This is a genomic window from Methanococcus vannielii SB, from assembly GCF_000017165.1.
GTDB lineage: Archaea > AGJL01 > Methanococci > Methanococcales > Methanococcaceae > Methanococcus > Methanococcus vannielii.
In genome coordinates, this window is record NC_009634.1 from 1,613,414 (window position 1) to 1,720,048 (window position 106,635).

A 106,635-nucleotide genomic window follows, 5' to 3' on the forward strand; every position below is an offset into this window, starting at 1 on the left:
TAGATGGTAACTTAATTGAACATTCTTAAAAATTTTCACTACCTTTTCATTCATGGCATTGTAATTTTACTAAGTAACTTTTCAAAATACGGTTTTAAAATCAAATGAAAAAAATGCCTGAAAAATGAAATATATTATGGAAATTATAATTTTTGAAGGTGATGAAAATGATTGAAAAAGTTTCAAAATTTGGTAACTCAAATGAAAAATTAGTTGAAATGCCTGTAAATACGGACGATATTCAGATAAGGCATGTAATTTTACCAAAAGGGGATTTCATGCCAAAACACATTTCAAATTCAAATGTAAACTTGGTTATAGTAAGTGGGGAAATGTCAATCACGCTTGAAGAGCAAGAACAGATAAATTATGGGGAAGGAACAATATTAAGTATTCCAATAAACACCAAAATGCTGATACAAAACTTAAATTCTGATTTGTTGGAATTTTTTGTATTAAAAGCACCCCACCCAAAGAAATTAGGGGCTCCTGAAGAAGCAATAAAATGTTAAAATTATAAAAATTATAGAAATTATAAAAGTTTTACTTTTTTTTACATAAAATTATTTTACACAATTTAAATTTTTTTAAAATTTTCCCGAAATAGTAAACTTTTTATTTAAAAAATAAGATAAATTACTAATAATGGTGTTTAATTTCCGATTAAAATTTTTTACTGTATGTATCTAACTTTTAAAGTAAAAAAATAGTTAATTATCAAGGTGGGCATTTTGGAAAAATACGATCATGAATACAGCTTTGAACTGTACTTGATTGAAAATTCGAATAGTTTTCGAGATTGTATCGAAAAAAATCCTTCAATAGTTCAAAAAATTCCTGAAATACTTACTATAATCCATCAAGAAGTTTATGTTTTGGAAAAAATTCTTTACATGTATCAAAAATTAAATTTTGAATTTAAAATATTTAAGAATCAAAAGTACGCCAATAATTATCTTGAATACATTATAAAGGGGGAATTAAATGAATTACTTATAAAAAACTATTTAATGGTATCAAAAGAGGAATTTCAAGATTACTACCTTTTTCGAACCAACCTAGATATGAATATCCCAAAAGAATTTCAAGACATTGTACTATCTAATATTGAGTCTGAAATTAACAGGCATGTAAAAATACTTTTAAATTTAAATAAAATTCATGAAGAGTTTTAATTAACAGTTGGAACCAAATACATTTAAAGCTCAATACCTGCCTTTTTCTTCAATTTTGCAATTTTATCCCTTATTTGGATTGCCCTTTCAAATTCCAGTGCTTCTGCTGCAAGGTACATTTCAGATTCAAGTTCTACAATTACATTTGGAATTTCAGATTTTGGAATGTGTTTTATATCCACTATATCGACTACTTTATCTCTAATTGGCTTTACAATTGTTTTAGGAGTAATATCATGCTTTATATTATACTCTTCCTGAATTTTTCGCCTTCTTTTAGTTTCAAAAACTGCTTTTTGAATTGAATCAGTAATTTTATCTGCATAAAGAACGACTTTTGAATTTGCATTTCTTGCAGCACGGCCAATTGTCTGAATCAAACTTTTATCGTTTCTTAAAAATCCCTCCTTATCTGCATCAAGTATTCCTACAAAACCGACTTCTGGAATGTCAAGTCCTTCTCTTAATAGATTTATCCCAACAAGGCAATCAAATTTTCCAAGTCTTAAATTTCTTATAATTTCCGTTCTTTCAATTGTATCAATGTCAGAATGTAAGTACCTTGCTTTTACATTTTTTTGAGCCAAATATTCTGTTAATTCCTCAGATAACCGTTTTGTAAGTGTTGTAATTAGGACTCTTTCTCCTCTTTTTACCATCTTTTCAGTTTCATTTATAATGTCTTCAACTTGTCCTTTAATAGGCCTAATTTCTACTTTTGGGTCAAGTAATCCTGTGGGCCTAATAATCTGTTCAACGATTTGATTTGACTTTTCAAGTTCATATTCACCCGGAGTTGCAGACACAAAAATTACATTGTTCATATATTTTTTAAATTCTTCAAATTTTAAAGGGCGGTTATCGTATGCACTTGGGAGTCTAAACCCATAATCTATTAAAGATTTTTTTCGTGAACGGTCTCCTTTATACATCCCTCTAATTTGAGGTATTGTCTGATGGCTTTCATCAATTACGATTAAAAAGTCATCTGGAAAATAATCTAAAAGGCAATAAGCAGGTTCATTTTCACCCCTATTTTCAAAATGTCGGGAATAGTTTTCAATGCCCTTACAGCTTCCCGTTTCTTCAATCATTTCAATATCATATAATGTTTTCTGTTTTAAACGGTTTGCTTTTAGCATTTCAAGGTGGGGTAGCCATTCATCAAGTTCTTTTAAAATAGATTTTATCGCATTTTTCTTACTTTCTTCCGTTGTAACAAAATGCTTTGCAGGATACATATAAAAAGAAGCTAATTCATGTTTTTTAGTCATATTTTTTGAGTCGAGCTCGTAAATTCTATCAATTTCATCGCCAAAAAGTTCAAGTCTTATAGTTTCATCTTGGTATCCCGGAATAATATCTATTGTATCCCCTTTTACCCTAAATCTTCCAGAAACAAGTTCTGTATCGTTTCTCTCATATTGGATATCTACTAATTTTTCAATAATTTCTGCTCGTTTGATTTTACTGCCTTTTTTTAACTCAAAACCCATTTCTTTAAAGAGTTTTGGACTACCTAGGCCATAAATACAGGAAACAGATGCTACTATAATTACATCTCGCCTTGATAAAATAGCAGAACTTGCACGAAGCCTCATTTGTTCAATTTTTGGGTTTATTTGTGCATCCTTTTCGATATACTGATCTTTTTGTGGAATATATGATTCAGGTTGATAGTAGTCATAGTAAGATACAAAGTATTCTACACGGTTTTCAGGAAAGAATTCCTTAAACTCATTGTAGAGCTGTGCTGCAAGTGTTTTATTATGTGCAATTACAAGAGTTGGTTTTTTAACTTTTTCAATAACATTTGCAATTGTAAATGTTTTTCCAGAACCTGTCACTCCAAGAAGAGTTTGCTTACTATTTTCTGGATTTTTAGTTAAATCAAAAACAAGTTTATCAATTGCACTTGGTTGAGACCCCTTTGGCTCAAAATCTGATTTTAATCTAAATTCTGGAAAGCTCATTTTATCAAATCCTTTTTCCTTAAAAGTTTGTTATATGTTATTGCAAACCGGTGTGCCTCATCACGGATCTCCTGAATGAATAATGACGCTTTTTCATTTTTGGTTATTGGAAGGGCGTTTTCAGTTCCTGGAGCGTAAATTTCTTCTTCCCTCTTTGCAATGGATACTACGGGTATTTTTAAGTTTAACTTTTTTAATTCATAAAATGCAGAGGATAATTGGCCCTTTCCCCCATCAATGATTATTAAATCAGGCATTTTTGAATTTTCTTTTAATAATTTACTGTAGCGCCTAAAAACAACTTCAGAAATTGATTTAAAGTCATCAATTCCAGTAACTGTTTTAATTTTATATCTCCGGTAATTTTTTTTGTCCGCTTTTCCATCCCTAAACTGCACCATCGATGCAACAGTAAAATTTCCGGAAAGATGGGATATATCAAAACATTCAATAACTTTTGGAGGATTTTCTAGCATTAATTTGTTTTTTAAGGCTTCAACTTTTAAATCATTTCCTAAAACCAAGATTTCAAGATTTTTCATTGCAAGATTTAACAATTCTTTTTTTTCTCCCTTTTTAGGTACTTTAAATGAAACTTTTGATTCCCTTTTTTTTGATAAAAATTCTAAAAGTGCATTTGGATTGTATTCCTTTGAAAAGTCTTCAAAATCTTTTGGAAAACCTGAAATTATTATTTCAGAAGGCGGGCGGTTTTCGGAATAATATTGTATTAAAAATTCTTCAAAGAAATTTTCTACGTATTCAAATTTAAAATATTTTTTATCATATAATGTTCCTTTTAACACGTTAAATACAATAATATGGATATTCCCATCTTTTTCAATATATGCAATAATATCTTCATCATAATTTTTCTGCCTGTTAATGTTCTGCTTAGTTTTCAGATTTTCAATAGCAGATATTTCTTCCCGTATTAATATTGCTTCCTCAAACTGGAGATTTTTTGATTTAATAATCATTTCATCTTTTAATTTTGAAATTAAAGATTCTATATTTCCTTTTAATATATATTCTGCCTTTTTTATCTGATCCAAGTATTTTTTAGACGCAATATTTCCCGTACACGGTGCAGTACAATTTTTTATATGGTGCCTTAGACATGGTCGTTTCTGCATATTTTTGCATGACCTTATTTTAAAAGTTTTTTTTAAAATATCAAGAACATAATCTCTTTCCTTTGCAGAAATAAATGGCCCATAAAACTTTCCTTTTTCTGATTTATTTCTTGATATCCCAATTCTTGGAAAATTCTCTTCGCTTATGTAAATATAAGCATAATTTTTTGAGTCCTTTAAATCTATATTATATTTGGGAGAGTGTTTTTTAATCAAAATGCTTTCTAAAAGCAATGCTTCAATTTCGTTATTTGTAACAATAAATTCTATGTCAAAAATAGATTTTACCAAGTTTTGAGTTTTTGTGTCGTGATTTTTTTTGCTAAAATAACTACTGATTCGCTTTTTTAGATTTTTTGCTTTTCCAACATATATTATATTTTTTTCAATATCCCTATATATGTAGCATCCTGGTTCTTTTGGAATAACTGATAGATTAATCATCTTAACACTTTAAGCTTTTTTTAGTGAAATTAAAGTTTAAAATAACTTTAAAATAACTTCAAATAATTTTTAAATTAAAAATCAAGTATTTTAAATTTAAATAATTAACAATAAGAATAATAATTAATAATTTTATTTTGAATTTTCAAATATTCGTTTTAAGAATTTTCCAGTATGGCTTTTTTTACAGTTAGATACTTCTTCAGGAGTTCCTTCTGCAATTATCTGCCCCCCAAAATCCCCGCCTTCGGGCCCAAGGTCAATTATATGATCCGCACACTTTATAACATCCAAATTATGTTCAATTATAACTACAGTATTTCCTTTTTCAACTAAGCTGTTAATTACATCAATTAATTTCTTGACGTCGTGAAAATGAAGCCCGGTAGTTGGTTCGTCAAGCAAATAAATAGTTTTTCCAGTAGCTCTTTTTGAAAGCTCACGTGTTAATTTTATTCTCTGTGCTTCCCCGCCAGAAAGTGTTGTTGAACTCTGACCCAATTTTATATAGCCAAGTCCTACATCATAAAGAGTTTTTAATTTATTTGAGATTTGTGGAATATTTTGAAAATGCAAAATGGCTTCTTCAACGCTCATATTAAGCACATCTGAAATTGATATGCCTTTGAATTTTATTTCCAATGTTTCTTTATTGTATCTTGCACCTTTACATTCCTCACACTCGACAAAAACATCGGGTAAAAAATTCATTTCTATTTTTATGACTCCATCCCCCTGACAGTTTTCACATCTTCCGCCTTTTACATTAAAAGAAAATCTGCCGGGTCCGTATCCTTTTATCTTTGCTTCTTTGGTTTCCGCAAAAACTTCCCTTATTTTATCAAATATTTTCGTGTAAGTTGCAGGGTTTGACCTAGGGGTTCTTCCAATCGGACTTTGGTCGATTACAACTACTTTATCGAGTTCTGCATTAATTTCAAGGTTACATTTTTCCTTATCATGAAATGTTTCATAAAGCTGGTCTTCAATGTCAAAGTCTCCTGAAACTGGTTCTTCAGACTTTATTTTTTCTTTTAAGGCAGGATATAGATTATCATATATAAGGGTAGATTTTCCACTTCCGGAAACTCCCGTAATTACCGATAAAACGCCGGTTGGAATTTTAACCGACACATTTTTTAAGTTGTTTTGATTACAGTTTGAAAGCTTAATATTTCCCTTGCTATTTCTTCTTTTCTTTGGAATTTCAATTTTTAATTCGCCAGAAAGGTATTTTCCAGTTAAAGAATCTTTATTTTTTGATATTTCAAGAGGCGTACCGACTGCAACGACTTCTCCACCGTGAACCCCTGCACCGGGGCCCATATCAACTACATAATCAGCATTAAGTATTGTATCTTCGTCATGTTCAACAACAACGAGCGTATTATCTAATGATTTTAGTTTTTTAAGTGTTTCAATTAATTTTTGATTGTCTCGCTGGTGAAGGCCTATTGAAGGCTCATCTAACACATATAGTACTCCAGTTAAATTTGACCCAATTTGTGTTGCAAGCCGAATTCTCTGTGCTTCCCCGCCAGAAAGTGTTCCAGAACGTCTAGAAAGTGTTAAATATCCTAAACCTACATCATTTAAGAATTTTAACCGGGATTTAATTTCTTTAATTACTTGTTTTGCAATTTCGTGTTCTTTATCGGTTAAACCTAAATTTTCAAAGAATTTTTGTAAATTGGAAATTGAAAGGTCAGTTAAATCAATTATGGAATTATTTTCAATTTTTACTGAAAGTGATTTATCTTTTAAACGTTTTCCACTGCATTTAGGGCACAATGTTACCCTCATGAACTTTTCAAGTTCTTTTCTACGGTATTCCGACTTAGTTTCATTATATAAGCGGATAGACTGGGGTATTAGCCCTTCCCATGGCTTATTTTGTGTCCATTCTGATTCACCACTACTTCCAGTTACCTTAAAGTGAATCTTTTCAGGACTTCCATACATTAAAATATCGTACTGTTCTTTTGTAATGTCATGTATGGGCGTTAATACGCTAAATCCAAAATGGTTCGCAACTGATGCAAGTTGTTGTGACCTATAACCATCTAAAAAGTTTCGATAAAGTGAAATTGCATTATCCGCAATACATTTTGTTTTATCAGGTATTATCAATTCTGAATCAAATTCCATCTTAATTCCAAGGCCACTACAGTATTCACAAGCTCCAAAAGGGCTGTTAAATGAAAACATTCTTGGCTGGAGCTCTTCAAAAGAAATTCCGCATATTGGACAGGCTAAATTAGTTGAATAAATTCTTTCTAACGGCTTTTGGTCTTTTGAATATCCAGATATAATTATTAGGCCCCCTGAACGCCCAACTGCTCTTTCGCATGCTTCAACTAGTCTTGAACGGTCATCTTTTGGATTTAAACGGTCAATTACAACTTCAATGTCATGTTTTTTATATCTTTCAAGACTAATTTCTTCATCAGTTCGATAAATATCTCCATTAACTCTTACACGAGTAAATCCTTCTGAATTTAGGTCTTTAATTAGTTTTTGATACGTTCCCTTCTTCTGCCGTACAATTGGGGAAAGTATTGTAGTGTTTTCAAAAAACTCTTCTTCTATTTTTTCAGCGATTTTTTCAGGACTTTGTGATTCTATTTTTATATTATGTATTGGGCAATGAGGGATGCCTATTCTTGCATAAAGCAACCTTAAATAGTCGTAAATTTCAGTAACTGTTCCAACAGTACTTCTTGGATTTTTACTGGTTGTTTTCTGCTGTATTGCAATTGCAGGAGATAATCCTTCAATGCTATCTACATCAGGTTTATTCATGAGCCCTAAAAACTGCCTAGCGTATGCAGAAAGCGATTCAACATATCTTCTTTGACCTTCCGCATATATCGTATCAAAAGCTATTGTAGATTTTCCAGAGCCTGAAACACCCGTTACTACGATTAAATTATTCCTTGGGAGATTTAAAGAAATATTTTTTAAATTATGCTCTCTAGCGCCTTTAATTACGATGCTTTTCATACTATCCATCATTTCAATCTTTTTATTAAATCATGTTAATTATATTAAATCATGTTAATAAATAGGAAATAGTCTTTAATTATAACTTAATCCTTTAAACCTTAATAAAATATATGTGCTAGGGTATAAAATAATGCGTTTAAAAATCATATTAAAATTAAGTGTAAATTAAAAAAGTGATTATAAAAAATCTTTTAGAAATTTAGTTTAACAATCGTTTTACGGCTCTTTTAATCTTTTTAATGCATAATGTAGTTAAACTTGATAAAAAAATAATTACTGACAAATAATATAGTTATATTTATATTTAATATAATGTAGTTAGCTGTCAAATTATTCGTCTAAAAAATCTACTTCAAAAGATTTTGAAAGTATTTTTATTTTTCCATCAGCTTCATTCAACATTTTATATAGTTTGTTGCATAAAATTATTCCTTTTTCATAGTTTTTCATTGCTTCTTCAAGAGATAATTCTTCATTTTCCATTAAATTTACAATATTTTCGAGGTTTTCGATCAAATCTTCGTATTTTTCCATTATCTCACCCTATCTTTTAAAGTAATATTTACATCTACAATTCCATCTTTAAATATTATTTTTAATTCTTTTTTTGACTTTAATAATTCTTTAGAGCTTATTATTCTTCCATCAGGATTTTGAATTATCGTGTACCCTTTATTAAGTACATTTAATGGATTATACGCATTTAAAAGAGAATGGGCCTTTTCAAAACGCTTTAACTCGTATGCAAATTTATTTTTAATTTCGTGAGTTATTAATGCATTGTAACGTTCAAGAATTGCTTTTTGTTTTTCAATTTTTGAGTTAGGGCTGTTTTTTTCAAACTTTGAATACAAAAAATCTACTTCATAAGCTTTCTTTGAAATGTCAGTTAAAATTTTCGTACTTAGGTTTTTTTCAAGATTTTTCAATTTTGAAATTAATTCAAATTCATTAAATACTGAAATTTCAGCAGCATTTGAAGGAGTTGCTGCCCTTAAATCGCTTACAAAATCTGCTATTGTAAAGTCTATTTCATGCCCTATTCCTGTAACTATTGGTTTTTCTGATTTAAAAATGGCTCTTGCAAGTGATTCATCGTTAAAACACCATAAATCTTCAATTGCACCCCCTCCTCGTGCTAGAATTATTAAATCGATATCTTTATGATTATTAAGCTTGGAAATTCCGTTTATTATCTCAGAAGGCGCATTTTCACCCTGAACTGATGCAGGATATATCAATAAATTAACTGACCGATTTCTAAGTCTTGTAACCTTTATAATATCCGTTAATGCAGCTCCGGTTGGTGATGTTATTATTCCAATATTTTTTGCATATCTTGGAATTTTTTTCTTTTTTAATTCATCAAAAAGTCCTTCTTTTTCAAGTTTTTCCTTTAATTTTTCAAATTTTATGTATAACTCGCCGATTCCCTCCTTTTCCATAGAATTACAGTAAACTTGGTACTTTCCAGTTTTAGCATATATTGAAACCTTTCCTGTAACTATTACTTTTATTCCATCTTTTGGAATAAAATTAAGGAGCCGTGCATCCCCTTTAAACATTACGCAGTCAATTGCGCCTTCTTCATCTTTTAGTGTAAAATAAATATGTCCTGACCGATGTAGTATGCAATTGGAAATTTCTCCTTTGATTGAAGCACGTTTTAATATTAAATCATTTTCTAAAGTGTTTTTCACGTATAAATTTAATTCTGAAACAGACAATGTGTTTGAAAAAGCACTTTCTAATGTTAGTTGGAGCATAATTATTACCGTGACATTTACCTTGGTTTTAATTTTTTCTTTTTTAACTATTTAAATAATAAACACAAGGAGTATTACTATTAAAAATGTATTAATTTATAAATTAAGTATTATTAATTTAACTTTATTATTGTACTAAGGGTTCATTTTTAAATATCTTTTTTTGCCCAGATATTTTTTTTAACACTTCTAAAGAAAAAAAATAACCCAAATAAAAGACATAAGTATTCTGAAAATACCGTTGAAAGCCATATTCCGCTAACTCCAAGATACTTTGGAAAAATAAGCAGAGCTGGTATAATAAATAAAATGCTTCGCCCTAATGAGAGAAAACCTGCAATTTTTGAGTTTTCTGTTGCTTGAAAGTACAGTATTATAATCATTGAAATTCCAAGGATTAAAAGTGAAAAATTATGAATAATAAGACCATGCACTGTTTGGGTAACTAATAATGCATCATATGGGTTAAATACATGTATAATTTTTTTTGGATACCTTAAAATTAAAATAAACGATATTATCCCCATTAAAAAATTTATAAATATCGCCTTTTTTAAAACTTCAAAAACTCTTTTAAATTTCTTTGCACCATAATTATAACTAATTAGCGGTTGGATGCCATCAGATATTCCTAAATATCCCATATATAAAAAAGAGGTAACATATATCACGATACCATATGCAGAAACGTCAATGGAACTTCCGTAACGTAAAAATTGAATATTATGAATAAGCATTAAAAATCCAAAAGCCAATTCCATTATAAACGGCGAAAAACCTGTTTTTAAGATTTTTACTATTGTTATATATTCTAAATGTATTTTATTTTTTTGAAAAACAAGGTTTGACGTTCCAAATATAAAGTGGTGTAGATATATCAAAGAACCTAATGTTTGTGCAATAATTGTTGCAAATGCGGCACCAAGTACTCCGAAATTAAGTATTGCAATTAAAATATAATCTAAAACAATGTTAGATATTGACACTATTATTAAAATATACATGGATTTTTTCGGAAAGCCATCATTTCTTAAAATTGCATCAAGGGAATATGCAGTAATTGTTGCAAGGCTTCCAAAAATAATTACTCTAGAATAATTTAAAACGTAAGATTCAAGGTTTTTTGGAATATTCATAATTTCTATTAAATTATTCAATAGTAATGAACCAAAAAATGTAATAAATGTTCCAAATATTAAAATATAGATTAAAGAAACACTTAATATTGCATTTGCTCCGTTAAAATCTCTTTTCCCAAGCTTAACGGATATATTTGCACAAGCTCCGTAACCAATCATTAGTCCAATAGATCCTACTGCAACAGAAATGGGAAATGCAAGTGTTACTCCTGCAAGGCCGTCAGTACCAACGTATCTACCGATAAAAATGCCGTCAATAATGCTGTAAATTCCAATTATTGTAGTTCCAAGAACTGATGGAACTAAATACCTAGCCAATAATTTATTAATGTTTTCAAGTCCTAAATCGTAAACTTGTTTCATAAAAAACCTTATAATTTGGCTTTACTTTTGGCACATACTAAGATTAATATCTATTTTTGTTAGATAATAAATATATACTTCTTTTAATAAATTTTATTTAGGTGTCGGACATGGAACAATTATATGGGGGATACCATGATAAAATATTTGGGCACAATTTCTGAAAATGAAGTAATTCTTAGAAATATTGAGTATTTAACTAATAAAAATCATAAATATACTTCTGAACTGTTGCCTGATGCTATTAAAAAAATATTATTTGGAATAGAAGCTGTAACAATGGCTGAAAAACTCCTGCCTGAAATTGAAAATGATAGAATTAAAAAAGACCTTGAAAAAATACTATTTTCCGAGAAAGAAAGTTTGATTGACCATGTTACAGTTTTACTAAACTACGAATATACTCGAAGCGGACATAATTTATCAAACTGTAAATTAATTTATTTAGAATAATTGCCGTAAAATATAAACTTATCTTTAAAAAGCTGTTTTAAAATTAATAATCTATTTAATTACTTTAAGTAGCAAAAACTTAAACATGCAACTATGAAATTTAAAATTGAAATTAAATCTTTTTTTCAGAAATCCATTCTTCCCATTTTATAAGCTTATATCCTTCAACCATGACGGCATTTCTTATTATTCCAAGTATTTCAGCAGAATTTTTATCATGAACGATTTTTTCCCAAATATCCCCGTCCTTTTCAAAATAAAATTTAGTATAGTTAATAGGCATAACTTTCACCTTGAAAACAATTAATAAAACATATAAACTAAGTACATTAAAAATATTATAGATTAATAAATGTTTATATAATATTGTTTATATTATGAAAATGAGTTTAAAAGGAGGAATAATATGGCAATCAAAATTAGCGACTTATTAAACAAAAAAATATACACAACTGAGGCTATTTATGTTGGAAAGGTATACGATGCAATGGTTGATACCGATAAGGCTGCAATAAGTGGTATTGTTATTACTGATGTTTCAAGCGGATGCTTAAATGAAACTATTGATGATCCTACAAAGAAAATAGTACTGCCATTTAATCTAATCTCCGCAATTGGGAACATTATTTTAATAAAACCTCCTATTACAGGTAAATTTTAATTTATCAAACGCCCTTGGGGTTAAAAATGTTAAAAGTCGGGATTGTAGGCTGTGGTGCAGTAGCATCACTTATAACAAAAGCACTGCTTTCGGAAAGAATACCTAAAGCAAGGGTTTTGGCGTTTTATGATGTAAATTATGAAAAAGCAAAAAAACTTTCAGAAGAAACTGGGGCAGAATCCTGTGTTTCAATTGACGAACTTGTATCAAAAGATCTCGATTTAATTTTGGAATGTGCATCAGTAAGTGCAGTCGAAGAAACTGTATTAAAATCTATCTTAAGTGGAAAAGATGTTATAATAATGAGTGTAGGGGCTTTTGCTAATAAAAAATTGTTTTTGAATCTTTATAAGCTTGCTGAAGAAAAAAACCAAAAAATATATGTTCCATCAGGTGCAGTTGCAGGAATTGATGCAATTAAGGCAGGATCATTAGGTCAAATATCTGATGTTACCTTAACAACAACAAAACCAGTTATGGGATTAAAAGATGCAATACTAGATTTGGGGCTGAAACCTGAGGAAATAACGGAACCAAAAGTGGTTTTCGAAGGAAATGTTTTCGAAGCTATTTCAAAATTTCCCCAAAACATAAATGTTTCAGTAGTACTTTCACTAGCTTCTAAATATCCCGCAAAGGTTAAAATTATTGCAGACCCCAATTTAATTGTAAACCGGCACGAAATATTAGTTAAGGGCTCAATTGGAACAATTAAAACATGTGTTGAAAATAACCCTTGTAAGGATAATCCAAAAACGTCTGCACTTGCTGCATTTTCAGTTATGCGGTTGATAAAAGATTTATCTGAACCTATTCGAATAGGGACGTAAAATTAGGAATAGGGGGCTAAAAATATAAGGTATGTACGTAAAAAACAATTAAAACATATTATTTTTATATCTTAAACATAATTTAATATTTAATCTTATTAATTTTAATAAATATTTAAAAACGTTTTCAAGGGCATTATATCTTAGAAACACCCAAAACTCTTACTTTTGCACTTCCATCCAATAGCACAAATATATCGCCTGATTCATAACATACGGGTTTTAAAAGGCTTAATTTTAATCTGTTACCATTCTTTGAATCGACTTTACAGCTTACCGTCTGTAATCCAACGACTATCTGGTATCCTTCTCCAGAAATAATTTCTTTAGTCATGTACGGATTCCAAGTCATTTCTAGTTCAACTTTATCTGAGACGCTTAAATTTCCGTTTGAAAGAACAAGGCCTCTTTCTAAATCGTCAACATCAATTCCTTTTAATGCAAGACCGACTCTTGAATTTGTTTTAGCTTCTTTAACATCCCTATCATGGACTTGAATACTCTTTACCATGGCTTTAGCGGTTTTAGGATAAATTCTTAAATTATCATGAACAGAAACATTTCCTTTTTCTACCTTTCCCAATATTACTGTTCCAACGCTTCTTACCGAAAAAAAATGGTCAATCGGGATTTTTACGTATTCGCTACTTTTTTCAACTTCTGGAAGCTTCACCATTTTTTCCCTTATTTTTATGTAGTCCTTTTCTAAAATTTCAAAGTTTTTCATAGATGTGTTTGAAATAATAGATTTTAGCTGGTTTATATCAACGTATTCCCCTACAACAAAAAAACCCCTTTCAACACCAAATAAATTAAGTGTTAAAAGTGTTTCCCCAATTTCGGGCTTTATTTCATCAATAAATACTAGAGCGTAGTCCATCATATTAATAGCATATATTAATGGATGAATTCTCTCAGGATACCTCGTAGGTTCAATAAATACTGCTGAATCATCGCCATTTTTGTAATTATAAAGCGTAATATCCGTAGAAGTTCCTTTTTTTGCAATATTTTTACCTGCATCTTCAAAGTCACCAAAAATTCCAATTGCGACATCCGTCATAATTTCACCATGTTTCGATTAAACGTGTAGTTTTAAATTACCGTTTTTAAATATAAATATATACACCACGAATTTTAAAATCCTTTAAAATCAATATTAAATTAACGTATTTTAAACTTCAAAAAATAACTAGTGGCTAAAGGGATTTACGATGAAAAAAATCGTTATATGCTGTATTATACTTTTTACAGGGCTATGTGGATGTATTTTGGACTTGAATGATTTTTTTGACTACCAAAATAATGTTTCAAGTGAAATTTTAGTTCCAATAGATTTAAATTCCTTTGAAAGAAGCGAAGAATTAGGCAATGAAGTTAAAAATCAAGAAATTAACGAAATTGATGAGTATTATATTCGTACATACGTATGGAATTATAATGGGGATGAGTGGTCATGGGACTTAAAAATCCCAAAATCGGCTTTTGAATATTATTCTAATAAACCTCATAATCGTGAAGACAACTATGCACAATATGCACTTTCTGACTACGATAAAACGTATTTAAACTACATGGTTCAAAGTTTTAAGGAAGTTTCAAAACAAAAAAATTATTCTGACTACGATACTGTCTTATTCATAATTTCATTTGTGCAATCCCTTGAATACGCCTCAGATGACGTTACAACAGGTTATGATGAGTACCCTAGATATCCGATAGAAACACTCGTAAATATAGGTGGAGACTGTGAAGATACATCAATACTGGCTGCTGCACTTTTAAATGAACTCGGATATGATGTAGTACTACTTGAACTTCCAAGACACATGGCTATCGGGATTAGGGGGGGTAAGGGTATTTATGGTACTTATTACCAGTATAATGGTAATAACTACTACTATCTTGAAACAACCGGTAAAAATTGGGATATCGGGGAAATTCCTGAAGAATACTTTGGAAAAAATGCTATAGTACGACCTTTAATTCAAATTCCTAGGATGCATATGGAATTTTACGCCCAAAAAATAGGTCAAGATAGATTTTATGAATACTACAATGTACGGTGCAATATTGAACACATCGGTTCAGGAATTGCAAAAGACTTGAAATTAGATATTTATGCAACAAAACTTGAAAATGTAGAAAATTATATGTGGACATCATACCAGACATTAAATCTTGGAGATTATTCTGAAGGGAGTACTTTAGAAGTAGAAACAGTTTTAAAAATTCCTAAAAATACTCGTACTAAAATTTACTGCACGTTATATGGTGAAAACATTAAAGAAATAGAAATTTCAACTAAAGAATTTTATACCTAGATACTATTTTTATTTAAAAATATTTTTTAATCGTATTATTAATGAAATTTAAATTGATTTAAACATTGTTCGGCGTATCTCGAACAAAATCCTTATTTTTATATTGTTTTAAGTAGGAATTTAACTTGAACACAAGATAATTTTGAGGTATATCATGAAAAAAAATAATATGTTAATTGGCGTACTTTTAGCATTTTGCTGCTGCTTGATTGTAGCAAGCTTTGCATTTTTTCCAAAAGATGCTAATTTAGATAATAACGTACTTGAAAATGGTGAAAAAAACCACGAAAAAATTGTTGGAGTTATAGAATTCATAGAATCTTTTGAAAAGTACGAAAGATTACATATAATTGGCGGTAATGGTAATAAATATGTAGTAAACGTACAAAATGATACCAAAATTGAATTTTTGGAGTTTTCAAAATCAGAAATTTCAGTTGGCGGGTTAATTGAGGTTAAATATAATGGGGTAATGACAAAGTCTCTTCCACCAATATTAAATGCGGATTCATTAATATACTATCCAAAAGAGATCGTAACTACTGGAAAAGTACTTGAAATTGGGGAAATGAATGGATATAAACGATTTTTAATTGAAGGGGAAAACAGTCTTTGTTATGTGACTGTTACTAACGATACAATTATTTCTGGAAATCTAAGTGACGTAAAAATAGACGATATTGTTACATACACTTCAATAATCCAGCTTTTAAGTTACCCTGGACAGTGTGCTGCAATACACTTTATAGTATGGTAAGGTAGGCTGACTAAAAATATTATCAAAAACGAGTAACTTATGTTTGAAATATATTCTTTATTTTTAAATTAATTTTTATTTTTACGATATTTACAATAATATTGTTTTATTTTTACAATAATATCGCTATTATATTACCGTTCAAAAAATGCTAATTTAATTCCCAATATTCCAAAAACGCTTGCTTTTAATGGGCAGACATATTTTTGGAATTTTTTATTTTCAAATACTTTTAAACTAACAGCATTTGAAAGAATTGAAACGGCTGAAAAAATTAAAATTGCTTGAATCGTAAAAATAATTCCCAATATTATCATTTGAATGGGTATATTGCCATAATCAGAATTTACAAACTGCGGGAGGAATGCTAAAAAGAAAAGTGAAACTTTTGGGTTTAATAAATTCATGAAAATTCCTTTTCTATATAAATTTACTGGCTCTTTAACTACTGTTTTTTCAAAATTAGAACCATTTTTTTCAAAAAGTGCATTAATTGAAAGGTAAATTAAGTATGCTGCTCCAACGTACTTAACTAAACTAAATCCAAGTGCAGAATTATATATTATTGCTGAAATTCCAACTGATGCAGCAATAGTATGCATAATTAATCCCGTACATAGTCCAAATGCAGTTAAAATACCTGCTTTTTTTCCATTTGAAATGCTTTGAACGGTTACAAACAAAATGTCAGGGCCGGGTAAAAGGGTCAACACAATTGATGTACTTATAAAATAAAATAAGTTTGAATATTCTATCAAAATTTCACCCAAACGTCATATTCTTTAATTTTAAATTTAATTAGCTTTAAACGTAAATTAAACAAAAAATTTAACGCTAAAAGATTTTACCGTATGAACAATACTTAAATAGTCCAAATTTTGGGCTGTTTTTACATAATATCCCTTTTAATAATATTTAAAAGTAATGAAAAACTAAAAAATAATTTATACTGATAAATTTATAAATTAATTTAAGAATCTTAAAATCGATTTGGTGTTACAATATATAACTTGGAGTTATAACTATGAAAAAGGTTAATAAATCTGAAAAAGAATGGGAAGAGATTTTAACGCCTGAACAATTTTTAGTTACTCGAAAAAAAGGAACTGAACCTCCATTTTCTGGAAAATACTATAATAATAAAGAAAAAGGAACATATTTATGTTCAAACTGTAAATCTGAATTATTTAGCCCTAACACAAAATATGATAGTAGTTCAGGTTGGCCAAGCTTTTATGCACCAATATTAAAAGAAAGTATAATATGCATTCAAGATAATTCATGCAATATTAAAAGAACTGAAGTAGTATGTGCAGTATGCAACGCACATTTAGGACATGTTTTTGACGATGGGCCAAAACCCACTGGAAAAAGATACTGTATTAATTCCATTTCACTTGAATTTTTAAAACTATAGTAAAAAAATGGTATTTAAATAAGTTATGGGGTTAATTTTAATTTAAATTTTAAATTCTATGGATGATAAGATGACTATCAAAAAACTAACAGGTTTTTTTGTTATACTTTTAGTATTTACTGGATTTACCGTTTATTATTCTGAAAAAATTTCTGGGCACGTTCAAAAATCAAATCCTGCAACTTTTGAAGTTCGAGGAAGTGAGGCTATAATGGTTGGAGTTATAAATGAAGATATAGTGGAAAAAGTAAGTACTCTAATACATGACTATCCAAAAGTAAATAAAATCGTTCTTTTAAATGTTCCGGGATCTAAAAATAGCTGGAAAACAATTGAAGCCGGAAAAATTGTCCGTAAAAATGGATTAAATACTCATGTTCCCAAAAATGGCTACATTGCATCTGGAGGAACGGTATTTTTCTGTGCAGGGATAAATCGGACGGTTGAATCCGGTGCAATAGTTGGGGTTCATTCTTGGAGCAATAATATAATTGACGATGCATCAATACTCCCAAAAAACCACCCTTATCACAAGGTATATTTAGACTACTTTGAAGAAATGGGCATATCTGATGAATTTTACTGGTTTATGATAGAATCTGCCCCGTCATTTAGAATGCATTATATGACAGAATATGAACTAAAAAAATATGGGTTAATTACTAATTAAAGAATTTTACCATTAACAATTTAATTAATCCCTACTTCTTAATTTAGATAGGAGCCTTAATATTTCCAAGTAAAGCCATATTAAAGTTACCATAAGGCCAAATGCCCCGTACCATTCCATGTATTTTGGTGCGCCGTATCTTTCGCCCCGCTCTATAAAATCGAAGTCTAAAACAAGATTTAAAGCAGCGATTATTACAACAAAAAGGCTGAATAGTATTCCAACTGGCCCGCTACCAAAGATTAACGGTATGGAAATTCCAAAAAATCCTAAAATCATGGATATTATATAAGTTAGTGCAATTCCGCCTGTTGCAGCAACAATACCGAGCTTAAAATTTTCAGTTGCACGAACTATTCTTAATTTATATGCAAAGAGTAGGCTAAACAATACTCCAAAAGTCGCTAAAACTGCTTGAAATACAATTCCTGGGTAAGATAACTCAAAAAATCCAGATATTAGCCCTAAAAAAATCCCCTGAAAAATAGAATAAATAGGAACTGTTATACCTGACCATTCTTTTTTAAATATGGTTATAATTGCAATAACAAATCCCATTATTGGGGCCAGTATCATGATAAGTCCAGAATATGCACTTAAAAATATCATATCCCATGCAAAAAATGCAGAAATTGAAACTATTGCTAGCGAAATCAATGTTTTATTAACGGTCCCATTAATAGTCATTGATTCATTCCCATAGTTATTAAATTCTCTAAAAACACTTTCAGATAGTGCTGGATTACTTGTTCTCACGTAAATCACCTTGATAATGCGTTAAAATATTTAAGATTATACTTATAAAGAATAATCTATACGTATAAAAATATGTCCACTATAAACTTAGAAAATAGTAAGAAATAAAAAATTATAAAAAACTACTTATTGTTAAAAAGTTTTAAAATTCGTCTACCTTCGTCTGAAATGTTAAATAGCACGGTTTTATCATTTACTGTAACTTCAATTATATTAAAATTGATAAGTTTTGCAATATCCTCAGAACTTATTTTGGTATTTTCTTTTGTTGAAATGACTTCGGAAAACCCCTTACTACCAATATACTCTAAAGCTTCAATTATTCCTTTTTTAGCTAAAAGTTCATCCAAAAAAATCACCGGATTTGATAATTACTAATAAACTAATGGATTAACTAATATTTCACGTTTTTATTTTTAAACTTTTTTATCGTTAACAAATCAATAATGTATTAAAAGGTGAATTACATGATTTTAAATTATGTTTAAAGTCAAGACCTAAAATTAATGAAACAATTTTTAAAATTTTACTAGTAGTTAAATTACCCGAAAACAAGTTATTTTAAAAAGAAATTTTGGAAAGTATAATAGTATTTATATTTTCATCAACTGCAAAAACTAAAACATAATTTTTTATCCATATGTACTTTTTTTAAATTATTAAGGGGCTTTTTTAAATTTTTGTAGTGATTTTGGATTTTAGATAGTTTCGATAAAACATTGTCTAAATTTTTTGTAATTTTTGATAACTACATTAATTATTCCATTACTTTAAAAATTACCCCCTATTATTGAATATGATTCAATGTAAAAATTTATCGAATCCCCCTTTTTAAACGGATTTTTGATAATTTTCGTATTCGAAACTTCTGAAATAATGTCTACACCGTTAAATTCAATTGTTATTTTGGAATTGAATGGTTCTTCAAAAATATTTTTTATTTTTCCATTATGTGTATTAAATGGTACTAAAACATTTTTTGGTAGGATTTTAACGTCTTTTGAAAATATTCCTATTAAAGAATTTTCAGATAAATTTTCAATTTCATTTTTTATGGTTTTTAATGTATTTGAAGTGTTATTCTCTTTTAATTTACCAATTGGCAAAATATTTTTAACTCCTAAAAATTGGGCAACAAATATATTTTTTGGATTTTTAATAATATTTTTTAATGTCCCAGACTGCTCAATTATCCCGTTTTTAACAATTGCCATATTTTTTGAGAGGACAACTGCTTCTAAAAAGTCATGGGTAACATGAATGAAGGTAACACTTGAAGACGTATGTATTTCCTTTAAATCATAAAGTAATTTTTCGTGAATTAACCTATCAAGTGAAGAAAGCGGTTCATCAAGCAGTATTATCTTTGGTTCCATTATAAGTGCCATTCCAAGTGCAACCCGTTGCTGTTCGCCACTACTTATTTTTTTAGGGTTTTTATCGAGTAAATGTGAAATGTTTAACAGATTAGAAATTTTATTTACTTTAACGTCTCTTTCAGATTTTTTTAAATTTTTTATGCCGTATTCAATGTTTTTTCTGACCGATAGATGGGGGAAAAGATATTTTCCATTACAAAGAACAATTTTTCGTTCGTGAAGTGGTTTATTCGTAATATCTTCACCATCAAGCAGTATTTTACCGGAATCTGGTTTTTTATATCCTGCAATCATTTCTAAAATTGTTGTTTTACCGCTACCACTTAAACCAAGTATTACAAAGTAATCATTATCTTTGATATCTAAGTTTTCAAGGTTAATTTCAAAATTACTAAGTTTCTTTTTTAAATTCCTAATCGAAAGCATAATTTTTCCTTTTTTTTATTATAATTTAGTAAAATAAAGTTTAAAACCCCTAATAATTCTTTAAAGATTTATTTACCAAGTGCACAAAATCTTTCTAAACCCAGTATTTCTGCAGCACATGCAATAGTGGTTCCATAAAAAATTATTTTTTTACCGTATTTTTTTGAAAAATTTAAAATTTCAAAAAGCGTCTCGTTAGCTACGGTACTTCCAGTAGACAGTATAATGTCAGAATTTTCTACCAGATATTCGTTCATTTCGCCATGCATTATAAAAATACCCTGTTTAATTCTACCAATGTTTTCAAGATCCATATCTGTTGCAATTACATTCTCTTTTCCAAAAGTTAAAACCATCTGTTTTATTATTGCAGGGTGATACCCAATAATGCCAATTTTAACGTCTTTACCAACTGAGTTTAAAAGATAAGTTTCAAGTTCCTTTGCACAGAGCTCTGGTTCATCTTTGTTACAATGTTCAGTTTTTTCTATAATTTTTAAATGCCTCATCACCGCATTTAGCGTTGCTATTATCATAGGATTGTTTTTTGATGAGATTACATCTGAAATTTTACCTTTAAATTCGGCCAAATTATCTGTAAATGCATCTCCGACCGAATTTTTAAAGAAAGCACGTAATAAAAATTCTTTCCCATTCATTAGTGGATAATCATTAATTGTTTTTGATTTTAAATCTATATTAATAGGTTTTATTTCGACAGTTTCGTTTAAAAAGTTATTTTCTTTTGCAATTTTTTCCAATTCTAATTTAAAATCTATCATTTTTTTCACCATTATTAAAAATCATCTTTAGAATACTTAATATTGTTATTGCAACAACTAAAAATATAAATGAAACAGCAAGTGCCTTTTCAAAGTTTCCAAGAGAAATGTTTAGAAAAACCGCTATTGGAAGAGTTTCTGTTTTCATTTTTGTAGCCCCTGCAAGCATTACTGTTGCACCAAATTCTCCGATACTCCTTGCCCAAGCCAAAATTAGGCCCGTAAATATTCCATTTTTTGCCATTGGAAGTATTACATTTATAAAACTTTCATGACGTTTTGACCCAAGGCTTTGTGCAATTAGTTCATATTTTTCATCAATGCTTTCAAAAACCGACTTTGAAGTCCTAACTATAAATGGCGTTGCAACAAAAAATTGTGCAACAACGATTCCCTTTGGTGTAAATAAAACATCAATGATATTTTCAGAAATAAATCTTCCAAATTCAGTACTTCCAAAAAATACCAAAAGTGCAAAACCGGTAATTAACGGTGGAAGAATTATTGGAAGTTCTACAAGGCTATCTATTAGGAATTTCCCCTTAAATTCATATCTTGCAAGTGCATATGCTGTAGGGATGCCCAAAATACCGCCAAAAATTGTTGCAATACTTGCAGTTAATACACTTAATTTTATTGCAAAGTGTATTTCTTTGGATAATATTGCTGAAAAAAGTGTTTCAGCAGTTATATTTGAAATAATTGCCATTATAATTGAAATTATCAATAAACTGAAAATAAGAAGTGAGGAAAATGAAAAAAACTTTAAAAAATCATTGTTTTTCATAATACGCCCCAACTATTCAATTACCATAAATCCATGTTTTTTGAATATAGCTTTTCCTTCATTATTTACGTAATCGTAGAATAATTTTGAACTATCATAGTCTTTTGTTGTACCCAATATTGAAATGGGTACGGTTTTTATTATATTATATTCACTTTCGATTGGCACTATATCTACTGATTCGGGTAAGGTAAGTGCATCGGCTCTCCAAATTATTGCACAGTCAACTGTCTTTTCTGAAACATAGAATAAAACCTGTTTTACAGTTATGCCTTTTACAACAACGTTACTTTTTACATTTTTAGATATATTCCCATTTTTATCTGCTTTTTCAAGTATTTTTGGAAACACTGCACCAATAGCAATACTTTCTTCGCCAACTGCAATTTTTAAACCTTCTTTTTCTAAATCTCTTATTCCCTGAATATTTTTTGGATTCCCTTTTTGGACAATAATAACTGGAATATGCTTTGTAACGTTTGAATATTCTTTAATCATTTCTTTTTCTTGAAGCCGGTAAATTGTAGAATAGTCTCCAGGCATGAATATGTCGCCTTTATTTGACATGATAATTTTTGATAAAAGTGCTCCACTTCCTGAATAATCGTATTCTACTTTGATTCCGTATTTTTTTTCAAATTCTACGCCTATTTCATCCATTGGCCCTTGCATTCCTGCTCCAACATATGCATGAATTACTTTATCATTACTTAAATTACCAATACAGCCTGAAAATATGGCGCACAGGAATATTAACGACAATATTCCAAATAGTTGTTTTTTCATGATTTTCACCTGATATATCGGAATGTTATTTCCTTTTAAAATAAAATATACGGAAGTATCATTCTGTTTTAGTGTTCAATGTATTTATACTTTATCTAAAAAGCTATATTAAAATATATTTTTATAAATATGTAATTATTATTAATTAATTTTATGACAAAATAGTAATTAATAATATTTACATATATAAAAAGATATTTGTAAAGAAATTAAAACTAAACATAAAAAACTTTAAAAATGGAGTAAAATATCGTTAAAAAAGGGGGGAGTTAAAGGTTACCAGGGGTGGTTTTGATATTAAAAACAATATCCCTTTAACAATATATCCCCCATATTACTATTTTATTCAAACGATTTAATGTTTCCTATAACATTTTATTGTTAATATGAAATTATTGTTAATATGAAATTGTGATATCAATAAAGTAATTTATCTTCAAGATTATTTTTAAGTTAGGTATTCGAAAAATAAAACCAAAATTTATTTTAATAAGTATCGATGAAGTAACTACGGAACATGGGGTAAAAAAATGGTAACTCGTGAAATGATTTTAGAAAAATCAAGGGAGATTTTTTTTAAAAAGGGGTATTTTGAAACGTCTCTTTTAGAAATTGCAAATGAATGCAAAATTTCAAAGGGCGGGCTTTACCATCATTTTGAACGAAAAGAGGATTTGTTTATAGAAACAATGATTTTAGTCCTGCGTGAAAATGAAAGAATTGTAATGTCTTGCATTGAAAAAGATGGGCCGTTTAAAGAGGCAATAAAAGAATTTGCAGAAAAAATGTTATTTCTTCGAAATAGATATTTTGAAGAAGGTGTTGAAAAACATTCTAATTCATTATATTTGGGCCCCCTTTCAAATGCCATAAAAAGTTTCCCACAAATTGGGGAAGAAAACAGAAAATTGTATGGGAATATCTTTGAAAAAGTAGTAATCCGGATTAAAAAAGCACAAAAATTAGGGGAAATTCGAAAAGAAATAAATCCCGAAATTCTAGCAATTCAATTTTGTGCAATATTTGAGGGCCTTCCAATAGCTTCATATTATGCAGGTAAAGATTTTGATGAAGTATCTAAGTCACTTTTTAAGTCGTTATGGGATCTTATAAAAATTTAATTTTAAATAAAAATCCGGCTGGCCGGTATATAATAATTATACGGTGAAAAAAATGGAGCAGTTATTCGAATTTAATTTTTCAGTCCTTACGGATAATTCAAATAATTCTATACTAAGATGTCTTTCAAAATATGAAAAGGTGGAGAAAATTGGTTTTCAAAACATATCTCCAAGAGATGTAATGGAACTTTTTTATGAAACAATGTTTATCATGCAGATTTTTAAAAAAGAACTTTCTGAATTAAAATTCGAAGGTTTTGAAAAATGGGCTCTTGATATTATTGAAAAATTTAAAGATAGAGATTATGTTTCTCCAATTGATAAAAATTATCAAATATTTACAATATGGAAAAATAGGGAAGGTTTTTTAAAATACACTCTTGAAGATGTTAATTTACAGCTTGAAACTATCGAAGGTTTTGAAAAATCAGATAGCTATTTATTTCCATCTACTAAAATTTTCCCACATATTAAAAATGTACTTTTAAAAGTTATTGAAATTAATGGACTGTTTAATTAATATTTATTTAAGTTTTACGAATAACGTTAAAATTCATTTATTCCTCACTTTATTAATTTTCAAACTTTAAATATTTATTTCTTCATTTTTTGAAGTTTTAACTGTAAAATTATCCCGATTAATAAAAATAAAATTCCGAGATTTCGTAAAATCATGTATGTACTATAAAAACTGTTTTTAGGTTCATTTAATAATAATTCAAATAACATTGCAGATAAAAAGAATAAAAACGATATTAAAAACGATTTAAATGGATTAATTTTCAAAATATCACCTTCAAAGATAATTTTTAAATTTAGTAGTATACGTTTATTAAATTAAATGTATTATACAGGGCTACTAGAATATACTTTAGTGTAAAATACACAACTTATATAATTATCAGTATCAAAAAAGGAGCATATATAAAAATGGCAAAAATTTATGCAGTAAGGAACGGTAGAAAAACTGGAATTTTTGATACATTTGAAGAATGTGAAAAACAGGTGAAAGGTTTTTCAGGTGCAGAATTTAAGAGTTTTAATTTAAAATCTGATGCAGAGAAGTATTTGGATATAAATAATCTTTCAAGTTCAACTAAACTAGAAAATCTTAATCAAAACAGGATTTTGTATACAAATGAGGATTTAGACACCATGCACGCCTTTGTTGACGGGAGTTTTAATTTAAAGACTGGATTTTATGGCGCAGGCGTTTATATAATACATAATGATTTAAAAACTGAAATTAAACAAAAAGGGAATAATCCTGCTTTTTCAAAAATGAGAAATGTAGCAGGCGAAATTTTGGCAGCCGAGTTAGCAATTAAACATGCTTCATCTAAAAATGTGAAAAATTTGATAATATATTATGACTATTTTGGGATTGAAAAATGGTGCACTGGAGAATGGAAGACAAAAATGTTAGGTACTGCCAAATACCGTGAAATTTACTTAGAACATAGTGTAAAAATAAACATTAAATTTATAAAAATAAAAGCACATTCTAAAGAAAAGAATAATGAAATAGCCGATAGACTTGCAAAAGAATCGCTAATTTAAAATGTTAACTTTTACTTCTATCCCATTTTTGGTTTATAAAAGCTTTTTAAATGCTTAAAATTTGAAAACTGCCGAAAACTTACAGGGATTAAAATATTTTAAAAATTAAATCATTTCTAAAAAGGCCTCAAGCCTAGTTCGTAACTGTTCAATGTCATTCTCAGAATAATCGGTTTCTATCCTAATAATTGGAATGCCTTCTTTTTTTAGTTCTTTTTCAATTAAAACGCCTTCGATATTAAATGTATGGCAGTATTGTAGTGTATAGTATATAACGCCGTCAGCATTTTGTTCATTTACAAGTTCTTTAATTCTTTCCATCCTGATTTTATTGTTAAATCCTGAAGCACAAGATATTTTAAAATACCTTTTTGCAAGGTCTTCAATACTGTACCCATTAACCAAATTTTCAAATTTTCTTGTTCCAGTACATGTTTCTTCGCCAACAACAATTCCGCCAACTTCTTCAATTAAATCAACGATTTTAGTATTTCCAAAAACCATCGGGCACCCTGAAATCATAATTCTTTTCCCGTAATATCCGTAATTATTCTCAACTCTTTTTTCGAGTTCCAATATTAGTTCTTTTAATAGTTTAATTCGATCTTGTATTTTAAGTAGGGATAACTTTTGGAATAATTTTAATGAATCCATTCCATTTATTGGTGTAGGTATATTTTTCCTTAATTCATAAACTCGGTAATATAATTTTCTTTCTTCGTTTTCCCTGTCAATTACTTCTTTTAATTTTTCATCTGTAATCTTATTTCCAGTTATTTTTTCAACATATTCTTTAAAATCATGTACTTCTTTTAACCATAGTTCGTATGATCGTTCATCTTTAAAATGGGGAAGGTGTATAATATACAAATTTGAAAGTTCCATTAAGTGCTCAAACATTTTTTTCTTCCCATCACACGTGGTTTCGCCGACAATAACGTCTGCTAATTCAAAGTAAGGGCAATTTTTTTCTTTTATAAACCCGTAAGAAGACTTGATTAGTGGACAGATGTTTCTTGGTAAGTCTTCTTCTGCAGTAGCTATCGTAGACTCTTTTCCACCACAAAGTCCAACTGAAATTCCTCCCGACGCTTCAATAATTTCGGTTGGAACAAAAACACAAAATTTACCAAAAATTTTTTTTCCGCCTTTCTTTTCAAAAATTAGCTCTTTTTTTCTTGTAAAATAAAAGTCATCAATTTTTTTAATGCTTTTTAATTCATCCATTTTGCCCACCTCCTTTTTTTAACTATTTAAAAATTTACAAAGCATTAATGTATTTAAAATCATTTTTTAAAATTTTTTGTTAAAAGTATTCTGTATAAAACATGTTTTGTATAACTTATTTTATATAACATGTATTCTAAATATAATAATAATTTTTTAATTAATAGTAATGTTAAATTCTAATAACGTTATAAAAAGGTGATTTTACGTGTTAACTACAACTCAGGATAAATTTGAAGATTTTGAAATCGAAAAAACAATTGGCCTTGTGCGTGGAAATACCATTAGGACAAAAAATATTGGCTACGATTTAGTTGCATCGTTAAGAACAATTGTTGGTGGAGAAATTCCCGAATATACAAAAATGATGAATGAATCAAGAGAAGAAGCATTTAAAAGAATGATTCAAGAAGCACAAATGTTAGGTGCTGATGCAGTTGTCGGACTTAGGTTTGGAACTTCTTCAGTACTTCCCGGGTCAGCAGAATTTTTATGTTATGGTACTGCTGTAACACTTAAAAAATAATTCTTTTTTATATAATTTTATATAGTTTTACTTGCTGTTCATCTATTCTTTACCTATTCCAAAAAATATTTTATCTATTATTTTTATTCACATGTTTTTTTATATTATTGTCCATTTGAAGATTTTTTTAAGGTTTTTTTTAAAAATTTCCATTAAATAGTTTTTAATTAACAAAATTCCTTATATACTTCTTTGAAAATACTTTTAATGGGGGGAGATATATGGCAGACCAAAATAGAATATATTTTGAATCTAAACGAAAAGTTCACGAAAGCGTTCCAAAAATAATTGTAAATTTGGTAGTGGCGTTTGTTGTATGGCTTTTAGCAATTTTGGTATTTCAGCCACTAGGTGATTTCTTAGGAAATCCATTTATTTTTGGATTGGTTGGAATGAAGGCCTTAATTTCAGGAGTAGTGCTAATTGCACTTGTAATAATTCTTTTGAAAATTCTAAAAAATATATTGATGCTAACTGACGGTATTTCAGATATGATTGCAGTAAAATTCATGAAAGATAAGATTGATGAAGAAAAACTAAAGCATTATAGGTCTGGATTTAGGGGTTTAGGGTATGTACTTCTTGCAATAATTGCGTACATGTTTTTCCTACCGCTACTTGCAGGAATATTTACTGCACTTGCAGGAATTGTTTTAGTACTGCTTGTAATATGGGCAATATTCGTAGTGGTGCGTGTTGGAAATATTTTTTCAGAAGATATTGAGCAAAAGGCCGCAGAACTTACAAAAAAATTTGAAAAAACCGAACATACGGTTGATGAAGAGTAGTTATTATGCGAAAAGAACTATTATTACTACTTTCAATATTTTTTTGGGTATCTCTTGCGTATTTGATTGGGTTAAACCCCAATTTACTGTTATTTTTAACCAAGTATGCCCAAATAAGCACATGTGATGCATCATTACTTTTTGTGATATTGATGGTGGTTTTTTCAATAATTTCGGCCTGGAAACTAATATATGTAATTAAAAATTCATTAAAAGACTATTCAAAAGACTTTTAAATTACTTATTTATTTTAAATATTTATATAATATCTTATTTTTGTTATTTAATTATTATTAAATATTATTTTATATGATAAAATTAATATTTAGCATGGTTACGTAAACCTTATATACTCGAATTTTAAGAATATTTATTACCTCGGAACTAATAATTCCGGGGGTGTTGGGGGATATTAACGGTTAGAAACACGAAAAACTGTTCAAACGACTGTAAATTCAAACTAGCTTTTTATATGGGCGCTGATTTTCACCCCCATATAAAAACATGATTTAAAAATGCCCGAAATTATTTTTTATTTTTTTAAACAATTTTTTTAATATATAATAGAGTTATTTTTAACATTGCTTTTTTTATCCCTTTCTTTGCCCCTTTTCCTATTCATTTCCCATAAAAGTGAAGTTAATTTTTTATTTAAATTTTTTTTAATAACGGGTCTATCTCATCCCATATTTTTGAACATGGAACGTAAAAGCTTTTATCTGTTACAATAACTCTTAAAACTGAATTTCCATCCCATTCAGCCTTTAATTTTATTCCGTGCTGATTTGGGTCAATTACCCAAGGATTATTTCCACTAACTGCAATATTATGTTCCTTTAACGTTTTCATCATTACTTCAATTTTTGGTTCAGTAATGCCTGAATATTCATGGATTCCACACTTCCCATCTTCCATAATATCCCCTTTAAAATTTTTATATTCTATTAATTATAACTGGTTTTTTCAATTATATATATGTTGTCAATTAAATTACACAGATTTTTATTATTCTTAAATATTTAAACATTAATTTTCTTTTTTGAGTATTCTATTATTTTTAAAAGTACCTTTTCTGCCTTTTTTAGTTCATTATTTGATAGGTAAATTTCAAGTTCTAAAAAAAGCGTTTCAATATATTCACTGTATTTTTCCTTTTGTATTAATAACTCTTTATATTCATAAATCATTTTTCTAAACCGTTCCTGTTTTATTTTTTCCATTTCATCTTTTACATTATCCCAGATAGTTGATTTTTTTAAATCGTGTTCTTCTGCAATTTTTCGAATGCTTTTTCCATTTACAATTTCTTCAATAATTTTATTTTTAAGGTCTTTTTCAACCTTTTTTGGACGGCCAACAGCATCTGTAATGGATATATCAACACCAAAAATTAATAATCTGTTTAACGCCCCTTTATTTTTTCGTCCCATGTATTCATAAACGGATTTTGGCATTGTTATTTCGTCATAACCTTGTTTTATTATTAAATCTACTTCTTTTTTTGAAAGGTATTTTACAGTATGTATGGTTTTATAATTTTTTTCCATATTGCCCCCTATTAAGCTATAACTGATATTTACGTAAATTTAACCTCTAATATTTTATTTTTAATAGTGTTATTAGGCTATAAATCGTACCAATCCCCAATTTTATTAAGTTCTTTTTTAATATCTTCAACGGTAATTTTTAGATAGTGCATTGTAGTGTTTATTGATTTATGACGTAAGTATTTACTCACTTTTTCAAGCGGTACGCCGTCATTTAATAAGTGTAACGCCCTACTTCTCCTAAATGTATGGGTAGAAAATTCTTTATTTATTTTTGCAACTTTAGTGTATTTTTTAACTAACTCCCATGCATAAGTCCTGTTTTTAAATTTAAAAAGGGGGTCTTCATCATTTAAATTATTGTCTAAAATATGTCCGAAAATATCTGAATAAAGCCATTCAGGAATTACCGTTATTTCAAATCTTTCTGTTTTAGTATCTAATAGCTTACAAACACCTTCCTTTAGATTGATGTTTTTGACAGTTATAGTTAACAATTCTGAAACCCTTAATGCCATCCCGTATAGCATTTTAAAAAATAACTTATGTTCTTTAGAATCTATATTGTCTATGAATTTTTTTAATTCATCCTTAGTAAGCCAGTCCTTACAATAGTGTCTTACCATTTTTACCAACCAAACGCACCTAACGTATCTTAAAAAAAACTTAAAATTTAAAGACCAATAAAATAATCTACTCAAAATTTTATTCTTAACATATTATCATTTTTAAACTTTTTTTATCTATCTAATTCATTGTTTATATACGTTGATAGATCCAATTCCTAGTTTAAAGGCTTTTTTATATTTAATTAAATAAGTATATATTTAAATACGTAAATACCTATACATTTAAATATTTTTGTTAATTTATATACATTATATATAAAATAAATTATTTAAATATTTAAGAATTTAGTTATATAAATATTTAAGAATTTAATTATTTAAATTATTTGATTAATTAATTACCTTATTTTGTCCGGAAATTTTAAACCAACAAAATATTTAAATTGTTAGTTATATTAAAAAGTAAATTAGGACGAATTAAAACAAGGTATTTAGAATCGTTTTTAAATTTAAGAATTAAACCAAGTTAAAAAGAAGATTTTTTAATTTCAAGAAATCTAATGTTTTAATTTACTAATATTTTTAATTATATTTTGAATGGCCATAATATTGTAGTTATTCAAATATTCAAAAACTATATATTGTACTAAATAGAAAAATATAAGTGTAATTTACTTTTAACAAACGCCAGATAGCAATATGTCATTTTATCACACTGTTAATAATATGCATTTTAGCTGTTTAAGATAGTATTTAGGGAAGGGAAACACGGTGTTATCTAAATGAATATATATTAAAAATTTGAGATTAATAATTCGGGGGTCTTGTTAATCTTACTTTTAAAATTTTGCCTTTAAAATCACACTTTTTTACTTTTAAAATTTTTTACTTTTAATAACCGTTTAATATATTTTTAAGGTACTTTTAAGATATTTTTTAACAACGTAATTTTTGCAGTAGATAAGTAGATATATTAGTTTGTAATAGTGATATTGTTGGCGATGGATTGAATGTAAAATCCTTTTGGTCGGATATTAGTCAAAGCCCAAATTTTCTCCATGTCGTTATGAGTTCGGGGGTTTGACGTTTGCCCTTAAGAATCATAATTTGGAGTATGTTACTCTTTTTAAACAATTATGATTTTTTTGAAAAGGCCAGGCGAAACAGGTGTTTCGTGGGTTTTGCAAAATGTATCATACAAAAATCACGGGTTTGGTGATGGTTTTTACTTAACCTTGAATTTGTAAGGTTTTGCAAAATTATTAGAGTTTATATTCAAGCTCATTTTCTCAATGCAAATTTAAACAATAATTCTAAGAGGAATAAATTATGGACAGTTTTAGAAATTTAGGCTTATCTGAGGATATAATCAACGCTTTGGAGAAAAAAGGTTTTACTGAACCTACTCCTATTCAAGAAAAAGCAATTCCAATATTAATAAAAGGTGAAATGGATATTGTAGGTCAGGCACAAACCGGTACTGGAAAAACCGCCGCTTTTGGACTTCCAATTATCGAAACAATTGATACTAACTCTAGAAATACCCAAGCACTTATTTTGACACCTACAAGGGAATTAGCAATACAGGTTGCAGAAGAAATCGATTCTTTAAAGGGTTCAAGAAGATTAAATATATTCCCAGTTTATGGCGGTCAATCAATTGACAGGCAAATAAAAGAGTTAAAAAGGGGAGTTCAGATAGTTGTAGGAACCCCTGGAAGAATACTCGACCACATTTCAAGAAGAACAATAAAGCTTGAAAATGTTTCATACGTTGTTTTAGACGAAGCTGATGAAATGCTAAACATGGGTTTTATTGACGACGTTGAAGAAATTCTAAAATCCGTAAATACTGAAAAAAGAATGCTCTTATTTTCTGCAACACTTCCAGACAGCATTATGAAGCTTGCTGAAAACTACATGAGGGACTACGAAACAATTAAAGTTAAAAAGCAACAACTTACAACAAATTTAACTGATCAATCATTCTACGAAATTTCTCCAAGAGATAAATTTGAATTACTTTCAAGAATAATGGATACTGAAAAAGAGTTTTACGGTTTAATATTCTGTAAAACAAAAGCAGATGTAGATGACCTTTCAGCAAGATTAGTTGAAAGGGGCTACCCTGCAGAAGGTCTTCACGGTGACATGACCCAAGCACAAAGGGAAAAAACACTTGATAAATTTAAAAGAAGAAGAACAACAGTACTTGTAGCAACAGACGTTGCAGCAAGAGGAATTGATATTAACGAATTAACACACGTTGTAAATTATGATCTCCCGCAAAACCCTGAATCTTACGTTCACAGAATTGGGAGAACTGGAAGAGCTGGAAAACAAGGATATGCAATTACATTTGTAGAACCTTCAGAATTTAGAAAATTCAAATACATCTTAAAAATTGCAAAAACGGAAATTAGAAGAGAAGAAGTCCCAGATATAAAAGATGTTATCGGAGCTAAAAGGAGAAAAATAAAAACCGATATCAAAACCCTAATGGAATCTGGGAAATTCGGCGAATATGAAAAAATGGCTGAAGAATTATTGGAAGAGGGCGAAGCAAAGGATATAATTGCAGCGATTTTAAAACATGCATTTAAAGATGAATTTTTGGCTGAAAACTACAAAAAAATTGGAAAAAGTTCAAGTCAATCAAGTCAAAGGTCTGATTCCCAAAGTAACCGGAAAAGACAATCATTTGACGGGGAAAACATAAGACTCTTTGTTGCATTAGGAAAACTCGATAAAATGAATCCTAAAAAACTTGTAGAGTACATTTCTAAAAAGTCAGAAGTTAAAGGAAGAGATATTGACGAAGTAAAAGTCTTTGAAAAATTCTCATTTGTAACCGTTTCTTCTGAAAATGCAGAAACAATTATAGATTCGTTCAAAAACGAAAAAAGAGGAAGAAGAGCAATTATTGAAGTTGCATCAGCTAACTAATTAAACTCTTTTTTTACTTTAAATTATTTTAAAATTCTTTTTTTTCAAAATTTTACGTTATATAATATTCTTTTCAAATTTTAAAAAAAATTTACTATAAAATTCTTTTCGGAAATTTTATATTTTTGTTGAGCCTATTTTGAGGTAATTATATTTTATCGAGGGGATTTTATGGATTTAGGTACTAAACCTGCAGCAATCTTGGGATTTTTATCTATTGGCTGTTTTTTAGTTGTAATTTTTCTAAGTATCTGGTTATATCCTGAATTAAAGTTTTACGAACTTTTTCTAAACGGTTTAACAGGTTATGGCACGTTTGTCGCAGCAATCATGGCTGCTGTTGTACTTTATGAGATGGTTGATCAAAATGCAATGAATGAACAACTTACTGAAATGAAAAAACAGTATGCATTTAGTATCTCTCCAGATATTGTACCTCAAACCGATAATTTTTATTTTTTACATGCCCCTAATGGCGATTTTAAATGGTTCACTAAAGCGACTGCCTCAGAAATTGCGTATTTTTTTAGCATTAAAAATGCAAATATTAACTCTAATGAACGAAATCATATATCATTACAGGATTATGAAAAGAGAATTTCAATATTGCATAAAGAGGTCACCGATACAACTGCAAAATATTGGCCAACACCTTATTTGAGTTTTATCAATGTAGGACGTGGCCCCGCGTTTAATTTTATTGTAAAATATGATTTAGAACACTTAAAAAATCAGATAGAAAGCAAATTTAAAAACGAAGAAGTAACAATTACGGATTCAAAAATAAAAATTAACAATACGGAATATAACGTAGCCAATGAATCCCCTAAAATACTAACGCCATATTATTCAGAAGAAAATATCTTGAAACATGAATTTCCAAACTTTATAAATGAAATTTTTAAAATACTAATAAAAAACACATCAAATCAATATGACATTTCCCTAAAACTAAACATTGAATACTACGATATATATAACAAAACCCCCATTAAATCACCAAAATCATCTTTTGAATTGAAAATTTCTCCAGTTTTAAAAAATGACAATACAAGTATATATTCCGTAAATTTCAACACTATTTAACCACTTTACCTAAATTTTAAACCTAAAACTTTTTTTAAAATTTTAAAGGGTATTTTTAAAATAATTTTTTAATCGTAATATTTCGAAAATGAGATATACCTTTTTAAACATAGTTTTATCTATTTTAGGAGGGGATATTTTGAACACATATGATTTTGATTTAAACCTTCAAAAGGTATTTTACGACTACTTTAAAAATATCAAGGGCCAGAATTGGAAAAAATGGCTCGATATTTCTTCAAGTGAGGAATACGAAGAAGCAATTTTTAAAAATTCAGGGCTTTCAAGAGATATTTTAGATGAAATTTATACAAAAAAAACTGATCCAAAAGAATTTTCATTAAATCCTCAGATTTTTTTAAAGGAAAAACTTGAAAGTGACAATATTTCAAATTTATTTTCAAAAAATACTTCAATAGTATGCCATACATCAGGAACTTCAGGGGGAGATATTACTAAATTAAAGTGGTTTTTAATTTCAGACGAATTTTTAAATAGGGTATGGGTTCCCGGAATGCAAGCTATATTTGAATCAAGCGGACTATGTAACAATAAATCTGCGGTAATTTTTGTTCCAAGTAGAATTAAAGTTGACGGTTTAACTAAAATCGATGAATTAAATCTTATTCGTCTTTATACTTCTGAATTTTCTCAAAGAGTTGTTTTATCCCATATAAAACCACGTTCTTACTTAATTGATGAGTATAAAAATGCGACAGATATTGCAACAATTGCAAAAATACTTGCTCTTGACAATATTTCAGTGATATCCGCACCTGCTGCAACAATTATTAAATGGGCAGATATTGATAAATTAAAAGCAGGCCTTGAAAAGTCAATGAACAATAAAAATTGGAATAATATTGAAAATGAATTTTTTGAAACAATTGAATTTAAAAAACTTTATGAACGAATAGGAATTGATAATTTTGCAATAGAAATTCAAAAAAGGCTTTCAGAAGCATTAAAAGATTCAACTTTAATATTTAGCATAACTTCGCTTTCAAAGGATGAATGGGGAAAAATAAGAAATTTTATGGGCTGGAACGTCGGTGAAGAAAAGTTTACAAATCTCTATGTGGGGAGTGAAATCGGCCCTTTTTCAGGAGGAATAAATAAAGAGGATATGTATAGGATGTATGTATTCCCTTTAGTGTATCCAATAATTGAGCGAAAAGGAATAAAAGAGTTTATTTCAAAAACTAATGATAAATACGGTGTTTTACTTGTATCACGGCCTGACGTAACACCTTTGATAAATATTGATACGGGTGACGTTCTAACAATATTGGATAAGGAAGGTTTGCCAAAAATATCTGGTGAAATTTTACGTTCAGGATTTAAATTAAAATTAGAAATGAAATTAGAAGGCTTTCCAAATACTACGGAATTTTTTGCAGGAGATTATTTTGATATAAATGGAATAGAGGTATTCAATCCCCGAAAAATGGTTTCGTGCATGGGTCAAAGATTCGGAATTGAGAAAGATAACCCTGTTCTTTTAGTTGCAGGCGATTCCTACAAAATGATACTGCCACTTGAAAATAATAAAAATGCATTAATCGACAAAATAAAAGAAGAAATGCCATCATGTAATGTTGGATTGGATATTGAAGAAGCTATAAGAAATAAAAAATTATTAGTGGAATCTGGAAAAACGAATGTTACGTCATCAATTAGCCATTTAGAACTTTTAGAAAAGGTTAGACAGGGTAATTTGCCAAAAGGAGTTCTTAAAAAATGGCCTTTTTATGTTTTAAATATTCCGCAAGAATAAATATTATTAAAAATAATATTGAACCAATTTTATTTATTAAAAAATATAGAAAAGTATATATATAATAATTACCTTTATTATGTTGTTCGTGCGGAGATGGCCCAGTCTGGTACGGCGCGGGACTGCTAATCCCGTTACGCTCTGCGTAACCCGAGTTCAAATCTCGGTCTCCGCGTTTTTTTAACTTTGCGAAATTTTAGTGAAATAAAGCTTTTTTGTGGTTTTTTAAGATAAGTTACATTACAGGATTTAGTCCCGAACTGTTATTACGAACTGTTACGGGGCAACTTTCAGGACTTATGAACTTTGCTATCGGGGGTAACTATGGCAGATATAAAAACACATTTGAGGGAACTTAGTGTTATTGCAGGCATATTGTATACAATATCTGAAAAGAATATTAATGAGCTGTATCAAATGCACCCCAAAGACTTTTTTAAATATTTATCCTCAAAAATTTCAAATGACATTTCAAATGCATCAAATATTACCTATCTACCAGATTTTAACAATTACAAGTCTATAATGTGTAACGGTATAAATTTGGGGAAAAAAATAGTTGATTTGGGCATCGTTGATGATTATACTAAGATATATTGGTTGGGATCCGACTCACAAAAAAATGACCCTGTTGACCTTAAAGTTGGAAACACTGGTTTTTCATTAAAAGAGGAGAGTTATATTCTTGAAAACATGGGGTTATATAAATATTTGAATACGATGACAAATTCCAAGTTTGAGCGAGGTTTACATATTTTTGAAAATTTTGCAGAAGCAGAATATGCAAAATGGTTTGAATATACGTGGAATAGTATGTTAGGATGGTTAAAAACAAATAACAATATTTGGTCGTTAACAAAGAATGATAAAACTTCAGAAATTAAAATAGTGAATTCGGAAGTACAATTTATTATCAACGGTACCGTAATTTCAAAGTTACCTAATAGAAATATATCTGTTAAAGAATATATTGAACACACTGATTCCAAAAGCCGGGAAAAAGTGTTTTCAAAGTGGATTAATTCAAAATTTAAAAAAGACAAAAAATATATTGATTTAAAGAATATCTGTTCTCAAAAAGCAGGTTCTGAACTTTGCAACTATATATCTCGTAATTATAATCCCGTAGGCCTTGCTAGATTTCTACAAATTTATGAAAATGGATATTATTATGCAAAAACTACTGAAAAAGATATTGAAATATATTATGTGCCCAGCATATCGGAATTTGAAAAAGATATTGAAATTGATAAAATAGAATATAGTATTCCTAAATCACAGTTAAATATCATAACAACAGTTAAAAATAAAATTACTGGAAATTCTTTAGAATTTAGAAATGAATGTAGATTTAGCCACGGTCAATTCAATGGAACACCCGAAGCAAAAATGTATTATGGAAGGAATACGGATTTATCAGATATTTATGAAAAAAAATATTAAATTAGCTTTTTTTATTTTTCGTCAAAGTATGGTACAATGCCCTTGCAATATGCCACCCTAGTATCGGTGGAACAGCATTACCAATTTGTTTATATGCTTCAGATGCAGAAAATGGAAAATTAAAATCATCCGGAAACGACTGCAATCTTGCACATTCTCTAACACTTAATCTTCTCCAATACCCCATATCTTCAGGATCTTCATTATTATATGACCTATAGTGGGCTTCGATGTTTCCATGATGTTCAGCCCGTATTGTGATTGAGGGGCGATCTGCCAATATTTTATAATTACCTTGCATTTTTTTACCGGGGTAAAATTTAGCTTTAGAATAATCTTTTGAAGAATGATTAAATACCTCTTTTGAGTCTATTTTATCCCATAAATCGTCAATGGCTTCTTTTGACGTCATCCATTCAAAAAGTCCTTCATTACCCCTAACGGGTTTAGGATACATTATGTCCCCAACATAATCATTCCTGATGCCCATTATTATTACCCTTATTCTAGTTTGGGGTACTCCATAATCTGCAGTATTAAGTACTTTATAGGCTACTTGGTAGCCCGAGTCCATAAAATCTTTTAGGATAATGTCTAAGGCAGTAGTATCTTTTCCTTTAGAATTCGTTCTAATTCCGTCTACATTTTCAGCTACAAAAGCAATAGGTTTAATATAATCAATTACTCTTTTCATTTCTAAGTAAAGTCTACCTCTTTCAGCAGAAAGTCCTTTTCTTTTTCCAGCATGACTAAAATCTTGGCAAGGGAATCCCCCTATTACAATGTCTGCATTAGGGATATCTTCATTTTTTATATCCTTTATGTCTGCACAAACTGAAGAATGGCAAAAATTACTTTCATAAGTTCTGCATGCTTTATCCGATATATCATTAGAAAATATTATTTCATAGGGGTTATGTTCATAATGTTGTTTAAATATTTCAAAACCGCCTTTAAAACCCAAATCCATTCCACCACAACCACTAAATAACGAAATAACTTTAAATTTTTTGGCATAGTTAATGGGTTTCATAGTGTCAACTAATTTAATATTTTCTGTACTTATTAATTTGCCTTGATTTTTATGTATTTCATGGGATTTTTTCATCAAATTATTCACCAAAAATTATTCTAAATATGCTCATTACTGTATAGTACATTTTAATTATAATATTTTTTGAATATTTTTAATCATTTTTTCCTTTCTTTCCTTTGAATGAGAATAGAAAAGAGTTGTATCAAGTGATTTATGACCTAAATATTCTTTTACAATATCTATTGGTTGCCCCTTTTCAAGTAAATCAACAGCTCTGCCGTGTCTCAATGAATGAACAACGACTTTTTTGTTTGCTGGAATCCTTCCTTCTTTTTTCAATCTATCGACAGCTTTTCTAAAAATTTCCCCAATCCATCCCCTTCCGATAGGTTCTCCATCAGAATTTTGAAATAGCTTATCTTTAGATCCTTTTTTGACATTGTACTGGACGTAGTAGTTTATTACATCCAATGTATCTCTTGAACATACAACTGTTCTTTCAGCATTCCCTTTAGTATTTCTTAAAACGAATGTTCCTTCTTCAAGGTCTGAATCCCCGTATGTTAAATTTAGAGCTTCAGAAATTCTACATCCTGAATCCCAAAGAAATCGGATAATTGTTGCATCCCGGATTTTGGTTCTGCTTTTACTTTCAACAACGATATTTATTATGTCGTTTAAAAGTTCTGACGAAACCGCATCGTAGTGCTTTATTTCAAAACCTGAGAACCGTTTTCGCTCTTGGCTTTCTTCTTTAAAGTCTTTAAAGTTTTCAAGTCGCATGAGCCTGTAAAAGACCTTTAAAAGTTGGTAGTATCTATTTTGGGTATTTCTTGAAAGTTTTCTTTCCCGTTCCAAAAAGTTAAAAAATTTTACAAAGTCGGCATTTGTAAGTTCGTTAGGGGACTTTTCAAGCCGTTCAAGTACGAAGTTTAAAAATACTTTCAATCGGGTTATATCGTTTCCAATTGTTGATGTTTTAATTCCGTCAAATTCTCTTTCTTCTTTAAACTTGTTGAGCCATTTTTTAAGCTCAGGCGGTTCTTTTGAAACTTCTTTTCGAGGTTTTAAGAGCAGTTTATTTTTTAGGTCATTCATTCTGCTCAGCCTCGATGATTAAATAATTTACAAGAATGTTTGTTGCTTTTCCGAATTTGTCGGTAATGCCTTGTTCTTGTTTTGATAATTTAATTGTTCTTTTGTAGTTCTTTTTTGATTCAACAAGATTTTTTAGTTTTTCAGGATTTACGGATGTTAAACTTTCGAGTTTGTGAAGGTAGTACCTTAAAGCTCTTGAATCAACATCCTTTACTAAATAGAATTGTTGTTGTGTCATAATCCCACCAAAAGGGATTTCGAAGACTTATTTCTTGAAAAACTTTTTAAGTAATTTTTTTGCTATTTCGTCTAAATAGTATGCTTCATCATCTGCCCATTCGATGTTTAAAATGTCGATTTTACTAAAATGACCCGAATGAGTTATGGTATATACCAATCCTGAATCAGTTTTTCGTACTTTAAAGCACAAAAAAACTTTTTTAAATGGAATATCTAATGAGATAGTAATTCTTTCATGTTCATCCAAGAAATTTTCAAGACTTCGAAGTCCATCCTCCTCTTTTTCGCTATTTAAGAATTGCAAAGCCCGTTGTTTTGCAAGATTTAATTTTTTTTCATCAAGTACTTCATCTAAACTGTCTTCAAATTCGATATAGAATTCAGAATTTCCGTCATCCCATTCTTTTTCAGGTATTTTGAATTGAACTTCATTTTCATGTATTGAAATTATCCAATATTCGTATCCTACTTTAATTTTTTTAATTTTTAGGGCTAAACAATTGCCTTTTCTAGTCATTATTCCCAGTGATACGACAATTTCGCATTCGTCGTCATTTTCGCATTTTTGATCCAATATTTTTAAAACACTGCTTTCTTTTATTACCTTTAACGCCCTATTTTCAGCAATAATTAATTTATCTTCTTTAATTCTTGTAACTGAGAAGTGTCTTTTGAATAATACTTCACTGTCTGATTTTTTAACTTCAATTAATTCCATGTTATTACCCCATATTCAAAAATTCATGAATTGATGCATATATCATTTTGATTATTAAATATTGATGCTTTCAATCTTTATAGCTTTTTGTTATGGGGTTCATTTAATTACTCTTTTTTGGATAATTCAGTTCCGCTTAATCTAATTTCACCACATTTTGGACAGGTAATTTCAAAGTTAAGCGAATTTTCTTCCATTAATGTACCGCAAATGCATATTTCGTACTGTTTGAATGCAAGTCTTAGAAATTCAAGTTTTGAAGTTCTTACATATCCCTTTCCAAGTCTGTCTTTTTCTATAAATCCTTTACTAACTAGTTTTCTTCTCAAAGAACTGTTATCTCTGTTGAATGTGATATCTAATGATGGAGCAAAGATAAGTGCTTTCATTAGGCTTTCATCAACGTTGTAATCTCTTGCAAATTCGGAAATCAATTCGTCATTTGAAAGTTTTATCGGCTGAATTCCGTCAAGGCTTAAGCCGTAGTCATTTAAAACAACATCAATAAGCCTTCTAATTTCCCCTTGGAGATATCCCGGAGTTCCATTTTCATCAAAAGATTTTGCAAATTCTTTATGAAACGTTAGTTCCATTCTGGCAATTCCGGGAGCTTTTTGGTAGAATTTTAACTGGGATTTATACGACTTTAATTTTTTGTTAATATACGTAGTTCTTGTAAAGTCGTTATATTTTACAATGGTAGTTCCTTTGGCTTTATCCGTTAGATATTCGTATTCTGCAATATCCCGGTGTAAAAATTCCACTGGAACTTCAATCGAATCTGCTTTTATCGAGATATCGAACACATTAATATCTTCAGGACACAATTCAAGCTTTTTTAGAATATTAATATAAGATTTTTTCAATCCCCAAGTTATTTCGGGATAAAGTATTGAGAAATCTCGAAGGATCTTTTCATTGTCATTCATGTGAAGTGGGAGAAAGTTCGTATCGAAAAACCCATAGTCCGGTTTTGGAATATTATTTTCCATTCGGTACCATTTTATGAAGTTTACGTATGTTTTTGCGATGTGGGGTTCCCTTAAAGAAATTTTAATCCATGCAATTTCTTCGCCTTCAAATTTCATCAATGGAAAATGTAGGCCATGGGTAGCCCCCTTGTCATCGTACATTTGAACGACATATTTTTTCCATTTTTCAAAGAGTTCCTTTTTAAACTCCCTTTTATTCCCCATAATATTTTTTAATAGAGTTTCACTATGCAGGGTAAAGGAACAGCGGTCAATACAGATTCTGGGATTTGAACAAATCCCGTATTTTTTTGGGGTTATGTCGAGCCTCCTTTTTTCTCTCGATTTCCAAACTTTCATGGGTATTGCCAAGTTCCCACCTAATTTTTATTTCTTTCAGACATTTTGGAAAATACTCTATCCACATAGTCTTTAGAAATGCTCTTTCGTTCAGCAAGTAAGTATATGTCTTCCATCGAGTAATTTAGATTGCTATGTAAGTTTTTTAGTTCTGCAAGGGTTTCTAAATTAGTATTATGGTTTAAAAATGCCTCGTTTGACTGTATGAATTTATAAACGGACATTGCATCTGTAAACGATAGCATGATCTTTCCATTGTTGATTCCGCCCTTAATGAAAACTTTTCCGGGAATATCTAGATCCGGAATGTATTCATATTTTTGGACTTCTTTTCCATTTTTTTCTTCTTTTATCGGATTTCCAAACTCATCTTTCAATGAAACTGCAATACTTCCGGGTTGAAGCATAACATAAGCTTTTCCGCAAGTTCCAGATATCATTTTTTCAAGTTCTGCGAGTTCAGGTTCATCAAAGCCGATTTTTGGCTTTTTCAGTTCTTCAATTTTTGACAATTGTTCACCTCAATTATTTTTAATGCAATATGGTTTTAATGTTATACTGCATTACTACATTCATGATTAGTATTCATGCTTTAAAGTATTTAAAGTTAACTATAAAATCGATGGAAACAACGTAAAAGTAAAAAATATCGATAAAACGAGATTTCTTAAAACAAAGGACGTAAATCAATATTCTTAATCTAAATCCTATGCGTTGCAAAAAACTGCTCACGAATTTACGATATAAAATGTTGAAAAAACAGTTAAAAATCAGTAAAATTAAAACGAGTAATTCGGGGTTATTTTGTTAAAAATAAGGCCAGTTACAAAAAATTGTTCACGAAGTTACTGTTACTACTATAAGCACTGCCGTGCAGATTTTGAAAAATATCTTCGAAAGGTTGTACGCTCGGCAAGAACTGTTGCCGAGCTACTGCTTGAAAATAAACATTTGTGCCTAGGGCAGTATGAATTGGTTTTGGCAGGTTTACATCCTAAACCACCAAAAGGAGTCGAATTTCATTGCATATGGAGTTTTCGCCCTTTCGGGGCGCTTCGCTCGAAAACATCCTAAGCAATGAAATTCATAGGTTTTCGTGTGGTCGTTGGTCGGATAGGATATAAATTAGGGTTTGGCGTTAGTGCCGGTGCTCACTTTAAAGCGGGATTTTTATAATAATATGTATTTTCAATAAATAGATTAATTTTTTCAATAGAAATCTCGTCAAGTTGAGTAAATGCTCTTAGTTTCGGGATTCTAGTTATTTTTTCATATAGTTTCGGGCCTTCTCCAGACGGCAGGTGTGAAGCTATTTCTTTTATTAGTAATTCACTGAGTCCACTAATTAAAAATCCACATTCGGGCTCATTTAACTCAGATATTATTTTTGAAATTTGGAGGAAATTACCGTGATGTATATTTAATATTTCATGTTTGATATTGTCATACTTGATTTCTTTGAATTTTTGATATGTATTAAATGGGGCAATGGACGCTAGATACTGTTCAACAAGTAAACTATATTTTTCAAGTATGTTTTTGTTAATATCATGCAAATATTTTGCATTTTGATTAATATATGGGTCAGATTTATCATCTATGCCTGTTAATATCGTTAAATGTTCTGGAGGAGTAATTTCACGAAGGTTGAGTTCAGCATATACATTTTTCATGTCTTTTTTTAACAATGTTAACGTTGCACCAATATTGACTCCCGAAAGATCCTTTACATTTTTCATACAGTCCAAAATGAGGTCATGGTCAATATTTTCCAATATAAAAAGCATCTGTTCTTTGTTAATTCCCGAAAGAATGGCTTCAATCGTCTCAAAATGTTTAACCTCATCAAAAGTATAGAGTTCATTGATAATTTCTACCAATTTGTTATTTTCAAGATATTCAAAATCTAAATTTATTAATTCGTCAGGGGAATAAACATCAGTTAACCGATCATTTTTATTTTTAGATCTTCTAATTATTTCGTCAATAACCAGATATGAATCATTACTTTTTTTCAAAGAATTTATTAAAATATGAGTATTCATTATGAGGTCATCGCTAGTTGGTGAAAATAAGTCATGTAATCCCCTAACGATTTGTCCTGAAATATACTTTTTTGAATAGTGTTTTACATGTTCTAATGAATAAATAAGCCCATTTGCAATTATTGTTCTATTTTTCGGAGGTACTCGATATAGTGAGTTGCCGTTATTTTGTAATTTTAGGATATACCGTTCTAGACGATCACTTTTTGATAATTTGTGCAAAAAACCTTCAAAATCTTTTTCAGTGAGTCCTTGTTTTTTATATAATTCTAATTCATACGTCTGAAATTCATGTTCTGATTTACAATACATAAAATAATTGTTGAATGAGTTTTCCCCGTAAATCCTGTTTTCAGGGTTTCCGTCACGTGTATCAAGTATTGCAAATTCTTTAATTGCAGAATTAGGAAATAAAACGGTTAATAATTGATAAACATCATCTGCATCGATCGAACGGTAATTTTTCAAGTATTCGTTGATTTTATTTTTGTAATATTTATGATCGTATCCCGAACCACCTAATACGCACGTTCCATCAAATACAGAATAACCTACAAAAAGTTCTTTATTATGTTTTACCCAATCGTAAATTTCGGGCGTAAAAACTTGCAAAGCAGTTAAAACAATTAAATCTATTTTATTAACTTGATTTTTTAGAAGATTCCAATTAAAATTAAAAATAGAGATATATCTATTCACATCTCGAATATTTTTGATCATGTTGCTAAAGCACAAGGGATAAAATTCAAAGTATTGGGGTATATCTCGAGGATTTTCTCCAATTATATTTTTTATTTCTTCTTCCAAAATGTTTTCTAAATCTAATGTATGGGGTTCAGGCATTTTTATTGGAAATTGTATAATTTTTTCAAGATAGTGCATCCCATATCCATTTTGATGATTTTCTAAAGCATTAGATACAATTTTTTCATCAAATGATAGGACGTAAGTTATATTTTTAAAATCAGCAAGGCATTTTACAAGATGGAGTATTTGACCGATTTCTCTGTCATTCAGTCTATCCATGTCATCCATAATAACCAAGATTCTGAATGGCAAGTTTTCGAATTTTTTGTCTAATTTCTTTTTTACGGTTACGATGTCGGTAGGTTGTCTGTATCCCTTCAATATTACGGATAAACATTTAGTGATTATTTTTCCAATTGTGACCGTAATTGTAAGGATTGGATTCAGTGTAATGAATTCAGGACTCATTTTTTCTAAATATTTATCAATACTAGATACCAATCCCCACATAACCCCAAAAATTTTTCCAATCCAATCTTTTATATTTTCTAATATGGATTGACGTGTTTTCAATGATTCCGAAAGACATTTAAAGAAATTTAATATTAAATCATCAGTTTCCGTAAAATACCACGGATTAAATTTTATAGTAAGCATATTACATTTTTCAATTCTTTTGAGTTTTATAAATCTTTTAATTCGGTTTTGTTTAGAATTTTTGCATTCATTAATTTTTTCTTTAAAATCATTTTCTAGAATTTCCAAAGATTTATCAATCGAAAAGGATTTCCCTGAACCCCATGATCCATAAAGTCCAACAACAAATCCATTTTTTTCATTATCTTGCCAGTTCATTATTTCTGCAAGACTTTTATGAAATCCTTCTCTTTCAAGAAGGTCTTTTTTTTCAGGATTGTTTATCTCCATTAAAATATTGTTATTTCCCAAAATTCCCCCCCCTCTTTATGTAAGTCTTTATTTTTCATCTTCAATTTTTTCTGCATATATTCCTTTGATTATGATATCAAATACGCCAGTTTTTTTATTCGGTCTTAAATACGGGATCCCAATGATTCGGAAAATTCCGTTATATATCCCAGGTGAATTTTTTAATATTATTTCTTGTTCTATATTCGAAGTACTTTTTGATAAAAACTCTTTATTAATTGATATTAAGGTTAATTCTTGAAAATCTTCGTATTTAGATTCACTCTGCATAAGAAACATTTTTTGACTACATTTTGGACAAGTTCTTTCCAAACTGGTTTCAAAAGGATTTTCAATTTTAAATATGGCCGAGTTTCCACAAGTTGTACATGTCAATGCTAAATTTGTAATTCCAGAAACAATTTTCTTTGTACTTTTAATTTTTCCGTCAATTTCAATTAATTTTCCAACATGGCAGGTATTAATTTCGTGAATCTCTATTTTGGATAGTAATTCTTTAGGAATATTTTTTATACTGGCCGTTATATTTATTCTTTCACAGTTATAGTCCCAAAATGCTTCATTGTAACATTTTTCAAGTAGGCAAATCCCTTCATCAGGGTAATTTATAATATATTCTAAAATGGCATTACCTAACGGAGATTTATGGAATAAATCGTTTAAATCCATAGTAACTATGTTTTTTTCTTTTGTTAAGTTTTCAAAATGAAATTCTTTTAAATAACTGATAATTTCCGGTTCAAAATTTAAAGTTTGACTATTCCGCACATTCTCACCATAAAAATAATAGTTAAAATAGTGGCGATTTATATATTAATTATTATCTAAATTTAAAAAAGAGTAATTTCAATAAAAAATATTTTAAAATAGTTTATTTTGGGGTAGTTAAATGGTATTTTAATCAATATATCCCAACGCTACAAGATTTAATAATAAATTTTCAACTTCTTCTCCACTATTTAATTGGATAAACGTATATTGGTAATATGGATAAGGTTCCGAGTTTGGGTACAATTCCCTACAAAATTCAATTCCTGATGGCATTTTTATATTGTATTTTTTAATATCTTCATGACTGTATAATATATCTATAAATTCATTAATTCGAATACTTTCTTCCTTATAAATTGCGGTTTTTAAAACCCATTTTCCAGCACTATCCTTAAAATATATCTTTTTCAGCTTTAGTGCCTCTATCATCCATTTTAATCGATTATCTTTAATAAATTTTAAATAATTTTTGTATTTGGTCTGATCCGGTTTTTTCGGCATTTTTTCTATTTTTGAGTCGATTATATCTTTTAATTTTTCAAAATATTTGTTTTCTAAATTTTTAAATTCCTCACGGTACGAAAACATTTTTGCCATGTCCCGGGAGTAATCGCTCCATTTTGGTGTTACGACTGATTCAGCCGTTTCATTTTTAATAATTTTTGCAATTTTTAACATGTCCCTATGATACAGGTCTAGTGATTTTGAAGTGTTTCCTAGTGTTCCAATTCCATTTTTTGCTAAAAAGTATAAAATATACCATTTAGAAATTTTAGCGGAGTTATCGAGTATTTTTTTCAAATTTAATTCAATATCTTCAAGAGTTTTCCAGGGGCCCGTTATATCTTGAACGACGTCAAAAATTTTAAGTCTTTTTTCAAAAAATGTTTCATCATCAAAAAAATAATAATATAATTTATTCATTAAATAATTAAATTCCTCAGCATCCTTATTTCTGCCATTATTAACAGATTCCTTGTAATGTATTTCCCAATAAGATTTTGGGGTCCAAATATCATTTAGGTCTGTTTTTTTAATTTCTTCAAGGTACTTAAGATATTTTTTCTCCAAATTATCCTCCCCCACACTATCCGCTAATAAAATGAACATTGTATATTAATAAAACTTATTTTTGGTGCATTTAATATTATTGGTTAAGTTACAACATAACCGGACTAACAAAAAGAAATCATTACTTAAAAATATATATTGTAGAGTAAATAGTTCAAAGACTGACAAAAATATGCCGAATACCGCAGGGGTGGAATTATTCTATTCAAAGTAAAAAAGAATACTGATCTAGAATATGCAATTAAAAAAGCATTTTATGCGAAAGATTTGTTATTGGAACGAATTAGATATGCGGTGGATGACTATATCCCTAATGGGGATTTTTTATATTTGCATGGTGGGGAGGATAGTTTAGACTATACTGATTATATGCCCATCTCATTGGATAGTTTTGGATCGAAATATAAAAAAGATATTCCAAAAGGTGTTGAATGGGACTATAGTGCAGGAATGTACTGGTGGAGTATTAATAAAGGGAAAAAGAGCAGTGAAATATTAAAACAGATCGGAGATCGTACACAAAAAAAAGAGATGTTTGAAATATTGGATATTATCGGCATACCTACCGATGAAAAATCTTGGAAATTTGGCTGTTTTAAGGTTTTACGTAATGAGGATGGATATACCTTGGATGTATATGGTGGCGAGGAATATATTTCTGAAGATAAGCTTGCAGGTAAACTGGAAAAAATATCTTGAAATTTCTATTCATAACTTTTAAATAAATTCTTTTTAGCAGTATGTTTCAAGAGACTACAATTTATATTTTTTATCCAGATCTTGAATTGATATATGATTTAAAATTTTATTTTGAAAACAGTCTTAATTTAAAAATCATTTTAAATGTTTATTTCTAAATTCTTCATAAATTATGGGCCTTATTTTTCTAAATTCGTCTAAATTTTGCCTGTTTTCAATATCCCAATTTCCGGCAGTAATATATCTTAACCATTCCGGAGTACTGGCTTTAACTTTTCTTACTCTTAAATCGTATTCAAAAGGTTCAAAGAGTTTAATTTTTGAATCAGAAGGATCAACTATCCAAACTTTTAAATTTTCATTTCTAACCATCGCATTATACAATCGGATATTAACATGTTCATCGCAGAAGCTGTATCCTACAACTATTATTTCGTCTAAATTATCTAATATCTGGTCGATCAAAGCTAATTTTTCTTCGCCCGGTTTTGGATTTACTGTTTTACTAAATTTATGACCGCCCATTTTAATTGAATTTCTTAAAAACTGGATTTCCCCGTCCATACCACTTACAGATAATTCATTAAGGGTATTTATTTTCAATCCATTAAAAAAATATTTCATTTCAGTTTTCTTGGATACTATTTTAAGGTAATCAAGGGCAGTATCTGAATTTTTAATGTCCAACTGAATTATAGTTTTACCCTCTTCAATATTATCAAAATCTCCATAAGAAAATTCGTTAATTGCACCATGTAATTTGATAAGATTTACCCCTTTACCACTTTTTATAAAGTTCATGTTTTCTAAACTTAAATCTTTACGGTCAACTGATCCAAATTCGAGTGTATTTTCAAAGTTTAAATTTGAAATTGGAAATTTTACTTTTGAAACAGACCCAAAACTAAGGGGGATCTTATTATCAATACACAAAAATTCAATTATGAGGTCATGATTTAATGATATAACCCATAATGGATCTTCACCAATAAACTTGCTAAAATCTTTGTAAAAATGCTTGTTTAGATGGTAAATTGGAAAATAGTGTATATGGTAAGCATAAAATAGATATGAAATAATGTCTAAAATCTTTCCACGTGTATATTCACAAGTAAGCCGGTATTCTTTAGAAATGTCATGTGAACGGATTATATCTTCAATGTCTTTTAAAAATTCTTCGTAATTTAATGAATTGTTACATTTATGTTTTTTAAATAGTTCTGCAATGTCAAATAGTGCTTTTGAATCAGTTGGATTATCTTCGCCGTAAGGCTCATGTTTAGACCATGAATTAATATGATCTTTTAAACGAGTATTGTTATAAAAAAAGAAAAAATCTTTTGATACGTCATTAGCAAGGGGTATTCCTAAATCATATGAAAAACCCGCCCCTATCAACAATCCTTTTCGAATTTTAACCACCCTATAAAGAAATAACTAAAAAAATGTTAAAAATTAAAATAAAAAATCTAAAAAAATAAAAAAGATTTAAGCAACTGCACTTGTCGCTTGAATGTTAAATGATTCATTTGAGAGTCCGTATTCATTAAGTGTTTTTGCGTTTATTGATTTTTCAAAGTGTTTGTTTCTTTTTAAAACGTCTAAAATTATGTTTATCTGAACAGTTTCCTTATAAACTTCTATAAGTCCGCTAGTTCCAACAATATTACTTAAATCAAATTTATTTAATCCAAAAGTTTCCGAAGCATCAATTATTTCAACGCCAGTAATTAATTTTTCCCCTGTTTTAGTTATTCCCATGTCTAAATAGATGTTATCTACTTCAATTGTGTGGTCGTATTCTGCTTCAATATTTTTTCTTTTAATATACATTGCATCAGCTAGAGGATCATAGTCTAAAGTTACATCCTTACCTTCGAATTTACTCATGTTTTGTCCTCCGTTTAGTTTCTTGGGGAATTGGCGAAATAAAGTAGAATTTGTTAAATCTGTATGAAATAACAAGTATAATGTCTTTTTTTAAATCGTACTCGTAGTATAATTTAAATGTATCAAAATTTTGATTAATTATTCCTTTACACTTTTTAGTTTTAAGTATATTATAAAGTTCATCGAATTTAAAATTTCTTTCTTTTAACCTTTGAACAAAGTGATCAGTTAGTTCATAGTTGTTTTCAGAAAGTGTTTTTAAAATTTCTAAAAATTCTTCAATTTCCATTTTTTCACGAATAATTAGTACTTATCTATCATATTATTTTTTTAGTATATTAAAATAGTTGTTTTTATTTTAAAAATGTTTTTTGAACTATTTTTAACTTTTTAATTAATTTAACCTTTCAAAACACAAATCCTGTAAGGTATGACTAAAATTTAACTCGTCCTCGTGCATTTCCTTCGTTATTTTTAGTAAATGGCATAAACTTTTAAATCGGTTTTTTTAACTAAGTTATTTTAAGTTAATATGGCTTAAAATAAGCTTATTTTTATTAAATTTTAATGTGGGGTCATATTTCCGGTCTGCTAATCCCGTTACGCTCTGCGTAACCCGAGTTCAAATCTCGGTCTCCGCGTTTTCTTTTTTGAGTAATAAATTAAGTTAGAAAACTTAACTTTTATCAAAATTTTTTCGGTTTAACGACGGGACTAAATACTGTCTTTATTTTAGTCCTATGTATTTTTGAAATACAGTATTAGTTTTTGAAAAAATTAAAGTATTTTTTTAAAATATTCACGTTTGTAAATACTGGTTTTTAAAACTCGTGAGGTTTTCAGACTTTTTATTCCAAAGGAATATTTTGGTAGGCCCGTAATAATACAATCAAAACATAGTAATAATATTTGTAACCAAGATGTAACCAGAATGTTTAAAATACGTTAAATCACGTATAAAAAATAGGCAAAATACGACAGTCAAATTTGATAACTGACTTTATGAATACCGCTAATATAAACACAGCTAAATAAAATACCAATATTAAATGCGTATTTTTCATAATTTTTTTACAAATTTTTTTCTTTTACTCACGCTTACTGATTTTTTTGGTTACAAAGTTACACCAAAAAAACAAGGAAAAATATTAATTTAAAATCAATTTAAATCGTTGTGTGGTCTTAAAAATGTAACCGTTACATCAGGTTACAAAGTTACAAATTTTTCGCTTCAAAATAATACTAAATAATACAAATCCGGAAAAACAGTACAAAAAGATTAGAAAAATATTTTTAATTTCTAAAAATAGAAATGTAACTTTGTAACTTTTCATTAGAAGTTACAAAGTAACATGGTTTATAGGGTTTGTTTAATAATCTAAGGAGTTTTAGCAATGTAACTTTGTAACCATGAAAAACTTAATTTTTCTTAAACAAAAATAGTTTTTAGAAAAAAATAATGGATCCGAAAAAATCGGGATTAAAAGTTACTAAAAATTGGTTACAAAATACCAGGATTTGAAAAGTGTTAAAAAAGTTATTCTAATTTTTCCTGGATTGGTCTTTCAATTAGTTTATACAGGTACTCTTTTGGTTTTACAACAATCTTTCCAACCATGTTTTCAAGTAATTCGAGAGATTTTTCTTTAGGTATTCCATGTGCGAGTTCTAATTTTAATGTAATTTCTGCTTCATGAACATGATCTTTTTCTTCCTGGAATTCCTTCATCGTATCAACAATGATTTCACTTATGATCTGGTCATCGGGATGTTCAGTAAATTCTTCAGTTATTGGAATCCAAACTGCTTTTTGTGGTTTCTTTGTTCCAAGAACCCTTGTTGCTTTAACTTCAAAACCATGCGCGTTAAATTCAGAAAGCGTTTTTATTCCCGTATCGCCAAGTTCAATAAAATTCAATCCTTTTGCAGTTAAAACAATGTGATAATTCTCAATTTTATCTTTTTTAATGTAAATTCCGTATTTTTCAAGCTGCTTTACTCCAACAAAATAATTGGCTCCTTCTGGCTCTGCAATGTAGTCTAAAATGTTGTATTTGATACCTGATTCAACCCATTCAGATAATTTTAAAACTTCTTTAATGACTGATTTCTTAACTGAGTCTTTTGAAGTGTAGATATTGCTGTTTCCATAAACTATCGTTTTTGATGGTTCATATTCAAGTTCAAACTCTTTAAAGATAAATTTTGCAATCTCTCGTCCAATCATTATGACGTTATCGTTTGCATTTTCCCTTGAAGAATCAAATTCCAATGTATCAACATGTTCTTTGATTTTTTCAATATTTTTGTAGATATACGCCCCTAAAAGTGGCATTTTATCTAATAATTTGTTTCCAATCTGTTCATTATTAACTAAATCATAATCATAAGCACTTAAAACAATAAACCTGTCAACGAGTGCAGGATCAAACTCTCTAAACTGGTTTGTTGATATAATAAATGGCCTTCTTAAAAGGAAGTTATAGTCTTCTTTTTCGGTTTCCTTATTTCCCCTTGTAATTATTGCTTCGTCTTTTGTACCAATCTGTTTTAAAATATCAACAAGTCTTTCTGGAAATTCTTTTAATTCATCAAACCACATTGGCAAGTTTACATACTGCTCTTTTGCAAGTTTTGCAATACTTCCCTTTAAATCGTCATTTGAATAGGTATCTGTTGTATTTAGGAGTAATTTATTAAATACAATGTTCATTCTCGCAGTTTTTCCAATTCCCTGTTTTCCAATAATTAAAAGATATGGAAATTTGTCAAGTCTTTTTGTCTTTCCAGTTTCTTTGTTTAAGAGATCATACCTAAAGAGTGATGACAACGAATATTCAAAAATTATTTTTGTAAAGTCTTCAGCTCCAAAGTATTCTTTAAGAAGCTCTAAAGTATCTTTAATTTCATCTCGTTTGTATTTCATTGAAAGCATTTTTTTAAAATCTCTTGCTCTCAAACTTTCTTTTTGTAATTCCCAACCGTTTAATATAATCTTATCTTTTCCGTAGTATCCATAAGCTACGGTTCGTTTGATAACTTTCTTTGTGTCATCATAACGCTTTATAATGTAGTCGTAAATCCTTCCGTATTCATTTAAAAATTTGATATAGTTGAAATTCCCTGAAGGTTTTACTGCAGTAATAAAATTATCAAAATAACTTATTTCGTCGTTTAAATCGATTTCATTATCCTTAATAATTAATTTCTTCTGGGTTTCGAATGTTCTTCCGTTAAAGTATGTAACGTTTTCAATTTTTGGTTTTGTATATGCTGCAATTGCTTTAGAATCTTTAATTCTGTCTCCTTCATCTCGAATTAAATATTCTATTGCGTAAAGATTTTTTATTTCATTAAATTCTAAATTCCTTGATTCTTCACAGATTTCTTTAAAGAGGCTTCTTTCGCTTATTTCTACAGTTCCTTCGAGTCCTTTGAATTCAACTTTCACTCCAGGTATTTTCAAAGTTTTGTAAACACGATGATAGATTGATGTAAGATCACTACCTTTTGGGAAAACTTCTAAAATATGTTCTTTTTTAAGCTCGTATTTTTCTGAAAATTCGTCCAAATCAAAGATAAATATATTATCAACGACTTTCTTTTCAGCTGCGTATTTTTCAGATAAGTCCCAAACTTTTTCTATTAATTCTATACGTTTTGCACTTTTTTCTGCTAGTTCCTTTTGGGCTTCTTTGATAAGTACATCTTTTTGCACCTGGCTTATGCTCCTCATTTTCCCACCCTATAAAATCTTTTTAATTTGATTTAGCATTTTTTGCTGTCTTTCCTTAGAGTGGGAGTAGTATAGCGTAGTTTCAATGGACTTGTGACCGAGGTACTCTTTTACAATATCAATTGGCATACCTTTGTCCAGGAGATCTACTGCTCGACCATGTCTTAAACTGTGGATTACTACTCTTTTGTTATCCTGAAGTTTTCCCTTTTTCTTTAATTCTTTGACCGCATTTCGAAAAACATCGCTCGGACGGTTTCTTTTTAATGGTTCGCCCCTATAGGTTTGGAATAAGTTGTCTCCAGGGTTTTTCTTAATATTTGCTTTTAAACAGTAATTTACAAAATCTAACGTGTCTTTTGAGCAGGTAACGATTCTTTCTTCTTTTCCTTTGGTGTCTCTTAATCTGAATTCCCCTTTTTCTAAATCACTGTCCCCATATTTTAGATTCAAGGCTTCAGAAACTCTTGCACCCGTATCCCATAAAAACCGGATTATCATTGCATCTCTAACTTTTGTAGTGCTTCTTGATTCTAGAACTTCCATTAAAATCAAGTTTAAAATGTCTGCGCCTAATGAATCGTAATGCTTTATTTCAAAACTCGAAAATCTTTTCCTATCTTCACTTTCATTTTTAAAGTCGTTTAGGTTTTCGAGTCTCATTAGTTTGTAAAACACTTTTAAAACGTCGTAGTATCTTTTTTGGGTATTTCTTGAAAGTTTCCTTTCGTTTTCAAGGTAATTGAAGAATCTGACAAAGTCCGAGTTTTCCATATCATTCGGTTCTTTTTCGAGCCGTTCGTATCCAAAATTTAAGAATACTTTTAAACGGTTGAGGTCCCCTTCGATAGTACTTTCTTTTATTCCGTCAAATTCTCGTTCTGAAACGTATTTATCAATCCATTTTTTTAATTTGGGCGTTTCTTTGATTTCTTCTTTTTTCGGATTTAATAAGATAAGATTTTTAATATTTTGCATGATAATTCCCCGTTAGCTAATTTTGTAGTGTTTTTAGTAGGATAGGCGCTTTCCGCCGTCCTCATCTTCGAAAATTGTTATTTTAAGTTTACAAAAATTACAGAATACTTCATAACGTGCCCCTAATGGCCACTTTTCCAGTTTAGTTCCTTCATGTTCGATCCATGTTCCGCACACGGGACATTTTATCATAATTATTCCCCCTCTGGAAGTTTCCACTTGTGGATTGCGTCAGGAACAAAAACTAATGCTGTTGATATGCTTTTTAAGTCCTCAGACCAATAGCATGTCTTTATAACCCAACCTCCTGGAACGTTCATTCTATGGGTAGCTGAACCTTGACAGATTTCGATTTTTTCCCAGATGTTCATTCTTTCACTTTTCGAGATTCTATGAATTTGTCAGCAACAGCATAGCAGTTTTCCGGAATGTCGCCTAAACTATCGAGTTCTATTAAACCAGTTTCAGAAAACCTCAGTTTATCTATCTGATTTATAAAAATAAGTCCTGCAAAAAAATCTCTAGCTTCCATTTTACCACCCTTCAATTCGTTTTAATAAGTTTTCGTATTCTTCTTTAACTTCCAACATTGCTGAAGCTTCGGGGGCATCTCCCGACCATTCACAAGATTTAATCTCTTTAAAAATCCTTTCAATCTTTTCAGTTAATGCTGTAATCAACATCTTTTTTTCTTCAGCAGTTATTTTTCCAGGGCAGTAACTGCAGGGTGTAGGTTGAATTACATCCATATTTTCCCCTCATTTCTGTTCGTATTTTTTAAAAATTTCTTCTAATTCCACTTTGAACTTATCAAAGTCTTTTCCTTTTACGTTAAATTCACGAAAGATTATTCCTTTAATGTCTGCATTTCCAGTTTCGTAATTTTCGACTTTTAAAATGTCAATCACGCTTTCACACCCATTACTTTTCTAAGAAGATTTAACGTCTTATTTTCCATTTTATCGATAATTTTGTAAGTTTTAACATCGTAACTCGAAAACCTTTCAGGTCCCGAACAGTTGTTTGCAAGTGCTACAAAATCCCCGTTTCTAAACTTTCGAAGAATCAAGTAGAACACTCCATTTTCCGCTTCTAAAAAATCACCTTCATTCACACCAATCCCTCGTTTAAGTGGTTAAATAGTCGTGTCTAATTGTTTTGTAAAATTTCTGTCTTCTTTTAACAGTTTTAGAATCGATCTTTCGCTTTGCAATTTGGTATTCGTCACGTCTTACAAGCCTTAACTCGTAGCCTTCATCTTTTAAAAATCTTGAAAGGTTTTCAATTTCTCTTTTACTTTGTTTAACGCCGTAGCTTTCTGGAATTTCCCCTTTGTAGATTAAATATTGAAATTTCATGTTTTTCCCCCGTAAAACCTTAAAAAATATCCCTCTTTACTTCTTCTCCGGTACTGCCCAAACAAAGTTTATACTTCTGGTTTGCAGCTTTTTTCGTCAAAGAATGCTCTTTCCCACATTTTTCACAAACATAGTTTTCACGATGTTCTGAATTGATTAAATCTGATCCGCAACTTTCACAGGTCAGCCTTGCATTATTAACGAGGTCTGTCGAAAGTTCAATAATTTCATATCTTTCAGGTCTTATTCTTGCGTAAAAATTCGGATCGTCTGCATAAATCGTTTTGTTTGCCCAGTCTGCAAGCCTTGCAGCTTCCCCACTGTTTTCACATATCGCAAGTGTTCTCCTGTCAATGTAGTGTTTGGTTTCCAAAAACGATTCAAAGCCGTTTTCTTTTAAAAACTCTAAAACTTCCTTTCCATCTATTTCCTGTTCTAAAATTTCCCCTAATGTTGTAGATTCTACTTGAATCACCGTGTAAGGCTGTAAGTTTTTTAAAATCAATTTTTCACCCGTAAAACTTTAAAAAATTAATTTTTTTCAAGTCCTAATTCTTCAGCAAGTTCGCTGTCCGGTTCAACGACCGTTACGATTAAGGTTTTTCCAATGTAGTCCTTTGGAAGTGACGGGTACATTGTTGCAGCGTTCCCATGAGCTACCGCGTAGCATACGAAGGACGGTAAAACTTCCCTTTCCTTTCTCCAACCTTTTTTGGTTATTTGAATAGCAATCACCTTTAAATTTTAAGTTAAATTTTGAATTTTAAAATTAATTTCTTTTATGAAGTAAATCACTATTGTGACTTATTTCACAATAGTGTATAATTATATAGCTATTTATAGTTTATGCTTTTTTGCACAATGTTGAAAAAAAAGACAATACTATTAAAATACCCAATCATTACACTTTTATTTAAAAGCAAAAAAAGGCAAGATGATGTTATTAAAACTCTTAACGAAAAAGAACGTTAGAGAAGTCTTAGAACTCTTGGCAAATCACGGGGAACTTTATTTTAGCGAGATATTTAAGACTTTAGAGATAAATCAAGGAACTTTAAACAAATTAATGACGGAACTTATTGAAAATGACATAGTTAAAAAAAGAACGGAAGAAGAAGAAGTTGCTCTTCCAAAAGCATACTATAGTTTAACTGATTATGGAAAGGACGTTCTTGAAGTTTACGACCTCGAAAAGAAATTGGAGGGTAAAAAATCTTCAGGAAATTCAAAAGAATCTTTAAAAATCAATATAGAAAACGTTGGCAGTAATAGCTTGAATAACAGTTTTAATTTCAGTTCAAAAAAGTAATAGCGCCAGTTTATGTTTTTATTTTTAAACGAGATTGTGTTTGTGAGTTTAAAAAGAGATTGTAATTAATATATTTAAGTGTTTGGTTGGGGAGTAAAAATTAGTTGTTTTTGGTGGGGGTATGGATTTTACGTGGCTTTAAGGAATATTATTCTTTCGATTGATTTTCTTTTAACTTTTTTAAAATTACTTCGAGATTTGCTATTTTTGAAATTTCAAGTTCAGATAAATCAAAATGTTTTACCGGATCAGATTTTTCTGAACTTTCTGAATTGCTGAAAAATACGCTGTCATAGGTAAATTCTATTTTTTTAGATTTTAAAATATCATTCAGTACTGAATGAACTGCATTATCGTCTAAATTATATAATTTTAATAAATATGCCACCACAGAACTATTATCGGATAAATCAAATATTAATAAAGATAAATAAAACTTTGTGGCTTCATAAATGTTTTTCCAAGCATATGATTTATTTTTGCCATTAGAATGGTGATATACTAATTTAAACAAATAAAGCTTATGAGTATTTATTATTAAATTTAAATCACGTTTTTCAACAGTTTCTTTTAAATTTAACGTCAAGTAGTTTATTCTAGACATATATGGATTTATAAAGTAAATATGATCGTTATTTGGGATCATTAAATTATCAAAAAGAACGTATAATGTATTTGCCATTTGGCTAATTATTCTCTTTAATTGATTTGGATTTTTTAGTGAATAATTTATTATATATTCGTAATAACTCAATACTATGAACAATAGTCCGTTTTTATTAAGGCTTTGTTTTTCATCCCTACCATCTAAATCTATTTCTAACGTGAATTTGTGAAATAGATCTATAAACTCATCCAATTCATTATCTGATAACACAAAGTTTCTATCTTGAATTTTTTTAAACATTTTGGATATTTTTTTAGATATTAACCGCATAGCCCATTTTGAATCCCCAATATCGAATCCTACATAACTTAAATTATAATATTTGTTTAAATAATACTTAAAAAATGATAAATAGGTTTTAAAATCTATTTTCTTAGCAATGTATAATTTATAAAATAAATTTTCAATTTCAGAATATTTATATTCTAATTTTGGTGAAACAGAAGTTAAATTGAAATCTTTTTTTAAAACGAGGTGGTCACACATACTGAATAGTACATTTATCGGAAAAAATGAAGTTTGATACATAAAATCGTTATTATATTTTAACACATCTTTTTCTATTTTTCTAACGTTTATTTTGTTAACAACATACTTTGAAAATGAGTATATGTCTATACTTGAAATGGCTACCAAAATAAAACTAATTAAAAGGAAAGTAGTGAATATAAAAAGAAAAATGGGTACGAGAACTAACAATGTACCAAATGGAAATAAATAACCCCAAAAATTTATAAAAACTAAGTTAACAAGTATCTCGCCATGATTTGACATTAAATACAATGCCAGCACATCCATTGAAAGTGCAAAAAAGTAAACTGCCAATATACTTTTAAACCTGCTATCATTTAAAAAAAGAAGTATGGAATCCATCCCGTATTTTGAAAGAATCGTTTGAAGAAGTATGAGTATAAAAGGAATCAATATTCCCAAAAATCCTGCCTGTATTTGTGTAATTATCGCAATTAACTCATAATAATCACCTAATGTACTTTCTGGAGTTAGTGCATACATCATTAATTTTATCGTTAAAATTGACACTATGAGCAAGTAAGAAAAACCTAAGAATGAATAATTTTTTAAAATTAAATCCCAAAATGAATCATTAAGTTTTTTGCCAAACCCGCCCATAAACTCCCCTCGATAAATATAATTAAATTTAATTTAAAGCGACTAAGATATTAAATTTTCGAATTGGGTTTTTTGAAAATGTGGGAAAAAAAGTAAAAAGAGTTATTTTTTTGATTTTTTCATCTTGTCATTCCATGAATACATTTCATCATGGTGACCGTAGTTGTCGATGTATATTACATTATTAACTTCATCAACAAAATAGAGAATAACAAAAGAATCATGAACATGCATATGCCTAAAACCGGCGAGTTCACCAGTCATTGGAATACCACGATTAGGATATTCAAGGATTTTATCAAGCGCGGAATCAATAGCATCTCCATGAACTTTATCTTTTTTAAAAATTTTTTGAAGTTTTTTCTGGACCCGTTTATCACGAATTGCTAATTTCATATCACTCATTCTAATCCCAAATGTTTTCTTCTGGATTTTTTATCCGTTATATCGATAAATTCAGTACTTTTACTGTGTTCTATTGTTTCTTTTACAAATGCAGGGTTATATTCTAAAGCTTCTTTACCGTAGCTTGCAAATTGAGAAATAAACATATCTATTGCGATAGATTTTTTAGGAATTGAATGTTGGGCCTTAAATATTTCAATAATCCTGTTTGAATCGTCGCTTAAATCGACCTGAACCTGAACCATATGTATCACCGTGATATACCTTATATCATTATGATATAGAGTATATCATCAGAGTATATAAAACTTGCAGATCATTGAAGCTAGGGAAAAAAGTTTTTTTATAACATTAGTTTGATTTTTGGATTTAAATGTTTTTTTGGTACAAACTACTCGGAAAATCTATAATGTGCTGAAAATTCAACAGTTTTTTCAAAAAGACTGTAGTCATTTATTTTAGATAATTTAAGCGACAAAAGACGTATTTTATCGTTTTTTAACACGTTTAAAGTAATATATACCTCAATATTTTCTTCAGTTATTTTAAAAAGAACATTCAAAGACTTAATCTCTTTTAAATCTGATTTTTCAACATCAAAGACTTTTGAAGCATCAGGAATCTCTATTCCTCGTAAATCCTGATTCTTTGAAATATCAATAAGAACATTCGAAAAATCCAAAGTTTGTTCATAAATTGAAGTCGAAAAAAATCTTAAGTAAAGTAGGTCCAAGAACGGATCATAAGAAAATGAAAATCTGTCTCGCATAGTTTCGCCTGATTTTTTAGGTTTAAGTAAAATCTGTTTTGTAAAATTTATAAAGTTATGGTAAACTTTTTTCAACTCCGTAATAATTCAATCAAGTATGGATAATAACTATATGACTAAAATGTGACCAAGATGTTAAAAAATACGTTAAATCACGTATGAAAAATAGGTAAAATACGACAGCCAAAATTTTGTTAAATACGGATAAAATGAATAGTATTAAATAAAATCTTTATGTTACGTGCTTGTTTTACATAAGTCTTCTATCATTTTAATTACCTCAAGATGAAAATATTAAAAAAGAAATAATTACTTTCTTTTTAAGAACTTTAAAATTTCAGGATTATTTTTAAAGTATCCAAATCCAATAAGTCCTGTCATTCCTAATGCTGCAATAATTGCAATTATTGTAGTACTTGATGATGAAGAAGAAACAGGTTCATTTACTGTAACTTCATATGCTTTTTTAGATGAGTCTAATGTATTGGAATCTTGATTTAATGTATTTTTATTATTATTATCTGAACCTACCAAACTACTAGAATCCGTTTTTGTAGTGTTTACCTTTACTGTTTCGTTTACCTTTACTTCTTTAACTTCTTCAATTTCTTCATTACTGTATAATTTTTGACTTGAACTACTACTTTTAGAAGTTTTAGGATTACTTTCTAAATCTGGTTTTATATTAGTATTTGTTGCAGTTTCATATTTTTCCATGAATTCATTTAATGTAGTTTTATCTAAGTTTGAATTAGCAAGTGCCCATTTATTAAGTTCAACATTTGCACAAGTGTGATGACAGCATGTAACTCCGTATTCAACTACTGACTTAATGTATTCATTTGCTAAGTTTTGTAGTGTTTCGTCAGATGCGTCCCAGTAGTCTTTACGAGCTGTTTCAAGCATTCTTGATGTCATTGATTGATATGCGTAAGGATTAGCATCTTTCATGAATTCGTTTACCCCTATACCATATTTATCCTCAACATAAATTTTATGGAGTTCATTCCAGTCGTTGTCGGATATTAAATCAGGGGTAACTACATTCCAGCCCCACATATATTCTGTGAATTTCATGAATTCACGTGCACCTGCATAGTCGTGTTCCATCATTCCTTCAATCCATTTTGGGTTAAGGTATCTTGAACGTAATTCAGTTCTTAATGCCTCTTGTAGGGTATTTACTTTCATATCATTTGGATTTGCAAGGTTTGCAATATATAGGTCAATATTTTCTCCAGTAAGTGACCGTTTAGTAAGCTGCAATGCCCCTAAATATTGAAATACATCGTCATTATCCATCAGTCCATAAAGATTGGAACTTCTACTATGCACTGCTGCATCCATGTTTAATATATTTAACCTGAACACGTCTTTATATCCTTCCCCCCACGTTCCTTTCCCATATACGTGAGACATTCTTGATAAATATAGTTCAGCAAGTTTATCTTCATTATCCCAGGTATTACTTGCAGAAATTGCTTCAGATAATCCAGTGCCGTATGAACCGGGCGCTTCACTAAATATTCTAGCTCTTGAAAGTTCAAAGGCTAAAGTTTCATTGTACCCCATTTCAAGAAGCGCTTGTTCTATTTTTAATGAATTCCATTTTACATAATTTGTTTCATTTGTTTCATTTAGTTGAGCAACCATTCGTATAGCGTCATCAATTAATTCGAGCTGGTAAGGATAAGTATCCCGGTAAAGGCCAGAAGGGGTAACAGTTACATCTACCCTTGGATATCCATTCATTTCATCTAAAGGAATTACTTTAAATCCCGTTACCCTACCACTACTTCGAACTGGTTTAACACCCAATAGTGCATGGATTTGTGCTTCCATTAAACCTTGATGCCTCATTGTTTCAACAGACCAAAGAACAAATGCGACATTTTTAGGATATTCACCATGTGTTTCATAGTATCGATCCAACATTTGACGGGCTAAAATAGTACCCATTGCCTCAGTTTCCTCATTTGGAATTAGACGCTGATCAAAACTGTAAAAGTTTTTACCTGTCGGTATTGCACTTGGATTACGAATTGGATCATTTCCGGGGCCAGGCGTAATATATTCGGCATTTAATGCCCTTAAAGTATTTATTATTTCTTTATTCGTTTCTTTAAGACTATTTGAATATTTAAGAGCAGTTTCAAGATTGGATTCAATGTTTACATCTTCAATACCTAATATTTTCAATTGTACCGACGATACATCTGTTCCATTTAATAATATTTCATTTAAGAGTTCAGTTGCTATTTCACCGGCTTTCATTTCCCTATCTTCAAGATCAGTATAGCTGGCATCTATGTGAGGTTCGATATTGTCTATGAATTCATTTCCAAGCATTGATTTTACTAATGAAACTAACCTTTCTCCTTCAGGTGCAGTTCCAAATACGTGTAAACCCATCGGCATTAGGGAATTACCAATATTATGCAGGTGGTCATGCAGTACTGTACCAATAAATGTCTCAAACTCTAAATCTGTCATTGATTCTATTGTACCGATTGGAATATTTAAGTCAGTTTCAAAATCAAGTGATTTATAGTATTCAGTAATTGTTTCTCGATATAGTGCGGCCATCTCAGTATTATTTTGGGCCACTGCATTTTCATAAAGGTGAACCCTATCGTGGATTTCTGCAAGGTCTCCATACAATCCCGCATTTGAAATTGCAGGAATTAAATGGTCAATAATGACTGCATTCCCTCTTCTTTTAGCTTGGGTACCTTCACCTACGTTATCCATAATGTAAGGATATATAACGGGAGTATCTGAAACCATGATTGATGGGTAATCATATTTCCATAATCCTAATTCCTTACCGGGTAACCATTCTTGTGTTCCATGTGTTCCAAAGTGTATTATTGCATCTGCATCAAAAATATTATTTATCCAAAAGTATGTTGCAAGATACTGGTGTGTTGGCGGAAGGTGTTTGTCGTGATATAATATTGATTCATCAGATGCATGACCCCTCATTGGTTGGGGTAGCATTATTAAATTTCCGGATTGCACTACTGGAATAACAAATGAATTTTCATATACCATTATATTTCCAGGAGCATCGCCCCACATTGATTCAATGTCTGCTTTTACCTGTTGGGGTAGTGTATCATACCAATTTAGATATTCTTCAACAGGAACTAATATTGCGTTTTTAGAATTAACAACACTTTCAAGTTCGCCAGGGGCCCATGGACCTACGTTCCTACTTTCAATAAACATGTCAATTATTTGTTTTCCAGTTGGAATTGGTTCATCTAACATATAACCTGAATTTTTCATATTTTCAAGTAATAATGGTATACTTTTAGGAACGTCTAAATAACTAGCTCCAATATTATCTTTTCCGCCACCATGATTATAATAAATCAAAGCAACTTTTTTGTCTTTATTATCTATGTACTTTAGATTGGCCCAAGATATTGCACGGTTACAAAGCCATTCTACCTGTTCTTCAGCAGGTTCGTAGTACATTCTTCCAGTATCTGGATCTTTTACTCGTCCTGCAATCCATATAAAGTCAGTTAATCCATCAATTTCAGGTTGAGTAATCTGCCATGCAATAGACTGGATATCTAAGCCCCTTGAGTTATAATATTCGTCAGGGGTTTGATAATAATCTTGTACTGCTTTTAAAATAGGTACATTATATTTTTGAAGGTATTCTACACCTTTTTCCTGATTTCCAAAATTTAAATAAAATCCTTTAAGGGATATTATTGTATCAACAAGTACTTCATCATTTTTTACAAAGTAATCAACATCACTACTAAATGCATGCTGGGATGCAAAAATAACGTTAATACCATTTGATTCAAGATATTCTATGATTGAATCTTCCGTTTTTAAGTCTATTTTTTCTTTAGGAAGGTTGCCTGTAACTATCCCGATAGTCGGGGCAGATTTATTATAACCGTTTTCTTCATACCACTCTAAATATTCTGAAGAATTTGAAAATATCCTTGGAAATGCTTTTGGGTGATATATTCCGTTAGCAGGTACGTCAGGACTTTTAGGGGGTGCATATTCTATATAGGTATCTTTGATAGTTGCACCAACACACCTAATCCAGTTTTCCATGTTTGAAAAACCGCCATTATAAAGATAGTCTTTTGTAATGTCATGAGGGGATTTTTCCATATCAAATGTTGTAACGTGTTCTCCAAAGCCCATTCCAAAAAGCCCGATTTTTACACTGTTGTTTTTTGCATCTACTAATTTACCTTCAAATCCTTGAAAGGTATTGTGTCCAATCATATACATTATAATTACGTCCTGATTGGATAAACTTTCTACATTTGTAGCTTCTTCTCCATTCATTACTGTTACGTTGAACATATCTGTAATTATATTTCGTTTTTTAGTTACTTCTTTAAGGTAATGAATGCTAGAATCGTGATACATAATATATGCTATATTAATTTTTGGTTGAATAATCTCTGGTTCAGGGATTAATTCATAACCTATACCTGAAAATTTGTTTCCAATGAATTTTACCATGTTTTCAATATTTATTTCGCCACCTTGAACCCAGTATCGCTCAATATCTTCATATTCACTAGAATATAAGTCAACATTTGGCAAATTTTTATTATTCTTCAAATTATACCCAATCACTTTTGAACCGTTTATTTTTGCATTGTTTATATCTGACGTCCAAACTTCAAGGGTTGTCTCATTTATTGATTCTATAATGATAACGCCATATTTTGAAAAATTAATGTCATTAGCTAAATTTTCTTTTTGAACTATTGTTATATTAATTTTTGACGAAATATTTAGATTTTTAGATACATTATGTAATTCTTCAGCATTTGAATTAATCCCAAGGATAAACAAAAACTGATTGGAATTATTTATGCTATTATTTCCTACAGGGTCGTCAGCAAAAACTGTAGTAATTGATATTAATAGTATTAATCCAAATAATATGGGTAAAATCTTTTTTAACTGCATAATATCCTCCAATTAGGCTTAAAAATTATTTTAAAAGGTTTAAAATTTGAATTTTTAAAAAATTAAATAGTTTAAATTCCTACCACCTATAAAGTTTAATTTATATAATTGCAATTAAAATTGAATATGTGTAGTTATATATATTATTTTCTAGTTATATTTATGAAACTACAATTAAAATTGAAGATTTTTAAATTTAAAAAAAAGAGAATTTAAAATAAATTTTATGGTAACGACTGAAAAATATAAACTTTTAAAATTGGAAAATTTTTTAAAATAAAAAATAAAGACTAAAATCCGGTTTCACTGATTTTTAGTAGTTATTAAATTTACTTTTTTAAATTTTTTAACGATTTTTTCAAGTAAACTTTCTTTTTTATCCTGAAAAATGTTAATTCCTTTTTCAATAATTTGAAGTTCTAATGAAGTATCGTAATCACAAATCCCTTTATAACATACTTCTTTAAATTCTCCGTTTTTGCATATTAACTCTTTATCAACTAAGTACTGAATATTTTTAACAATATTTCGCTTAGGAATATTTTTAAATTCTTTAAAAACATCTCCAAGCTTAAATGTAAATACATTTTTTTTCTGATTTTCGTGCATATACCTTAAAATTCTTACTTTAATTTCTTCGTCATTCATATAATTTCTCACCATTCATATTTTTTATAATATCGTTACTTTAAAATTTTAAGTATTGTTAAATAATTTAATTTAACTTAAATATACTTTAAATATATAATGTTTTCCATAGTCGATACTATTTATAAATATATCTAAGTTTAATATAGTTTATAAACTAATAAATTTCTGGAAGATAAAATGAATTTTAAAATGAGTTTAAAAAGATATTTTAAAAGTAGTAGTGCAGAATTTTTATTTAAAATTTTTTTAATATTATTTATAATTTCTTCACTTTTAAACGTGTTTTATGGAGTTATAAGTAAGATTTTTCCAATCACTATTGTATTAACACCAAAAATTCAGATTGTTATCGGCATTATAATGCTTTTAAATCTTATAGGCATCGTATTTTTTGAATACCGCCTAAATTGACTTATTTTTTTAATATTTTTTAAAATCTACTAATTTTTAACTACCAACCCAATTTTTTATTTTCTATATTTTATATATTTATAAATTTATATATTTAAAAATATATTTGGTAATATATATTCATTTCGGCTTGAATCTAATGTAAATATATATAATTACAAATCTATAAGTAGGTAATAAGATATGTTTAATAATAGATAATCTATTATCTAAAAAAATTCTCAAAAGGAATTTTTAGGCATATCTGGGTGAATAAATGCATGAAGCAGATGAAATACTGAATTTAGTAAGTGACCCCCACTTGCTTAGTCAGTTCAAGAGAATAACTAAATTTCACGGTTTTCCAACTGCTGGAGCACTTGTTGGAATTCAGATGTATAACCTTTCAAAAGAAATACTGAATTTTAATGAAAACGATAGAATTTACGTTGTAAGTGAAACTTACAACTGCCTACCCGACGCTTTTCAAATTTTAGGTAATGCTTCTATTGGGAATAAAGGCCTTCGAATAGATGATAACGGTAAAATGGCTGCAAAAGTTAATGCATGGGCCCCTTCTGGAGATACTATTAACGGAGTTCGTATAATTTTAGATCCTGAAAAGACTAAGAAATACCCTATACTCCATGCATGGTACATGAATACTGAAAAAATAACCCATAAAGCAGCAGTAACTGAGCTTTTAAAAGCAGGTTTTGAGGTTTACTCTTACGAATTCGTAGAAGTTATAGCCCCTTCAAAACCAAAAAAGAAGGTTGAACTTTGTGAAATATGCAAAGAACCATTCCTACAGAAAAATGGCGAAACAAAATGTTTAGCATGTACTAAATAATTCAAAAATTGATTTTGCCAAATTAAACTACTGGTGGTATGATGACCAAAATGGTTGTAAAAGGAGGGACTGTTTACGACCCTCTAAATGGTATTGATGGAGAAGTAATGGACATATTCATCAAAGATGGAAAAATTGTTGAATGCATGTCCGAAAGCGAATTAAGAGACGCTAAAGTACTTGATGTAACTGGAAAAGTTGTAATGCCGGGAGGAGTTGATTCACACACTCACGTGGCAGGATGTAAGGTAAATACTGGGCGAGTAATGTGTCCAGAAAACCAGTACAAATCCCCTATGGGAAAAACTCATAATACCCACTCTGGTTCTGGAGACATAGTGCCTTCAACATATGCTCAAGGATATACTTACGCTTCAATGGGTTATACTACCTTATTTGAAGCAGCAGTTCCCCCAATGGCTGCGAGACACTCTCACGAGGAATTTAAATCATTACCTATCGTAGATAAAGCAGGCTACCTGCTTTTGGGGAGTAACTGGTTTGTAATGAAATATCTAAAAGAAGGAAATATCGATAAAGCTGCAGCATATATTGCATGGGCTCTTGAAACCACAAAGACATACGGTATAAAACTTGTAAACCCCGCAGGTGTTGAAAACTGGAAATGGGGTAAGAATGTTCACTCTCTTGATGATAGAGCACTCCATTTTGATGTAAGTGCAAGAGAAATGATTGAAAACCTTGCAATTATCAATGAAAGATTTGGACTTCCAATGTCAATTCACCTTCACGCAAATAACTTGGGTCACCCAGGAAATTGGGAAATTACTCTAGACACAATGGATGTTACAAAGAAAATTAAACCGGTTGTAAACAAAGCCGGTTATGATACGGGCGTAAAAACAAAATATTCTCATGACAGAGAACAAAGTGTCTACATGACACACATTCAATTCCACTCATTTGGTGGGACATCATGGAAAGATTTTGAATCAAAAGCAGATGTAATTGCAAAACACATAAACAAGTCAGACCACATTGTAATGGATAGTGGTAGCGTTGCATTTGGAAAAGCGATATGTATGACGGGGGATGGTCCGGGTTTATACGACATTGCAACAATGACTGGCGGTAAATGGGCAAATGAAGACGTTGAACTTGAATGTGGTTCTGGAGTAACTCCGTTTTTATATGATCATAAAAACAAAGTACACAGTATTCAATGGGCAATGGGGCTAGAACTCATGCTTTTAACAGACCCCAAAAAAGCAATTATGACAACCGATAACCCTAATGCAGGGCCATTTATGAAATACCCTGTATTAATTAGGTGGTTAATGTCAAGAAAAGCAAGAGAAGACATGATGAAAGAATGCCATAAAGGGGCATCAGAAAGAACCACACTTGCAAATATCGATAAAGAATTAAGTCTTTATGAACTTGCAACAGTTACACGGGCAACTCCTGCAAAGGCAGTAGGTATTGGCTATAGAAAAGGACATTTGAGCCCAGGTGCTGATGCAGATATTACGGTATATGACATAAGCCCAGATTACAATTCAAATGACTATATGGCAATTGAAAAAGCCTTTAAGACTGCAAAATACACCATAAAAGATGGGGAAGTAATAACTAAAGAGGGAAGAATTATTGAAACGCCAAAAGGTAGAACATACTACGCCGATGTTAAGGTTAATAATGAACTTCAAAATGAAGTCATTGGAGACATTAAAGAATGGTTTAGAAAGTACTACTCAATAAGCTTTTCAAACTACCCTGTTCCAGAAAAATACTTAACAAATCCAACTCCCCTTAACATTAATGCGAGATAGGTGAGATGTATGGGAGAAATTATACTTAAACTAAAATATGATGGCACAATGCCTTTAGAATGTGAAGTAATCACGCCAGATACTTTTGAAGGAAAATCAAAAGATGAAATTAGTGCTTTAAAAGTATTCAGGGGCCCAGAAGAGCTTCTTCTTTCGGACGTTTTCGAAATTTCGGGAGATTTCACATGTTCAAAGGAAAATATGGTAATCAAAATTTTAGGGAATGCTGGAAATGTAAAACTAATTGGTTACCAAATGACTGCAGGTAAAATCATAGTTGAAGGCGATGCTGGTTTTCACATTGGCTGTGAAATGAAAGGCGGAGAAATTATTGTAAATGGAAATGCTAAGCACTGGGCAGGGAGAGAAATGGAAGGGGGACTCCTTCACATCTTTGGAAATGCTGGTGACCACGTTGGCAGTTCATACCGCGGTAGATGGGAAGGAATGCTCAATGGTACCATCATAGTTGAAGGCGATGCTGGATACCATGTTGGAGATGGCTTAGTAAATGGTAAAATAATAGTAAAAGGTAACGTTGGAGGATTCTGCGGCGTTAAACAGAACGGCGGATTAATATACGTCGGCGGAAATGCATTTAGAACCCTCGGGGTAGAAATGAAAGGCGGAACAATTGTTGTCTGCGGAAAAGTCATGAATTTTGCACCTGGCTTTGAATCAGCAGGAATTGTACGTGATTTTGAAACCGATCTTACAGGTTATGCAATTCCCAATAAACTAATAGTTTTTAAAGGCGACTATGCATTCTATCCAAAACCTAAAGGAAAACTTTATTTATCCCTATCAGAAAACTCTGAATTATTAAATGATAGAATGCCTGCTGAAGAAAGACCTATTGAGTTTGTTGGAAACGCATTAACGGTTGTACTCAATACTGGAAGTACAATTGAGGAAGGTAAGGTCATTAAAGGTGGAAAAAAATACTATCCTGAGTATGTAAAAGAAGCAGCATACTGTGAAATACACCCTGATGACTATAATTTGCTTGGAAGACCTGAAAAGGTTAAAGTTATCAGCCAAGACCAAAGGTATAGTGTAGTAGTATACGTAAAACCTTCAGATGATGTTTTAAGGAGAAATGCGTTTATTCCAAGAGGAGTATGGGCAAATTCAATAATTGATGCTTTATCAGGAAGTACTGGATCTCCAGTATATAAGGGAGGAATCGTGTATATCGAACCTTCAGATGATGAAGTATACCATGCAGAATATATTATTGACAACATCTACAAAGGTGAATCAAATGGCAAGTCAAACATTTAAGGATATAATATGTCCTGTATGTGGCGGTGCATGTGATGACATTGAAGTAGTTTGGGATGAGGAAACTCGTGACTTAACTGTTAGAAATGCATGCAAAATGGGCGCTGCAAAGTTTGGGGAAGTTATAAGCCACCACAGAATAATGTCACCACAGATAAGGAAAAATGGAGTACTTGTTGATGTTTCGTGGGACGAAGCAATAGAGAAAGCTGCAGAAATTTTGGCAAATTCAAAAAGACCTCTTCTTTACATGGGTGCAGAAACATCGTGTGAAGCAATGGAAGTAGGTCTTCACATGGGCGAATATATCGGTGGAATAGTTGATTCTTGCTCAACAGTGTGTCACGGACCTTCCTTAATGGGGGTTCAAGAAGCTGGAAAACCTGGCGCAACTGCTGGGGAAACAATGAACAGAGCTGACGTTGTCATATATTGGGGAACCAATCCAATGGACTCAATGCCAAGACATTTGTCAAAGTATGCACTATTTCCAAAAGGATACTTTGTAGAAAAAGGGAGGCTTGGAAGAACTGTTATAACCGTAGACCCAAGAAGAACTGCAACTGCAAAAGCATCCGATATACACGTTCAATTAAAGCCAAACTCTGATTATGAGATGTTTTCAGCACTTTTAATGGCAGTAAGAGGTAAAATGCCTCACCCGAGTGTTGAAAAAGTAACTGGTGTTCCCGTAGAAACGATATTACAGGCTGCTGAAATAATTAAAAACTCGAAATTCACATCAATTTACGGCGGTCTCGGGTTACCTGCATCAGATGGTAGACATAGAAATATTGAATGTGTATTGACGCTTGTAAAAGAGCTTCAAAGACACACAAAAGTTACAATTGGTTTAATTAGGGGCCACTGTAACGTTGCAGGATTTAACGTGCTTGCATCGTATCTTTACGGATTCCCATTCGGACTTGACTTTGCAAGGGGCTATCCAAGATATAATCCTGGAGAATATACTGCAAACGATGTTTTACGAGAAAAAGAAGTTGATGCAGCACTTATCATGGCGTCAGACGTTGGTGCACACTACCCACAGGAATCAGTAAGCCACTTAAAAGACATTCCTGTAATAACTTTAGATATTGCACCATGTCCCTCGACCTCAGTTGCAGACGTGGTCTTACCGGGTGTTTTGGATGCACTTGAGTGTGATGGTACGTTTTATAGGTTTGATGAAATACCAATCTACTTCAAACCGTTTACAAAATCTCCATTTACATTCACACAAAGTAACGAGGACACTCTAAAACAGTTGTTTAAGAGAGTAAAAGAACTTCGTGAACAAAAAAAGTAAAAATATTTTAGTATTTATTTTTTTAATATTTTTTAAAATCGTTAAAATAGATCATTTAATGAAAATTAAATTTAAATTAAGTATTAATTAATCATTAAGGAATATTTATTCAAAAGGATGCTTGCCTTGTTTGTAATGTATTAATTAATCATTAAGCATTAATTAATCATAAAGCCAAACTTCGACATCTCCTTCCGCAATTTCAATACCTTCTTTTAGCTCAACAATTCCATTAGAGTATGCAATCGAAGTTATATGACTTGAATCTTTAAATACTGGATTTACAAACCCATTTTGATAAATTACCGGTACATAAAATCTTTTATCCACTTCTTTTTTAAATTCACCAAGTATTTTAGCACTAACGATTTTTTTACAGTTTTTAGAGTGTGAATATCGGCATATTAATGGGTATATAAATAAATAAGAACAAATTATACATGAAGTTACTTTTCCCGGAGTACAAATTATCGGAATTCCATCGATTTCTCCTGCAAGAACTGGTTTTCCAGGCCTCATTTTTACGCCATGAAATAGGACTGTTCCAAGTTCATTAACCACATCTGGAGTATAGTCTCTTTTTCCAACAGAAACACCTCCTGAAGTAACTATAATATCGTAATTTAAACCTTCAAGTATTTTATTTCGTAATTCGGCCCTATCATCTTTGGATACCCCTAAAAATACGGGAATTCCCCCTGCTTTTCTTACAATTCCTGCAATCGTTTTTGAATTCACATCAGAAATTTTTTCAAGTTCATCACCAGTTGAAATTATTGCAACTTTTGGAATTTTATAAACTTTTAATTCAGAAATTCCCAAGGATGCTAAAAGTCCAACATTTCTTTCGTTAATTGTACTACCTTTTTCTAAAACAAGCTGTCCTGAAACAATATCTGAGCCTTTTTCAACAATATATGTACTTTCAGGTATGTCAAAAACGGTTATAATATTCCCCTCAAGTTTAGTATTTTCAATTGGAATTATGCAGTATGCATTTTTAGGAACTTTTCCACCAGTTGCAACAAAAACACACTGATTTTTTTCAATATTTACGTTTCTAAGATCCCCTGCATGAACTTCATCAATAACTGTATAATGCTCAAGAAATGGGGCGGTAACCGCATAGCCGTCCATGTTAGACTTTCTAAATTCGGGAATGTTAGACTTAGATACGATATCTTTAGCTAAGATTCTACCGTAGGCGTCAAAAAGGCTTATTTTTTCCGTTTTTTCAAAATTAAATTTTTTCAAAATATGTTCTGCTTCAGGAACTGATATCATGTTTTCACTCAAGGTTTTGACATGTAAGAGATAAGTTATAGATGATGAATAGATAACGTATATTAATTACTCAAATAATAAGTACTTAATCAATATGCATTACATTATATAAATACTTTACATTAAATTTTGTTCATTAATTCAAAATGTTGTATTAATAAAGCAAAATTATATATATTAGTAAATAATAGTAATTACTATTTTGTTAAAAAAGTAACTATATACTATTAATATATCTAAGTGGTGAAACAATGAAAGGGCATATCATTTTTGCAGGTGTTCTTGCATTAATGCTACTATTTGCAGGATGTATTTTAGAACCTGCTGAAGAAACGAAAATAACAGTTTCTGCTGCTTCAAGTTTAACTGAAGCTTTTACAGATATAAAAACTGAATTTGAAAAAGATAATCAAAATATTAAAGTTACATTGAATTTTGGAGCATCGGGTTCATTAAGGCAGCAAGTTGAGGCTGGGGCTCCAGTTGATGTGTTTGCATCGGCTTCAGAAAGCCACGTAAATATACTTGAAAAGGCAAATTTAACTTTGAAGGATTCAAAAGCTATTTTTGCAAAAAACAGCCTTGTACTAATTGTTCCAAAAGGTAATCCTTTGAAAATTTCATCTGTAACTGATTTAAAAAATGCTAATGTGACAAAAATTGCAATTGGAAACCCTGAAACTGCACCTGTTGGAAAATACACGAAAGAATCTTTATTAAAAATGGAACTTTGGGATAATTTAGAGCCAAAAGTAGTTTATGGTGAAAATGTAAGGCAGGTTTTAACATACTTGGAAACTGGTGACGTTGATGCAGGATTTGTTTACATGACAGATGCAAAAATTGCAAAAGAAAATACTATTGACGTAATAACTACTGTTCCTACAGTAACTGAAATTATTTACCCAGTATGCATTATAGATTCGTCTAATAATAAAAAAGAAGCACAAATTTTTGTAAATTATTTAAAAAGTGAAACTGGAAAACGAATATTGTTAAATTATGGTTTTACTGTAAATTAGGGATAAACTATGGATTCAATCATTTTCCCATTATTTCTTACATTAAAAATTTCTTTTATTTCTACACTTTTTGTAGTACTTTCGGGGGTCATTATTTCGTATTTTCTTGTAAGAAAACAGTTTTTTGGGCGAAATTTTTTAGAAGTTTTGGTAACTATGCCAATGGTTTTACCGCCAACAGTTTTAGGGTACCTTCTTGCACTACAGCTTGGCAGAAATGGGCTTATTGGTGGATTATATTATAATATTACGGGAAAAGGATTACTATTCACATGGCAAGCTGCAGTAATTGCTGCATTTATTGTATCTCTTCCATTAATGATTAGAACAACAACTGCAGCAATTTTAGCAGTAGATAGGGAATTAGAATATGTATCATATACTCTAGGAAAAACGGAACTTGAAACAGCACTTAAAATAACGTTACCATTATCAAAAAAAGGAATAATTGCAGGGTCGATCCTTAGTTTTGCACGTTCTGTCGGGGAATTTGGTGCAACATTAATGGTTGCAGGAAATATTCCTGGAAAAACGAATACAATGTCTTTATCAATTTATCAGGCATTTCAGACGGGAAATTATGAAATGGCGAATTTTTTAGTTATAATATTAATATTAATGTCATTTTTTACAATATTCTTCACAGAATTATTTATAAACAAGTTAAAATTATAACATTTTTAAAATTCTTTTAAAATCATTATTTTATTCTACAGGTACAATGTTATTTTACCTTATTTAACTTTTTAACTTTTTTATACATTTTTCAGTTAATTTTATATATCAAAACTGCAATGTATCATACATACCTTCTGGTAGGTAGGTAAAATGACAACAAAAGAAAACATAATTTTACAAGCATCATCACTATTTCTTAAAAAAGGATACAAACAAACGTCTTTAAATGAAATCGCAGAAAATGTGAATATAACGAAAGGTGGAATCTACCACTATTTTAAAGATAAACACGAGCTTTTTTTAGAAATGGTGCATTACTTTAAGTTAACATTTGAAAACTTGTTTTTAGAAATGGAAAATGAGTCTTCTCTTGAAAATTTGCTTAAAAATTACTTTAAGCACGTTGAAATACTAGAATTAAAGTTAGTTGAAGATTTAAAACTTTCAAACGAAGATATTAAAAGATATTCTCAGCTACAGTCCAGATTTTTTTTGGACGCTCAGGTTTATGGCCCTAAAGATATAGATTTTCAATTGTATAATGTAAAGGGACGTAGAATGTATGATATTTTAAAGAAAAAAGTAGAAGAAGCAAAAATTGGTGGTGAAATTTTAAAAGATTTGGATGTTGAAGAAACATGTATTGAAGCAATGGCAATTTTTGACGGATACATTGTTTTAAAACGATTATCTTTAATTGAAAATGCTTATTATTACGGGAACCGGAGTATTGGCCGATTTTGGAATAGGATTAAAACGGAATGAGTTTTATTGCAACAGTAAAGGCAAAAATTTATTCTTACTGATTATGAGCCTACTTGAAGGCATAACTAATGGTGATTTAAATGAAAATTGAAAAATTGCTGTCCGATATAGCCCGAGTTTCTGAAAAACACCCTGTAAAAGTACTTGCCCTAGCAATGATTGTTACAATATTGATGGGATTTTTAGCAACAGGCATTAAATCGGTTACTGACTATGAAAAAATGGTTCCTGACACTGAACCTGTAATCATAGCTTTAAATGAAATAAGAGATGAATTTGGCGGGACTGAAACTATAATGCTTGGAATAAAACTTGCACCGTCAGACAGTCCTGAAAAAGTGACCGATATTCGTGATCCTCGTGTTTTGGAACTCGTGAAATTTTTAAAGCAGGATCTTTCAAGTATTGACATGGTAACCTCAGTTAGTTCTGGAGCTGAAGTAATAATTGCTCAAAATAATGGTGTGGTTCCAAACGATATTAATACTGTAATTTCAATACATAATAGACTTCCAGAAAGTTCCAAATCCAGCATATACAATAGCGATTATTCAATGGTCGTAGTTTATGCAATGACTGATGCAGGAACTGAAGATAAAAAAGCAGTCGTAAAAGAAATTAATTCACGGATTAATGAAGCACCAATTCCCCCCGGAATTCAGGTAATTACAACAGGAACTCCAGCATTAAGTGAGCTTGTAAGTAGGTTAATGAAAGAAAGCCAGTCGGTAACTGGGGCTGCATCACTTCTTGCAATATTTTCAATACTGTTTCTATACTTTAGAAAAGTTGTAAAAGCACTTTTACCATTAATTCCCGTAGTTGTTGCAATTATATGGGCGGCAGGTTCAATGGCATTACTAGATATTCCGTTAGATACTGCAACTTCAGTAGTAGCTTCATTACTTTTGGGGCTCGGGATTGACTATGGTGTGCACTTATACCATAGATACGAAGAAGAGAGAAAAGACGGAAAAACAATTGCACAAGCCGTAGATATTTCGGTAGTAAGTACCGGAAGTGCAGTTATAGTAACAACCGCAACAACAGTTGCAGGATTTGCAGCACTTACAATTGCACCTCTTTCAATGATGGCAAACATGGGTAAAGTCTGTGCACTGGGTATATTTTACTGCATGGTTTCAGTTATAGTGCTTCTTCCACCGCTACTTGTGGTAGAGGAGAGATATATTGACCCCTTAATGAAAAAAATTACCTCAAAATTAAAAGGTGATTCTAATGAATAACATATCTAAAATAATTTTATCAATTAGCTGTTTACTGCTGCTGTTTTTAAATGTAAACGCACTTGAAATAAACGAACCGCAGTTTAATCCAAATATTATACACCCTGGAGACGACGTAGACGTATGGATTAAATTAACAAATAATGAAAGGTCCGGTGAATCGATAGAAAATTTAAGAGTAACTGTTAATTCAAAATATCCATTTGAATTAAAACAAGTAAATCCTAAAAAAGGAGTTTATGAAATATCCCACTTAAATGAAGGAGAAAGTGACACTGCATACTTTAAACTACACATAAGTAATGATGCATCAACAAGAGACTACAGGCTTGATGTAACTGTTTCGTATGACATTGTAGAATATAGGGGCGGAAAAAAAGAAGTAATTTCAAGAGAATATACAAAAATATACTATATTCCAGTCTATGGTTTAGCAAACTTTGAAATAAATTCAAATGGAGTTACAATAACTCCTTCAAGAACAGAAGAAGTAAAACTTAGCGTATCAAACATGGGAACCGGAACTGCAAAGCAAACAACACTTACAATTGGTTCAAATAACATGATAAACCCTATTGATACAACAAAGTATTATCTTGGAAATATTGATTCAGGAAGTACGACTTCATTTAATGTAAAGCTTCACGCAAGTCAAAATACAAAAGAAGGTTCTTATTTAATTCCCGCAACATTAAACTGGATTGATGAAGATGGAACTGAAAAATCTGAAAATATAAACATAGGGTTTGTAGTTAGGGGAGACATAAATTTAGGAATTTCAAACGTTATAACTGAACCAAGGGAAATAAAAGCACAAGACACCTATGTTAGAATTGATGTAGATTTTACAAACAATGGACATGGGGAAGCTAGAAATATACAAATTGATATGCTAAATGAATATCCATTCAGGGACTCATGGAGTAATGCAAACTTTAAAAACATAGGAACATTAACGTCTGGCGATGTAAAAACTGGAACATTTTATATTGATGTCGATAAAGATGCAAAATCTGGAACTTATAAAATTCCTTTAAAAATAACGTATTTAGATATATTCAACAATGAACACGTTGAAATTCACCACGTAAATATCTTTTTAAAACCAAAAGCAGTACTTGAAATTGTACCTGAAGTTTACGTTTTAAAAGCAGGTCGTGAGAATAAAATTCTTCTAAAAGTTCAAAATAATGGAACACAAAAAGCAGAAAGCGTAAAAATAACTGCAATTAAAAATACTGCTCAACCATTTGATTACCCTCAAAAAACAGATTCAATTGGAACACTTGGAATAAATGAAACCGGCCAAGGAATATTGGTAATCGATGTTGATAAAAAAGCAGTTAATAAAGACTACTTTATTAACATTGAGATAAGAAGTGTTGGAGATTCAGAACAAGGAGATAATAATGTATACCTTTCACAAAAAACTGTGAAAGTTAAAGTTGAAGGAAGAAATAAGTCTATTACAATACCTGCAGCTTTAATTGTATTAATAATAGGATTTGGCGGATATTACGTATATAACAAACGTAAAAAAGGAAGAAGTGATTAAAAACGAATAATTTATTTTTTTATTTTATTTTATTTTATTTTATTTTTTTAGTTATAATTCTAAAATTCTAAAAGATTATATTCTAAGAATTTTAATTTAATAATTAAACTAAATAATATTATTTTGGAGAGGGTTATTTTGAACACTAAAGAATATGATATTTTAAAACGACTTTTAATGCTTTTTTCAGTATTTGCACTTTTATATATGTTATGGCCATTTGTAAGTATCGTGTCAATTGCAATTGCAGTAGCATACATGGCAAAACCATTATACAATAACCTCTGGCCAAAACTTGGAAGGACTTACGGGGCTTTTACCTGTCTTTTGGGAATTGTAGTACCTATGATTTTACTTGTTCTTTTGGTTATAAAAGATGTTGTATTTTTCCTTGTTTCATTAGATGTTCGCATTATGGTTGATTTTCTAACTAATGTCGTATCTCACTTTGAATTTTTACAGTTAAATGAGTCAGATATTTCTAAAATAGTTTCTGAACTATGGAAACTTTCAAAACCTATCTTAGATAGCATTGCCTCCCAAATTTCAGCAATACCATCTTTAATGATGAAGTTACTACTGCTTTTCTTTCTAACATTTTATTTTTTAAAAGACGGATATAAGATAAAAGATATTTTTCTTTCATACGTCCCAGAGGATAGAAAAGAGCATGCAACACTAGTTATTCGGGAAGTCCATGCAGCATTTAAAATATTATTCATTGGAAATGCCGTTACATCACTTTGCGTAGGAATTATTTCAATTATCGGGTATTCTTTAATGGGGGTTCCAAATTCAATTACATTGGGGGCACTTTCTGGAATACTAAATATACTGCCGGTTGTTGGAGGTTGGACGATATATTTTCCATTAACTATCTATTACCTATTGATAGGAGATATTACAAAAAGTATATTGATACTCCTATTTGGAATAATATTCTTATCACTTGCACCTGACTTTGCAATACGGCCAAAAATAGTTGCAAAATCTAGTGATTTACACCCCGTGCTTGTTTTAATTGCATTTTTAGTTGGGCCATTAGCATTTGGAATTTCAGGTCTTGCAATAGGCCCAATAATTGTTGGAACGGTTTACGCAGTCCACAAAGCACGCCAAAAAATTTTGGAAATGGGGGGATAATTTTAAATTTAACATTAAATTCAACTTTAGTTTTTTTATACCATATACCAACTAAGTTGTTTAAAATATGTTAATTTCTAAGTCAATTTAAAATCATTTTTTATCTACCAAACGAATAACAAAGACTATTTTTATACCTTTTAACAATATTGAGATATATGTAAATTTGGAGGAGTAAGTATGTTTTTTAAAAATTACGTTACCGAACCATTAAAATATGGTTTAACTGACAGTTCAAAAATTGTTAAAGGGGGATTACTTTATGGAATTGGAATGGTACTTATGTACAGTTCAATTTTTGCAATATTTTATCCGTTAATTGGGCAATTGGTTCCTTTAAATTTTCCATATAACAGCGGAATTATAATGACAATAGGCTTTCTAATTGGACTAATATCGCTAATATTAATGATTGTTGTAAGTGGCTATTTCTTGAATATAATTAAAAAATCAATAAATAAATCGGAAAATCTTCCAGACTGGAATAACTATTATGGGCTCTTTAAAACAGGCTTTGTTTTTTTTATTGGAGTAATGTTTATTTCAATAGCATTTACAATAATTCAACAGCTAATTAATTATTTAATTGGATATACTGGAACAAATGAAGGCATTTTGATAGCAATTTCAATTTTTATTTCCATATTCCAATCATTATATATTCCTATTGCATCGATAAGTTATGCACACAAAGGGGATTTTTACGCATTTTTTGACATGCCATATATTTTAAAAAAGATGTCGCTTGAATATCTAGCGGTATTTATTGTAGTTATGATTGTAACTACAATAATTACGTTAGTTCCAACGGCAATTGTAATTTTAATTGCAGTATTTGCCATAATATTTATTTACGGCAGTATTGCCTATTCTACAGAACTAGTCCTAGCTTCTGGTTTTATCGGGGGCCCCTTAATGATAATTTTATCAATTTTATACTTTTATTCGGGCGTCTATTCATACAGGGCATTTACAAACTACTTTATTTCAAAAATAGATTAATTATTTACATATTTAATTTAATTAATATTATTTTTAATATTATTTTTTAATTTAATATTCATCCTTATACAATATCCCGTCATGACCTGTAATTATATTTTTTCCAAGACTTTTTATATGTTTTATTGAATTTAGTGCAAGTTCAAAGTCAGTATGGACTTTTGGAGGCAACTCTTTTAAAATGTTATTTTTCAAAGGTGAAGCGTCTCCTGAAATAATATAGTCTTGATATACTACTGAAATACTGTCAGAGGTATGGCCTGGAGTTGGTATAATTTTAATTTCAGGGTCATTTAATTTAGAAATATTTGAAAAATTGATAATTAATGCATTTTTAAATAATTCATTATTTGAAACGTGGTCGAAATGAAAATGGGTGTTTATCACATAATCTATTTCATCTAATTTTACGCCTTTATTGTTAAAATAAGATATTAGATGGTTACGTTTGGATTTTGACGAAGTATCGACTACTATTTTATTATGCCGTGTTTCAATATATGTAACTGATGAAGAAACATCTAAAATTTTTTCACTGCTTCGTTCTAAATATCCAAAATATACTAAATCGATCATGATTTCACGGTTTTAAAATAGTAATCATATAGGAATAGATATGGATTTTATGATTTAATAGTAGTTATAATTAACCCATAATTAGCTATTTATAATTTATAATTTATAATTAGTTATTTTCCCTAATTTTCTTTTTGTTATTTAAATCATCTATACAAACGATTTTAATTGTTTTTTTAGCCCTTACTTTATTATCAAATTCTTTTACCTTTTTAATGGACTTATTTTTTTCATTAATTTCTAAAAAAGTTCTTAATTTTTTCATACTAATCTCTTTTTAGTTTTTTAGTACATGACTCGCTATACCTATATAAAGCAGTCGGATACTTCAATTATATCGGATAAAATAACGTTTTAAAATTTTCAAAAAATAATAATTGACAAATTTAAATAATTATTAAAGTTTACCCATTATTTACCAAAATCTATATCTATGGCTTCAAAAGCTTTTTTAAGTGCTTCAAGCATTTTTTTAGCATTTTTTGGAGTTATTATTAAAGAACCCCTGTGAATTGAAGATTCAACCCTTTTTAACTTGTCCCCTTCTTTTTCAATAAAGTGGCCGTCTTCAAAAATATCCATTTTAAATGCACAGTCAAATTCCCTTGTAACCATTATGTCGACCACAAATACTTCAAAAAAATTGTCAGATTTTGCAATTGGAAGTGTCCTATTTTCCATTTTAATGCCCCCTCAGAATATTGGCTAAAAAATTAAACGTATCTTAAACATATAATTTATTCTAATATACTATATATATGGATAGACTTTTATAAATTCCTAAAGTTATTATGCCAATTTTTAAAGCTTTAGTCTAAGCAGTAATCCCATTGAAATACTCATTATTGGAATTATCAAATATCTAAGGCCGATTTGTGAGGCGTAGTCAAAGTAGGTCATTCCAGAAAGTGGCATAAGTATTAAAATATCCAATAAAATGTTTATAAATAGCCATGAAAATCCGATAATAATTCCTTCTATAAAATAATCTTTTTTAATATCTTTAAAGTACAAAATAAGCAAACTAACGCCTATAATTCCGGAAAATACTATCATAATAGATTTAAATAAGAATATATCTATTAAAAGAATTCCTTCTTTTGAATAAAACGCAAAAGATAAAATAAACGGAAATAACCACGTTATAAGTCCGAAAAATATATTTTTCAAGTATTTTTTAATAACTACCACCCTAATCTTTTTAAAATATAAATTAATATTGGTGGCAGGATATAATTACAACTTTGTAATTATAAATGATATTTATAAATTTTCTGATTTAAATCTTTAAAGACAAAAAACTTGTAAAAATAAAAAAAGAAAATTAATCACTTTTTAAGGCATCAACAGGCTTTAATTTTGAAGCATTGTATGCAGGAATAATTCCTGCAATAATTCCTGCAATAAGTGAACATCCTATTGCAATTACAACGGATTTAGTACTTAATACAAAGTGATAAGAACTACCCATACTTTGGGCAATAAATAAGACGATTAATTGAGAAATTATGGTTCCAAGGATTAACCCTAAAAACCCCCCAACGAGCCCTATTATTGCAGAGTTAAATACAAATAGTAATAATATATCCTTATTTCTCGCACCAATTGATTTCATAATTCCGATTTCACGGGTTTTTTCAAGAACGGTTGTAAACATTGTATTTGAAATACCCGTAATTCCAACAACTAACGAAATTCCGGCTATAAATGAAAGAAATGTGGTAAGCATTGAAATTATTTCTTCAGGGCCAGAAAACGACATCGGGGTTCTTAAATTAAAATCGATAGTGTCCTTATTGACTTGCCTTGACATCATCAATTTTTTTTCAATAGTATTAAGTGATTCAGTCTGATTTACCCCTTCTTTTAAAGTAAATACGATAGAATCGTAAACTCCACTCTTTTTTTCGCTAATTGAATACGTGGCATCTTTATCGCTTTCCAATGTGTAAACGGCTTCATAGGGCATATATATTATATTTGAGTTAGCTCCCCCCATACGTCCAAAACCCTGAGTTTCATCTTCTTTTAGGATTCCAACGACTTTAAACTGCTTATTTCCAATAATAACCATCTGATTTATTCCAATTTCACGATTAAATGCGTTTTTAGCAGTATAATAGGATATAACAACTGAATTTCTGTCACCCGACTGTAAAAGCCTACCTGATGATAGTTCTTCTTCAGACATTACTGGCCAGACATTTTGGTCTACTCCAATAATGTTTGCAGTTTCATGCCCTCCTGCAAATCGTATTTCATTTCTCGTAGATACTCGTATATCAACGTATTCAATATCCGATATTCCTTTAAGAATAATTACATCTCTTTTTGTTAATTCGGACGTTTTATCTTTATTATTTTGTGAAGCTGTGAGAGTAATTTCTTTACTTACCATACCATCTAACTTTGAACTCACAGATTCTGATAAAAAGTCTCCAGCACTGATTATTGCAATTACCGATGCAATTCCTATTACTATGCCTAAAATGGTAATCCAGCTACGTAATTTACTTGATTTTACCATTTTAGCTGCCAGTTTAAATAATTTTAAGGGTTTCATCAATGTCCACCCTTATCTATTTTTAATTATTTCTTTTTTTTTAGAAATTAAGTAAAATCTTCCAAGTACTACTGAGACTATAATGGAAATTATTACGACCACATATGAAATTAATTTGTATACTGAGTCTTTAATACCTTGTAACGGAGTAGTTCTCCCTTTATTCCTTACATTATCTTCAATATTTTTTGTATTATCTGATTCAAAAAAAGAATTCAAATAAATGCTAACTTCTTTTTGAACAATAATTCTGTTTCCCTCAAAATCCGTGTATGTAATATCAACTAAAAGTGGTAATTCAGTATTTTGGATTTTAACTAATTCGAAATTTGAAAAGGTATAATCCCCATTGTCTAAGTTTCCAATTATCGAACTACTCGACCCAGTAACTGTCCAACCATCCTGTTTTGGAATAGATGCAATTACGGAACTTGCACTACTTTTTCCAATATTCATTACAGTAAATGAGTATTCACTACCGCTTTTTCCATAATATGCTACGTCAAAATCCGTTCTACCTAATATGGATACCCCTGCAATATGGGTTTCAACCGAGTTACTATTTTTTAATGAATCATCGTATTTTAAATTTATTGAAAGTTCATAAACCCCCGGATTTACGTTAGTACTTGCAAGTACATTATATGTTAAATTTTGACTTTCAGAAACGCCGATGTAAGAAATGGTTTTAATGTTTCCTGAACCCAATGGAAGAAGTGCATTATTTTCGCTAGTCCAAGAGAATTCAAGATTTTTTATTGGCGCAGATCCCGTATTTTTTACTGTGAAAGTAACTTCTGTTTTTTCACCCGGAATTATTTCGTCAATATTTATTCTTACTTCAGCACTCTCTTTGGTTCCAACTGTTATAGTTATTTCTTTAGTATATCCCAAAGAGCTATCCTCTCCTTTTTTATACAATCTAACGTTAATCGGGTAATCTCCGGCGATAGCGTCTTCACTAACTCTTAATCGGAATTTTGCAATTATAGCATCATTTCCGTCTTCGTAACCATTTATAATTCCTATATTTTGAGTTTTAGACTCCCCTTCAACTAGTTTAAACGGGTATGTTGGATCTATTTCAATTATAAATTCTCCTTCTCCTTTTCCACCATTATTTTCAACCCTAACTCTTAAATCAAAGGTTTCACCTGAAATTGCAGGATCTGGGTCTTGATTTACTTTATTTATATTTAATATCACGTAATCATTCACGTCTCCGTAAAAAGTGTATGTAAAATTTCCGGTAATAGAAAATAACAGTATTAAAATCACTGATCCAGTTTTAAAGTAGTTCATATCATCACTCGTAAATTTTATTTTGGTTTAAATTATTGGTTATTTTAACAATTTCCCCATCTTTTAATTCAACTATTGTTTTTGCATACTTTGAAAGATTTGGGTCGTGTGTAATCATGATAATTGTTTTTCCCGTCTCCCAAAGCTTTAAAAATAATTTCATAATTTCGTTTCCGGTTGCACTATCAAGAGCCCCAGTAGGTTCGTCTGCTAAAATTATTTCTGGATCACATGCCAAAGCCCTTGCAATTGATACCCGTTGTTGTTGACCTCCTGAAAGTTGGGATGGCTTATTATTCATTTTATCTTCAAGGCCAACATCTTTTAGCGCTTTTTTTGCAGCACGTTCGGCAGTATAATCATTAATTTCCTGTAATTCAAGTGGCAAAATCACGTTTTCAAATGCAGTCATGTTTGGAATCAAATTATACTGTTGAAAAACAAAACCAATCGTCTTTCCACGAAGGTTTGATAATTCAGATTCAGTCATTTTTGAAATATCTTTTGACTTTAAGTAAATTTCACCTTTTGTAGGTTCATCAAGGCATCCTATCATGTTCATCATCGTGGATTTTCCAGAGCCCGATGATCCAACAATTGCAATAAAATCGCCTTTATTTATTTCAAGGGAAACTCCTTTTAGGGCCTGAACCTCAACTTCGCCCATCTGGTAGGTCTTCCAAACATTATTCAATGTTATAATTTTATACATAATTTCACTTTAAAATATTTTTTAAGTTATTATTCCATTTAGACTTTTTTTTGAAATTTATTGCAAAAAATAGTTCCAAATACGATTAAATGCATTAAAAATATGGGGATATAAATTTAATTAGTATATCACCCTTTTTTAAAACTAATGAGTATTGAGTTATTGGTAAAGATTTCAAATGTTTTCATAGGGAAACAATTATTAATTATTTTTTCCATTGGAAAGCTGCCGCTTATTCATTTTAGGAACTTTATCCCTTATTTCTTCAAGTTTTTCGGGATTATTAATTAAGTCCTGAATCAATTGGATTTTTTCTTCAATTCTCCCATTAGTCTGCTCTTTTTCACAATTTTTGTACTTTTCTTCGAGGACTAAAAGTTCACTTTTAAGTGCGTCTTGAATTTCTTCATAAGTCATATTTTCAAAATTTATAAAATGAAACTTTTTAAAGTTCAAAGTTTTGTTGTATTCTTCTTTATTTTCGTTCTTAACCTTTTCAAAGGTAAGGTTTTTGAATTCTTGACTTTCTTTATAAGTCATATTTTCAAAGTTTAAATGACCATATTTACCTTTAAATTCCCTATTTTCAGCATTCTGCATTGCAGGGTATGCAAAAACTACGGAAATTAGTGCAAGTGATATAATGGCCCCTAACACTATCTTTTTCATATTATCGCTCCAATTTTTCCCTTTATCTTCTTAGCTTTTTTTACACGTTTTAGTCAAATGGGTATAATTTGGGTATGGATTTTATTTTGGCATGTTTGTAAGTTTAGTTGGAAATTATTGGAATCTATAATTTCCCAATAAGTTATTTCCAATTAATACAAGCTAATTTTTTAAGGGAGATTATATTTTGAAAGCAGTGATTTCAAACTGCTTCATGTATCCATTAACGGAACGTAATAAGTAAGTATTTCAAAACAGTTATCAAAAGATATGGAACAGTATTTTGAGGAATGATTACAAGGATAATCATATAACTGATATCTAAAACTTGTTAAATTATTTAAAAAAATAGTTTAAACCTTTTTTAAATTAAAAAAACTGTTTTTAAATCTTTTTGAAAATAAATTAAGGTTTTATTTTAAAAATTCAGGATAAGAAATCTATTTTTTTAAGTATTCAAATCTTATTTTTTTAAGTTTGTATATATGTAGCATAAAAACAATATAAAAAATTTTAATCCGTTCCATTATATGGAACAATGGTTTCACGTTATTTTGATATACTCTTTAATCAATTATTTAATAAAAAAAACTGGTAGACATAATGAAAAAAATATTAAGTATATTTATAATACTTTTAAGCTTAGGGGTCATAATCGGGTTAATGGTGCCATTTAACATGTTTTATGGTGAAAAAGATGTATTTATAATAACTAATTTTGAAGAAATACCTAAATTTAATCCTTATGGGGATAACCCGTTATCTGAAAAACAGAAAATGGCAATTGAAATTGCTATTTCAAATGAAAATGTTTCAAAATATTTAAATGAATATAAACTTCTTCCTGGAACTTTACTAATTAAAGAAGATTTTGAAAAGTATGGCCCAGATTACAAGGGAATTTTACTTTTAAAAAATAAGGAAATAGTTTATGTTTTAGTTGATACAACATATAGTAATGTAGTTGATATAAAAAAGTATAGTTTAGATGAATTTATGGCTAAAACAGCTGTTATCGAACAAAATGGGGGATATTTAGAAATTAAGGTTACCGGATTTACTGAAGATGAATTAAACTCTGTTGAAGAAGTGCTTCAAAACGATCCGAGGACGAAAGGTCTTTTGAAAGGTAAGAATTATACGTTAGTTATTCAGGATATTGTATATATAAATGATCAAAAGCTTCAAAATGTATCTCAGGCAATGGTAATTTTAGATATTGAAAACGGCCAAAGGTATGTAGTATTGATAGACCTTACAGAAAAAAAAGTGTTCAGAATTGGAAAACCAATGAATCGTAAGTTTGGGAATAATCATGAGTCCAAAAGTTAAAATTTTTTTATATATGCTAATATTTATAGTTTCAGTTGTAGTATTAACGTCAAAATTCTTGTATCCTCCAAATATACAGGTAATAGTTCAAGCTGATACCACTTATATTCAAGAAGTTCCAAATGTATACACAATCTATGATTGCATCATCATGGTTTTATCATCATTTTTATTAGCAATAAGTACCACGCTAATTTATTTTACATTAAAAGAGTTAGAGACGCCCGAATCCAAAAATACCGGAAATATTACTTTAAACGATTTATCTGAATTAAATGAACATATTGGAAATATAATTTCTTTAAAAGTGGAAAGCGAAATTAAGAAAGGAACTGAAAACATTGAAAATTTAAATATGGAAGAACCATCTAAAAAAGCGATAAATAATGATAAAAAAGAGTTAGAAGACGCTGAAAAAATTCAAAAGTTGGTAAATATATTAAAAGGAAATGAAAAAACAATTATAACTGTTTTAATGAATCATGGTGAAATGACACAAAGGGAGCTTTTTGAACGGACTAAAATTCCAAAATCAACACTTTCAAGAACATTATCTGATTTAGAACTTAGGGGCATAATTTTACGATATGATCACGGCATAAGTAAAAAAGTAAAATTAAACAAGCTATAATTTTTTAAATATCGTTAACTTAAATTATTTTATTAACTTACATTAATCTTAGATATTTTTTCACAAGTTTCTGATGAAAGGTTAAGTAATGAGTTACTAGTCTGGTTTGCGGTTTTTCCAGCCCCTGTATCGGAATATTTTGAATTTAATACATAAAAATAACTTGCAACTACAGAAACTACTACTGCACCTGCAACTAAAATTCCAATTTCCATTGAAACCTGCCCTGTTTTAGAAGATATTTTTTTAAACATAATTTCCCCGACATAAAAAACAATTATTAAACTTTCAAAACATGTTTAATAATATCTTCTAAATCCTATATATATTGTAATATAAACGTTAATAACAATAAATTTAAAAAGAGTTTTTAAACTATTTTAAACCGTCTTTTAGTTAGATTTGCAAGTTTTACAAGACTTAACATTATTGGAACTTCGACTAATACTCCAACCGTAGTTGCAAGAGCGGCTCCACTTTCAATTCCAAAAAGCGAGATTGCAACTGCAACCGCAAGTTCGAAGAAATTACTTGCGCCAATAAATGATGCTGGGGCACAAACATTATGTGGAAGTTTCCACTTAAATCCCCACATATATGATATTCCAAATATAAAATACGTCTGTATAATTAATGGAATTGCAATTAATAAAATATACAAAGGATTATTTAAAATTAAATCCCCCTGAAATGAGAATAATAGAATTAAAGTCAATAGTAACCCAAAAACTGAAATATTATTTAATTTTGGAATAAATCTTTTTTCAAACCATTCTATCCCCTTATTTTTTAAAAAGTATATTCTTGAGGAGTATCCAAAAACTAAAGGTATTACAACATACAAAATTACGGAAATAAATAACGTGTCATAGGGAACTGGAATATTACTTAAACCCATTAAAAGTCCAACAATTGGTGCAAAAGCTATTAAAATAATTAAATTATTTGTTGAAACTTGTAGTAATGTATAAAGAGGATCTCCTTTTGAAAGGTGAGACCAAACAAATACCATTGCAGTACAAGGTGCTGCTCCAAGAAGTATTGCGCCTGCAACATATTCTTTTGCAAGTTCTAGCGGTAATAATTCAAGATATCCTGAAAATAATGTTACAAGGAAAAAGTATGCAATTAAAAACATACTAAATGGTTTTATTAGCCAGTTTATTATCCAAGTGATTGAAAGACCTTTAAATAAGTGAGATTTACCTAAATTTTTAACTGCAGAAAAGTCTATTTTAACCATCATTGGGTATATCATAAACCATATTAATACTGCAATAGGAATATTAACTCCCGATAATGTAATATTTGATAGGTACATTGGTAAATCCGGTAAAAATTTTCCAAGCAGTATTCCAAAAATAATACATAAAAATACCCAAAATGAAAGATACTTTTCAAAAAAACCGATATTTTTTGCCATTTTTCATCCACCATTAATATAGTTTAGATAATTCTTCTTTGATTTCTTCAACACCGGGGACTTTTCCTTCAAATATTACTCCCTCGTTAACCGCAATTCCGGGAGTTATCATTACATATTCTGAAATTTCGGCAATATCTGTAACTTTTACAATTTCAGCATTAATTTTAAGTTCATCAACCGCTTTTTTTACATTTTTGTAAACTTCAGTACATTTTTTACATCCTGTTCCAAATATTTTTATGTCCATAGTTTTACTCCTTATTTTTTATAATCTATAATATTTTATTATTGTTATTTTTCTAGCTAAACACATTTTTTATTATTTATACTTCTTTTTCTAGCTAAACACATTTTTTATTATTTATACTTCTAATTTTAAAAGTTCTTCAACTTTTATTTTTATTTCATCCCTAATTTTTCGATAGACTTCAATTTCTTTTCCTGAAGGATCTTCAATATTCCATAAAATATGTTTTTTTGCATTAACGATTGGACAAGAATCAATACAGCCAAGGGTAACTAAAATATCGATATTTTCAATTTTTTTAAGAAGTTCCAAAATAGTTTCCGGCTTTTTTTTAATCGTTAACCCTAATTCTTCCATAACAGTTACTACTTTTTCGTCAAACTGTTCTGTTTTTTCAAGACCTGCACTGTATGCATTTAATCCTAAACTTTTAGCAAAAGATTCAGCCATAACGCTTCTCCTTTTATTATGGATGCAAACAAAAGCTATTTTCTCACTTTTCAATTTTAATGGAATATCCAAGTTTTCACCAAAAAGGTTAATTAATAACTATCAATATATTTTAAACTATATTTATAGTTTTCGATATATCAATATATATTGGTATATATTGATTTATTTTTAAAATATTTAAATATTCAAATATTTTTAAGTATGGTATAAATAAAATAAATTTAAAATAAGTTTTAAAAATAAATTTAAAATAAGTTTTAAAAATAAATTTAAAATAAGTTTTAAAAATAAATTTAAAATAAGTTTTAAAAATAAATTTAAAATTGAAGTTATTTTTATATTTTAAATTTATTTTTTATTACCTATATTTTTTTATTTTGGACATGCATTTAGTTCAGGATGCCTTTTTTTCACGACTTTCTTTGCAAATTCTAGTGCAGTATCGATATTCTCACAAAAATGCTCTTTACCAATTTTTTCAGTTAGTCCACATTTTTCAAACTTGTGAGTTAGTATTTCATTAGCTCCAGAAATAATTAGTTCGATATTTTGTTTTTTACAGGATTCAACAAATTCTTCAAAGTTTTTTATTCCCGTAGCATCAATTATTGGAACGTGCCTCATACGCAGTATTATTGCAGTAGGTTTTCTTTTTGTAACGACATCAAGGGTACTCTTAAATTTATCGGCAATTCCAAAGAAAAATGGCCCATTTACTTCATAAACTTCTATACATGGCGGCACATCTTTTAGTGTAATTGAATGAGGGTCTTCTTCAGGTGAAAGTTTGCTGACCTTTGAAATCTCGCTAACTTCAATTAGCCTTTGTATAAATACTAATACTGCAAGTACCATTCCAGCTTGGATTGCAACGTTTAAATTTATGAACACCGTTAAAAGAAACGTTACTAGTAAAACCAAACTGTCTCTTTTTGGCGCAGTAAATAATATTGATTTAAAATGCTTTATCTCTGACATGTTCCATGCAACAATTACTAAAATTGCAGAAAGTGTTGCAAGAGGTATTTTAATAATTAAAGGTGCTAAAATAAGCATGAATACAAATAACATTACTGCATGGGTTATTCCAGAAATTCTTGAAGTTGCTCCTGCTTTGATGTTTGTTGCAGTACGTGCAAGGGCGCCTGTTGCAGGAATTCCTCCAAAGATTACTGAAAAAATGTTTGCAAATCCCTGCCCTATAAGTTCTTTGTTTGACTTGTGTTTATCTCCAGTCATGCCATCAGCTACAACAGCACAGAGTAATGACTCTATTGCACCTAAAAACGCAATAGATAAGGCACTTGGAAACAAATGTTCTATTTTTTCAAGCGTTATTTCTGGAATCATTGGCATCGGAATTACGTTTGGGATCTGGCCGAATTTTGATTCTATTGTTTCAACAGGTAAATTAAATATATTTACTAGTAAAATACTCGCTATTATTGCAATAATTGGCCCAGGAATATTTTTAACAATTTTTTTTGAATGAATTATTAAAACTACTGAAATTAATGATAGTATCAGTGCATAAGGATTTATTGATGAAATGTGTGAAATATATAAAAACCATTGATCAATGAATTTTGCAGGAACGCTTTCTAAACTCAGCCCAAAGAAGTCTTTTATCTGCGAAGAAAATATAATTACTGCAATTCCCGATGTAAATCCCATTGTAACCGGATATGGTATATATTTAATAATACTTCCAAGTTTTAGTATCCCCATTAATATTAAAAGTAGCCCTGCAATTATTGTTGCAATTACGAGTCCTTCATAGCCGTGAGTTACGACAATGCTATATAATATAACTACAAAAGCTCCAGTTGGCCCACCTATTTGGTATTTGCTCCCTCCAAATAGTGAAATAAGTAGCCCTGCAATTATTGCAGTAAAAAGACCTTTTTCAGGTGAAACGCCTGATGCTATTGCAAAAGCCATTGCAAGGGGCAGTGCGACAATTGCAACAGTAGTTCCTGCAAACAAATCTGCTCGAATATTTTCAAATTTTATGTTTTGATTTAGTTTCATATGGCTTTATCCCTCGTTTAATACGCTTATAGCTGTTATATGTGATTTTTTTGGATTATTAAGAGTATCATACTTAGTATTTAAAGTTATTTACAGACTATAAACGAGGTAAAAATGGCCATATAATCAATTAGCTATTAGTAATAAACAATTAATGCCAAAAATTGGTATGAATCTGCCAAAAATTGGTAAGATATAAATACGATAAAACATAACTTAGAGAATATGAACTCAATTGATAAAATTTACCGAGCATACTATACATCAAAGAAAAATCCACTATATTTTAGCGAATTAAAAGAATTAACTGGACTTTCGAATAGTTCGCTTCAAAATAGCTTAAAAAAACTTGAATCTGAAAAACAAGTAAAAAAGATTAAGGAAAAGTCAAATACCTTTTATCTACTTAAAAATTCAAAAAAAACAGTATTTAAATTTTCAGAAATTGATGTGGAACGTTTCCAAAAATTAAACAGGAATGTAAGGGCACCAATACAAGAACTAATTGAAAATTCGCCAAAACAGCTTTCTTTTATATTATTATTTGGTTCTGCTTCAAGAAAGAAAGAAACTGAAGATAGTGATATTGATTTAATGGTAGTAACTTATTCATTTTCAGATTTAGAACTTAAAAATAAGTATAAAGAAGAATTAGATGCTTTTTTTGAGATGGCAAAATCAAAAGCGGAAGTTATATCGTTATACCCAATCAATATAGTATTGGTTGAATTAGATTTTTTCATGAAGTCAAAAGATCACCTCGTAAATCAGGCTAAATTAACAGGTTTTCCAGTTTTTGGACATCAAAATTATCACGAGGCAGTTTTAAATGTTAAACGTTGAAGAATATTTTAAAAATAAGTCAAAACTCGAAAGAAATTATGAATTCCACATTTCAAAAAAGACTCTATCCTATGAATCCCATGCAAAGTCCCTAGTTAATGCCCACGTAGATAAAGCAAAGCACAATCTTTCATTTGTAAACAATAATTTAAAATATCCAGAATATAACGATTGGAGCGTTGTTGGGCTTTATTATGCAGCATATCATGCAGCACTATCCCTTCTTGCAAAAAAGAATTTTATCTCAAAAAGCCATAATGCAACAGTTGTTTTTTTAATAAGGCACTATACGAAAGAATTTAGCGAAAAAGATATTCAATTAATTGATGAACTCTTAATTACTAAAAAAGATTTGGCTTTTTACACGGCACTGCGTTCAGAACGACAAAATGCAAGCTATTCAACAGATATAATGTTTGGCCAAAATAAAGTTAGGGAACTTTTAAAAAAGACAGTAGAGTTTGTAAATAAGGTTGATGACATACTTGAAGAAATTTAGCTTCACTTATGTTTTTAGTTTAATTTAAAAATAGTTATATTTTAAAATAATTATGAGATTTTAATAATTATTTATCCTTTTTTTCATCATTTAATTTGATATTTAGGTCATTTGGGAACCAAATTGTTCGCTGTGGGAATGGAATTTCAATTTTTTCGTTATCAAGGGCTTTTTTAATATTTCTTATCATTTCTTTTCTAATATCTAGCCATTTTTCCGTTGGCGCCCATGCTCTAACTGTAATATCTACACTACTATCTCCTAAATTATTTGCAAAAACTACGGGTTCTGGTTCAACAAGTACATAAGTCATTTCTCGAAGTACTTTTACTATAATTTCAACTGCACGGTCTATATCTTCTTTATATGCAATTCCAATTGTGACTTCTGCACGTCTTGCGGGATACTTTTTGTTATTAATTATCTCTGAATTAAAAACTTTTTCGTTAGGAATTCTAACTAATACTCCATCCCAAGTTCTTATTCTAGTCGACATCATTTTAATGTCATTTACCATTCCAGATTTATTTCCAATTTCAACTGAATCACCAATTTTCAACGGTTTGTCAAAATAAAGAAATATTCCGGATATAAAGTTTGAAACAACCGTTTGTGATGCAAAACCTAATATTATACCCGTAATTCCCCCTGCAACTAGTAATGTACCTAAACGGTCAGTTAATCCCAATATTTGAAAGCTAATTCCAAAAGCAATAATCATTACAAGGTAATTAAATAATGATGCTTTTAACCGGTATTCTACAAATTTTCCTTCCTGGGCCCCCTTTACAAGTAAATATCGTTTGGAACGGTTAGATATTCGGTATGAAAAATAAATAATTAAAAAGGAGTAAATCAAAGATTTTAAGTCAAAACCAAAGACTTCATATGAAAATAACCCTTCTAGGACGTTTAATGCAAAAATTACGAATATTGCAAGAATAAATATTGAAACTAATCCTGCAGTATCTTCATTTAATATCCAAGGGTGTTTGGTATTTTCTGAAAGTACTTTCAGCTGTTTTTCAATAAAATGGGATAGTAAAAGCCCTAAAGCTATAATACTTACTAATTTTATAATTGACATATGGGGTAATCCATAAAATGAACCATCTAGACTAAAAAATAATTCAAACATTTTTAGATTCTCCTTAAAAAACCGCTTACTGGAGTAACGTTTTTAGTCCCATTCAATCCTGATTTCGGGGATTTTATAGTATTTATCATCTCAACGTTTCCATTTTTTGCCATATTTACCACGGTAGGATAATATGCTTTATTTTCGGAATAAAACATTATCGTATCCCATATTGGAAAAACCAATTTTTCAAAAGTTTTCCATTCATTTGAACCGTTACTAAGTATGAATTTAACATTACAGTATGATTCAGGTTCTTCAGTATATACTGGGCTTTTATGATACCTTGAAATATCTCCAACATCGACTGTACCATATAAACAGTATTTTTCCTTTCCAACTTTAAAATGGTCAAGATGGCTTGTACCTATAGTTACTTCTACTTCAAAGGGAGCTTCACAGTACCCCTTAAAACTGTCTTTTGGAGGTACTACAACGGGCTCTTCAAAAAATATTGACATATAATGAACTCCATATCCGGTAGCCGGACTTGGAATTATTTTTAAAGAATAAGAAGATTTTTTAATAAGACACGAATACTTTCCACGTTTATATCTGATTAAATTATTATACTCTTCAATTTCAATTTCAAAATCAAATACTTTGAATTTTTCAGGCATTAGCGGTTTATATCCAAACATGAACAAATATTCTATTTTTCAAAGATTTATACTTTTTGTAAAATACTTTTTGCAAACTAAAAAAAGCAATATTTTAAAAATTTTATTTTTAAATTTATGGTTTTAAAAAGTAAAGGTGGCTTTTACATTTGCAATCGCTACATCCAAAGCCAAAAATTCCCTTTAGAATAGCTTCAAAATCTTTTGAAACACTGCACTCAAAACTGCCATCTGTAACATATATTTCCTTAATGTTTCCAAATTCCAGTAAATAATCTATATGCCACCGTTTCTTTTTTTCATCCGATAAGTGGCGGTTTATCCGGTTATAAAGATTTAATGAATTGCCCATTGCAGAACCGATATAAAAATAATCTCCTTTTTCAAATTGAATTTCTTTTTTCCCAACTAAAATATTCTTTGAATTATTTATCTTTATTCTTAACACGTAAGTTCCACGTTCTCTTGGAATTTTTGTTTTTGAAACCTTTTTAAAATTATATTTTTCATAAATCTTTAAAATTTCTAAAATCGAACTATAATAAGGGCATATTTTTTTAATCTCGGGAAAACAAGAACTGCATTTTGGAACAAAACCACATATATCTTGCCCGAAAATTACTAAACTGTTATTTATTTGTTTCCAGTATTTTTTTGGAAGCTTTTTTCTTAGGGCCATTTCTGTTTCATTAGGGTTTTTCGTATCTACGTAATTTAAACGATTTGTAATTCTATGAACGTGCGTATCAACACATATTGCATCTTCACTAAATGCAAGAGTCATTACTAGGTTTGCAGTTTTTCTACCGACTCCTGGAAGTTTTACAAGTTCATCGATTGAATTTGGGATTTTTGAATTGTACTTTTCAACCAAGATTTTTCCAAGTTCTTTTAAGTTTTTAGATTTTGTTTTATAAAAGCCAGCCGGATAAACAAGCTTTTCTAACTCGTTAATTGGAATATTTAAAAGGTCTTCTGGATTTTGTATTACTCTAAAAAGATTTTTTGAGACTTTTGCAGTAGTTTCATCTTTTGTTCTTGCGCTTAAACTTGTGGAAACTAAAATTTTAAATGCCCGTTCTTCAAAAGTTGAATTTTTAGAAATTTGATCTACAACTGCATCTTTTTTTAATTTTTCGCTTAAAATATCTAAAAATCCATCAAAATTACTTTCAATCGGGTCCATTTTTATCTCCAAAAAGATTTTTTATACTACTTAAAATAAAAATTATAATGTGTAAAATTAATCACGTATCTTATTTATCCATTTTATATTTATTTATCGATATTTAATGATTTATACTAATATATACTAATATATACCCATGTTTAATTATAAAGGGGTTTTTTATGCACAAATTAATTGTTAAGGAACTTCAAAGTCACTTGCCCTATACCATTTTTGGCGGGATTTTAGGAGTTATATTTTTAAGTATTTTTTATGGGGTATCTTCTGATTTATCCTATTTTTTATTTTACAAACTACATTCTCTACACGTTTTTTTAAGCGCATTTGTGACAACATCAGTTTATAAGCTTAAAAAAACAAACGTATCAGGGTTAAAAGATATTTTGCTTTTATTTTTTATCGGGTATATCGGTTCAATAGGAATTGCAACACTTAGTGACTCCTTAATTCCTTATTTTGGGGAAATATTGTTGGATTTACCAAACAGGGGTCCCCATATCGGTTTTATTGAAGAATGGTACATAATAAACCCCCTTGCATTTCTTGGAATAATTATTGCTTATTTTAGACCGTTAACAAAACTTCCACACTCATTTCATGTATTATTAAGTACTTCTGCATCCCTTTTTCATATAATAATATCATTAAATAGCAGTTTATCTATTTTTACATATTTAATAATTTTATTTTTCTTAATTATTGCTGTATGGATACCCTGCTGTACTAGCGATATAATATTTCCAATGATTTTTGTAAATGATAAAAATGCCTTAAATACTATAAAAAACTTATAATTTTGGGATTATTTATTAGTTAATATATTTATATATAATTATATTAATATATTCTTTATTTTCTATTTTTTCTTTATTTTTTTAGTTTTAAGTTCATGCTTAGAGTTACATTCATATTATATACTATAATTTAGTATGAATTATTGAATTGCATTTTAATTGGGGCACATGGATATAAAACCCAAATTATGGTGAAACCGTGTATAAAATCTGCGTAATAGAAGGAGACGGGATCGGGAAAGAAGTAATTCCTGCAGCAATAACCGTTCTTAAAGCAACAGGTTTGGAATTTGATTTTAACTATGCCGAAGCTGGGGACGAAGTTTTTGAAAAGACTGGAGTGGCACTTCCGGAAAAAACCATTGAAGCAGCAAAAAATGCTGATGCAGTACTTTTTGGTGCAGCCGGTGAAACTGCAGCTGACGTTATCGTAAAATTAAGAAAAATATTGGATACTTATGCAAATGTAAGGCCAGTAAAATCTTATAATGGCATAAACTGTTTAAAAACCGGAATTGATTATGTAATTGTAAGGGAAAATACTGAAGGGCTGTATGCTGGAATTGAAGCAGAAATTGCTGATGGAATTACTACTGCTACTAGGGTTATTACAAGGAGCGCTTCTGAAAAAATTTTTAAATTTGCATTTGAAATGGCAAAAAATAGAAAAGAAGAGGGTAAATCTGGAAAGGTAACCTGTGCACATAAAGCAAATGTTTTAAAAATAACTGATGGCCTTTTCAAAAGAACATTTTACGACGTTTCAAAAGGATATAACTTACCCGCTGAAGACTTTTATGTTGATGCAATGAATATGTATATTATTTCAAGGCCTGAAACTTTTGACGTAGTTGTTACTTCAAACCTTTTTGGAGATATTCTTTCAGACGGTGCAGCAGGAATGGTTGGGGGACTTGGAATGGCCCCATCTGGAAATGTAGGGGATAAATACGGATTATTTGAACCAATTCACGGTTCAGCTCCAGATATTGCGGGAAAACAGATTGCAAATCCTACTGCAACTATTTTAGCCGCTGTTATGATGCTTAGGTTTTTAAATGAAAATAAAATTGCAGAAATGGTTGAAAAAGCACTTGAAGAAGTACTTGAGCTTAAACTTACAACTCCAGATTTGGGTGGAACCCTTTCAACCAGTCAGATGGCAGAAGAAGTATCAAAAAGACTTAAAAATTAATAAACTATTTAACTTTAGATTTTAATTATTTTACTGCCCTCAACACTTTAACTTTTATATTTAAATTTTATGCTTTAGAAAACTTAATAAACTAACTGTGTTATTATTAATTTAGAAAAACCAATTAGTTTTGAGTAAAAAATGGGTGAGCAATTATGGACTACGATATCTTGAAAATCATGGAAAAAGCCCCACTTTATTCTGGAAAAGCTAAATCCGTTTACGAAATTGAAGGAACGGATGAAGTTTTAGTGGAATTTAGGGACGATATTACCGCAGGAAATGGTTTAAAACATGATGTAAAGTCCGGTAAAGGTTACTTAAACACAATAATTTCTGTAGAGTTATTTAAATTACTCGAAGAAAATGGTGTTCAAACACACTTTATCAAGTATGTGGAACCAAGCCACATGATTTCAAAAAAAGTCGATATTATCCCCCTTGAAGTAATCGTTAGAAACGTTGCTGCTGGAAGTTTGTGTAAAAAATACCCATTTGAATCCGGTAAAGACTTAGAAACGCCGATTTTACAGTTTGACTATAAAAATGATGATTACGGCGACCCTATGTTAAATAATGAGATTGCAATTGCTTTAAACCTTGCAACTGAAGAAGAATTGGCAGAAATTAAAAAACTTGCTTTAGAAGTAAATACGGTTCTTAAAAATTATTTTGATACAATCGGGATAATTTTGGTTGATTTTAAAATTGAAGTTGGAAAAACTTCTGATGGAAAAATAATAGTTGCAGATGAAATCAGTCCTGATACCATGAGGCTGTGGGATAAAGAAACTAAAGACGTGCTTGATAAAGACGTATTTAGAAAAGATCTTGGAGATGTCTTAGAAAAATATAGAATCGTTGCTAAAAAAATTGGATGCTTAAAATAATTAATTTTTATTTTTTCTTTTACCAACTGGTGTAATTATGGTGGCTAAACCTGTTAAAAAACTTATTTTGTTTGATTTAGATAGTACCCTTATAGACTGCGAAGTTATTGATGAAATTGCAAAACTTGCAGGAGTGGAAGGGGAAGTTAAAAAAATAACAAATGATGCAATGAAGGGCAACCTTAAATTTGAAGATTCTTTAAAACAGCGTGTTATATTTTTAAAGGGCCTTGAATCCGAAAAAATTGACTTTTTTGTTCAAAAAATTCCAATAATGAATGGAGCAAAAGAACTTATTTTAGAACTTAAGAAAATTGGTTATGTTACTGGAGTTGTAAGTGGGGGATTTACTTTTGCAGCCAATGAGGTTAAAAAAATACTTTCACTTGACTATGCTTATTCAAACACTCTTTTGTCAAATGACGGTAGGCTTACAGGTGAAGTAATTGGCCCAGTTATGGGTGAATCTGCAAAAGGCGATATTTTAGAAGAAATTGCAAAAAAAGAGAATATTTCCCTTGAAAATACGGTGGTAGTTGGGGATGGTGCAAATGACATTAGCATGTTTGAAAAAGCAGGATTTAGAATTGCTTTTTGTGCCAAGGAAATTTTAAAGTCAAAAGCTGACGTATGCATAGATAAAAAAGACTTAAGAGAAATATTGGACTATTTAAAATAATTTAATCGCTTTTTTTACACGTAATTTATTTTTTGACACTTTTTTCAGATATTAAATAAAAATATTTATATATCTTACAATAAAAATTTATTAATGTTAAATAGGGGGTTTGGTGTTAAAAATGGATTACAATACGATAAAAATTAAACTTGACCAAATAAATAATCAGATAAAAGAGCTCTATGAAAAATCTAAGGAATTAAAAGATATTAGAGATACTGCAAATGATGATGTTAAAAAATATAAGGATTTAAGGGAAGATATAAATAACCATGTAAAAGAGCAGATTGAAGAAATACGTGTTTTAAAGCAGAAACGGGCAGAAATGCTAAATGAATTTAAATCCATGAAGATTAGCAAAAATTATCTTTCACAAAAAATTGAACAGCTTGAAAATACGCTTCAAACAAAGCCGATGTCACTTGACCAAGAAAAAGAGATTATAAAAGATATTGAGTCTTATCAAAAACTTTATGAAAAGGCAAAAGAGCTCGAAGAGTTAAACGAAACTATAAAAACAAAGTCTGATGGCATATCTCTTCTTGTAAATCAATCTTCAGATGAGCATAGAAAGGTGCTTGAGAATGCAAAAATAAGTGCTGAAACTCACCAAGACCTTTTAAAAACCTATGCAAAAATAAACGAGTTAAAGTCAAAGGCTTCAGAAATGTATGATGAATTAAAGGAGCAGAAGATAAAAGAAATGGCAGAAGAAGAATTTTAATCTTTTTAAATAATTCACGTGAAATTATGAATTATGTTAATGTACAACCTTACAAATTAATAGGGAACCTTTCAGTAATACATGGTTTAAAAAACGAAGAAAAAATTCTTCTTGGAACTGACGGAAGTATAACAAACCTTTTAGAAATAATTTTTGGACAAGAGGTGATGGTAAGAACAATTTATCAGGAAATAGTGGATAATATAAATTATAGATCTGTAGTATTATATGTAAACGAGATTCCATTAATATATGCTACATCTAAAACTCCTTTAGAAAATATAGGCGAACGTAAAATTCGTGAAACGATAAAAAAAGACCTTTTATCAGCAGATATACCAATTGGTAAAATTTTAAGAAACCATAACCTCGAAACTAGGCGAGAAATTATAGATATCAGTGTTAAAGAAGCTTCAAAAGAGGCTAAAAACTTACTAGTGCCTAAGAGAAAATACGTTCCCCAAAGAACGTACAATATAATTTATAACCAAAAAGTATTGATGGAGATAACTGAAGTATTTAACTTGAGCGATTACCTCTAGTAAGTGATTTTATGTTAAAAGAAGCACTTTTTTACGAGTTTCTTGAAAATTCTTCTAGCGTCAAATGCAATTTATGCTATAAACACTGTAAAATATCTATTGGAAAACGGGGAATATGTGGCGGTAGAAAAAACATTTCAGGTAAACTTTATTCTATAAACTATGGAAAGTTATGTGCAACTGCAATTGACCAAATTGAAAAAAAGCCATTATTTAATTATCGGCCAAAAACAAGTGTTTTTTCAATTGCAAGTGCAGGGTGTAACTTTAAGTGTATGCACTGCCAAAACTGGGAAATAAGTCAGGCATTGCCAGAAGAAATTCCATTTACTGAGTTGACTCCCAAAGAGGTTTTAAATCTTGCTAAAAATTACCATTGCGAGGGAATTGCTTATACGTACACGGAACCAACAATATTTTATGAGTTTATGAAGGATACAATAGATGCTTCAAAAAACATGAATTTATTTAATGTAATGATTACAAATGGATATATTGAAAAAGAACCATTAAAAAAGCTTGGAATAGATGCTATGAATATAGATATTAAGGGAAATAGTGAATTTTATAAAAAAGTATGCTTTGGGGAACTTGAACCGGTTTTAGAAACGTGTGTTTTAGCAAAAAAGCTTGGAATTCATGTCGAAATAACTAACCTCATAGTTCCAAAATATAATGACAATCAAAAAGATATCGAGTTTATTGTAAATTTTGTAAAAGATGAACTTGGAATAGATACTCCACTTCACTTTACTGCATTTTATCCAACTTACAAATTAACTAATATTGAAAAAACAAGTATTAATACCCTTAAAAAAGCAAGGGATATCGGGGTAAATGCAGGATTACACTACGTATATGTTGGCAACGTTCCTTATGGTACTGGATATAATACTTACTGCCCAAACTGTGGGGAAACATTAATAGAACGGTTTAGTTATCAACGACCAAATATTAATTTAAATACGGATTCAAAAGTTCCTAACTGCCCAAAATGCGGTGAAAAAGTAAATATTACTATTTAAACTTTTTTAATTTTAAATATATTTTTGGTGATTTTTTTGAGGTACTTGGAATTATGTACGATTGAATATGCAAAAAATATAATCAATAGTTTTCTTGAAAAAACAGGTATCGAAGAGGTAACACTTTTAGAACTTTCAGGAAGGATTCTTGCAGAAGATATAGTTTCAGATATTGATGTTCCCCCATTTGACCGCTCAAGAATGGATGGTTATGCATTAAAAGCAAAAAATACGTTTGATGCAGATGAAAATAGTCCTGTTGAACTGAAAATTATTGATTCAGTAAGGGCGGGAAATAATTCAAACTTTGAAATAAATGATTTTGAGTGTATAGAAATTGCAACTGGGGCCCCAATGCCTAAAGGGGCAGATGCAGTTTTAATGGTTGAATATACTGAAAATTTAGGTAATTTTGTAAAAATTTACGATGCAGTTTCCCCTCATGAAAATATCCAATATTGTGGAAACGACATAATGGCGGGGGAGCTTATATTACGTAAAAATACAAAGATTTCGCCAAGGGATATCGGTGCAATTTCGGCAATTGGTAAAAATAAGGTAAAAGTATACAAAAAATTAAATATTGGACTTATTTCAACAGGAAATGAGTTAATAAATCCAGATGAAAAATTAAGTCATTATAAAATTTACGATGTAAATACGTATACAATAGCGTCTTCAATAGTTGAAAAAGGTTGGAACTTTAATTTTTATGGGATTGTTAGGGATAATAAGGAAGAATTAGTCAATAAACTAAAGCAAGCAATTACTTGCGATGTGGTACTTTTAAGTGGTGGAACGTCTGCGGGAGTTGGCGATTTGACTAGCACTGCAATAGAAGAACTAGGTGGCGAAATTTTAGCTCATGGTATTAAAATTAAACCTGGAAAACCAACTATTATCGGAAAAATTGGTGAAAAATTAATTGTTGGCCTTCCAGGATATCCAACATCATGTCTTACAATATTCGATGTACTTTTTAATGAAAAGGGAAAGACACTACGAGCACACGTTCATAATAGATATATCTCTGCAAAAGGTAGGGAAGAATATCTTCCGGTTTCAATAATCAAAGGAAAAGATGGGTACGGAGCATATCCTGTCCTTAAGGGAAGCGAAGCAATAACTTCGTTAACGTATGCTGATGGATATATCGTTATTCCCGAACATACTGAAATTATAGAAAATGAATCTTTTGATGTTCACATGTTTTCAGATGTAAAAGTTGGTTTAAACATTATAGGTAGCCACTGTATTGGAATTGACTCAATACTTAAAGCTGGACAGATTTTTGCAAGAACTGTAAATACCGGTTCTATCGGAGGAATAATGTCAATAATGCGAAAAGAAGCAGACATTTCTGGAATTCATCTGCTTGATACGAGTGGTGAATATAACGTACCTTATTTAAAAAAGTACGGTGTAAAGGATGCAGTTTTAGTAAACGGGTACCTAAGGGAACAGGGATTTTTAATTAAACCCGAACTTTGTATATCGTCATTAGATGAAGTTGTAAAAAAATTACCCGATTATAAAATATTAAATAGAAATAAAGGTTCAGGCACAAGAATTCTTTTTGATAAGTTTTTAAAAGATAATGCTATTGATAAAAAATTGTTAAATGGCTATGAATTAGAAGCAAAAACACACTCTGCAGTTGGTGCAGCTGTTCTTATGGGTAAAGTTGAGATTGGGTTAGGTATAAAAACCGTTGCGGATTATTATGGCCTTACTTTTATTCCAATTGCTGATGAAAATTATGACTTTTTAATCTCGAAAGAAAAATTAAATGACCCAGAAGTATTAAAGTTTTTAGAAGTATTAAAAACGGAAAAACTTCCATTTAAAAAATCGAAAGACACTGGAAAAATAATATATGAATGTTAAATATTTTACATTTTAGATATATTTAAAAATCAGTAGTTTGATATTTAACATATATATTTGATTTTCGAGATTTAACGTTAGGAGGGGTTTTAATTGAAATTAAATCTTGAAGAAGGTGCAATACTTGTTAAATATGCCCGTGAAGTATTGGTTCATTATTTGAAGGGTGAAGAGATAAAATTTGTTGGATACCCTGAAAAATTTAATAATGTAAGGGGAATTTTTGTATCGATTCATACATATCCGGGCCATGATTTAAGAGGATGTATTGGTATTCCTGAACCAATAATGCCCCTTATTGATGCACTAAAAGAAGCATCAATTAGTGCGGCAGAACATGACCCTAGATTTCAGCCAGTTAAATCAAAAGAATTATCTGAAATAATATTTGAAATTAGTGTTTTGACGATGCCTGAAGAAATCAACGTTGAAAATCCTATGGATTATCTTCAAAGGCTTGAAATTGGGCGAGATGGATTAATAATTGAATTTGGCCCTTACAGGGGATTACTTCTTCCCCAAGTTGCTACGGAATATAACTGGGATAAAAAGCAATTTTTGTCAAATCTCTGTTTAAAAGCAGGACTTCCAAAAACAGCATGGCTTGAATATAGTGTAAGATTACAATCATTTCAAGCACAAATTTTTGAAGAACTAAGTCCAAATGGCCCAATTATTGAAAAAACGACATATACGGGTTGTTAATCCAAACTAGATATTTACATTCATTTAATGTATTTTTTATAGGTAATGACTATTTTTATAAAAAATTTAAGTGATTTTATGGAAATGCTACATTTAAACGACGTTTCAAAATTTAATGAACTTACTGCACAAATAAAAGATAAAATTGAAAAAAAAGAAGGATTAATCCGAATTATTACTCATCATGATACAGATGGACTAACAGCAGGTTTTATTATTTTAAAAACTCTTTATAGACTAAATAAAACATTTCAGATGACAATTTTAGAACAACTGACAAAAGAAAATTTAGAAAAACTTTCGCTAGAAAATAAGGATAATTTATATATATTTTGTGATATGGGGAGTGGTCAGTCAGATATTATAGAAAATTTAGGTTTTGATGCAATTATTCTTGACCACCACCCCCCAACTAATTTTGAGGCAAAATTTGGAAAGATATTGCAATTAAATGCACATATTATCGGTTCTAATGGCTCAAAAGAAATTTCTGCGAGTGGGATTTGCTATCTTGTTGCAAGAACGTTTGGATATTATGATTTAGCACCTATTGCAATTATTGGTGCAATTGGGGATATGCAACATAAACCATTTCTTGGATTGAACAAATATATATTAAACGAAGCAAGAAAAAACAGGTATTTAAGTGTTATTAAAGATTCAGTATACAACTGTTATAATTTACCTATTTCAAAGGCTATTTATTACTCAACACAGCCTTATATTCGAGAATTAAATACTCTTGATGCAATTAATTTATTATTGGATAAAATAGAAATTAATTCGAAAAAAAATGGGACTACTGTAGAAGAATCTGAAAAAATGTTTAGTGAACTTCAAAATTATGTTAAAATTGAAGAATTATGTATTGATAAGTATAATATAAATCATAATCTAAAAGACGGATTTTACATTTCGGAAGTTTTAAATTCTTGTGGAAGGATGGAATTAACATCTACTGCAATAGGTATACTTTTAGGGGATGAAGAATGCATAAAGCAGGGTGAAAATGCATATATTACGTATAAGGAAGAACTCGTATTGGAACTTCAAAAAATAAAGATATTAACGTTAGAAAATATTGAATATTTTATTGGTGACAAGGGAAAAACCGGAATAATGGCATCTTTAATGGTAAAAAATAAGCCAGTATTTGGATTTAGTGAAAATGGTGAATACTATAAAGTATCTTCGAGGGGAAACAGTGAACTTGTCAGATGCGGGCTTAATCTTTCAGAAGTAATGAAAATTTCAAAAAAATACGGGGGTGATGGCGGGGGACATGATATCGCATCTGGAGGCATAATTCAAAAAGCATATTTAACTGAATTTTTAAATGAAGTTGATAAACTTGTAACGGATCAACTGAAAAAATAACTTATAAAACTCTAAAAAATTATTGTTACATACCTAAAAACAATACATATTACAACACGTTTTCATATTATGCAAATC

112 protein-coding genes and 1 tRNA gene (1 of these 113 running past the window's edge) are annotated in these 106,635 nt (G+C 29.8%); 47 read left to right on the forward strand and 66 right to left on the reverse strand.

Going from position 1 to position 106,635, the window contains the following annotated elements:
* From MEVAN_RS08200 to MEVAN_RS08210, 3 genes are all read left to right on the forward strand, one after another.
* A protein-coding gene (locus MEVAN_RS08200) for an ATP-binding protein (RefSeq protein ID WP_012066402.1) crosses the window boundary here: on the forward strand, positions 1–29 show its end. Its footprint begins 661 nt before the window's first position; 29 of the gene's 690 nt are visible here — the last part of the coding sequence; the start codon falls outside the window, past its left edge; the stop codon is at positions 27–29.
* A gap of 138 nt (positions 30–167) precedes the next feature.
* On the forward strand, positions 168–512 hold the full coding sequence (locus tag MEVAN_RS08205; protein WP_012066403.1) for a cupin domain-containing protein: 345 nt from the start codon (positions 168–170) through the stop codon (positions 510–512).
* A 219-nt stretch (positions 513–731) separates the two neighbouring features.
* Positions 732–1,175, forward strand: coding sequence for a hypothetical protein (locus MEVAN_RS08210; protein ID WP_012066404.1), 444 nt, complete (start codon positions 732–734; stop codon positions 1,173–1,175).
* A gap of 23 nt (positions 1,176–1,198) precedes the next feature.
* On the opposite strand, the gene uvrB is transcribed toward MEVAN_RS08210, so the two are convergent.
* The 6 genes from uvrB to MEVAN_RS08240 form a co-directional block, all read right to left on the reverse strand.
* Positions 1,199–3,148, reverse strand: a complete 1,950-nt coding sequence (uvrB, locus tag MEVAN_RS08215) for an excinuclease ABC subunit UvrB (RefSeq protein WP_012066405.1) — start codon at positions 3,146–3,148, stop codon at positions 1,199–1,201.
* Positions 3,145–4,728 carry an excinuclease ABC subunit UvrC gene (gene uvrC / locus MEVAN_RS08220; protein ID WP_012066406.1) on the reverse strand — a complete coding sequence of 528 codons (1,584 nt, stop codon included), beginning with the start codon at positions 4,726–4,728 and terminating at the stop codon, positions 3,145–3,147. Before uvrC ends, uvrB begins: the two co-directional genes overlap by 4 nt.
* 132 nt (positions 4,729–4,860) lie before the next feature.
* A complete protein-coding gene (gene uvrA / locus MEVAN_RS08225) occupies positions 4,861–7,731 on the reverse strand; it encodes an excinuclease ABC subunit UvrA (protein WP_048059186.1) in 2,871 nt (956 codons plus the stop codon).
* Between the two features lie 333 nt (positions 7,732–8,064).
* Positions 8,065–8,268: an exodeoxyribonuclease VII small subunit gene (locus MEVAN_RS08230; RefSeq protein ID WP_012066408.1), complete on the reverse strand. Its 204-nt coding sequence runs from the start codon at positions 8,266–8,268 to the stop codon at positions 8,065–8,067.
* Positions 8,268–9,500 carry an exodeoxyribonuclease VII large subunit gene (gene xseA, locus MEVAN_RS08235; RefSeq protein WP_012066409.1) on the reverse strand — a complete coding sequence of 411 codons (1,233 nt, stop codon included), beginning with the start codon at positions 9,498–9,500 and terminating at the stop codon, positions 8,268–8,270. Before xseA ends, MEVAN_RS08230 begins: the two co-directional genes overlap by 1 nt.
* A gap of 149 nt (positions 9,501–9,649) precedes the next feature.
* On the reverse strand, positions 9,650–11,002 hold the full coding sequence (locus MEVAN_RS08240; protein WP_012066410.1) for an MATE family efflux transporter: 1,353 nt from the start codon (positions 11,000–11,002) through the stop codon (positions 9,650–9,652).
* 135 nt (positions 11,003–11,137) lie between these two features.
* Between MEVAN_RS08240 and MEVAN_RS08245 the strand changes: the two genes are divergently transcribed.
* On the forward strand, positions 11,138–11,455 hold the full coding sequence (locus MEVAN_RS08245; RefSeq protein ID WP_012066411.1) for a hypothetical protein: 318 nt from the start codon (positions 11,138–11,140) through the stop codon (positions 11,453–11,455).
* A gap of 112 nt (positions 11,456–11,567) precedes the next feature.
* Here MEVAN_RS08245 and MEVAN_RS09005 read toward each other — a convergent pair whose 3' ends face one another.
* Positions 11,568–11,738 carry a hypothetical protein gene (locus MEVAN_RS09005; RefSeq protein ID WP_198002518.1) on the reverse strand — a complete coding sequence of 57 codons (171 nt, stop codon included), beginning with the start codon at positions 11,736–11,738 and terminating at the stop codon, positions 11,568–11,570.
* Positions 11,739–11,861: 123 nt separating this feature from the next.
* Here MEVAN_RS09005 and MEVAN_RS08250 point away from each other — a divergent pair, with 123 nt between their 5' ends.
* Both MEVAN_RS08250 and MEVAN_RS08255 read left to right on the forward strand, forming a co-directional pair.
* Positions 11,862–12,116, forward strand: coding sequence for a PRC-barrel domain-containing protein (locus MEVAN_RS08250; protein ID WP_012066412.1), 255 nt, complete (start codon positions 11,862–11,864; stop codon positions 12,114–12,116).
* Between the two features lie 26 nt (positions 12,117–12,142).
* Positions 12,143–12,946 (forward strand): aspartate dehydrogenase, encoded by an 804-nt coding sequence (locus MEVAN_RS08255; RefSeq protein ID WP_012066413.1) that lies wholly within the window; start codon positions 12,143–12,145, stop codon positions 12,944–12,946.
* A 136-nt stretch (positions 12,947–13,082) separates the two neighbouring features.
* Here MEVAN_RS08255 and MEVAN_RS08260 read toward each other — a convergent pair whose 3' ends face one another.
* A complete protein-coding gene (locus tag MEVAN_RS08260) occupies positions 13,083–14,009 on the reverse strand; it encodes an EF-Tu/IF-2/RF-3 family GTPase (RefSeq protein WP_012066414.1) in 927 nt (308 codons plus the stop codon).
* Positions 14,010–14,160: 151 nt separating this feature from the next.
* On the opposite strand from MEVAN_RS08260, the gene MEVAN_RS08265 reads away from it, so the two are divergent.
* Both MEVAN_RS08265 and MEVAN_RS08270 read left to right on the forward strand, forming a co-directional pair.
* The gene (locus MEVAN_RS08265; protein ID WP_012066415.1) at positions 14,161–15,270 is read left to right on the forward strand and encodes a hypothetical protein; all 1,110 of its coding nucleotides are present in this window, start codon (positions 14,161–14,163) and stop codon (positions 15,268–15,270) included.
* A 154-nt stretch (positions 15,271–15,424) separates the two neighbouring features.
* Entirely contained in the window at positions 15,425–16,027 is a 603-nt protein-coding gene (locus MEVAN_RS08270; protein ID WP_012066416.1) for a hypothetical protein, read from the forward strand.
* Positions 16,028–16,161: 134 nt separating this feature from the next.
* On the opposite strand, the gene MEVAN_RS08275 is transcribed toward MEVAN_RS08270, so the two are convergent.
* On the reverse strand, positions 16,162–16,785 hold the full coding sequence (locus tag MEVAN_RS08275; RefSeq protein ID WP_012066417.1) for a LysE family translocator: 624 nt from the start codon (positions 16,783–16,785) through the stop codon (positions 16,162–16,164).
* Positions 16,786–17,051: 266 nt separating this feature from the next.
* On the opposite strand from MEVAN_RS08275, the gene msrB reads away from it, so the two are divergent.
* Entirely contained in the window at positions 17,052–17,444 is a 393-nt protein-coding gene (msrB, locus tag MEVAN_RS08280) for a peptide-methionine (R)-S-oxide reductase MsrB (RefSeq protein WP_012066418.1), read from the forward strand.
* Positions 17,445–17,514: 70 nt separating this feature from the next.
* Positions 17,515–18,114 carry a COG3904 family protein gene (locus tag MEVAN_RS08285; RefSeq protein ID WP_048059187.1) on the forward strand — a complete coding sequence of 200 codons (600 nt, stop codon included), beginning with the start codon at positions 17,515–17,517 and terminating at the stop codon, positions 18,112–18,114.
* A 24-nt stretch (positions 18,115–18,138) separates the two neighbouring features.
* On the opposite strand, the gene MEVAN_RS08290 is transcribed toward MEVAN_RS08285, so the two are convergent.
* The 6 genes from MEVAN_RS08290 to modA (MEVAN_RS08315) form a co-directional block, all read right to left on the reverse strand.
* Positions 18,139–18,870: a Bax inhibitor-1/YccA family protein gene (locus tag MEVAN_RS08290; protein WP_012066420.1), complete on the reverse strand. Its 732-nt coding sequence runs from the start codon at positions 18,868–18,870 to the stop codon at positions 18,139–18,141.
* A 122-nt stretch (positions 18,871–18,992) separates the two neighbouring features.
* Complete coding sequence (locus MEVAN_RS08295; RefSeq protein ID WP_012066421.1) at positions 18,993–19,220, reverse strand: hypothetical protein; 228 nt, start codon at positions 19,218–19,220, stop codon at positions 18,993–18,995.
* Between the two features lie 420 nt (positions 19,221–19,640).
* Positions 19,641–20,675 (reverse strand): ATP-binding cassette domain-containing protein, encoded by a 1,035-nt coding sequence (locus MEVAN_RS08300; protein ID WP_012066422.1) that lies wholly within the window; start codon positions 20,673–20,675, stop codon positions 19,641–19,643.
* A 68-nt stretch (positions 20,676–20,743) separates the two neighbouring features.
* Positions 20,744–21,457, reverse strand: a complete 714-nt coding sequence (locus MEVAN_RS08305; RefSeq protein WP_012066423.1) for a Rossmann-like domain-containing protein — start codon at positions 21,455–21,457, stop codon at positions 20,744–20,746.
* Positions 21,444–22,244 (reverse strand): ABC transporter permease, encoded by an 801-nt coding sequence (locus MEVAN_RS08310; protein WP_012066424.1) that lies wholly within the window; start codon positions 22,242–22,244, stop codon positions 21,444–21,446. The genes MEVAN_RS08305 and MEVAN_RS08310 overlap by 14 nt, the downstream gene beginning before the upstream one ends.
* Before the next feature lie 12 nt (positions 22,245–22,256).
* On the reverse strand, positions 22,257–23,030 hold the full coding sequence (gene modA / locus MEVAN_RS08315) for a molybdate ABC transporter substrate-binding protein (RefSeq protein WP_012066425.1): 774 nt from the start codon (positions 23,028–23,030) through the stop codon (positions 22,257–22,259).
* A gap of 530 nt (positions 23,031–23,560) precedes the next feature.
* On the opposite strand from modA (MEVAN_RS08315), the gene MEVAN_RS08320 reads away from it, so the two are divergent.
* A complete protein-coding gene (locus MEVAN_RS08320; protein WP_012066426.1) occupies positions 23,561–24,151 on the forward strand; it encodes a TetR/AcrR family transcriptional regulator in 591 nt (196 codons plus the stop codon).
* Between the two features lie 52 nt (positions 24,152–24,203).
* A complete protein-coding gene (locus MEVAN_RS08325; protein WP_012066427.1) occupies positions 24,204–24,671 on the forward strand; it encodes a hypothetical protein in 468 nt (155 codons plus the stop codon).
* 74 nt (positions 24,672–24,745) lie between these two features.
* Here MEVAN_RS08325 and MEVAN_RS08330 read toward each other — a convergent pair whose 3' ends face one another.
* A complete protein-coding gene (locus MEVAN_RS08330) occupies positions 24,746–24,937 on the reverse strand; it encodes a hypothetical protein (RefSeq protein WP_048059188.1) in 192 nt (63 codons plus the stop codon).
* Positions 24,938–25,081: 144 nt separating this feature from the next.
* On the opposite strand from MEVAN_RS08330, the gene MEVAN_RS08335 reads away from it, so the two are divergent.
* The gene (locus MEVAN_RS08335) at positions 25,082–25,711 is read left to right on the forward strand and encodes a ribonuclease H1 domain-containing protein (protein ID WP_012066428.1); all 630 of its coding nucleotides are present in this window, start codon (positions 25,082–25,084) and stop codon (positions 25,709–25,711) included.
* Between the two features lie 105 nt (positions 25,712–25,816).
* Here the strand turns inward: MEVAN_RS08335 and MEVAN_RS08340 are convergent, their stop codons facing one another.
* Positions 25,817–26,938 carry a double-cubane-cluster-containing anaerobic reductase gene (locus MEVAN_RS08340; protein ID WP_012066429.1) on the reverse strand — a complete coding sequence of 374 codons (1,122 nt, stop codon included), beginning with the start codon at positions 26,936–26,938 and terminating at the stop codon, positions 25,817–25,819.
* A gap of 208 nt (positions 26,939–27,146) precedes the next feature.
* On the opposite strand from MEVAN_RS08340, the gene MEVAN_RS08345 reads away from it, so the two are divergent.
* Together MEVAN_RS08345 and MEVAN_RS08350 are read left to right on the forward strand one after the other, a co-directional pair.
* Complete coding sequence (locus MEVAN_RS08345; protein WP_012066430.1) at positions 27,147–27,464, forward strand: YbjQ family protein; 318 nt, start codon at positions 27,147–27,149, stop codon at positions 27,462–27,464.
* Between the two features lie 221 nt (positions 27,465–27,685).
* A complete protein-coding gene (locus MEVAN_RS08350) occupies positions 27,686–28,252 on the forward strand; it encodes a hypothetical protein (protein ID WP_012066431.1) in 567 nt (188 codons plus the stop codon).
* Positions 28,253–28,903: 651 nt separating this feature from the next.
* Here MEVAN_RS08350 and MEVAN_RS08360 read toward each other — a convergent pair.
* From MEVAN_RS08360 to MEVAN_RS08370, 3 genes are all read right to left on the reverse strand, one after another.
* Positions 28,904–29,167, reverse strand: coding sequence for a hypothetical protein (locus MEVAN_RS08360; RefSeq protein ID WP_012066432.1), 264 nt, complete (start codon positions 29,165–29,167; stop codon positions 28,904–28,906).
* A gap of 104 nt (positions 29,168–29,271) precedes the next feature.
* Complete coding sequence (locus MEVAN_RS08365; protein ID WP_012066433.1) at positions 29,272–29,799, reverse strand: hypothetical protein; 528 nt, start codon at positions 29,797–29,799, stop codon at positions 29,272–29,274.
* Positions 29,800–29,876: 77 nt separating this feature from the next.
* The gene (locus tag MEVAN_RS08370) at positions 29,877–30,425 is read right to left on the reverse strand and encodes a tyrosine-type recombinase/integrase (protein WP_012066434.1); all 549 of its coding nucleotides are present in this window, start codon (positions 30,423–30,425) and stop codon (positions 29,877–29,879) included.
* A 1,272-nt stretch (positions 30,426–31,697) separates the two neighbouring features.
* Between MEVAN_RS08370 and MEVAN_RS08375 the strand changes: the two genes are divergently transcribed.
* The 5 genes from MEVAN_RS08375 (at position 31,698) to MEVAN_RS08395 (ending at position 37,620) form a co-directional block, all read left to right on the forward strand.
* Positions 31,698–33,314 (forward strand): DEAD/DEAH box helicase, encoded by a 1,617-nt coding sequence (locus MEVAN_RS08375; RefSeq protein WP_012066435.1) that lies wholly within the window; start codon positions 31,698–31,700, stop codon positions 33,312–33,314.
* 171 nt (positions 33,315–33,485) lie between these two features.
* Positions 33,486–34,400 (forward strand): hypothetical protein, encoded by a 915-nt coding sequence (locus MEVAN_RS08380; protein WP_012066436.1) that lies wholly within the window; start codon positions 33,486–33,488, stop codon positions 34,398–34,400.
* Positions 34,401–34,539: 139 nt separating this feature from the next.
* Positions 34,540–36,177, forward strand: a complete 1,638-nt coding sequence (locus tag MEVAN_RS08385) for a hypothetical protein (protein ID WP_048059190.1) — start codon at positions 34,540–34,542, stop codon at positions 36,175–36,177.
* A 90-nt stretch (positions 36,178–36,267) separates the two neighbouring features.
* Positions 36,268–36,352 (forward strand) — tRNA-Ser (locus MEVAN_RS08390).
* Positions 36,353–36,501: 149 nt separating this feature from the next.
* On the forward strand, positions 36,502–37,620 hold the full coding sequence (locus tag MEVAN_RS08395) for a hypothetical protein (protein WP_012066438.1): 1,119 nt from the start codon (positions 36,502–36,504) through the stop codon (positions 37,618–37,620).
* Between the two features lies 1 nt (position 37,621).
* Here MEVAN_RS08395 and MEVAN_RS08400 read toward each other — a convergent pair whose 3' ends face one another.
* From MEVAN_RS08400 to MEVAN_RS08440, 9 genes are all read right to left on the reverse strand, one after another.
* Entirely contained in the window at positions 37,622–38,728 is a 1,107-nt protein-coding gene (locus MEVAN_RS08400; protein WP_012066439.1) for a DNA cytosine methyltransferase, read from the reverse strand.
* Positions 38,729–38,785: 57 nt separating this feature from the next.
* Entirely contained in the window at positions 38,786–39,754 is a 969-nt protein-coding gene (locus MEVAN_RS08405) for a tyrosine-type recombinase/integrase (RefSeq protein ID WP_012066440.1), read from the reverse strand.
* Entirely contained in the window at positions 39,747–39,992 is a 246-nt protein-coding gene (locus tag MEVAN_RS08410) for a DUF2540 domain-containing protein (protein ID WP_012066441.1), read from the reverse strand. The genes MEVAN_RS08405 and MEVAN_RS08410 overlap by 8 nt, the downstream gene beginning before the upstream one ends.
* A gap of 27 nt (positions 39,993–40,019) precedes the next feature.
* A complete protein-coding gene (locus tag MEVAN_RS08415) occupies positions 40,020–40,712 on the reverse strand; it encodes a hypothetical protein (RefSeq protein ID WP_012066442.1) in 693 nt (230 codons plus the stop codon).
* Between the two features lie 107 nt (positions 40,713–40,819).
* Positions 40,820–42,055 (reverse strand): hypothetical protein, encoded by a 1,236-nt coding sequence (locus MEVAN_RS08420; RefSeq protein WP_048059191.1) that lies wholly within the window; start codon positions 42,053–42,055, stop codon positions 40,820–40,822.
* Between the two features lie 8 nt (positions 42,056–42,063).
* Entirely contained in the window at positions 42,064–42,555 is a 492-nt protein-coding gene (locus MEVAN_RS08425) for a hypothetical protein (protein WP_012066444.1), read from the reverse strand.
* A gap of 639 nt (positions 42,556–43,194) precedes the next feature.
* Positions 43,195–45,783, reverse strand: coding sequence for a KAP family P-loop NTPase fold protein (locus MEVAN_RS08430; RefSeq protein WP_012066445.1), 2,589 nt, complete (start codon positions 45,781–45,783; stop codon positions 43,195–43,197).
* Between the two features lie 27 nt (positions 45,784–45,810).
* Positions 45,811–46,551, reverse strand: coding sequence for a minichromosome maintenance protein MCM (locus MEVAN_RS08435; protein WP_012066446.1), 741 nt, complete (start codon positions 46,549–46,551; stop codon positions 45,811–45,813).
* A gap of 129 nt (positions 46,552–46,680) precedes the next feature.
* Positions 46,681–47,625, reverse strand: coding sequence for a hypothetical protein (locus tag MEVAN_RS08440; RefSeq protein ID WP_048059192.1), 945 nt, complete (start codon positions 47,623–47,625; stop codon positions 46,681–46,683).
* Between the two features lie 330 nt (positions 47,626–47,955).
* Between MEVAN_RS08440 and MEVAN_RS08445 the strand changes: the two genes are divergently transcribed.
* Positions 47,956–48,324, forward strand: a complete 369-nt coding sequence (locus tag MEVAN_RS08445; RefSeq protein WP_012066448.1) for a hypothetical protein — start codon at positions 47,956–47,958, stop codon at positions 48,322–48,324.
* Positions 48,325–48,459: 135 nt separating this feature from the next.
* Here MEVAN_RS08445 and MEVAN_RS08450 read toward each other — a convergent pair whose 3' ends face one another.
* The 14 genes from MEVAN_RS08450 to MEVAN_RS08495 form a co-directional block, all read right to left on the reverse strand.
* On the reverse strand, positions 48,460–49,725 hold the full coding sequence (locus MEVAN_RS08450; protein WP_156769211.1) for a hypothetical protein: 1,266 nt from the start codon (positions 49,723–49,725) through the stop codon (positions 48,460–48,462).
* 87 nt (positions 49,726–49,812) lie between these two features.
* Positions 49,813–50,214, reverse strand: coding sequence for a DUF2283 domain-containing protein (locus MEVAN_RS08455; RefSeq protein WP_011971916.1), 402 nt, complete (start codon positions 50,212–50,214; stop codon positions 49,813–49,815).
* A complete protein-coding gene (locus MEVAN_RS08460) occupies positions 50,207–50,503 on the reverse strand; it encodes a hypothetical protein (protein ID WP_012066450.1) in 297 nt (98 codons plus the stop codon). Before MEVAN_RS08460 ends, MEVAN_RS08455 begins: the two co-directional genes overlap by 8 nt.
* A 1,248-nt stretch (positions 50,504–51,751) precedes the next feature.
* Positions 51,752–53,950 (reverse strand): hypothetical protein, encoded by a 2,199-nt coding sequence (locus MEVAN_RS08465; RefSeq protein WP_012066451.1) that lies wholly within the window; start codon positions 53,948–53,950, stop codon positions 51,752–51,754.
* Between the two features lie 9 nt (positions 53,951–53,959).
* Positions 53,960–54,928 carry a tyrosine-type recombinase/integrase gene (locus MEVAN_RS08470; protein ID WP_012066452.1) on the reverse strand — a complete coding sequence of 323 codons (969 nt, stop codon included), beginning with the start codon at positions 54,926–54,928 and terminating at the stop codon, positions 53,960–53,962.
* Between the two features lie 33 nt (positions 54,929–54,961).
* Positions 54,962–55,120: a hypothetical protein gene (locus tag MEVAN_RS08955; protein ID WP_156769212.1), complete on the reverse strand. Its 159-nt coding sequence runs from the start codon at positions 55,118–55,120 to the stop codon at positions 54,962–54,964.
* Between the two features lie 2 nt (positions 55,121–55,122).
* Entirely contained in the window at positions 55,123–55,299 is a 177-nt protein-coding gene (locus MEVAN_RS08960) for a hypothetical protein (RefSeq protein ID WP_156769213.1), read from the reverse strand.
* On the reverse strand, positions 55,296–55,460 hold the full coding sequence (locus tag MEVAN_RS08965; protein WP_156769214.1) for a hypothetical protein: 165 nt from the start codon (positions 55,458–55,460) through the stop codon (positions 55,296–55,298). Before MEVAN_RS08965 ends, MEVAN_RS08960 begins: the two co-directional genes overlap by 4 nt.
* Position 55,461: 1 nt before the next feature.
* A complete protein-coding gene (locus MEVAN_RS08475; protein ID WP_012066453.1) occupies positions 55,462–55,677 on the reverse strand; it encodes a hypothetical protein in 216 nt (71 codons plus the stop codon).
* 9 nt (positions 55,678–55,686) lie between these two features.
* Positions 55,687–55,836, reverse strand: a complete 150-nt coding sequence (locus MEVAN_RS09010; RefSeq protein ID WP_012066454.1) for a hypothetical protein — start codon at positions 55,834–55,836, stop codon at positions 55,687–55,689.
* The gene (locus MEVAN_RS08480) at positions 55,833–56,042 is read right to left on the reverse strand and encodes a hypothetical protein (protein ID WP_048059194.1); all 210 of its coding nucleotides are present in this window, start codon (positions 56,040–56,042) and stop codon (positions 55,833–55,835) included. The genes MEVAN_RS09010 and MEVAN_RS08480 overlap by 4 nt, the downstream gene beginning before the upstream one ends.
* Before the next feature lie 13 nt (positions 56,043–56,055).
* Entirely contained in the window at positions 56,056–56,286 is a 231-nt protein-coding gene (locus MEVAN_RS08485; RefSeq protein ID WP_012066455.1) for a hypothetical protein, read from the reverse strand.
* A gap of 19 nt (positions 56,287–56,305) precedes the next feature.
* Positions 56,306–56,791, reverse strand: coding sequence for a hypothetical protein (locus MEVAN_RS08490; protein WP_012066456.1), 486 nt, complete (start codon positions 56,789–56,791; stop codon positions 56,306–56,308).
* A gap of 26 nt (positions 56,792–56,817) precedes the next feature.
* Positions 56,818–57,021 carry a DUF2080 family transposase-associated protein gene (locus tag MEVAN_RS08495; protein WP_012066457.1) on the reverse strand — a complete coding sequence of 68 codons (204 nt, stop codon included), beginning with the start codon at positions 57,019–57,021 and terminating at the stop codon, positions 56,818–56,820.
* A 202-nt stretch (positions 57,022–57,223) separates the two neighbouring features.
* Here MEVAN_RS08495 and MEVAN_RS08500 point away from each other — a divergent pair, with 202 nt between their 5' ends.
* On the forward strand, positions 57,224–57,595 hold the full coding sequence (locus MEVAN_RS08500) for a winged helix-turn-helix transcriptional regulator (RefSeq protein WP_048059195.1): 372 nt from the start codon (positions 57,224–57,226) through the stop codon (positions 57,593–57,595).
* A gap of 148 nt (positions 57,596–57,743) precedes the next feature.
* On the opposite strand, the gene MEVAN_RS08505 is transcribed toward MEVAN_RS08500, so the two are convergent.
* From MEVAN_RS08505 to MEVAN_RS08530, 6 genes are all read right to left on the reverse strand, one after another.
* Positions 57,744–59,393 (reverse strand): hypothetical protein, encoded by a 1,650-nt coding sequence (locus tag MEVAN_RS08505; RefSeq protein WP_012066459.1) that lies wholly within the window; start codon positions 59,391–59,393, stop codon positions 57,744–57,746.
* 102 nt (positions 59,394–59,495) lie between these two features.
* Positions 59,496–59,798 carry a type II toxin-antitoxin system RelE/ParE family toxin gene (locus MEVAN_RS08510; protein WP_012066460.1) on the reverse strand — a complete coding sequence of 101 codons (303 nt, stop codon included), beginning with the start codon at positions 59,796–59,798 and terminating at the stop codon, positions 59,496–59,498.
* The gene (locus MEVAN_RS08515; RefSeq protein WP_012066461.1) at positions 59,795–60,043 is read right to left on the reverse strand and encodes a DUF2683 family protein; all 249 of its coding nucleotides are present in this window, start codon (positions 60,041–60,043) and stop codon (positions 59,795–59,797) included. The genes MEVAN_RS08510 and MEVAN_RS08515 overlap by 4 nt, the downstream gene beginning before the upstream one ends.
* A 146-nt stretch (positions 60,044–60,189) precedes the next feature.
* Entirely contained in the window at positions 60,190–60,567 is a 378-nt protein-coding gene (locus MEVAN_RS08520) for a DUF2283 domain-containing protein (RefSeq protein WP_048059196.1), read from the reverse strand.
* 309 nt (positions 60,568–60,876) lie between these two features.
* Complete coding sequence (locus MEVAN_RS08525; protein WP_012066463.1) at positions 60,877–65,532, reverse strand: cobaltochelatase subunit CobN; 4,656 nt, start codon at positions 65,530–65,532, stop codon at positions 60,877–60,879.
* A 303-nt stretch (positions 65,533–65,835) separates the two neighbouring features.
* Complete coding sequence (locus MEVAN_RS08530) at positions 65,836–66,180, reverse strand: hypothetical protein (protein ID WP_012066464.1); 345 nt, start codon at positions 66,178–66,180, stop codon at positions 65,836–65,838.
* A gap of 670 nt (positions 66,181–66,850) precedes the next feature.
* Here MEVAN_RS08530 and MEVAN_RS08540 point away from each other — a divergent pair.
* Genes MEVAN_RS08540 through MEVAN_RS08555 form a run of 4 tightly spaced genes read left to right on the forward strand, consistent with a single transcriptional unit; the run spans position 66,851 to position 71,812 of the window.
* Positions 66,851–67,426, forward strand: a complete 576-nt coding sequence (locus MEVAN_RS08540; protein WP_012066466.1) for an FmdE family protein — start codon at positions 66,851–66,853, stop codon at positions 67,424–67,426.
* Positions 67,427–67,467: 41 nt separating this feature from the next.
* Entirely contained in the window at positions 67,468–69,219 is a 1,752-nt protein-coding gene (locus MEVAN_RS08545; protein ID WP_012066467.1) for a formylmethanofuran dehydrogenase subunit A, read from the forward strand.
* A gap of 9 nt (positions 69,220–69,228) precedes the next feature.
* Positions 69,229–70,503, forward strand: a complete 1,275-nt coding sequence (locus MEVAN_RS08550; protein WP_012066468.1) for a formylmethanofuran dehydrogenase subunit C — start codon at positions 69,229–69,231, stop codon at positions 70,501–70,503.
* The gene (locus MEVAN_RS08555) at positions 70,484–71,812 is read left to right on the forward strand and encodes a formylmethanofuran dehydrogenase subunit B (protein WP_012066469.1); all 1,329 of its coding nucleotides are present in this window, start codon (positions 70,484–70,486) and stop codon (positions 71,810–71,812) included. Before MEVAN_RS08550 ends, MEVAN_RS08555 begins: the two co-directional genes overlap by 20 nt.
* 162 nt (positions 71,813–71,974) lie before the next feature.
* On the opposite strand, the gene MEVAN_RS08560 is transcribed toward MEVAN_RS08555, so the two are convergent.
* On the reverse strand, positions 71,975–73,096 hold the full coding sequence (locus tag MEVAN_RS08560) for a molybdopterin molybdotransferase MoeA (RefSeq protein WP_012066470.1): 1,122 nt from the start codon (positions 73,094–73,096) through the stop codon (positions 71,975–71,977).
* Positions 73,097–73,347: 251 nt separating this feature from the next.
* On the opposite strand from MEVAN_RS08560, the gene modA (MEVAN_RS08565) reads away from it, so the two are divergent.
* The 7 genes from modA (MEVAN_RS08565) (at position 73,348) to MEVAN_RS08595 (ending at position 80,508) form a co-directional block, all read left to right on the forward strand.
* Positions 73,348–74,118 (forward strand): molybdate ABC transporter substrate-binding protein, encoded by a 771-nt coding sequence (modA, locus tag MEVAN_RS08565; protein WP_012066471.1) that lies wholly within the window; start codon positions 73,348–73,350, stop codon positions 74,116–74,118.
* 9 nt (positions 74,119–74,127) lie between these two features.
* Positions 74,128–74,793: a molybdate ABC transporter permease subunit gene (gene modB, locus MEVAN_RS08570; RefSeq protein ID WP_012066472.1), complete on the forward strand. Its 666-nt coding sequence runs from the start codon at positions 74,128–74,130 to the stop codon at positions 74,791–74,793.
* A 153-nt stretch (positions 74,794–74,946) separates the two neighbouring features.
* Positions 74,947–75,561: a TetR/AcrR family transcriptional regulator gene (locus MEVAN_RS08575; RefSeq protein ID WP_012066473.1), complete on the forward strand. Its 615-nt coding sequence runs from the start codon at positions 74,947–74,949 to the stop codon at positions 75,559–75,561.
* Between the two features lie 80 nt (positions 75,562–75,641).
* Positions 75,642–76,808 (forward strand): efflux RND transporter permease subunit, encoded by a 1,167-nt coding sequence (locus MEVAN_RS08580; protein WP_012066474.1) that lies wholly within the window; start codon positions 75,642–75,644, stop codon positions 76,806–76,808.
* The gene (locus MEVAN_RS08585) at positions 76,801–78,363 is read left to right on the forward strand and encodes a COG1361 S-layer family protein (RefSeq protein WP_012066475.1); all 1,563 of its coding nucleotides are present in this window, start codon (positions 76,801–76,803) and stop codon (positions 78,361–78,363) included. The genes MEVAN_RS08580 and MEVAN_RS08585 overlap by 8 nt, the downstream gene beginning before the upstream one ends.
* Before the next feature lie 138 nt (positions 78,364–78,501).
* Entirely contained in the window at positions 78,502–79,506 is a 1,005-nt protein-coding gene (locus tag MEVAN_RS08590) for an AI-2E family transporter (RefSeq protein WP_012066476.1), read from the forward strand.
* 180 nt (positions 79,507–79,686) lie between these two features.
* Entirely contained in the window at positions 79,687–80,508 is an 822-nt protein-coding gene (locus MEVAN_RS08595) for a DUF4013 domain-containing protein (protein WP_012066477.1), read from the forward strand.
* Between the two features lie 51 nt (positions 80,509–80,559).
* Here the strand turns inward: MEVAN_RS08595 and MEVAN_RS08600 are convergent, their stop codons facing one another.
* From MEVAN_RS08600 to MEVAN_RS08810, 8 genes are all read right to left on the reverse strand, one after another.
* Positions 80,560–81,084, reverse strand: a complete 525-nt coding sequence (locus tag MEVAN_RS08600; protein ID WP_012066478.1) for an MBL fold metallo-hydrolase — start codon at positions 81,082–81,084, stop codon at positions 80,560–80,562.
* A 109-nt stretch (positions 81,085–81,193) separates the two neighbouring features.
* Positions 81,194–81,349, reverse strand: coding sequence for a hypothetical protein (locus MEVAN_RS08970; RefSeq protein ID WP_156769215.1), 156 nt, complete (start codon positions 81,347–81,349; stop codon positions 81,194–81,196).
* Between the two features lie 146 nt (positions 81,350–81,495).
* Positions 81,496–81,765: a hypothetical protein gene (locus MEVAN_RS08605; RefSeq protein ID WP_012066479.1), complete on the reverse strand. Its 270-nt coding sequence runs from the start codon at positions 81,763–81,765 to the stop codon at positions 81,496–81,498.
* Positions 81,766–81,885: 120 nt separating this feature from the next.
* Positions 81,886–82,275 (reverse strand): hypothetical protein, encoded by a 390-nt coding sequence (locus MEVAN_RS08610; RefSeq protein ID WP_012066480.1) that lies wholly within the window; start codon positions 82,273–82,275, stop codon positions 81,886–81,888.
* A gap of 133 nt (positions 82,276–82,408) precedes the next feature.
* Complete coding sequence (locus tag MEVAN_RS08615; protein WP_012066481.1) at positions 82,409–83,647, reverse strand: ABC transporter permease; 1,239 nt, start codon at positions 83,645–83,647, stop codon at positions 82,409–82,411.
* A 12-nt stretch (positions 83,648–83,659) separates the two neighbouring features.
* Positions 83,660–84,949 (reverse strand): COG1361 S-layer family protein, encoded by a 1,290-nt coding sequence (locus tag MEVAN_RS08620; protein ID WP_012066482.1) that lies wholly within the window; start codon positions 84,947–84,949, stop codon positions 83,660–83,662.
* 4 nt (positions 84,950–84,953) lie between these two features.
* Positions 84,954–85,661 carry an ABC transporter ATP-binding protein gene (locus MEVAN_RS08625; protein WP_012066483.1) on the reverse strand — a complete coding sequence of 236 codons (708 nt, stop codon included), beginning with the start codon at positions 85,659–85,661 and terminating at the stop codon, positions 84,954–84,956.
* A gap of 201 nt (positions 85,662–85,862) precedes the next feature.
* On the reverse strand, positions 85,863–86,330 hold the full coding sequence (locus MEVAN_RS08810; RefSeq protein WP_012066484.1) for a hypothetical protein: 468 nt from the start codon (positions 86,328–86,330) through the stop codon (positions 85,863–85,865).
* Between the two features lie 603 nt (positions 86,331–86,933).
* Here MEVAN_RS08810 and MEVAN_RS08635 point away from each other — a divergent pair.
* Positions 86,934–87,662 (forward strand): hypothetical protein, encoded by a 729-nt coding sequence (locus MEVAN_RS08635; protein ID WP_012066485.1) that lies wholly within the window; start codon positions 86,934–86,936, stop codon positions 87,660–87,662.
* Positions 87,646–88,293: a MarR family transcriptional regulator gene (locus MEVAN_RS08640; protein ID WP_012066486.1), complete on the forward strand. Its 648-nt coding sequence runs from the start codon at positions 87,646–87,648 to the stop codon at positions 88,291–88,293. Before MEVAN_RS08635 ends, MEVAN_RS08640 begins: the two co-directional genes overlap by 17 nt.
* 32 nt (positions 88,294–88,325) lie before the next feature.
* Here the strand turns inward: MEVAN_RS08640 and MEVAN_RS08645 are convergent, their stop codons facing one another.
* From MEVAN_RS08645 to MEVAN_RS08665, 5 genes are all read right to left on the reverse strand, one after another.
* A complete protein-coding gene (locus MEVAN_RS08645) occupies positions 88,326–88,547 on the reverse strand; it encodes a class III signal peptide-containing protein (RefSeq protein ID WP_012066487.1) in 222 nt (73 codons plus the stop codon).
* A 116-nt stretch (positions 88,548–88,663) separates the two neighbouring features.
* Positions 88,664–89,716, reverse strand: coding sequence for an ACR3 family arsenite efflux transporter (arsB, locus tag MEVAN_RS08650; protein WP_012066488.1), 1,053 nt, complete (start codon positions 89,714–89,716; stop codon positions 88,664–88,666).
* A gap of 13 nt (positions 89,717–89,729) precedes the next feature.
* Complete coding sequence (locus MEVAN_RS08655) at positions 89,730–89,966, reverse strand: thioredoxin family protein (RefSeq protein ID WP_012066489.1); 237 nt, start codon at positions 89,964–89,966, stop codon at positions 89,730–89,732.
* A gap of 114 nt (positions 89,967–90,080) precedes the next feature.
* Positions 90,081–90,488 carry an arsenate reductase/protein-tyrosine-phosphatase family protein gene (locus MEVAN_RS08660; protein ID WP_012066490.1) on the reverse strand — a complete coding sequence of 136 codons (408 nt, stop codon included), beginning with the start codon at positions 90,486–90,488 and terminating at the stop codon, positions 90,081–90,083.
* 303 nt (positions 90,489–90,791) lie between these two features.
* Positions 90,792–92,450, reverse strand: coding sequence for a SulP family inorganic anion transporter (locus tag MEVAN_RS08665; RefSeq protein ID WP_012066491.1), 1,659 nt, complete (start codon positions 92,448–92,450; stop codon positions 90,792–90,794).
* A 225-nt stretch (positions 92,451–92,675) separates the two neighbouring features.
* On the opposite strand from MEVAN_RS08665, the gene MEVAN_RS08670 reads away from it, so the two are divergent.
* The gene (locus MEVAN_RS08670; protein WP_012066492.1) at positions 92,676–93,293 is read left to right on the forward strand and encodes a nucleotidyltransferase domain-containing protein; all 618 of its coding nucleotides are present in this window, start codon (positions 92,676–92,678) and stop codon (positions 93,291–93,293) included.
* Positions 93,280–93,792 (forward strand): HEPN domain-containing protein, encoded by a 513-nt coding sequence (locus tag MEVAN_RS08675; protein ID WP_012066493.1) that lies wholly within the window; start codon positions 93,280–93,282, stop codon positions 93,790–93,792. Before MEVAN_RS08670 ends, MEVAN_RS08675 begins: the two co-directional genes overlap by 14 nt.
* Before the next feature lie 67 nt (positions 93,793–93,859).
* On the opposite strand, the gene MEVAN_RS08680 is transcribed toward MEVAN_RS08675, so the two are convergent.
* From MEVAN_RS08680 to MEVAN_RS08690, 3 genes are all read right to left on the reverse strand, one after another.
* Positions 93,860–94,930 (reverse strand): mechanosensitive ion channel family protein, encoded by a 1,071-nt coding sequence (locus tag MEVAN_RS08680; RefSeq protein ID WP_012066494.1) that lies wholly within the window; start codon positions 94,928–94,930, stop codon positions 93,860–93,862.
* Positions 94,931–94,932: 2 nt separating this feature from the next.
* Positions 94,933–95,571: a DUF432 domain-containing protein gene (locus tag MEVAN_RS08685; protein ID WP_012066495.1), complete on the reverse strand. Its 639-nt coding sequence runs from the start codon at positions 95,569–95,571 to the stop codon at positions 94,933–94,935.
* Between the two features lie 94 nt (positions 95,572–95,665).
* Positions 95,666–96,736, reverse strand: coding sequence for a DUF123 domain-containing protein (locus tag MEVAN_RS08690; protein WP_012066496.1), 1,071 nt, complete (start codon positions 96,734–96,736; stop codon positions 95,666–95,668).
* Positions 96,737–96,900: 164 nt separating this feature from the next.
* Between MEVAN_RS08690 and MEVAN_RS08695 the strand changes: the two genes are divergently transcribed.
* The 10 genes from MEVAN_RS08695 (at position 96,901) to MEVAN_RS08740 (ending at position 106,557) form a co-directional block, all read left to right on the forward strand.
* Entirely contained in the window at positions 96,901–97,533 is a 633-nt protein-coding gene (locus MEVAN_RS08695) for a hypothetical protein (RefSeq protein ID WP_012066497.1), read from the forward strand.
* A gap of 199 nt (positions 97,534–97,732) precedes the next feature.
* A complete protein-coding gene (locus MEVAN_RS08700; protein WP_012066498.1) occupies positions 97,733–98,728 on the forward strand; it encodes a 3-isopropylmalate dehydrogenase in 996 nt (331 codons plus the stop codon).
* Between the two features lie 155 nt (positions 98,729–98,883).
* Complete coding sequence (gene purC / locus MEVAN_RS08705; RefSeq protein WP_012066499.1) at positions 98,884–99,618, forward strand: phosphoribosylaminoimidazolesuccinocarboxamide synthase; 735 nt, start codon at positions 98,884–98,886, stop codon at positions 99,616–99,618.
* 37 nt (positions 99,619–99,655) lie between these two features.
* A complete protein-coding gene (gene serB, locus MEVAN_RS08710; protein WP_012066500.1) occupies positions 99,656–100,297 on the forward strand; it encodes a phosphoserine phosphatase SerB in 642 nt (213 codons plus the stop codon).
* Between the two features lie 121 nt (positions 100,298–100,418).
* Positions 100,419–101,021, forward strand: a complete 603-nt coding sequence (locus MEVAN_RS08715) for a DUF7121 family protein (RefSeq protein ID WP_012066501.1) — start codon at positions 100,419–100,421, stop codon at positions 101,019–101,021.
* A 26-nt stretch (positions 101,022–101,047) separates the two neighbouring features.
* Positions 101,048–101,563: a chorismate--pyruvate lyase family protein gene (locus MEVAN_RS08720; RefSeq protein ID WP_012066502.1), complete on the forward strand. Its 516-nt coding sequence runs from the start codon at positions 101,048–101,050 to the stop codon at positions 101,561–101,563.
* A gap of 11 nt (positions 101,564–101,574) precedes the next feature.
* Entirely contained in the window at positions 101,575–102,588 is a 1,014-nt protein-coding gene (gene amrS / locus MEVAN_RS08725) for an AmmeMemoRadiSam system radical SAM enzyme (RefSeq protein WP_012066503.1), read from the forward strand.
* A gap of 36 nt (positions 102,589–102,624) precedes the next feature.
* Positions 102,625–104,475, forward strand: a complete 1,851-nt coding sequence (locus MEVAN_RS08730; protein ID WP_012066504.1) for a molybdopterin biosynthesis protein — start codon at positions 102,625–102,627, stop codon at positions 104,473–104,475.
* Between the two features lie 93 nt (positions 104,476–104,568).
* A complete protein-coding gene (locus MEVAN_RS08735) occupies positions 104,569–105,180 on the forward strand; it encodes a TIGR00296 family protein (RefSeq protein WP_012066505.1) in 612 nt (203 codons plus the stop codon).
* A 78-nt stretch (positions 105,181–105,258) separates the two neighbouring features.
* Complete coding sequence (locus tag MEVAN_RS08740) at positions 105,259–106,557, forward strand: DHH family phosphoesterase (RefSeq protein ID WP_012066506.1); 1,299 nt, start codon at positions 105,259–105,261, stop codon at positions 106,555–106,557.
* Positions 106,558–106,635: the final 78 nt, after the last annotated feature.

Coding starts and splice junctions, on each gene's coding strand:
- MEVAN_RS08260 (WP_012066414.1), bottom strand. CDS start 14,009: ATGACGGATGTCGCAATTGGAATTTTTGGTGACTTTGAAGATGCAGGT.
- MEVAN_RS08365 (WP_012066433.1), bottom strand. CDS start 29,799: ATGGAAAAAAATTATAAAACCATACATACTGTAAAATACCTTTCAAAA.
- MEVAN_RS08500 (WP_048059195.1), top strand. CDS start 57,224: ATGTTATTAAAACTCTTAACGAAAAAGAACGTTAGAGAAGTCTTAGAA.
- MEVAN_RS08250 (WP_012066412.1), top strand. CDS start 11,862: ATGGCAATCAAAATTAGCGACTTATTAAACAAAAAAATATACACAACT.
- purC (WP_012066499.1), top strand. CDS start 98,884: ATGGACTACGATATCTTGAAAATCATGGAAAAAGCCCCACTTTATTCT.
- MEVAN_RS08810 (WP_012066484.1), bottom strand. CDS start 86,330: ATGAAAAAGATAGTGTTAGGGGCCATTATATCACTTGCACTAATTTCC.
- MEVAN_RS08400 (WP_012066439.1), bottom strand. CDS start 38,728: ATGAAAAAATCCCATGAAATACATAAAAATCAAGGCAAATTAATAAGT.
- MEVAN_RS08530 (WP_012066464.1), bottom strand. CDS start 66,180: ATGAATGACGAAGAAATTAAAGTAAGAATTTTAAGGTATATGCACGAA.
- MEVAN_RS08240 (WP_012066410.1), bottom strand. CDS start 11,002: ATGAAACAAGTTTACGATTTAGGACTTGAAAACATTAATAAATTATTG.
- MEVAN_RS08370 (WP_012066434.1), bottom strand. CDS start 30,425: ATGGTAAGACACTATTGTAAGGACTGGCTTACTAAGGATGAATTAAAA.
- MEVAN_RS08695 (WP_012066497.1), top strand. CDS start 96,901: ATGCACAAATTAATTGTTAAGGAACTTCAAAGTCACTTGCCCTATACC.
- MEVAN_RS08640 (WP_012066486.1), top strand. CDS start 87,646: ATGAGTCCAAAAGTTAAAATTTTTTTATATATGCTAATATTTATAGTT.
- MEVAN_RS08525 (WP_012066463.1), bottom strand. CDS start 65,532: ATGCAGTTAAAAAAGATTTTACCCATATTATTTGGATTAATACTATTA.
- MEVAN_RS08620 (WP_012066482.1), bottom strand. CDS start 84,949: ATGAACTACTTTAAAACTGGATCAGTGATTTTAATACTGTTATTTTCT.
- MEVAN_RS08465 (WP_012066451.1), bottom strand. CDS start 53,950: ATGAGGAGCATAAGCCAGGTGCAAAAAGATGTACTTATCAAAGAAGCC.
- MEVAN_RS08270 (WP_012066416.1), top strand. CDS start 15,425: ATGAAAAAAAATAATATGTTAATTGGCGTACTTTTAGCATTTTGCTGC.
- MEVAN_RS08485 (WP_012066455.1), bottom strand. CDS start 56,286: ATGAAATTTCAATATTTAATCTACAAAGGGGAAATTCCAGAAAGCTAC.
- MEVAN_RS08955 (WP_156769212.1), bottom strand. CDS start 55,120: ATGATAAAATGTCCCGTGTGCGGAACATGGATCGAACATGAAGGAACT.
- MEVAN_RS08585 (WP_012066475.1), top strand. CDS start 76,801: ATGAATAACATATCTAAAATAATTTTATCAATTAGCTGTTTACTGCTG.
- MEVAN_RS08560 (WP_012066470.1), bottom strand. CDS start 73,096: ATGATATCAGTTCCTGAAGCAGAACATATTTTGAAAAAATTTAATTTT.
- MEVAN_RS08380 (WP_012066436.1), top strand. CDS start 33,486: ATGGATTTAGGTACTAAACCTGCAGCAATCTTGGGATTTTTATCTATT.
- MEVAN_RS08970 (WP_156769215.1), bottom strand. CDS start 81,349: ATGAAAAAATTAAGAACTTTTTTAGAAATTAATGAAAAAAATAAGTCC.
- MEVAN_RS08715 (WP_012066501.1), top strand. CDS start 100,419: ATGGATTACAATACGATAAAAATTAAACTTGACCAAATAAATAATCAG.
- MEVAN_RS08615 (WP_012066481.1), bottom strand. CDS start 83,647: ATGAAACCCTTAAAATTATTTAAACTGGCAGCTAAAATGGTAAAATCA.
- uvrB (WP_012066405.1), bottom strand. CDS start 3,148: ATGAGCTTTCCAGAATTTAGATTAAAATCAGATTTTGAGCCAAAGGGG.
- MEVAN_RS08395 (WP_012066438.1), top strand. CDS start 36,502: ATGGCAGATATAAAAACACATTTGAGGGAACTTAGTGTTATTGCAGGC.
- serB (WP_012066500.1), top strand. CDS start 99,656: ATGGTGGCTAAACCTGTTAAAAAACTTATTTTGTTTGATTTAGATAGT.
- MEVAN_RS08645 (WP_012066487.1), bottom strand. CDS start 88,547: ATGTTTAAAAAAATATCTTCTAAAACAGGGCAGGTTTCAATGGAAATT.
- msrB (WP_012066418.1), top strand. CDS start 17,052: ATGAAAAAGGTTAATAAATCTGAAAAAGAATGGGAAGAGATTTTAACG.
- MEVAN_RS08475 (WP_012066453.1), bottom strand. CDS start 55,677: ATGGATGTAATTCAACCTACACCCTGCAGTTACTGCCCTGGAAAAATA.
- MEVAN_RS08310 (WP_012066424.1), bottom strand. CDS start 22,244: ATGAAAAACAATGATTTTTTAAAGTTTTTTTCATTTTCCTCACTTCTT.
- MEVAN_RS08205 (WP_012066403.1), top strand. CDS start 168: ATGATTGAAAAAGTTTCAAAATTTGGTAACTCAAATGAAAAATTAGTT.
- MEVAN_RS08550 (WP_012066468.1), top strand. CDS start 69,229: ATGGGAGAAATTATACTTAAACTAAAATATGATGGCACAATGCCTTTA.
- uvrA (WP_048059186.1), bottom strand. CDS start 7,731: ATGAAAAGCATCGTAATTAAAGGCGCTAGAGAGCATAATTTAAAAAAT.
- MEVAN_RS08625 (WP_012066483.1), bottom strand. CDS start 85,661: ATGTATAAAATTATAACATTGAATAATGTTTGGAAGACCTACCAGATG.
- MEVAN_RS08300 (WP_012066422.1), bottom strand. CDS start 20,675: ATGCTTTCGATTAGGAATTTAAAAAAGAAACTTAGTAATTTTGAAATT.
- MEVAN_RS08665 (WP_012066491.1), bottom strand. CDS start 92,450: ATGAAACTAAATCAAAACATAAAATTTGAAAATATTCGAGCAGATTTG.
- MEVAN_RS08675 (WP_012066493.1), top strand. CDS start 93,280: ATGTTAAACGTTGAAGAATATTTTAAAAATAAGTCAAAACTCGAAAGA.
- MEVAN_RS08350 (WP_012066431.1), top strand. CDS start 27,686: ATGGCAGACCAAAATAGAATATATTTTGAATCTAAACGAAAAGTTCAC.
- MEVAN_RS08460 (WP_012066450.1), bottom strand. CDS start 50,503: ATGGAAATTGAAGAATTTTTAGAAATTTTAAAAACACTTTCTGAAAAC.
- MEVAN_RS08510 (WP_012066460.1), bottom strand. CDS start 59,798: ATGAGTGATATGAAATTAGCAATTCGTGATAAACGGGTCCAGAAAAAA.
- MEVAN_RS08545 (WP_012066467.1), top strand. CDS start 67,468: ATGACCAAAATGGTTGTAAAAGGAGGGACTGTTTACGACCCTCTAAAT.
- MEVAN_RS08580 (WP_012066474.1), top strand. CDS start 75,642: ATGAAAATTGAAAAATTGCTGTCCGATATAGCCCGAGTTTCTGAAAAA.
- MEVAN_RS08690 (WP_012066496.1), bottom strand. CDS start 96,736: ATGGACCCGATTGAAAGTAATTTTGATGGATTTTTAGATATTTTAAGC.
- MEVAN_RS08965 (WP_156769214.1), bottom strand. CDS start 55,460: ATGGAAGCTAGAGATTTTTTTGCAGGACTTATTTTTATAAATCAGATA.
- MEVAN_RS08515 (WP_012066461.1), bottom strand. CDS start 60,043: ATGGTTCAGGTTCAGGTCGATTTAAGCGACGATTCAAACAGGATTATT.
- MEVAN_RS08600 (WP_012066478.1), bottom strand. CDS start 81,084: ATGATCGATTTAGTATATTTTGGATATTTAGAACGAAGCAGTGAAAAA.
- MEVAN_RS08505 (WP_012066459.1), bottom strand. CDS start 59,393: ATGGGCGGGTTTGGCAAAAAACTTAATGATTCATTTTGGGATTTAATT.
- modB (WP_012066472.1), top strand. CDS start 74,128: ATGGATTCAATCATTTTCCCATTATTTCTTACATTAAAAATTTCTTTT.
- MEVAN_RS08555 (WP_012066469.1), top strand. CDS start 70,484: ATGGCAAGTCAAACATTTAAGGATATAATATGTCCTGTATGTGGCGGT.
- MEVAN_RS08415 (WP_012066442.1), bottom strand. CDS start 40,712: ATGGAATTAATTGAAGTTAAAAAATCAGACAGTGAAGTATTATTCAAA.
- MEVAN_RS08595 (WP_012066477.1), top strand. CDS start 79,687: ATGTTTTTTAAAAATTACGTTACCGAACCATTAAAATATGGTTTAACT.
- MEVAN_RS09005 (WP_198002518.1), bottom strand. CDS start 11,738: ATGCCTATTAACTATACTAAATTTTATTTTGAAAAGGACGGGGATATT.
- arsB (WP_012066488.1), bottom strand. CDS start 89,716: ATGGCAAAAAATATCGGTTTTTTTGAAAAGTATCTTTCATTTTGGGTA.
- MEVAN_RS08325 (WP_012066427.1), top strand. CDS start 24,204: ATGGAGCAGTTATTCGAATTTAATTTTTCAGTCCTTACGGATAATTCA.
- MEVAN_RS08720 (WP_012066502.1), top strand. CDS start 101,048: ATGAATTATGTTAATGTACAACCTTACAAATTAATAGGGAACCTTTCA.
- uvrC (WP_012066406.1), bottom strand. CDS start 4,728: ATGATTAATCTATCAGTTATTCCAAAAGAACCAGGATGCTACATATAT.
- MEVAN_RS08670 (WP_012066492.1), top strand. CDS start 92,676: ATGAACTCAATTGATAAAATTTACCGAGCATACTATACATCAAAGAAA.
- MEVAN_RS08605 (WP_012066479.1), bottom strand. CDS start 81,765: ATGGAAAATAGGACACTTCCAATTGCAAAATCTGACAATTTTTTTGAA.
- modA (WP_012066471.1), top strand. CDS start 73,348: ATGAAAGGGCATATCATTTTTGCAGGTGTTCTTGCATTAATGCTACTA.
- xseA (WP_012066409.1), bottom strand. CDS start 9,500: ATGCTCCAACTAACATTAGAAAGTGCTTTTTCAAACACATTGTCTGTT.
- MEVAN_RS08960 (WP_156769213.1), bottom strand. CDS start 55,299: ATGAACATCTGGGAAAAAATCGAAATCTGTCAAGGTTCAGCTACCCAT.
- MEVAN_RS08230 (WP_012066408.1), bottom strand. CDS start 8,268: ATGGAAAAATACGAAGATTTGATCGAAAACCTCGAAAATATTGTAAAT.
- MEVAN_RS08635 (WP_012066485.1), top strand. CDS start 86,934: ATGAAAAAAATATTAAGTATATTTATAATACTTTTAAGCTTAGGGGTC.
- MEVAN_RS08455 (WP_011971916.1), bottom strand. CDS start 50,214: ATGAGTAAATTCGAAGGTAAGGATGTAACTTTAGACTATGATCCTCTA.
- MEVAN_RS08575 (WP_012066473.1), top strand. CDS start 74,947: ATGACAACAAAAGAAAACATAATTTTACAAGCATCATCACTATTTCTT.
- MEVAN_RS08405 (WP_012066440.1), bottom strand. CDS start 39,754: ATGAATGACCTAAAAAATAAACTGCTCTTAAAACCTCGAAAAGAAGTT.
- modA (WP_012066425.1), bottom strand. CDS start 23,030: ATGAAAAAACAACTATTTGGAATATTGTCGTTAATATTCCTGTGCGCC.
- MEVAN_RS08470 (WP_012066452.1), bottom strand. CDS start 54,928: ATGCAAAATATTAAAAATCTTATCTTATTAAATCCGAAAAAAGAAGAA.
- MEVAN_RS08245 (WP_012066411.1), top strand. CDS start 11,138: ATGATAAAATATTTGGGCACAATTTCTGAAAATGAAGTAATTCTTAGA.
- MEVAN_RS08520 (WP_048059196.1), bottom strand. CDS start 60,567: ATGCGAGACAGATTTTCATTTTCTTATGATCCGTTCTTGGACCTACTT.
- MEVAN_RS08305 (WP_012066423.1), bottom strand. CDS start 21,457: ATGATAGATTTTAAATTAGAATTGGAAAAAATTGCAAAAGAAAATAAC.
- MEVAN_RS08320 (WP_012066426.1), top strand. CDS start 23,561: ATGGTAACTCGTGAAATGATTTTAGAAAAATCAAGGGAGATTTTTTTT.
- MEVAN_RS08685 (WP_012066495.1), bottom strand. CDS start 95,571: ATGTTTGGATATAAACCGCTAATGCCTGAAAAATTCAAAGTATTTGAT.
- MEVAN_RS08340 (WP_012066429.1), bottom strand. CDS start 26,938: ATGGATGAATTAAAAAGCATTAAAAAAATTGATGACTTTTATTTTACA.
- MEVAN_RS08335 (WP_012066428.1), top strand. CDS start 25,082: ATGGCAAAAATTTATGCAGTAAGGAACGGTAGAAAAACTGGAATTTTT.
- MEVAN_RS08255 (WP_012066413.1), top strand. CDS start 12,143: ATGTTAAAAGTCGGGATTGTAGGCTGTGGTGCAGTAGCATCACTTATA.
- MEVAN_RS08375 (WP_012066435.1), top strand. CDS start 31,698: ATGGACAGTTTTAGAAATTTAGGCTTATCTGAGGATATAATCAACGCT.
- MEVAN_RS08265 (WP_012066415.1), top strand. CDS start 14,161: ATGAAAAAAATCGTTATATGCTGTATTATACTTTTTACAGGGCTATGT.
- MEVAN_RS08285 (WP_048059187.1), top strand. CDS start 17,515: ATGACTATCAAAAAACTAACAGGTTTTTTTGTTATACTTTTAGTATTT.
- amrS (WP_012066503.1), top strand. CDS start 101,575: ATGTTAAAAGAAGCACTTTTTTACGAGTTTCTTGAAAATTCTTCTAGC.
- MEVAN_RS08740 (WP_012066506.1), top strand. CDS start 105,259: ATGGAAATGCTACATTTAAACGACGTTTCAAAATTTAATGAACTTACT.
- MEVAN_RS08540 (WP_012066466.1), top strand. CDS start 66,851: ATGCATGAAGCAGATGAAATACTGAATTTAGTAAGTGACCCCCACTTG.
- MEVAN_RS08360 (WP_012066432.1), bottom strand. CDS start 29,167: ATGGAAGATGGGAAGTGTGGAATCCATGAATATTCAGGCATTACTGAA.
- MEVAN_RS08655 (WP_012066489.1), bottom strand. CDS start 89,966: ATGGACATAAAAATATTTGGAACAGGATGTAAAAAATGTACTGAAGTT.
- MEVAN_RS08410 (WP_012066441.1), bottom strand. CDS start 39,992: ATGACACAACAACAATTCTATTTAGTAAAGGATGTTGATTCAAGAGCT.
- MEVAN_RS08680 (WP_012066494.1), bottom strand. CDS start 94,930: ATGTTTGAATTATTTTTTAGTCTAGATGGTTCATTTTATGGATTACCC.